Source organism: Achromobacter sp. ES-001, assembly GCF_019448355.1.
Classification (GTDB): domain Bacteria; phylum Pseudomonadota; class Gammaproteobacteria; order Burkholderiales; family Burkholderiaceae_B; genus Achromobacter; species Achromobacter spanius_B.
Window position 1 is genome coordinate 341178 of record NZ_CP079940.1, and the last position, 115343, is coordinate 456520.

Sequence of the window (115343 nt, forward strand, 5' to 3'; positions counted from 1 at the left end):
CACGCCTTCGCGCTCCAGGTCGCGAAACAGCTGCCACTGCTGCGCGCCGTTGCGCAGGCGCAGCAAGCGCAAGGGGTGCGCGGCGGCAATCAGCGCGCGCAGTTTTTCGTGATTGATCTGGTATTCCACCGCAACCAGCACGGCGCCATGCTGCGTGTTGAAGCCGGCGGCGGCCATGGCGGGCTCGGCGTTGTCCACGCGGGTGAGCGACTGCGTGTCCAGCTGTTCGGGCAAGCGCGAGCGGTACAGCAGCGCCACGGTGATGCCCAGCATGATGCCCGCCGTGGTCAGCGCGCCGGACACGCCCATGGTGCCCGCGAAGTGGCCCCACATGAACGAACCCGCCGCCAGCCCGCCAAAGATCGCAGTCTGGTAAAGCGCCAGGGATCGCGCCTTGACCCAGTCGGGCACCAACATCTGCACCGTGGTGTTGTAGGTGGCCAGCACGCCGATCCAGCAGCTGCCCGAGACCAGCAGCGCCGGAAACGCTACCCACAGCGTTTGGGTCAGGCCCAGCGCCGCCAGGCACACGGCCAGCAACGCGGCGGCCACGGTGACCAAGCCGCCCGCGCCCCAGGCGGCCTGCACGCGCCGCACCACGGCGCTGCCCAGGATGGCGCCCACGCCCAGCGCGCCCAGCATGTAGCCGTAAAGCAGCGCGCTGCCGTCCTCATGTTCATGCGCCAGCAGCGGCAGCAAGGCCCACAACGCGCTGGCGGACAAGCCAAATGCAAATGAGCGCAACATCACCACGCGCGTCACCGTGGAATGCTGCGTGTAGCGCAGCGCCGCAACGACGCCTTCCAGCAAACCTTCGGGGGGCAGGCGACGTTCGGGCAGTTCGCGCCGCCAACGCCAGATCGCCCAGACCAGCGCGCCGTAGCAGACGCAGTTCAGCAAAAAGACCCAGGGGGCGCCCATGGCGCCCAGCAACAGGCCACCGATGGCCGGGCCGACCGCGCGCGCCACGTTGTAGTTCACGCTATTGAGCAGCACGGCGCTGCCGACGTGTTCGCGGGGCACCTGTTCGCCCACTGCCGCCTGCCACGCCGGGGTCACGATGGCGCTACCGATGGCGATGCAGAACACCGAGGCGATCAGCGTGATGGGGTGCAGCAGCCCGGCAAACGCCAGGATGGTGATGAAGACGCCGCCCGCCAACTCCATGAGCATGCCGGTCAGCATGACCTTGCGGCGGTCGTAGTTGTCGGCCAGCACGCCGGTCAGGATGGACAGCGCCACCAGCGGAAGCGCCGCGGCCACCTGGATCATGGCAACCATCAACGGGCTGCTTTGCTCGGTGGTGATGATCCAGGCGGCGGCGACGGATTGCGCCCAGGTGCCCAGATTGGCGAACAGGTTCGCGATCCAGATAATGCGGAACGCGGGAAAGGCGAATGGGGAAAGCGTGCTGACGGTCAGGGGCGCGGCAGGCGCGGCGGGCGCGTTCGGCGGCAGATCGGCGGAGGGCGAGACGGGTTGGAGCATAGGGGCTCGGGGGCGCGTCTTGGTCTGCCCGGAAGGCCGGGCGTTGCACGGGTGATCAATGGTACGCCTGAATCGGGGCCGCTGTGCAAGGGCCCGGGCGGTGGATAACACTGTGGGTAAGCCGGTGGATTTGCGGTGGACAGCCGGGGGATAAGCGGTGGACAACGCGGGATAACTTTGCGAGGCGGCCGGCGAATGGCGGCGTCGCAGGGCGCATTGCGGCACGGCTTGACCGCGCCGTCGAGAGCGCGGTGGTGTGACCATGGCGCCGGGATAACTTTTAGTGACGCATGAAAGGCTGCTGTTTCCGGGTTTTCCCGGGGATATCGAGTACGCTGCCCGGGGTCCGGTTGCCGGCCCTCTTTTCTTGGATCTCGGGCTGCCTGCTTGCCGCCGGGGCCGGCTTCTGCCTGCTACCGGCGATCTGCTGTGCGTGTGTACTGTGTGCTGTCTGCTATGCGCTTTGTACTGCGTGCTTTGTACTGCCTACTGCTTGCTGCGTGCCCGTGCTTGTTACTAGCTTCTAACTGCTTCTTCTCCCATGACCCTGACTTTCAACGGGCGCGCGTTCGCCGCCCTGCTTGCCGTTACCGCGCTGCTGGCGCTGATCGCCTTGTATGGCGCGCCGTACCCGTTCCTGCGCGGGTTCCTGGGCGATGTGATCGCGGTGGGCTGGGCCTACCTGGTGTACCGCACGTTCATCCGCGCGCAGGTCTTGCCGCTGGCGATTGCGGCGCTGCTGACGGGGTATGCGGTGGAATTCGGTCAGTACCTGGCGCGGCTGTACGGCTGGCAGTTGCAGCAGCCGGTCTTGCGGGTCGTGCTGGGCAGTGTGCCCGACTGGTGGGACGTGCTGGCCTATACCGTGGGCTTCGTCGTGGTGTTGCTGCTGGCGGGCGCTAACCAGCGCCGCCAACACGCCGCGTCGCTACAGGACGCGCGCCTGCGTGCAAGCTTGCGCGCGCGCCGCTAGACGGACGCCGGGGCACCGGCCCGGGCGTGGCGCCCCGGCGGGATGACCGACCGCTTCAGCAGCGTCCGCCCCGGCACATCACAAGCCCGGCCTTGCCGGCCGGGCTGCCAAGACCATTACCCGGCTTGATACATCGGCTCGTCGTCGTTACGACGGGCCGCGGGTGCTGCCGGGCGCAGCGGTTGCAGGCGTGCGTTGCGGAAAGGCGCGAACAGTTCGGCCCAGGACTTGGGCAGCAGCGGCGTGGCGTGGCGCACCGCATCGCGGCGGGCGTAATGCGCCAGCAGCTGCTGGCCGATGGGAGCGTCTCCAAGAGGATGGCGGGTATTCATGGTATTTCCGTATTGCATTGAAAGTGTATTCATTGTACTGGCGGCACCCCGCATCGTCCACTTCGCTCGCCGCGCCTGTTGTGCGCCGTCAACTCGTTGATATCAAAGGGTCTGCCCCTTTTTATCCTGGTTTTCTCCGGGATTGCCCTAGCAGCCCAAAACAGTAGACGGTATACAATGTTCTTCATGCCCGGGCTAAACCAGCCTGGAATCCCTCCCACTGGACTGGAGCGCGTCATGGCAGAACTGATGAACCGAGATGAATTCCGTACCGCGTTGGAAAACGCGATCAAGGGCAAGAGCGCCAACGCGTCGCCCTTTTCCATTGCCTGGGCCGAAGGCAAGCTCAGCCGCGAGCACCTGTCGCGCTGGGCCGAGAACCACTATCACTACGTCGGTCCGTTCGCGGATTACCTGGGATACCTCTACGCCCGTACGCCCGATACCTACACCGAAGCCAAAGACTTCCTGCTGGCCAATATGTACGAAGAGGAAATCGGCGGCGACCGCCATACCGATCTGCTGATTCGTTTTGCCGAAGCCTGCGGCACCACGCGCGAACGCGTCACCAACCCGGACAACATGTCGCCCACCACGCGGGCGCTGCAAAGCTGGTGTTATGCCGTGGCCATGCGTGAAGACCCCATCGTGGCCGTCGCCGGGCTGGTCGTGGGCCTGGAATCCCAGGTGCCGTCCATCTATCGCAAGCAGACGCCGACGCTGCGCGAAAAGTACGGCTTCACCGATGAAGAAGTGGAGTTCTTCGACCTGCACATCGTGTCGGACGAGATCCACGGCGAACGCGGCTATCAGATCGTGCTGGAACACGCCAACACGGTCGAGCTTCAGCAGCGCTGCCTGAAAATCTGCGAAATCGGCGCCCAGATGCGTTTGCTGTACACCACGGCGCTGTACACCGACTACGTGCAGCACGAGATCAAGCTGCCCGAACTCGGTCTGGCCGCCTGATTCACACCCGGCATTTATCGGGGCGCGCCGCATCGGTGGCGCGCCCCACCCGCAGCTCCAGGACGACAGACTCATGCCTACCGTTGTATTTCATAAAGGCGGCCAGACCTATACCGATGTGGTCAAGGACAACACCAACCTGGTGGTGCGGGCCGGCATCAAGCAGTTTCCTTATCCGCATCTGCGCTACGAATGCGGCATGGGCAAGTGCGCCAAGTGCGCGTGCCGGGTGCTGGCCGGCGCCGAACATCTTCCCCCGGTGAACTGGAAGGAAAAGAAGCAACTGGGCGACCGCATCGACCAGGGCTACCGGCTGGCGTGCCAGCTGTGGTTGAACCATGATGTTGAACTGGTTCAGGACGCGGAGGCATAACGCGATGGACGCCTCCTACGTGATCCTGACGACCAAGCCCGGCGTGTTCCACACCGACGTGGGCGCCGACGTCGACATCATCGAAACCTACGACTACGTCTTCTACGGGCGCACGCTTGCCGTGTTTCGCATTGCCCGGCTGCACGGCGAGACGCGCCTGATCGTCACTGAAGACACGCCGCCTTACGTCGTCAACCGTGTGCCGTCCAAGTTCCTTGAAAAATTCTCGTCGGTCGAGGCCGCCCGCAAGGAACTTGCGCACCTGACGCGATTCGGCAGCATGGAATCCACCTTGACGCTGCGGCCCGCCGCCGCTGTTGCAGAGCATTGACACCCATGGTTCAGATCACATTTCTTTCGAATGGCGGCAAGGTTGCCACCGCGCCCGAGAACAGCAACCTGCTACGCGTGTCGCTCAAGGAAAAGGGCGGCATTCCGTTCAAGTGCGGGGGCGGCTTGTGCGGCACTTGCAAGTGCCGCATCGAAGAGGGGCTGGAGAACACCGACGCGGTCAAGCCGAAAGAGCGCAAGCATCTGCGCCCTGAGGACTTTGAAGCCGGCTACCGCATGGCGTGCCAGACATTTGTGAACGGCGACGTCAAAGTTTCGTGGGTGGTGCAGAACGGCAAGGGGGTGGTGGTGGGCGTGGGCGCGGACCCGGTCGACGCGCCGGTGCCCTCCGCCTGACGCTAAGGGGTGACGCGCGTCGCAGCGTCGGCTGCGAGCGCACATTGTCCAGGTTTCAGAGGCGTATCCCAGCCCGTAAAAAACCGCGGTGCCGCGTCAATCCGCCGCGTCGTGGTGCTGTTGTTGCTGCTGCGTGTCCGTGTATGCCTTGGCCGCGTTGTGCACGTGCTGGCTGGCCAGCAAGGCGGCCAGGTCACCGTTGCCGGCAATCACGGCATTCAGAATCTGCGAATGCTCATCCCAGTTGGCCTTGGCGCGGTGCATGTTGCTGGGCGCGAACAGCAGCGCCGTGCGATCGCGCAGCGACCGCATCAAATCCGTCAGCACCACATTGCCGCCTATGGTGGCCAGCATTTCGTGAAACTGCGAATTCAGCGCCAGGAACTTGTCCAGCTGTTCACTGCGCGCGGCTTCCGTGCCTTCGCGCAGAAAGGCCTGCAAGCGTTCCACCGTCTTGGCATCGCGCCGCTGTGCCGCCAGCTTGGCATTGAGCCCCTCCAGCGTGGCGCGCACTTCCACCATGTCATAGGCCACGGCGTCCGACAGCACGGATACCGAGGCGCCGCGACGCGGCTCGATGGTGACCAGCCCTTCGGCGGCCAAGGCGCGCAAGGCTTCGCGCACGGGGATGCGCGAGACGCCCATTTCTTCAGATAGGCGGCCTTCAACCAGGCGGTCTCCGGGGGTGAATTCCCCGCTAAGAATGCGTTCGCGCAGCTTGTCGCGGATCACGGCGAACAACTGAGGATGCTGCTCGCCAATCTTCAGCGGAGCGGAAGACTGCGTTTCAGCGGCTTGCGGGCTGACAGGCGAAGTGGTCATGGCGAGCATGTGTGGATTAATGGATACAGTCTCCATTGTATTACCGGGTGTAGCAAGGTGCCGTGGCAAAAAGCGCGCATCAGTTGCCCCAAAACGCCTTGACCAGCACGCCCACCGCGCCCAGCGCGCATGCGGCAAGCAGAACGATGCGCACGGCGTGGGGCGGCAGCAGCGTGCGCAACCGGTTGGAGACCGCAAAACCGGCCAGCAGAAACGGCGCCAGGCTTAGCGCCAGACCGACGTGATAGCCGGTGTACCGCTTGGCCAGCGCCAGCATGGCAAGCGAAAAGATCGACCCCAGGAACAGCACCACGCCCAGCGTGGCGCGCAGCTGAGGCGGCGCCGTGTGTTGCAGCACGATGGCGATCGGTGGGGCCCCCACCGAAGTCATCGTGCCCATGATGCCCGAGGCCACGCCGGCGCCGGACACGCGCCCCGGCGTGGCGGTAAAGCGCAGCCCCGCCGCGCTCAGGCCCACCGCGATCAGGATCATGCCGGCGAACAACACGCCCAGCGTCTGCGGCGCAAAGCGCGCCATGGCGTAGATGGCGATCAACGTGCCTACCGCACGGCCCACCAGCGCATACGACACCGACGACCAATCGATGCAAGCCCGTTCGCGTAGCGCCGTCAGCAGCGAAATGAAGCCGCCCAGCGTCAGCAGGGGGCCGGGGGCCAACTGCGGGAAGAACATCGCCGCCACCGGTGCGGCAAACATGGCGAAGCCGATGCCGCCCACGCCCTGGGCCACCGCCGCACCGAATACCACCACGGCCATCGAGGCGTACTGCCAAAGATCGGGGTAAGGCAAGGTCGCTGGCATGGGCTACAGCCTTTTATGTATACGATAGTCAGAGAGGGAATTTTGTCACGCTTGGACCGGGCGGCAAAACCACGGGTATTCCCTTGTTTTTGCGCCGTTATTCATCCATTTTTCAGAATTATCGGTTTCCCTAGGCGCCGCATATTTCGATTGGTATGGCACACAACGAAATATAGTATACCGACTGTGGCGATCCAACAGCCACGTCACAAGGGGAATCACGCATGCAAGCGGACGTTGTGCTCACAGCTGCTCACTGGATGTATTTGATCAGCGTGGCCGCCATCATCCTCACGATGATTTTGCGGGCCAATGTGGTGGTGCCATCGGTGATTGGCACCTTTCTGGTGGTGCTGGCCATCACCGGCAATCCGATCAGCGCGCTGATCGGTATCTTCTCGGCCAGCTTCGTGGCCGCCAAGGAGTTGTTCAACATCTTTCTGGTCATCACGTTCATGACCGCCCTGCTCAATTCCCTGAAGACGCTGCAGGCGGACGTGCGCATGGTGCAGCCGTTTCGGCGCATCATGCGGGGCGGGCATTCGTCGTTCATCATCATCGCCCTCTGTACGTATGTGATCTCGCTGTTCTTCTGGCCGACGCCCGCCGTGCCGCTGGTGTCCGCCATCCTGCTGCCCGCCGCCATCGCGGCCGGCCTGCCGCCGCTGGCCGGCGCCATGGCCATTGCCATCGCCGGGCAGGGCATGGCGCTGTCGTCGGACTACGTGATCGGCGTGGCGCCCAGCATCAGCGCCAAGGCGGCGGGCGCGGCCGTCAGCGCGGCGGTGGTGGCCGACCGTGCGCTGGTGTTGTCACTGATCACCGGCGCCGTGGCGCTGGTAACGGCCTACCTGCTGATCCGCAAGCACATCGTGCCCGCCAACGCCGCGTTGCTGGATGCCTGGCAGGCGCGCGCGCAAGACGGCAGCCTGGCGCGGATCGAGCAGTCCGGCTCGTTCGACAAGGCCGAACTGGCGCGCGGCACCATGGGCGCCGACCCGGCGTTGCCGCAAGGCCCCGTCGTCAACGACGAGGAACGCCGCCGCGTGCGCTGGTCCAAGACCTTCGCCGTGGTGACGCCGCTGGCCTTCCTGGCGGTGATCGCGGTGATGGTCCTGCCCCGCCTGTTTCCGACGCTGCCCGCCTTGCGCGGCGGCGATGCGGCGGCGCTGGTGGGTGGCGTCGCTTTTGTCGTGATGATGCTGGTGACGCTGGCCGCCGAAGGGCCGCGCAAGATGCTGGACGTGTGCCCGGAACATGTGACGGACGGCTTTGTCTTCGCCTTCAAGGCCATGGGATCGGTGCTGCCGATTGCCGGCTTTTTCTTCATCGGCGCCAATGAAACCGCCGCGCAGATCCTGGGTGTCCCGCAGGCCCAGGCCCCCGGCCTGCTGTTCGAAGTGATTTCGGCGGGCCAGCATCTGATTCCCGAAAACCACTTCCTGGTGGCGTTCGGCGTGTTGCTGGTGGGCATGATCACCGGCATCGACGGTTCCGGCTTTGCCGGTCTGCCATTGACGGGCACCTTGTCCGGCGCGTTGGGGCCGGTGGTGGGCGTGGACCCCGCCACGCTGGCGGCGGTCGGGCAGATGGGCGCTGTCTGGACGGGCGGCGGCACCTTGATCGCGTGGTCGTCATTGATTGCGGTGGCCGGGTTCGCCCGGGTCAACGTGCTGTCGCTGGTGCGGGCGTTGTTGCTGCCGGTATTGCTGGCGCTGTTCGTCTCGACGATCTGCGCGGTATTGATCTGGCGCTAGCCGTGCACAGCAGCTGATGCCGATAAAAAGGGGCCTGCCAGGCCCCTTTTTCATGCCCGCTCGTCGGGGTTATCACGGATCGCTGGCCGATGATTAAAGTATACAATGTTCACAGCTACCCGAATGCCCGGCTTAACCGCCGAGCCGCTCGGTCCCTCTGGGCCACTCGGGCCACCCCCGTACCGGTAAAGGAAGCGCTTCCGTGGACGATCTTTCGCAGCAGACATTCATGAACCATATCGGCGGCGCCTGGGTGCCCAGCGCCACCGGGCGTACGGCGCCGAACATCAACCCGGCCGACACGCGCGACATCGTGGGCCACTTTCCCGTGTCGGACGCCGATGATGCGCGGCGCGCGGTGCAAGCCGCCGATGACGCCTTCGCCGCATGGCGCGACACGCCGATCTCGAAACGCGCCGCCATTCTGTTTCGCGCCGCCCAGTACCTGGAAGACCACGCTGACGCCTTTGCCCGCGAATTGACCCGTGAAGAGGGCAAGGGCCTGAACCTGGCCAAGGACGAAGTGCTGCGTTCGGCGCAGACGATCCGTTTCTACGCGGTCGAGGGCCAGAGCTTTACCGGCGAAACCTTCGTCAACGACGACCCGGACATGGTCGTCTACAGCCAGCGCGAGCCGCTGGGCGTGGCCGCGGTGATTTCGCCGTGGAACTTTCCGATTTCCATTCCCGCCCGCAAGATCGCGCCCGCACTGATCGCCGGCAATACCGTGGTGTTCAAGCCGTCATCCGACGCGCCGCTGTCGGGCTACCGCCTGACCGAAGCGTTCGTGCAGGCGGGCTTGCCCGCGGGCGTGCTGAATCTGGTGATCGGGCCGGCAGGGGCCGTGGGCGCGGCCATCACCGGCGCGCCGGCCGTGCGCGCGATCTCATTTACCGGTTCGACGGCCGCGGGCGAACAGATCCACCGCAGCGCCGGGCTGACCACGCGCACGCAGATGGAATTGGGCGGCAAGAACCCCTTGATCGTGTTGGCCGACGCCGACCTGGATCGCGCCGTGGACCTGGCCGTCAAGGGCGGCTTTTCGTTAAGCGGCCAGGCCTGCACCGGCACCAGCCGCGTGTTGGTCGATGCCAAGGTGCGGCAGGCGTTCACCGATAAGCTGGCGGCGCGCATCCAGGCGCTGACCATCGGCAATGGCCTGAAGGGCAACTTCGACCTGGGCCCCTTGGCCACCCGCAAGCAGCTGGACAACGTGTTGAGCTACGTGGCGATCGGCAAGCAAGAGGCTACGCACCTGTGCGGCGGCGACGTGCTTGCCGGCCCCGATTTTGACCACGGCTATTACGTCACGCCCGCGCTGTTTACCGATGTGACGCAGCAGATGCGCATCGCCCGCGAGGAGATCTTCGGGCCGGTCATCGCACTGATTGAAGTCGACGGGTACGAGGACGCCATCGCCAAGGCCAACGACACCGAGTACGGCCTGTCCGCCGCCATCGCCACCACCGACGCGCGTTACGCGCACCGCTTCGCGCGCGACATCCAGGCGGGCACGGTCAAGATCAACCGCACCACCACCGGCAACCTGATCAATGCCCCGTTCGGCGGCTTGAAGCATTCCAGCACGTCTACGTTCCGCGAGTCGGGCCGGGTGGGCCTTGAGTTCTACACGCAGATCAAAACCATTTACCGCGCCGGCTAAACGCGCGGCAAACACTGAAAAGGGCTACGAACATGAAACAGATCTACCGCCTGGAACTGGAAGAAGCGCGCCTGATGGTGCGCGCGGCCATCGCCAAATCCGAAGCGATCGGCGTGCTGGAATCCATTTGCATCGTCGATGACGGCGGCTATCCCATTGCGCTGGAACGCATGGACGGCGCCCGCATCACCGGCCCGCAGATCGCCTGGAACAAAGCGTTTACCGCCGCCGGCCACAAGCGTTCGACGCATTTGTTCAACACGCCGCCCAATGGCCCGGCGCTGCCCGGCAACGAAGCGTTCGGCATCCAATGGAGCTTTGACGGCAAGTTCGCCGTGTTCGTGGGCGGCTTTCCGATTGTGGTCAACGACGAGGTGATCGGCGGCGTCGGTCTGAGTGGCGGCAATGGCGAACAGGACACACAGGCGGGCCTGGCGGCATTGACGGCGTTGGCTGAACTGCTGGAGCCGCGCGGCATGAAAGTGCTGGTGCAGGCCGACATCAAGAAATAAGCGAGGCTTGCAATGGCATACCGCGTGCATATTCTTCAAACCGGCGAAGCCTTCGTCGCCGGCGCCGAGGAATCCCTGTTGGAAGCCGCCGAACGGGCGGCGGTAAAGCTGCCGCACGAATGCACGTTCGGCGGTTGCGGCACCTGCCGCATCAAGCTGGAATCGGGCGCGGTGGGCTATGAAGAATTTCCGATGGCGTTAACGCCGGAAGAAGCGGCCGAAGGCTACGCGCTGGCATGCCAGGCGCGCGCACAAAGCGATCTTTGCATCAGCGTGGCCAGCAGCCGCCAGGTGTTTCCCGAGCCGCGCCGGCTGTCGGCCACCGTGCACGGCATCCATCCTTATACGGACGACATCCTGCACCTGACGCTGGCGCTGCCCGACGGCCCGCTGGACTATGTGCCCGGGCAGTACATGAACGTGCTGCTGCCCGACGGTGAAACGCGCAGTTTTTCGATGGCGTCGGCGGTGGCGTCGGTGGACGGGCACGTGGATTTCCATGTGCGCCGCATTCCGGGCGGCCGCTATACCGACCAGTGGCTGGGCCAGGCGCAAGCGGGGTCGGCGTTGACGATCGACGCTCCGTTGGGGGTTTTCAGCTATCACGAGGAGGACTGGCGCCCGCTGATCATGGTGGCCACGGGCACCGGCATCGCACCGATCAAGGCCATCCTGGAATCGTTGCTGGACAAGGAAGACTGCCCGCCCGTCACCTTGTATTGGGGCATGCGTACCGAGGCGGACCTGTACCTGCAAGACGAGATTGCGGGCTGGGCAGGGCGCCTGTATGAATTCAGTTTCGTGCCGGTCCTGTCGCGCGCGGACGCAAGCTGGCAAGGCCGGCGCGGCCATGTGCAGGACGTTGTCCTGCAAGACCACGCAGACCTCTCGGAACACGCCATCTACCTGTGCGGCGCACCCGCGATGGTGCAGGACGCCAAGCACCTGTTCGCCGGGCGCGGCGCCAGCCTGGACCATATCTACGCCGACAGCTTCACCTTCCAGCACGCGCTGGAACCGGCAGCGTGATGCGGGGTCCGGGGCCTTGACGCAGAGCCGGCCCTGGTCCTGGCCCCGCCCGACCCGCGCCCACCTACCGAAACACCAGCACCGGCAAGCGCGTCTTGGCCAGCACGCGCTGCGTTTCGCTGCCCAGCAGAAAGCCGGTCATGCCGTGCCGCCCGTGCGAACCCATGATGATCAGGTCGCAACCCTGCGTTTTGGCGGTTTCCACGATGGCCTCGTGCGGATGGTCGTTGACCATCACGACGATGTTGCACGGCACCAGCGCGTGTCGGGCTTCCATCTCAAGCCCTTCCAGGTAGCCTTCCGCGTTCTTGCGGGCCTGGTCGGTGTGATGCGCCTGTGTCGTGCCCAGCATTTCGGCCTGATAGACCAGCAAATGGTCTTCGGGAATGGCGCGAATGAGCGTGATGGTGGCGCCCATTTCCTTGGCAAAGACAAGGGCGCGCTTGAATGCCGATTCGGATAGCAGCGAACCATCCACGGCGATGAGCAAATGCCTGTACATGTTGCCTCTCCTTTAGGAAAAGGAATGTCGAGCAACGGCGAAATCAGTATAGGCCTGCCGTTGCGCGCTATCCAGTCCCGCGAAAGGAGGATGCGAAGGGGACGTTACGCGCGCCCGCCCCACCGGCATAACGTCATGCCGACTAAGTATTTTTCCGCATCCGGACAGGGTGAAAGAATGCCTCTTCGCCTTTCACCTTTCAGCCTCAGGCCGGGACCCTTCATGACCATTCAATCCATCAACGCCCGCAACCAGTTTCGCGGCAAGATCAAAGAGATCATCCTCGGGCCGGTCGTGTCCGAGGTCGACGTGGACACCCCCGCCGGCATCGTTACGTCGGTGATCACCACGCGTTCCGTGAAGGAGCTGGACCTTCAGGTGGGCACCGAGGTGCTGGCATTCGTCAAGGCGACCGAGGTGTCCGTCGCCAAGCTATGAATTCGCCGCAGCGGATCGGCCGCGCTGATCGGCCGTACTGAAAAATATTCCCTTGCCCCGGCGTTAGGCATATATTGTCATCGCGATATCCGGCAGTTCCCTCGTGGCTTTCAGCTTCATGCGTTGCCTCACGGAGAACGGTTCATGCGTCGACTGCAAGGGTGGTTCATTGGCTGGTTGTGCCTGGGGCTGGCGGTCTGTCTGCCGGCGGTGGCCCAAACCCAGCTGGACAAGGGGCAGTTGGATCAGTTGATGGCGCCGGTGGCGCTGTACCCTGATTCCTTGCTGTCGCAAATCCTCATGGGGTCCACGTACCCCGACGACATCGCCGCCGCGGCCAAATGGTCGGCGGCCCATACCTCGGAATCGGGTGACCAGGCGGTCAAGGCCGTCGAGGCCGAGCCCTGGGATCCCAGCGTGAAATCCCTGGTGGCGTTTCCCTCCGTGATGGACATGATGGGGCGCCAGCCGGACTGGGTGAAATCCGTGGGCGATGCCTTCCTGGCGCAGCCCGATGCGGTGATGGATTCCGTGCAGCGCTTGCGTACGCAGGCACAAAAGGCGGGCAACCTGAAAAGCACGCCACAGCAGACGGTCACCTCCAGCACCACGAACGAAAAGACCGTGGTGGTGATCCAGCCCACCGATCCGCAAGTTGTCTACGTGCCCAGCTACAACCCCAGCGTGGTGTACGGGGCGTGGGCCTATCCAACCTACCCGCCTTATTACTACCCGCCGCCGCCGGGGTCCGTTTTTGGGACGGCACTGGTGTCGGGCATCGGCTTCGGCCTGGGGGTGGCGGCCGTCAATTCGATGTGGGGCGGCTTTGACTGGGGACACAACGATGTCGATATCGATGTGAACCGGTACAACAACATCAACGTGAACCAGCGCATCGACAACGCCCGTAACAACAACGTGTCGTGGAAGCACAACCCTGAAAATCGCGGCAATACGCCGTATGCCGATTCGGCCAGCCGGCAGCGTTTTGACAGCCAGCGCCAGGCAGGTGTGCAGAACCGGCAATCCGGCCAGCGAACGGGTCAGGGGCAGGGCGCGCGCGCGGCCGGCGCGGCGCCCGCGGCCGGTTCCCGCGAGGCGGCACGTGACCGCGCGGCGCAATCGTTTGAAGGGCGTACCGGGCAACCCATCGCCGGCCATGGCGACGCCGGCCGTGGCCAGGGCACCGCCAACCGGGGCGGCCAGGGCGCGGCGGGCCGCAGTGGCGAGGGCGCGGCCGACCGGGGGCAGGATCGCGGGCAAAACCGCGCGCAGAATCACTCAGGCGCCGGCACCGGAGGACAGGGCGCAGGCTCGCACACGCCCCGTTCGTCCAGCGTGTCCACCAACGATCGCCAGGCCGCGGCGCAACGCCAGCGCGCGGACGAATCGGCGGCTCGCGATCGCGCCCGGACAACGAACACCAGCAACGCGCTAAGCGACGCGGGCAACGGCGACCGCATGCGCCAGCAAAGCCACCGTAGCGATATGAATCGCGGCGGGGGCGGGGGCGGTGGTCAGCGGGCAAGCGGCGGCGGCGGGCATCGAGGCGGTGGCGGTGGCGGCCATATCGGCGGCCGGAGGTAGCACCATGAACAAGGGAGCTTTCATGACGAATGCCTGGGTTCGTGCGCGCGCGCTGGGCGCCGTGTCGCTGTTGGCGCTTTGCGTTGCCGCGCCGACGGCCGCGCAAAGCGTGTATCCGACCGCGCAGGCCGCGGCCGACGCCTTCACCGACGCGCTGGCCACCAGCGATTCGTCGGCCATGGCCAAGGTGCTGGGACCCAATCACAAACAGCTGGTGCCGGGCGGCGTCTCGCAAGACGACATCTATCGCTTCCTGTCGGCGTGGGCAAAAAAACATGAAGTCATCGCCGATGGCGGCCGTTCCTGGCTGGCCGTGGGCGATTCCGGCTGGACGATGCCCGTGCCTATCGCCCAGGTCGGCAAGGGCTGGCGCTTCGACCCGGTGGCGGGCAAGGCCGAACTGACCCGCCGCGCGATCGGCCGCAACGAACTAGCCGCCATCGAGACGCTGCAACAGCTGCAAGCGGCCCAGACGCGGTATCAACAGGGCGTGGGGCAGGGCCGCTATGCCAGCCGCCTGATCAGCCGCCCCGGTGCCATGGACGGCCTGTACTGGCCCGAAGTGCCGGGCGCCCCGCCCCAGGCGTTTGGTCCCGATGCGCTGGCGATGGGCCCCGAGGTGCCGGCCGAGGACGCGTATTTTGGTTATCGCTACAAGATCCTGCCCGGCTCCGAAAGCACGGCTTACCGCATTGTTGCGTGGCCCGCGCGATACGGGCAGACCGGTATCGGTACCTTTGTGATTGGGCCGCAAGGCGGGGTGTTGGAGTCTGACCTGGGGCCGGCTTCCGCCAGCCGCGCGCAGGCGCTGCGGGAACGCGATATCGCTGCCGGCGCGTGGGTGGACGCCGACGCGCAACCCGTTGGCGCCAAATGACTTTTTGGCATTTCGGGGGCAGGGCCGGCGGGGATGTTGCCAAGTCGCAACAGGCGCAAGCGAATGCCGCCAAAGCCCCGCTTGTTGCCCTTTTGAAAGGTGGCTGTGCCTAAAATGGCGAGCACTGGGATCGGTGCCCGATCCTCTTTTGCCGGACCTTGAAATTGAACCCCTTGCATTTTGTCCGCTACGCCCTGGCCGGCGTAGGGATGGCGCTTAGCGCAGCGGCGGCATCCGCCCCGATTTTCGTCCTGAATTCCCTGGACGCCAACGTCAGCATCGTCGACCCGGTGTCCTACAAGGAACTGCGCCGGGTGCCTACCGGCAAGGAACCGCACCACCTGTATCTGACGCCCGACGAAAAGTCGCTGATGGTGGCCAACGCCACGGGCAACACGATCACGATGATGGACCCGAAGACGGGCGAAGTGCAGCGCACGCTGACCGACATCGTCGACCCCTACCAGTTGCAGTTTTCGCCGGACATGAAGTGGTTCGTCACGGCCGCCAACCGGCTGGACCACATCGACATCTACGCGTGGCAGCCGCAGCAAAAGGGCGCCGAGCTGAAGCTGGTCAAGCGGGTGCAGGCGGGCAAGACGCCCAGCCACATCATGATCGACAAGACCAGCACGACGGCCTACGTCACCTTGCAGGACAGCGACCAGCTGATCGCCATCGACCTGGCGACGCAAACGCCCAAGTGGACGGTATCGGTGGGCAAGACGCCGGCCGACGTGTTTCTGACGCCGGATCAAAAGACCCTGCTGGTGGCGCTGACGGGCGATTCCTTCGTGGAAGCCTATGACGTCAGCAAGGGCCCGGCCAAGCTGGTCAAGCGCATTCCCACCGCCGCGGGCGCGCACGCGTTTCGCGCGCAGGGCGACAAGCGCCACCTGTTCGTCAGCAACCGCACCGCCAATTCCATCAGCCGCATCGACATGCTGTCGCTGACCGTGACCGACACCTTCGCGGTGCCGGGCGGCCCGGACTGCATGGATGTGCTGGCCGATGGCAAGACGCTGCTGGTGACCTCGCGCTGGGCGCGCAAGTTGACGGTGGTGGACTTGGAGCAGAAAAAGGTCGTGAACCAGGTCCCGGTGGGCAAGTCGCCGCACGGCGTCTGGACGCTGAACCATGCGCCGACCCGATAGGGGGGGCTACCCTCCCCACGCTGCGCCCGCTGGCGTGCGCGTGCTGGCCATGACGCTGGCGCTGGCGTGTGCCGTGCCGGTGGCGAATGCCGCGGCGCCGGCCACCTGCGACAAGCCCGTCTACCTGACCCTGGACACCGGTCACATGGGGGTCGCGCCGCTGATCGCCGATGTGCTTAACCGCCATCACGTCAAGGTCACTTTCTTTTTGGCCAACGAACGCACCAAGACCGACGGCTCCAGCCTGGACGACGTCTGGGCGCCGTGGTGGAAGGCGCGCGCGGCGGAAGGGCATGCTTTCGGGTCGCATACCTACGACCACGTCTACTGGCAGGCCGACCTGCCGGGCGGAAAGTTTCGCGTGAAGCCCAGCGCGGGGCCGGACACCGGCAAGCGCGCCGAATGGACGGCCGAACAGTACTGCGCCGAAATCAAGCGTTCGGCCACCCGCTTTCACCAGATGACGGGCGCCAGGATGCTGCCGCTGTACCGCGCACCGGGCGGCAAGACGTCGCCCGCCCTGCTCCAGGCCGCCAAGGCCTGCGGCTACGAACACGTGGGCTGGTCGCCCGCCGGCTTCCTGGGCGATGAACTGCCCAGCGATAAATTCCCCAACGCCAAGCTGCTGGACCAGGCGCTGCGCACCATCAAGCCCGGCGATATCCTGCTTGCCCACCTGGGCATCTGGTCACGCCAGGACCCCTGGGCGCCCGCCGTGCTGGAGCCTTTGATTGTGGGCTTGCAGCAGAAGGGCTATTGTTTTGCCACCTTGGACACGCATCCGGCCTATCGCGACTGGGTCGCCACGCATCATTGATCATGGAAACGCTTAGCCAATTCTTCGGGGCATGCCAGCAATGGCTCTTCGAAACGCTGATCCAGCCCGTGCTGTTTCACCTCGGAATGAGCAACTTCATCGAGGACGGCTATGACGCCACCATGTGGCTGCTGGTCGGTCTGGTGCAGGTTGCCGTGCTGGTGCTGGTGTTCGGCCCGCTGCAACGCCTGCGGCCCGTCGAAGCCGTGACCGACCGACGCCAGATCGGCATCGACGTGCTGTACACGCTGATCCACCGCCTGGGCGTTTTTCGCCTGGCGCTGTTCTTCACCATCGACCCGTTCTGGGACAGCGTCTTCGGCCAGCTGCACGTGTGGGGCTTTGCGCCTTTCCAGCTGGACCAGTACTGGCCGGGCGTGACCGATAAGGCCTGGGTCAGCCTCATCATCTATCTGCTGCTGTTCGACGCGGTCGACTACGTCTACCACCGTGCGCAACACCGCTTCGGCTGGTTGTGGGCGCTGCACGCCGTGCATCACAGCCAGCGCCAGATGACCATCTGGAGCGACGACCGCAACCACCTGCTGGACGACATGCTGCGCGACGTGCTGGTTGTGTTCGTGTCGCAGTTGGTGGGCGTGCCGCCGGCGCAGTTCGTGGCGGTGGTGGCCATTACGCAGCTGGCGCAAAGCTTCTCGCACGCCAATTTGCGCATGCACTTCGGCGCGCTGGGCGAACGCCTGCTGGTCAGTCCGCGTTTCCATCGGCATCACCACTCCATCGCCTACGACGCGTCCACGCCCGGCCCGGTCGGCGGCTACAACTTTGCCGCGCTGTTCCCCATCTGGGACGTGCTGTTTCGCACCGCCCGTTTTGGCGTGGGCTATGGCCCCACGGGCATCCACGACCAGCAGGCCGAATTGGGCGGCCGCGACTACGGCCGCGGGTTCTGGTCGCAGCAATGGCTGGGTCTGAAGCGCATGGTGGGCCGAGACCGCGAACCGGCCTCGGCACCGCCGCCACCGCCCGGAGCGGCGGAGCGGGCCTGATTCGCCACGCGGGTTCTTAGCAATCTGAACCGGAAATCAGACTCGTCCAATAGCCTTTTTGTCGGATCGCCATCACTGTTGCGGGTCAAGTGATTCGCTCGCGCAGCGCCACGCAATCCGCCAAGGCCACGCGCGTGCCCCACTCAGGAGCCCGCCGTGCCCGACACCGCAGCGCCCGCGCAGCGTTTCGCCCCGATGTCCTACAACGCCCGGGGCCAGCCCGTGTTTCAGTGGACCCTGACGCCCGCCGAGCAGTGCGATCCGGTCATCCTGCGGATCCCGCCGGACGCTATCCTGCCGGTCGTATTCGTTCCGGGCATCATGGGCTCGAATCTGAAGTCCGTGCCCGATGACGGGCAAGAAGCCGAACCCGTCTGGCGGCTGGATGCAGGCTTGGCTGGCAAACCTGTTGATTTGTTCCGGCGTTGGAACGGCGTTCCCGCGGGGACCCGTCAGGCCGTGTTGCACCCCGACCGCGTGACCGTCGATGACGCCGGCGCCGTGCCCGAGCGTCGCGTGGGTTCGGTGATCGTGCCTTCCGTCGATTCGGCCACGCAAAGCAAACAGGCGCTTATCGATCGCTATCGCGAACGGGGCTGGGGCGAAGTCGGCGAAAGCAGCTATCACCCGTTCCTGATCTGGCTCGAAGACTCGCTGAACAACTCCTATCGGCCGCACGAGTGGCCGGAATTCCAACTGAAGTCCATGCACCTGGACGTGCCCGACGACCCCTCGTTGCAGCCGCGCCTGAAGCCCGGGCTGGAGGTGCCGCTGGCAGGCCTGGGCGAACACCTGCTGCGCCAGCTGCCGCATCTGAAGACGGACGACCTGTCCGCCCGCGCCGCATACCGGATGCCGGTGCACGCGTTTGGCTACAACTGGCTGGCGGACAACAACGTGGCGGCAAACAAGCTGGCCGAGCGTATCGAAGAAATCAGGCGTCAGTACGGGTCCGAGTGCCAGCAGGTCATCCTGGTGACACACTCGATGGGCGGGCTGGTGGCACGGCGTTGCGCGCAGTTACCCGGCATGAGCGAAGCCATTGCAGGCGTGGTGCACGGCGTGATGCCGACCCATGGCGCCCCGGTGGCATACCGGCGCTGCAAAGTGGGCATGCAGCAAGAAAGCACGATGGCCGCCGCCGTGATCGGCGTGACCGGCCAGGACGTCACAGCGGTATTCGCCCAGTCGCCGGGTGCACTGCAATTGCTGCCCACCAAGAACTATTCGCCGGGATGGTTACGCCTGCGAGACCCCGACTACGCGCCCGCCATGCCCGCGCGTCCTGAGGCAGACCCGTACCAGGAAATCTATTTGCGCCGTGATCGCTGGTGGGCGTTGCTGCGCGAAGATTGGTTAAAGCCGAAGGATGGGGCTCCCGCCGAGTGGAAGGACTACGCGGAAAATATCGAACTGGCGAAGCTGTTTCACGAAAGGATAGACGCCGCCTATCACCCCAACACCTACGTGTATTACGGGGCTGACGCCAAACAGCCGAGTTTCGAAACCATTACCTGGCAAATGCGAGCCGGACGGGGCGATCTGAATCGGCCTTTGGGCGTGCCCCCGGATGCCTTCGTTGTGTCCACCATGCAGATGGCGCAGGTGCGAGATCAAGGATCCAGCCCCTTGTACGTTGGCGGCAGTCGCGTCGTGGAACACGTGCCGGTCAGAGCAGGCCGGCTAGCCGTATCCATGGAAGTCAGCCATTGGGAACTGCACTGCGAAATGCAGGACGGCATCGGTGATGGCACGGTTCCGGTCAGTTCAGGCCAGGCGCCGGCCGCGCAGGCGCGCGAAGGCCAAGTGCGGGTGCAAGTCAGCGCCACGGGCTTTGACCATGAGGGCGCATTCAAAGTGATGCAGACCCGCCACTTCACGCTGTATAGCCTCATCAAGATCGCTGCTCAAGCCAAGCGTCCGTCATGCGTCGCTTGATCCCGCTGCTTTGTCTGTCGGCCGGGCTCGCCGCGGGCGTGATGGCCCTATTTCATTCAAAAGAGGAATCCGCCGTGAACGAGATTACCGGCCCCATGCGAACGTGGGCGGTAGGCAGGCAACTGATCGAACTTCCCGCCGACTGGGGGCCGCCTTCCAGGGCGTTCGCGAAGCTCTACTACGGAGGAGGGGCCGATCATACGAGCGTTGAAATCGATATTCTGGGGCAAGACATCACGTTGGCTCAGCTTGACGAGGCTCTATCAGAACGCGCCCGCCGCATCGGCGCCGTCAACAGTTCTGAAACCGGCAAATCCGTGCTTCTCGGTGCGGAGGAATTGGCGCGGGGGAAGTGGCTGTTCCAATTTCACCGGAGCCTGGGCAGCACGGGGTCGCAAACCTATGAACTGCATCTGCTGGTGAACGGCACGCACGTCAAGCTGGCAGCAAACTCGTACGAGGGCAGCAATGCACAGGTCGAGTCGCGCCTGCTTGAGCTCGCTGCGCAAGTTGTCGGCGTCAAGCAAGCCGAAGCGGCCGGCCCGGGCCTTTCGCTGGGCCCCGTCATCATCCGGGGTACGCACGACCACGAGATGGGCATCGTGAGCTTCATGGCGCGAGGCTCGAACGTCAAACTGGAAATCTACTTCAGTGACTCCGCGCGCAATGAGTCGCCTCGCCTCATCGAACGCATGGTCCGCGACTTCAAAGCCTTTCGCGTCTGGGACCCCGATGTGGTGCGCAAGGGGCATACCACGCTGGCTGGGAATCCCGCGGAGGAATACCTGATGCGGTATGAAACGAAAGACCATCGCGGGTTCTTGTTTGTGGCTGAAAACTACCGGGATAGCCGTTCGTTGGCGAGTCCATCGGTTAATTTCCGCCTGACCGCGGGCGGCGTGCCCCGACTGCACGCCAACCCGGAGATCACACCGGACAAGTTGCTTAATTGGCTTTTGCCCAACTTTGTCCCTCGGGGCGATCCTCCGTTGTGGCAAAGAAAAAGGCCCCGTCCACCTGTTGACTCCACATTGAGCAAGGATCAGACGCTGGCAATCTGGGATCACGCTATGCGTTCACTACGCCCGCGTTACGGGGCCGTTGCGCCGCCCCGCGTCGAACCGCAAAGCGCTACGCGTGGACCTACCCCCGCCCAGGCGGAAGCGGCCCGAAAAGCCCTGGACGACTTTATCGCCAGCGAACCCGGCACAGAGAAATAGCCCCCGCCGGTCCGCCAGCCGTTACGGCGCGTCGTGCGTCGTTTCCCGTTTGATTTCGTCGTGGCGGCGTTCCATTTCCTGGCGCAGTTCGCGGCGCAGACGCGCGGCTTCGAAGCGTTGCTTTTCTTCCAGGTTGCGCGGGGCCAGCGGCGGCACAGCGGTGGGTGCGCCGTTGTCGTCCACCGCCACCATCGTGAAATAACAGCTGTTGGTATGGCGCACGAGCTTCTTGCGGATGTCTTCGGTGACGACCTTGATGCCGATTTCCATCGACGTGCGTCCGGTGTAATTCACCGCCGCCAGGAAAGTGACCAATTCGCCCACGTGGATGGGTTCGCGGAACACGACCTGGTCCACCGACAACGTGACCACGTATTGGCCGGCGTAGCGGCTGGCACAGGCGTAGGCCACCTGGTCCAGGTACTTCAAGATGGTTCCGCCGTGTACGTTCCCTGAAAAATTCGCCATGTCAGGCGTCATCAGGATGGTCATCGACAGTTGGTGGCTAAAGGCGTCGTCCATGGCGGGCGCTCATCATTGAAAAATAAAACGCCTATGGTAGCGGCAGGCGCCTGTCACCGAGCCGTCATCCGGCCACGTGCTAGGGTTTCTTCTCGGAAGGCTGGGCGGCGCTGGCGGCGGGCTCCACATCCACATCCGAATCCACTTGCGCCGGCGGCTGCGGATCATCGCGCACCAAGGCGGGCGGCATCCACAGGCCGTCCAACAAAACCGGCTGCGGTTCGTACATACGCAACAACATCGTCACGGCGCCCGATGCGGGCAGCGGCAGCCAGTTGGCCTGCTCCTCGGGGGCGGGCGGCGTCTGGCTGAAATGCAGGTCCAGTGAGCCATCGGCGTTGTAGCGCAACGGCTGACGGTCGCCCAGGGTATGGCGGCCAAGCATGTTGGCAACGGGCATGCCCTGGCTGTCGTAAGCGGCCAATGACCACAGCGCGCCAGCGGGCGGCAGCTGCCCGCCTTCAAAGTGCAAGAAGTAACGATGCGCGCCGTTGATCGGAGCACCCTGGTTGTCGGCAGCCAGCAGCAGCACGGCCAGATCCTCGGGCAGGCTGGCGCCAGGCTGTGCTTGCGCGGCCAGCGCGCGGCGCAGGTACGCGTTGCCATACACGCCCACGCTGGCTGTTTCCTGTTGCCAGCCGTTCAGGTTGCGCAGCGAGGCGCCCGCGGCGGCCTGCATGCGCTCACGCGCCGCGCGCAGTCCGCGTCGCATGCCTTGTTTGGCGGGATGGTCAAGCTTGTCGAAATCAAACGGACGGCCCGCAATCAGGCCTGCCTGGCGCAGCTTGGCCAGCATCGGCTGGTCGGTTGCGTGCGGCGGATTCTTGCGCAGCAGCTCGGCGGCGTAGGTGAAGAACGCGTCGGTCGGCATGGATTCCACCTGCTCGCGCACGGCTATCTTCAGGTCCAGATTGGGGTCCGACTTCACCCGCTGCGACTGCGCCGGCAAGTTCCACTGTGACAGCGGCGTCAGCGCGTAGCCGTCCTGCAAGGCATTCACGGCGGCGAAATCGGCGGGCCGGTCTGCCTGGATCAGCAGCTTGGCCAGGACGTGCGGGGTCGGTGCGTCAATGCGGGCCATGCCGGAGGGCAGCGTGCCCGTCCAGCCGGGCGGCACGATCACGGTGTTGGACTTGCCCGTGCCGGTGGTGCGCTTGCCCAGCATGGCGAAGGCGTCTGTCCACATGTCCACCAGCGTCAACGAATACCGCCGGCCCTGGGTGTCGGGCGCCGACAGCACGACGGGGCCGGCCGTCAGGTCGATCCAGCCGGTGCTGCGCAGCATGTCGGGGTTGGCCCACGGGGCCGCCTCGCCGGCCGGGGGCAGGCCGCGACCATGCAGGAACGTGTTGGCGGCCGCACCCTGGGCGCCTCGCGACGGATGCGTGAACTGCCGCCGGTTCAAGTCCATCGTCACCAGCGGATAGAAGTACAGGTAGCCTTCCATGGCCGCTTGCTGGGCGACTTCGGTTGCGGCGGCGGCCGGTGTGAGCCGCGCGGCTGCGGGCGCGGCCAGTGCGGTGGAGGCGGGCGTCCCGGCCAGGCAGGCCAGGCACAAAGCCAAGGGAACAAAACGGCGCATCGGGCATTCCAACGGTCAAGCGTGAACGAGGAATGTAGCAGCCGCCAGACACTCCAAAATCTGCGAACAACTCCCATTTCGCCGCCAAATCGGCGTTAGCCGGGCTTTTGCCGTGGCGCGCGACTTGGTCTTGCGAATATACTTATTGAAATATCCTTGGAAGTTGTAGGGCTTTTCCCCGTTGGACAAGCCACCGGCTTTCGTCATTCACCAGGAGAGGAGTGCTTCATGGTCAACATGAATCGCCGCCAGTTCTTCAAGGTGACAGGTGCCACCCTGGCAGGCTCTAGCCTGGCATTGCTCGGGGTAGCCCCCGGCACGGCCATGGCTGAAGTGCGCCAGTACAAACTTGCGCGCATGACTGAAACGCGCAACACCTGTCCCTACTGTTCGGTCGCCTGTGGCTTGCTGATGTACGGTCTGGGCGACGGCGCCAAGAACGCGCGCGCCAGCATCATGCACATCGAAGGCGACCCTGATCACCCCGTCAACCGCGGCACGCTCTGTCCGAAGGGCGCGGCGCTGATCGACTTCATCCACAGCCCCAACCGCCTGAAGTACCCGGAATACCGGGCGCCCGGGTCGGACAAATGGGTGCGGATGTCGTGGGACGACGCGCTGACCCGCATCACCAAACTCATGAAAGCCGACCGCGACGCGAACTTCGTCGAGAAGACCGCGGACGGCAAGACAGTCAACCGGTGGCTGACCACCGGCATGCTGGCCGCCTCTGCAAGCAGCAACGAGGTGGGCTACGTTACGCACAAGACCGTGCGCAGCATGGGGATGTTGGCGTTCGATAACCAAGCACGTGTCTGACACGGCCCGACGGTGGCAGGTCTTGCCCCGACGTTTGGCCGTGGAGCGATGACGAACCATTGGGTCGACATCAAGAACGCGGACGTAGTGCTGATCATGGGTGGCAATGCCGCCGAGGCCCACCCGTGCGGGTTCAAATGGGTCACGGAAGCAAAAGCCCATAACAAGGCGAAGCTGATCGTTGTGGATCCGCGCTTTACGCGTTCGGCGTCCGTGGCGGATTTCTACGCGCCCATACGCACCGGCACCGACATCATCTTCCTGGGTGGCGTCATCAAGTACCTGTTGGATCACGACAAGATCCAGCACGAGTACGTGCGCAATTACACCGACTTTTCTTTCATCGTTCGTGAGGACTTCACGTTCGAGGAAGGCTTGTATTCCGGCTACAACGCCGACAAGCGTTCCTACGACAAGGCCAGCTGGGACTACGAGCGCGGCGACGACGGTTTCGTCAAGACGGACCCGACGCTGGCGCATCCGCGCACCGTCTACCAACTGATGAAGAAGCACTATTCGCGCTACACCGAAGACATGGTCGAGCGCGTGTGCGGCACGCCCAAAGACAAGTTCCTGAAGGTGTGCGAAATGCTGGCGTCCACCGCCAGCCCCACCCGCGCGGGCACGATCCTGTACGCGCTGGGCTGGACGCAGCATTCCATCGGTTCGCAGATCATCCGCACCGGCGCGATGGTGCAGCTGTTGCTGGGCAACATCGGCATCGCCGGTGGCGGCATGAACGCGCTGCGCGGACACTCGAACATTCAAGGCCTGACCGATCTTGGCCTGATGTCGAACCTGCTGCCGGGCTACATGACGCTGCCCAACGAACCCGAGCAGGATTACGCCAAGTACATCGAGACCCGTACGCAAAAGCCGCTGCGTCCCAACCAGCTCAGCTACTGGCAGAACTACAACAAGTTCCACGTCAGCCTGATGAAGGCCTGGTGGGGCAACGCCGCCACGGCGGAAAACAACTGGGCGTTCGACTACCTGCCCAAGCTGGACAAGCTTTACGACATGCTCCAGGTCTACGAGCTGATGGTCCAGGGCAAGATGAACGGCTACATCGCGCAGGGTTTCAACCCGCTGGCGGCGGCGCCCAACAAGGCCAAGTTGAATGACGGTTTCGCCAAGCTGAAATTCCTGGTCATCATGGACCCGCTGGTCACCGAGACCTCCGAATTCTGGCGCAACGCGGGCGAGGCCAACGATGTGGATCCGTCCAAGATCCAGACCGAAGTCTTCCGCCTGCCCACCACCTGTTTCGCCGAGGAAGACGGCGCGCTGGTGAACTCCGGGCGCTGGCTGCAATGGCACTGGAAGGGCGCCGAGCCGCCGGGCGAAGCCAAGAGTGACATCGAAATCATGTCGCTGATCTTCACGCGCCTGCGCAAGATGTACCAGGACGAAGGCGGCACGTATCCCGACCCCATCGTCAACCTGTCCTGGCCGTACTCCAACCCGCAGAACCCCACCGCCGAGGAACTGGCCAAGGAATACTCCGGGCGAGCCCTGGTGGACCTGGTCGACCCCAAGGACCCCACCAAGGTCACCCGCAAGGGCGGCGAGCAAGTGGCGGGCTTTGCGGAACTGCGCGACGACGGCTCCACCGCCAGCGGCTGCTGGATCTTCGCTGGCGCCTGGGGGCCCGGCGGCAACCTGATGGCGCGGCGCGACAACAGCGACCCCACCGGCATCGGCCAGACCCTGAACTGGGCCTGGGCGTGGCCGGCCAACCGCCGCATCCTGTACAACCGCGCATCTTGCGACGTGGCGGGCAAGCCCTTTGATCCGCGCCGCAAGCTGATCGGCTGGAACGGCAAGATCTGGGCCGGCGCCGACATCCCCGACTTCAAGGGCGACGAAAACCCCGACGGCGGCATGGGGCCGTTCATCATGAACCCGGAAGGCGTGGCGCGCTTCTTCGCGCGGGCGGGCATGGCCGAAGGGCCGTTCCCGGAACACTACGAACCCTTCGAAACGCCGCTGGGATACAACCCGCTGTACCCGAAGGCCAAGGGCGTGACCAGCAACCCGGCCGCGCGCGTCTTCAAGGACGACCTGGCCGCGATGGGCACGGTCGACAAGTTCCCGTACGTGGCCACCACCTACCGCCTGACCGAGCACTTCCACTACTGGACCAAGAACGTCCGCATCAACGCGATTCTCCAGCCGGAGCAATTCGTCGAGATCGGCGATGCCTTGGCCAAGGAACTGGGTATTGCCAACGGGTCGCGGGTCAAGGTGTCGTCCAACCGCGGCTACATCAAGGCGGTGGCGCTGGTCACCAAGCGCCTGCGTGCGTTGACCATCGAAGGCAAGACGGTGCACCACGTGGGCATTCCGATCCACTGGGGTTTCGTGGGCCTGGCCAAACCCGGCTTTTTGACCAATACCCTGACGCCATTCGTGGGCGACGGCAATTCCCAGACACCGGAATTCAAGTCGTTCCTGGTCAAGGTCGAGAAGGCCTAGGAGAACCGACATGTCCATGCAATCCCTAGACATCAAGCGGCGCTCGGCCACCACCACGCCGCCGCCCGGTATCCGTGAACCCATCACGGGCTCGGTCGCCAAGCTGATCGACGTCTCCAAGTGCATCGGGTGCAAGGCTTGCCAAAGCGCCTGTATGGAATGGAACGATCTGCGCGACGAGATCGGCACCAACGTGGGCGTCTATGACAACCCGGCCGACCTGACCGAGCATTCCTGGACCGTCATGCGCTTCTCGGAATACGAGAACCCCGCCGGCGACCTGGAATGGCTGATCCGCAAGGACGGCTGCATGCACTGCGAGGACCCGGGCTGCCTGAAGGCCTGCCCCTCGCCGGGCGCCATCATCCAATACACCAACGGCATCGTGGACTTCCACGAAGAAAACTGTATTGGCTGCGGCTACTGCATCACCGGCTGTCCGTTCAACGTGCCGCGCATCTCCAAGAAAGACCACAAGGCGTACAAGTGCACCTTGTGTTCCGACCGCGTGGCCGTCGGCCAGGAACCGGCCTGCGTCAAGGCCTGCCCCACCGGCGCCATCGTCTTCGGCACCAAGGAAGACATGAAGCAGCATGCCGAGGAACGGATCGTGGACCTGAAGTCCCGCGGTTTCGACCAGGCCGGGCTGTACGACCCGCAAGGCGTGGGCGGCACCCACGTCATGTACGTGCTGCATCACGCCGACCAGCCCGGGCTGTATCACGGCCTGCCCCAGGACCCGAAGATCAGTCCCATGGTGTCGCTGTGGAAGGGCTTGGCCAAACCGCTGGGTGTGGCCGCGATGGCCCTGACCGCCCTGGCGGGATTCTTCCACTACGCCCGCGTGGGCCGTAACGAGGTGTCGGAGGAAGACGAGCGCCGCGCCGAAGAGGAGATCCGCCATGACTGAAGACCACCGTCACCGTCGCATCAAGCGCTATTCGCCGGGTGAGCGCACCAACCACTGGATCATCGCCTTCACGTTCATTCTGTTGGCGCTGTCCGGGCTGGCGCTGTTTCACCCGTCGATGTACTGGCTGACCAACCTGTTCGGCGGCGGCCCGTGGACGCGCATTCTGCACCCCATCATCGGGGTGGTGATGTTCGTCTGCTTCGTCGTGTTCGCCGGCCACATGTGGCGGCACAACCTGATGACGCGCGCTGATCGCCAGTGGCTCAAGCAGCTGAACGACGTGGTCGAGAACCGCGAGGAAAAGCTGCCCGAAGTCGGCAAGTACAACGCCGGCCAGAAGCTGCTGTTCTACGTGCTGGTGTTGTGCATGCTGGGCCTGTTCGCCAGCGGTATCGTGATCTGGCGCGAATATTTCGCGTTCTATTTCCCGATCTGGGTGGTGCGGGTCGCGTCCGTGGTGCACGCCGTCAGTGCGCTGGTGCTGATCTGCTCGATCATCGTGCACATCTACGCCGCGATCTGGGTCAAGGGCTCGTTGACGGCCATGCTGCGCGGTTATGTCACGGCGGGCTGGGCGTGGAAGCACCATCGCGCCTGGTTCCGCGAACAGATCCGGAAGTAGCGCCGGTTTTATCCTGATCGCACGGCTGCTATCCTTCTTCGAAGGCTGGCAGCCGTGTTTGTTTTTTTGGAGACGCAATTGCAGCGAATTCTTCCGCGCGGTGAAATCGAAGCGCTAGACCACAATGTCATCCCCCGCGTCAGCTTGCCTGAACGCGGCTCGATTTTTTCAACGCGCGCGGCGCGCCTGCGGCAACTGGCGTCGGATAGCCCGGTGGCCGATTACCTGCTGCTGATGGCGCATCTGGTCGACGCCCAGCATCGCGCCCTGCAGGACTGCGCCGCGCCCGGCGTATCCGAAGACCGGCTGTCGCTGGCGCAGGCGCATGGCATGCCGCCGCTACAGGCGGTGGGCTGGCCGCGCGACCCGATGTGGCGCGGCATCCTGGCGCGCCTGGTCGATGACGTATCGCGTACCGCGGGGGTGCCTGCCGAAGCCGTCGAAGTCTGTACTGCGTTGCGCCGCGCAATCGACCAAGACCCCGAATCCCTCGAAGACCTCGCCGAAGCCGTGTTGGCCGAACAGGACCAGGGCGTGGACGGCGCGGCCGCGCCCTTCGTCATGGCAGCCTTGCAAGTCTATTGGACCGATCTGGCCAGCCGCTTCGACGCCAAGCAATTGCCCGTGGTCAGCCCGTTCGGCGTGTGCCCCGTTTGCGCCAGCTTGCCGGTGGCCAGCGTAGTGCGCGTGGGCGGCCAGTTCGAAGGCTACCGCTACTTGTGTTGCAGCCTGTGCGCCACGCAATGGCACATGGTGCGCGTCAAGTGCACGCATTGCGAAGACGTCGAATCGGTGGCGTACCAGGCCATCGACGGCCGCGCGCCCGCCATCAAGGCCGAAACCTGCGACCACTGCCACACCTATCGCAAGATCTTCTACCAGGACAAGGACCTGCACGTGGAACCCGTGGCCGATGACCTGGCCAGCCTGATGCTGGACGTGCTGGTGGGCGAGGCGGGTTATTCGCGCGCCAGCGGCAACCCGCTGCTGTGGCATGGCAACGAGGACTAGCCGCATGGCCGAGCTTCCGTCAGAAGACAGCGCCGTCGCCGCTGAGACTGCCGCTGCTGAAACCGCCGCCGCCGGGGCTGCCGGCGTCGGGACTGTCGCCGCTGAAACCGCCGCCGCCGACACTGCCGCTGCTGCGTCCGACATTCCGCCGCTGGACCGCCTGTTGAATGCGGATGCGATGCGTGTGGCGTTGGACACGCACGGCCGTACCCAGGTTGTGGCTGCATTGCGCCGCGACCTGGATGTCTTGCGTCAACGCGCGCTGGCCGGCGGCTTGATGCGCCATGATCTGGATGCGGCAATGGTTGCAGCCCGCGTGACGGCGGCGCTGGACAAGGCCGCGCAACCCCGCCTGCGCGCGGTCTATAACCTGACCGGCACCGTGCTGCACACCAACCTGGGCCGGGCGCTGCTGCCCGACGAAGCGGTGGCCTCGGTGCTGCGCGCGCTGACCACGCCGGCCAATCTGGAATTCGATCTGGATACCGGTGGCCGCGGGGATCGCGACGATCTCATCGACGACCTGCTGTGCGAACTGACGGGCGCCGAAGCCGCCACCGTCGTCAACAACAACGCCGCCGCCGTGCTGCTCATGCTGAACGCCCTGGCGGACCGGCGCGAGGTCGTGGTGTCGCGCGGTGAACTGGTTGAAATCGGCGGCGCGTTCCGCATCCCCGACATCATGAAACGCGCCGGCGCCAAGCTCGTTGAAGTGGGTACCACCAACCGCACGCATGCCGCCGACTACGACGGCGCCATCGGGCCGCGCACCGCGATGCTGATGAAGGTGCATTGCAGCAATTACGCGGTCACCGGCTTCACCAAGAGCGTCGGCGTGGCCGAGGTGGCGGCGCTGGCGCATGCCAAGGGCTTGCCGGCCACGGTAGACCTGGGCAGCGGCACGCTGGTGGACCTGACGCAGTTCGGCCTGCCGCGCGAAGACACGGTGCGCGACACCATCGCGGCAGGCGCCGACCTGGTCACCTTCAGCGGCGACAAGCTGCTGGGCGGCCCGCAAGCCGGCCTGTTGGTCGGCCGCGCCGACCTGATCCGCAAGATCAAGAAAAACCCGCTCAAGCGCGCGCTACGCGTCGGCAAGCTGACGCTGGCGGCGCTGGAACCCGTGCTGCACCTGTATCGCGCGCCCGAATTCCTGGCGCAGCGGCTCACCACGCTACGCCTGTTGACCCGGCCGCAACGCGATATCCAGCCGCTGGCCGACCGGCTGCGCGGCGTTTTGGCGCATGCGGTCGGTGCGAACTACGCCGTGCAGGCCGTTCCCATGTTCAGCCAGATCGGCAGCGGCGCGTTGCCGGTGGACCAGTTGCCCAGCTTCGGCCTTGCGCTGCGCTACAACGGCAGCGGGCGCCCCGGCCGCCATCTGGACACGCTGGAAACCCGGCTGCGCGGCCTGCCCACGCCCGTCATCGGCCGTATTGCCGACGACGCGCTGTGGCTGGACCTGCGCTGCCTTGAAGCCCGTGACGAAGCCGCCTTCACCGCGCAACTGGCGGAGCCGCTGGCATGATCATCGGCACCGCCGGACACATCGACCATGGCAAGACCACGTTGGTGCGCGCGCTGACGGGCGTAGATACCGACCGGCTCAAGGAAGAAAAGGCGCGCGGCATTTCCATTGAATTGGGCTACGCCTACACGCCGCTGGACAACGGCGACGTGCTGGGTTTCATCGACGTGCCCGGTCACGAAAAGCTGGTGCACACCATGGCCGCCGGCGCCAGCGGCATCGACTTCGGCCTGTTGGTGGTGGCCGCCGACGACGGCGTCATGCCCCAGACCCGCGAGCACCTGGCCATCCTGACGCTGCTGGGCGTCGCGCGCGGCGCGGTGGCACTGACCAAGGCCGACCGCGCCGACGCCCAACGCCTGGCCGAAGTGCGCGCCGATATCGCCGCGCTGGCCGCGGGCACGTTTCTGGACGGCGCCACGGTCCATGCCGTAAGCGCCACGCAGACCGACGACGTTGGCACGGCGCAGCTGAAAGACTATCTGCACCGTCAGGCGCAAGACCTGCAACGGCGTGACGCGGCCGGCTTGTTCCGGCTGGCCGTGGACCGCGTGTTTACGTTGGCTGGCCACGGCACCGTGGTCACCGGTACGGCGCATTCGGGCGTGGTGCGCGCCGGCGACGAGGCGGCCGACCTGCGCCTGATGCCCGCCGGCACACGCGTGAGGGTACGCGGCATTCATGCGCAGAACCGGCCCAGTGAAACCGGCGCGGCGGGCCAGCGTTGCGCGCTGAATCTGGCGGGCATCGACAAGCATGCCATCGCGCGCGGCGACTGGATCGCGGACGCCCGCTGTTTTTTGCCGTCGCGCCATCTGGATGTGGCCCTGACCTTGTTGCCGTCCGCCGACGCGCCCTTGCGTGCATGGGCGCCGTTGCACGTGCACATCGGCGCGGCGCGGCACGTGGCGCACGTGGTGCCGATCAGCGCCGAGACCTTGGCGCCCGGGCAGTCCGGCTGGGTGCAACTGGTGTTCGATGAGCCCGTGTGCGCCATGCCGGGCGACCGCTACATCGTGCGCAACGCGCAGGCCACGCGCACGGTCGGTGGCGGACGCGTGCTGGACCCCAACGCACCCGACCGCAAGCGCCGCGCCGCCGCTCGCATGCAGGCGTTGCAGGCTTTGTCCGACATGCTGGATGGCGGCGGTTTGCCACCGGTGCTGGCGCACGCGCCGCTGGGCCTGGACGAAGCCGCGTTGCAACGCCTGACGGGCATGCCGGTGCGCGACATCGCCGCCCCTCATGGCGCGCTGTGGGTCGAAACGCGCAACGCGCAGGCGCCCCGCACGTTGATCCTGGCCGCGCACTGGCAGGCGATGCTTGCCCGCGTCGAACAGGCGCTGGCATCCTTTCACCACGGCGCGCCGGACGAGCCCGGCCCGGACAGTGCACGCCTGCGTCGCATGGCGATGCCGGTGGGCCCCGATGCGTTGTGGACCGCCGTACTCGACGCGCTGCAACGCGATGGGCGCCTTTCGCGCAACGGCCCCTGGCTGCACCTGCCGTCGCACACGTCCACGCTCGCCGACGACGAAAATGCGCTGGCGGCGCGCGTGCTGCCGCTATTGAATGCCGGCGCGTTTGACCCGCCATGGGTGCGCGACGTGGCGCGCGCGCTGGCCGAACCCGAAGAGCGCGTGCGGCTGCTGCTGCGCAAGCTGCTGCGTCGCGGCGAAGTCGCGCAAGTGGTCAAGGACTTGTTCTATCACCGCGATCAGGTGCGTGTGCTGGCCAGCATGGCGGCGGACCTGGCAAGCCAGGCGCGCGGCCTGAACGCGGCGGTGTTCCGCGACGCCACGGGGCTGGGACGCAAGCGCGCCATCCAGATCCTGGAATTCTTTGATCGCGTGGGCTACACGCGGCGTGTGCGAGACACCCATGTGCTGCGCGGCGACAGCGCTTTTGCTTCGACGCAAGACGCGCCGCAGCCGGTATCATAGGCACCTTCGCTGCGGAAGGCATCCGTGCCCGGCGGCACGGCTGGGCTTCAAACCCAGTTGGGGGCGTCAGACGTTCCCAGGTAGGTTCGACTCCTGCTGCCTTCCGCCACACCTCCCGCCACCCCCCCCGCCACGGCTTCATCCACGCACACCCCTGCGCGCCTACCGCCGCAACATGCGCGTCACCACGGCCGTCACCTGTTCCGACTTCCAGTCCAGCTCGCCCAGATGCCAATATCGGATCGACCCGCCTCGGTCCACCAGGTAATTGGCCGGCAAGGCGATGGCATCCCATTTCTTTGACGCCGCGCTGTTGCGGTCGTGCATTACCGTGCCGGCCACCGGCGACTTGGCCAGAAAGGTCGAAACCTTGCCCAGCGCTTCGCCCACATTGACGGCCACCAGCCGCAGGCCTTCTTCACGATGCCGCTTGGCCATGGTGGACATCAACGGGATGGCGTCGCGGCACGGCTCGCACCAGGTGGCCCAGAAGCTGACGATGACCACGTTGCCGCGCCAGGCCGACAGCTTTTGCTCGCGCCCGGAAAGGTCGGGCAGTACCAGGGCGGGGGTGGGCAAGGTCCATGGCGCCCAATCGGGGCCGGTGGCGGCCTTGAGCGCGGCGTCATCGGCGGCGCGCGCCAGCTTGGGCAGATACGGCAGGGCGGCCAGGGACAGGCCGGTTTGAAGCAGGCGGCGGCGGCTGATCAAGACGGCGTCCTTCGCAAAGGTCAAAGGGAAACGGGCTTGGATGGCGGGCGTCGCGCGGGTCCTGCCCGGCATACCGCCACCGCGCGCGTCGCCGAAACATCATAGGGCGAAGGGCGGGCGCGATGCTATCCTTTTTCGATTGAGATCCGGAGACTGAAATGACCCACGATGTAGCGTCCGCGGCAGTGCCGCGTTTGACTTCGCTTTCGCACGGAGGCGGCTGCGGCTGCAAGATCGCGCCGGGCGTTCTGTCCGAACTGCTCAAGCGTTTCGGCCCCGCCGCCAGCTACCCCAACCTGATGGTGGGCACCGAGACCGCCGATGACGCGGCAGTGTATCGGCTTAATGACGAGCAGGCGCTCATCGCCACCACCGATTTCTTCATGCCCATCGTTGACGACCCGCACGACTTCGGCCGCATCGCCGCGACCAACGCGCTGTCGGACGTCTATGCGATGGGCGGCACGCCCATCATGGCGCTGGCCATCGTGGGCATGCCGATCAATGTGCTGCCGCACAGCGTCATCGCGGACATTCTGCGCGGGGGCGAATCGGTCTGCGCCGAAGCGGGCATTCCGGTGGCGGGCGGGCACAGCATTGATTCGGTCGAACCCATCTATGGCCTGGCGGTGATGGGCCTGGTGCATCCCAGCCGCGTCAAGCGCAACGCCGATGCGCGTGCGGGCGACGTGCTGATCCTGGGCAAGGCGTTGGGCGTGGGCATCTTGTCGGCCGCGCTGAAAAAGAACCAGCTGGACGAAGCCGGCTACCGCGTCATGATCGACACGACAACCCGCTTGAACCGGCCCGGCGCCGCGTTGGCCGCGCTGGACGGCGTGCACGCGGTGACCGACGTCACGGGCTTTGGCTTGCTGGGCCACGCGCTGGAAATGGCGCGCGGCGCAAAACTGACCGCGCGCCTTGACCTGGATGCGTTGCCCTGGCTGCCCGGCGTGGAAGCGTTTGCTTCCCAGGGCGTCATCACGGGCGCATCGGGCCGCAATTGGGCCTCGTACGGCAACGCCGTGCAGCTGTCCGCGGGCGTCACCGACGCGCAGCGCGCCTTGCTGACCGATCCGCAAACCTCGGGCGGCCTGCTGGTGTCCTGCGCGCCGGAAGTGGCCGACGCGGTGCTGGCGCTATTCCGTGAGCAGGGCTTTGACCAGGCAACCGTCGTGGGCGAGATGATCGCGGGCGACGGGCAAGTGCAGGTTGGCTGACCGTGCATCGGTCAGGGGCGGTTCCGAGCCGCCGCTGGGCTGATCGTGGCAGCCTGGCGCTGCGGCATGCCGCGCCGCCCCGGCTTTCGGGCGCGGCAGTGCAACCTTACGGCCGGGCTTGCGATTGCACCTGGTAATTGATCTGCCAGAGCATCAGCTTGGGATAGGCGGCCAACCGCTCTTGCTGGGCGCGCTGCGTCGGCGTGGTTGGTTGTTCGGCGCCTAGCGCCAGGCCCTGCGCGTTGGCCCAGGGCAGGATCTTGCCTGGGCGGTCGCGCCGGTACGCACCATCTTGCGTGATCGTCAGATGCGGGTCGTTGATACCGAAGCACCAGACCGGGTCCGGCTGCGCCGCCAGCAGATCGCAGCCCGTGCGGTAGTAAGGCGTGGCGGGCAGACTCAGCTGATACAACGTGGGCAATATGTCTTTGTGGCCGCCCACGCGGGCCGGGTCGAACACCGATTGGCCCCGGTACGCTTGCGGCACGTACAGGTAGAAGGGCACGGCGCGGGCCAGCGCGGCTTCGCGCGCGTCCTGGTAATTCAGGCCCTGCATATTGTGGTCACCCGTGACCGCGATGATGGTGCGGGCGCCGCTGGCCGAGGCCTTCACGCGCGTCAGGAACTGGCCCAGCTGATCGTTGGCGTAGCGCAGCGTGTAGAACGCGTCTTGCACCGAGCTCCAGCTTTTGAAGTACGGCTGGCGCGTCACATCGGCCAAGTCCAGGCCGCTGCGCTGCGCGCCGTCGGGCGCGATGAACGGGGGATGGTGCGTGGTGGACAACGCAACGATGAACAGCGGCTGGCCATCCCGATCGGCATCGGCCAGGCGGCTTTCGATGTAGCGGAACATGTATTCGTCCGGTACGCCCCACGTGCCTGCCTGGGCTTCGGGATACTTGGCGCGCAAGGTCTGCTGGTCGATGAATTCGTGGGCGCCCAGGTGCGTGGCGAAGGTGCCCAGGTTGCGCCAGGTGGCCGCGCCGGACGTCACGAACAACACACGGTAGCCGCGTGCCAGATACGGTGCGAAGGCATTGCTGGCGAAGGTGTCGTCGGCGGCCGACGATTGGCCGATGGCCGGCACCGGGCTGCGTACCAGCAGGCGGGCCAGGGAATCGATCGTGCCGTTGCCTTCCGACAGGAAGCGGTCAAAGCGCCAGTCCTGTTCCCAATGCGGGCGCAGCGCACCGAGCAGATCGCGGCCCGGTTGGTCATAGGCATTAAGGTGGTGACCCATGCTTTCCATGACTTGCAGCACAACATGCGGCGGCCGCGCCAGCGCTGCCGGGTTGGCGCCGGTCACCGCGTTAAAGGGCGTCAGGTCGGGTTTTACCGGGTGCCCGAGAAACCGTGCGTACAGCGCTTCGCCTTCGGCGGCGGTGGCGGGCAGGAAACGCTTGTCGTTGCCATGCTCGCGCAGCGCCCACGAGAAAGCAGAGATGCCGTTGGGCGCAATGGCGTTCAACAAGCGCATGGTCGAGATACTGGTGTCGTCCTTGTTCAGCGGAAACCGGCCCAGCGACCCCCGGCAGGCCAACACGGTAACGGCAACGATGAACAACAGTTGCAGCGCGGTGGGAAGCAGCGCCCGCCGCCGCAACGGCAGGCTGAGCACGCGGCGGCGCCAGCGTGTCCCCAGCCACCACGTGCAGACCAGCACCGCCGACAGCAGCACGCCCGCTTGCACCACCGGGTATCCGTGCCACAGCGTCATCAGGATGGCGCGGGTATCGTCGTCGATCATGCCGAACACGAAGATATCGATCGATCGGGAAAACGTGGCGAAGTAACAGACGCTGACCACGGTGGAACCGGCAATCAACGCGGCCATGGCCGCCCCGACGCCCGGCGTCAGGCGCAGCCAGCGGGCATACAGGGGGCGGCTGCCGGCCACCAGCATCGCCATCAACAGCAACGCCGAAAAGGCGATGCTGGTGACCTTGATGTCGAACAGCAGGCCGATCCCCAGCGTGCGGCCCACGTCTTGTGGCAGCGCGGAATAGGTGGCCGACGGCGCGTACTTCACCAGTAGATAGCTGCGTCCGATGAACTGCGCCAGGACGCTGACCAGCCAGGGCGCCAGGATCACGAGGAATGCGCGCTGCACGTTGTGAAACCAGTCTTGCCAGGTGTCGGTGTCGGTCAGGCGTAAACGCTTTATCTGCATCAGTGGGGGGGCCAGGCGAAAAACGGGGGTTGCGGCAACAAAGCGTCCCTGGCCCGGGCTTGATGGGCCATCAGGGGATGAATGCATGATGGAACTCCGGCCCCGATTTCCGGGTTGCGGGGATCGCGGGGATCCCACAAGGCGCACCGGAGTGGCTGGGATAGAACAGGCGGCTTTCGTGGTTCGGGTTATGGCCGCTGTTCGCCATGCAGCGCGAACTGTACTCGAGCAGGACCCGAAATGTACAAAGGTTTGTATAGCTTTGTGAGTGGCGTGTACGAACCGTGGCGGGGTCGGATGGCCGCTGGTCAGCGGGCAGAGCCGGGGGCGGATTCGCCGGACAGGTCGCGGGCCGTGGTCGTCGCCTGTTGCATCAGCCACGCGGCGACCACATCGGCGTCGGCGGTGCTGCGCCGCGCGTTGCGGACCAGCCAATAAGCGTGCTCGGTGGCCAGGGCGGCCTGCCCGCCCACCGGTTGCAAGCGCCCGTCGGCCAGCATCGGCGCAATCAGCGCCAGCCGGCCCAGCGCGATGCCATGGCCGGCCAGCGCCGCCAGCACGATCTGGTCGTATTGATTAAAGCGCAGCATGCCCTTGGCGCGCGCCCGGTTCAGGCCGCGCGCATTCAGCCATTCCGACCATTGCAGCCAGGGCCGGGTCGGGTCGTCGAATTCAAGCAGCACATGGCGTTGCAGCTCGCGCGCATCCAGCTCGCGGGCATTCAGCGACGGGTGCGCCACGGGCACCACCGACTCTCCGAACATCCAGGCAGCGGTATCCGGGACGCTGTCGCGCAGGCTGTAGCGGATGGCGATGTCGACGCTTTCGCGGTCGATATCGATCAGGCGGTTGTCCGCAGCCACGCGCACGTCGATATGCGGGTGCGCCGCCTGGAAGGCGCCCAGGCGCGGAAGCAACCACAGGGAAGCCACGCCGATGGTCGTGGTAACGGTGACCGGTGTGCGGCGCTCGGGCGCGCGCAGCTGTTCGGTCAGGTCGCCCAACTGGCTCAGCCACACGTCGGCCATGCGAAATAGCTGCGCGCCTTCAGAGGTAAACGACACGCTGCGAAAGCCGCGCACCAACAGCGGTACGCCCAAATGCGCTTCCAGGGCGCGGATCTGGCGGCTGACGGCGGACTGCGTCACATGCAGATCCTGCGCGGCAAGGGTGATGCTCATGCGGCGGCCCACAGCGACGAAGCCCCGTACCAGATCAAGCGGTGGGAGTTTTGCCAGCGGATATGACATTCGTGAAACTCATGCGTATCGGGCGGAAATGTTGCTTGAGCAATAGTACGCCCGCAGCGTTCAATAGAAGCCTGCGACAAGCGCCAGCCGGGCCTTGGTCGCAGCCCAGCCCTGCCGGAGTTGCCTGATGAACGCGTCTTTGCCCGACTCGCCCCGCATGCAGATGTGGTTCGATTTCGCCAGCCCTTACAGCTATCTGGCCATCTTGCGCGTGCAGGCGCTGGCGGAAAGCGCGGGCGTGGTGGTGGACTTGCGCCCCTTTTTGCTGGGGCCGATTTTCCAGGCCCAGGGCTGGAACGATTCTCCGTTTCGCCTGTTCCCGGGCAAGGGCGCCTACATGATGCGGGACATTGCCCGCCTGGCCGACAAATACGGCATTACCTACAACCGCCCGCGACTGTTCCCGCGCATGAGCGTGCTGCCGGCGCGCATCGCCCTGCTGGGCCAGGATGAACCGTGGTGCCGCGATTTCTGCGTGGCGGTATTTCGCGCGAATTTCCAGGACGACCTGGACATCCAGTCCGAAGACGTGGTGCATGGCCTGCTGCAAGACCTGGGGCTGGACGCCGATGCGCTGATCGCGCGCGGCAAGTCCGAAGCCGCCAAGGAAGCGCTGCGCCGTCAGGTGGACCGCGCGCGGGACCTGGGCCTGTTCGGCGCGCCCACGTTTTTTGCGGGCAGCGAAATGTTCTGGGGCAATGATCGCCTGGAAGACGCGCTGCAATGGGCGCGCGATCGGGTAGGCGCCGGCGACGTTGCCTTGGCTGACCAGGACAATTCCGTCAGCCCTTCGTAACGGGCGCCACGCGCGCCCATTCCTCGTCCGAGTACAGGCGCGATCGCAGCAGGAAGCGCTTGCCTTCCGCGCTATCCAGCGAGAATGCCCCGCCGCGCCCGGGCACCGCGTCGATGATGAGCTGGGTGTGCTCCCAGTACGCAAACTGGTCCTCGCCCATGTAGAACGGGCAGCCTTCCAGCTGGCCCAGCAGCACGTCCGAGCCCCCGACCATGAATTCGCCCTGGGCATAGCACATGGGTGAGCTGCCATCGCAGCAGCCGCCCGATTGGTGGAACATCAGCGGGCCGTGCTTGGCGCGCAAGGTGTCGATCAGTTGGCGCGCTTGGTCGGTGGCGACGACGCGCGGGGTGGGTGCTTCCATTTCGGTGTCCTGTGTAGGGGCCGTGGTCCGGCGGCCCGGCGGCCCGGCGATCTTGCGCTCCGAAGTTCCCGCGCGCCAGGCCCGAAGGCCCGGCGCGCGTTGCTCACGCTTTTCGCGTCAGAAGAAACCCAGCTTCTTGGGCGAATAGCTCACCAGCAGGTTCTTCGTCTGCTGATAGTGGTTGAGCATCATCTTGTGATTTTCACGCCCGATGCCCGACTGCTTGTATCCGCCAAACGCCGCATGCGCGGGATAGGCGTGATAGCAGTTCGTCCACACGCGGCCCGCCTTGATCGCGCGCCCCATCCGGTAGCACGTGTTGGCATCGCGTGACCACACGCCCGCGCCCAGGCCGTACAGCGTGTCGTTGGCCAGCGCCAGCGCGTCGTCGGCATCCTTGAACGTGGTTACCGCCACGACCGGCCCGAAGATTTCTTCCTGGAACACGCGCATCTTATTGTGGCCCTTGAACACCGTGGGCTGCACGTAGTAGCCGCCTTCCAACGCGCCTTGCATCTGCGCCCGCGAGCCGCCCGCCAGCACGTCGGCGCCTTCCTGCTTGCCGATATCCAGGTAAGACAGGATTTTTTCCAGTTGCTCGGTGGACGCCTGCGCGCCCAGCATGGTGTCGCCGTCAAGCGGGTTGCCCTGCTTGATCTCGGCCACGCGCTTAAGCGCACGTTCCATGAACTTGTCGTACAGCGATTCCTGGATCAACGCGCGGCTGGGGCACGTGCACACCTCGCCCTGGTTCAGCGCAAACATCACGAAGCCCTCGACCGCCTTGTCCAGAAAGTCGTCATCTTGCGCCGCCACATCGGCAAAGAAAATGTTGGGCGACTTGCCGCCCAGCTCCAGCGTGACGGGGATGATGTTCTGCGACGCGTACTGCATGATCAGCCGGCCGGTGGTGGTCTCGCCGGTGAAGGCGATCTTGGCGATGCGCTTGCTGGAGGCCAGCGGCTTGCCGGCTTCCAGGCCAAAGCCCGTCACCACGTTCAGCACGCCCGGGGGCAGGATGTCGCCAATCAGTTCCATCAGCAGCAGGATGCCCAGCGGGGTCTGCTCGGCGGGCTTGAGCACCACGCAATTGCCCGCGGCCAGCGCGGGCGCCAGCTTCCACGCCGCCATCAGGATGGGAAAGTTCCACGGAATGATCTGTCCGACCACGCCCAGCGGCTCGTTGAAGTGGTAGGCCACGGTGTCGCTATCGATTTCCGACAGGCCGCCTTCCTGGCTGCGGATGCACGAGGCGAAGTAGCGGAAGTGGTCGATGGCCAGCGGGATGTCGGCGGCGCGCGCTTCGCGGATGGGCTTGCCGTTGTCCCAGGTTTCGGCGGTGGCCAGGCGTTCCAGGTTGGCTTGCATCACGTCGGCGATCTGCATCAGCATGCGGGCACGTTCAGCGGCCGGGGTCGCTCCCCATTTCGGCGCGGCGCGGTGGGCGGCGTCCAGCGCCAGGTCCACGTCGCGCTCCTTCGAACGCGCGTTGCGCGTCAGCACCTGGCCGGTGACGGGCGTGACGTTGTCGAAGTACTCGCCATCCGCCGGCTTTTGCCACTTGCCGTCGATGAAGTTGTCGTACTGCGTTTTCAGGTCCAGACGGGTGCCATACGTGTCCGGGGTGATGCGGGTCGCGATGTCCATGCTTGTCTCCGATTTTGTGGGATAGCGGCAGTCAGCTGCCTGCCTGGTATCAAGCAAGGAACATGCCAACGTGCGGGCTTCCCCGCTGGACAGCGCGCGCCCTCGCGTGCGAAAGTTGACTTCGCCGCGCCCTGTCGGGCGTGCAACAGTTTTGCCCCTTCGAGATGTCGTTATTTGCGACGTTGTCGCGGAACAGGTGTCGCAGAAGCGCCTGTCCAAGGAGACAAGCATGGCCAGTCAATCTCGTCAGCACGCGCTGACGCAAGCGCGCCTGCTGTTCAACCAGCAGGGCGCCGTGCCCGGCGGCATCGTTGCCGAGCCCATCCTGCGGTCCTGGCGCCGATGCGCCGACCTGGGCTTTGACATGCGCGGTGTGCGGCGTGCCGAGCTCATGACGCAAGGCGAACTGCGCGAGGCCCAGCAGCGCAACGAAGCGCTGCGCCGCTTGTCTGAACCCGCCATGTCCTACCTGCGCCGCCAGGCCGGCGGCAGCGGCAATCTTGTGATTCTGTCGGACGCCCAGGGCCTGGTGCTGGATAGCGACGGCGATAGCGGTTTTGCCAGCCGCGCATCGCGCGTGGCGCTGATGCCGGGCGCGCCGTGGGATGAAGCGGCGGCGGGCACCAACGCCATCGGAACGGCTTTGGTCGAAGGCCGACCCATCGCCGTGCATGGCGCGGAACATTATTTCGAACCCAATCGCATCCTGACCTGCGCGGCGGTGCCCATCACCGACAGCGAAGGGCGCACGCTGGGCGTGCTGGATTTGTCCAGCCAGGCGCGCGATGTCCGCCCCGACGTGCTGGCGCTGGTGCGCGCGGCCGTGGACGTCATCGAACACCGCCTGTTTGAACAGGCTTATGAACACTACGCGGTGCTGCGTCTGCACGACGACCCGACCGGGCTGGGCGCGCCCGGCGAAGGCTTGCTGGCATTTCAGGGCGATCTGCTGATCGGCGCGAACCGCCGTGCGTTGCAGGCATTGGGTCTGGCTCCGACCGCACTGGGCGTGTATCGCTACGCCGACGTGTTCGACGGCGAACTGGAACGCTGCCCCGACGCGTCCGGCCGGGTGCTGGCGCGATCGGGCGCCGGCTACCACGCGCGCTTGCGTCAGCCGCGTTCGCGGCCGCCGCAGCCCACGGCGCCGGCTCTGCCCGCCGCCGCCGTCCGGCCGGCGGCGCCCAGCTTTGATGCCGCCACGCTGGGTGCGCTGGCGCGTGCGGTGCATTTGTCGGACGCGGGCGTTTCCCTATTGCTGCAAGGCGAAACCGGCGTCGGCAAGGAAGTGTTCGCCCGCGAAGTACACGCGCGAGGCAAGCGCGCATCGGGGCCTTTCGTGGCGGTCAATTGCGCGGCGCTGCCCGAAAGCCTGATTGAATCCGAACTGTTCGGCTACGAAGACGGCGCCTTCACCGGGGCGCGCCGGCAAGGCAGCAAGGGCTTGCTGCGCCAGGCGCATGGCGGGGTGTTGTTCCTGGATGAAATTGGCGACATGCCGCTGCTGCTGCAATCACGCTTGCTGCGGGTGCTGCAAACGCGCGAAGTGTCGCCGCTGGGCGCGGCGCGGCCGGTGCCGGTGGACTTTGCGCTGGTGTGCGCCACCCATCGCCCGCTGGCGCACGAAGGGTCCGATGCGCCGGTGCGCCCGGACCTGTATTTCCGCATTGCCGAATATACGGTCACGCTGGAACCGCTGCGCGCCCGCGCCGACCGCCTGGAATTGCTGCGCGCGTTGTGGGCGGCGCAAGGCCCGGGGCCGGTGCTGCCACCGTCAATCGAGGCCCGGCTGGCCGGGTATTCGTGGCCGGGCAATTACCGGCAGTTGGTAGCGGTGCTGCGCACCTTGCATGTGTTGGCCGGTCCGTCGGGCGTGGTCGATGTCGACATGCTGCCCGCCGAACTGTTGCAGTCATCCGCCACATCCTGCCCCACGCAGGACGCGCCCACGGCGGACAGCGGCGCGGCGGATCTGCAATCGATGACCGATACCGCCATTCGGGATGCGCTGGCCGCGCATGGCGGCAACGTCAGCCGAGCGGCGCGCGCGCTGGGTGTGCACCGCAGCACCGTGTATCGGCGCGCGGGCAATCTGGTTGGGCCGCGTCCGCGATAGCGGCCCTAGCCGACCAGACGCGCGAGTTCCGCGCCGGGGTCCTTGGCGCGCATGAAGGCCTCGCCCACCAGAAAGGCATTGACCTTGTTGTCGCGCATCAGCTTGACGTCTTCGGGCTTGAGAATGCCGCTTTCCGTGACGACGCGCTTGCCCGCCGGAATGTTGGGCAGCAGGTCCAGCGTGTTCTTCAGGCTGGTTTCGAAGGTGCGCAGGTTGCGGTTGTTGATGCCCAGAAGCGGCGTCTTCATCGTCAACGCCACGTCCAGTTCGCGGGCGTCGTGCACTTCCACCAGCACGTCCATGCCCAGTTCCATCGCCAGCGTTTCGTAGTCGCGCAATTGCGTCGGCGTCAGCGCGGCCACGATCAGCAGCACGCAGTCGGCGCCCATCGCGCGCGCGGCGATGATCTGGTAGGAATCGATCACGAAGTCTTTGCGCAGCACGGGCAGCGAGCACGCCGCGCGCGCCTGGCGCAGGTGGTCGTGCGAACCCTGGAAGAACTGCACATCGGTCAGCACCGACAGGCAGGCCGCGCCATGCACCGCATAGGATGAGGCGATGTCGGCGGGGGCGAAGGTGTCGCGCAGCACGCCCTTGGAGGGCGAGGCTTTCTTGATTTCAGCGATGACGCCGGCCTTGCCTTGCGAGATCTTGTCTTCGATGGCTTGGGCAAAGCCGCGCACGTCCTGGCGCGCCTGCGCTTCGCGCAGGACTTCGGCTTCGCTGCGCATCTGGCGGGCGGCGGCGACTTCCTCGACCTTGACGGCGAGGATCTTCGCAAGAATATCGTTCATTTCTGGAATTTCCGGGTATATGCGCAGAATTCTTCCAGCTTGGCTCGCGCCGCGCCGGTGGCGATCATTTCAAATGCTAGCGCTAAGGCTTCGGGAATGGAATCGGCTTTATTGCCGGCGTAGATGGCAAGTCCTGCGTTCAGGGCGACGATGTCGCGGGCCGTGCCCTCGACATTTTCCAGCGCCTCGATGACAAGTTCGCGTGACTGCTCGCGATTGGACACCTTGATGGACCGGTTGGACATCATGGATAGCCCGTAGTCTTCGGGATGGATTTCATATTCCCGTATTTGACCATCTTTCAGCTCGCCCACCAGCGTGGCCCCGCCCAACGACGCTTCGTCCATCCCGTCCTTGCCGTGCACCACCAGCACGTGGCGCGAACCCAGGCGTTCCAGCACGCGCACCTGAATGCCCACCAAGTCCGGGTGGAACACCCCCATCAACTGGTTGGCGGCGCCGGCCGGGTTGGTCAGGGGGCCAAGAATATTGAAGATGGTGCGCACGGCCAATTCCTTGCGCACGGCGGCCACGTTCTTCATGGCGCCGTGATGCGCGGGCGCGAACATGAAGCCGATGCCGGTGGCCTGGATGCATTCGGCCACTTCCTCGGGCGACAGGACCAGGTTGGCGCCCAGCGCTTCCAGCACGTCGGCGCTGCCGCTGGACGAAGACGCGCTGCGATTGCCGTGCTTGGCGATCGGCACGCCAGCCGCCGCCGCCACGAACATGGCGGTGGTCGAGATGTTGAACGTGTGGCTGCCGTCCCCGCCCGTGCCGCACATATCCAGCAGGTCTTGCGGATTGGGCGTGACCACGGGCGTGGCGAATTCACGCATGACCTGCGCGGCGGCGGTGATTTCGCCGATGGTTTCCTTCTTGACGCGCAGGCCCATCAAGAGCGCGCTGGCGATCTGCGGCGACATCTCGCCGCGCATCAGCATGCGCATCAGATGCAGCATTTCGTCGTGGAAAATTTCGCGGTGTTCGATGCAGCGCGTCAGGGCTTCGGTGGGGGAAATGGTCACGATGCGTCCTTCTTGTCTTAGGCGAGGTTCAGAAAATTGCGCAGCAGGGCATGGCCATGTTCGCTGAGCACGGACTCGGGATGAAACTGTACTCCGTACAGCGGCAGGGTCTTGTGACGCACGCCCATGATGTCGCCGTCGGGCGCGGTGGCGGTGACCGCCAGGCAGTCGGGCAGGGTGGCGGGGTCGATGGTCAGTGAGTTGTAACGGATCACGGTGTAGGGCGTGGGCAAGTCGGTGAAGATATCGGTGCCGGTGTGCGAAATTTGCACCGTCTTGCCGTGCATGATTTGCTGTGCGCGCACGATGTTGCCGCCGTAGGCCGCGCCGATGGCCTGGTGGCCCAGGCACACGCCCAGGATCGGCTTCTTGCCGGCAAAGGCCTGGATGGCGGCCACCGAGATGCCGGCTTCCGCGGGCGAGCACGGGCCGGGGGACACGCAGATGCGGTCCGGGTTCAGCGAGGCAATCTCTTCAAGAGTGATCTGGTCGTTGCGCGCCACGCGCACGTCTTCACCCAGTTCGCCAAAGTACTGGACCAGGTTGTAGGTAAACGAATCGTAGTTATCAATCATCAACAGCATTTTTTTCTCCGTGCGGGCGGGGGGCGTGCGGCGGGGCCGGGCCGGGATCAGATGGGTTCGTCCAGGCCGTGCTGGACCTGTTCGGCGGCGCGCAGTACGGCGCGGGCCTTGGCTTCGGTTTCGGCGTATTCGGCCTCGGGGTTCGAGTCGGCCACGATGCCGGCGGCGGCCTGCACATACAGCGTGCCGTCCTTGATGACGCCGGTGCGGATGGCGATGGCCACGTCCATTTCGCCGCCATAGCTCAGGTAGCCGGCAGCCCCGCCGTAGATGCCACGGCGCACGGGTTCCAGTTCGTCGATGATCTTCATGGCCTCGACCTTGGGCGCGCCCGTCAGCGTGCCGGCGGGAAAGGACGCGCGCAGCACGTCCATGCTGCTCATGCCGGGGTTCAGGTTGCCCGTCACGTTGGACACCAGGTGCATCACGTGCGAATAGCGTTCGATGACCATGGTGTCGCTGACCTTGACCGAGCCCACCTCGGCCACGCGGCCCACGTCGTTGCGCGCCAGGTCGATCAGCATCACGTGTTCGGCCACTTCCTTGGGGTCGGCCTTTAATTCGGCGGCCAGTGCCGCGTCTTCCTCGGGCGTTGCGCCGCGCTTGCGGGTGCCGGCCAGCGGGCGGATGGTGATCTGCGACTTGGGCACGCCGTTGTCCACCACGCTTTCCTGGCGCACCAGGATCTCGGGCGAGGCGCCCACCACCTGGAAGTCACCGAAGTTCCAGAAGTACATATAGGGCGAGGGGTTCAGCGAGCGCAGCGCGCGGTACAGCGACAGCGGCGAATCGCGGAACGGCTTGGCGATGACCTGGCCGATCTGCACCTGCATCAGGTCGCCGGCGGCGATGTGTTCCTTGGCGCGGTGCACGGCGGCCAGATAGTCTTCTTTCTTGAAATCGCGCCGCTCTTCGGTCTGCATGCTGGCGTGGCTGTACGGAATTTCCACGGGGCGTCGCAGGCGCGCGCGCAGATCGTGCAGGCGCTGCTGGGCGCGGCTGTAGGATTCGGGCTGGCTGGGGTCGGCGTACACCATCAGGTAGATGCGGCCCGCCAGGTTGTCGACGATGACCAATTCGTCCACGTGCATCAGCATCAGGTCGGGCGTACCGCCCTCCATGCCGGCCGGGAACGGCTTGACGGCAGGGCCCAGGCAGGGCTCGATGTGGCGCACGGTGTCGTAGCCGAAGTAGCCGGCCAGGCCACCGCAAAAGCGCGGCATGCCGGGGCGCAGCGCCACCTTGAAACGGCTTTGGTATTGCTCGATGAAGGCAAGCGGATCGCCTTCGTGCTTTTCCACGATCTTGCCGTCGTGCAGCACTTCGGTCAGCGTGCCGCTGGCGCGGATCACGGTGCGGGCGGGCAGGCCGATGAAGGAATAGCGCCCGAAGCGCTCGCCGCCCACCACCGATTCCATCAGGCAGGTCATGCGGCCGGCCAAGGGGCCTGCGTGCGCCAGCTTCAGGTAGATGCCCAGCGGGGTGTCCAGGTCGGCGTAGGTCTCGGCCACCAGCGGGATGCGGTTGTAGCCTTGAGCGGCGAGGGCCTTGAATTCGATTTCGGTCATGTCTGGGTCTCGTAAGCGATTTTTGGTTTGCTTTCAGACCGGGCGCACAACAAAAAAGCCCGGTCCAGGTGTCTGGTTCCGGGCTTGGCTCTGTGTTTACACAGCTACGGCACTAGGCGGCATACGCGTCCAGGGCCGGGAGGGATCATCGCCACCCGGAAGACAAACGCCACCAGCGCCACGAGGCGCCGAGCATTTGGTTCTGGGGGTAAGCGTTCATTGATCCGGGTGTGTCTTGATGAGGTGCAGTGTTCGGTTGTTCAGGTGTTTGCCGACGCAATTCAGGAGGCGATTTTTGCGGCGTTCTGGTTTTGGTTCCAGAGCGCAACCCACTGAGCGGCGTTGACAAGCGTGTCAACTATACCATCGACATCCAGCTCCCGCACGTCCCGGCCTTCGTTGTAGCCATAAGGCACCACCAGCACTTGCGTACCGGCCGTGCGGCCCGCCTGGGCATCGTTGATCGAGTCGCCGATGGTGACGGCCTCGGTCACCGCCACGCCCAGCAGTTCGCAGGCGTGCAGCACCTGGTCGGGGTCGGGCTTGCGGCGCACGCAGGTGTCGCCGCAGACCACGGCGTCGAAAAAGCCCGCCAAACCCGTGCGCTGCAATAGCGGCAGGGTGAATTCGGTGGGCTTGTTGGTGACCACCGCCAGTTTCAGGCCCTGGTCGCGCATGTGCTTCAGGCCGTCGATCACGCCGGGGTAGACCTGGGCGCGTTCGCCGTTGACCAGGTGATAGTGCCGGTAGAAGGAGTCGCGGGCGCGGGCGAATTCCTCGGCCGACGGGTCGGGTGCGTCCAGGCTGCCCGCCAGACTGCGGCGGACCAGGTTGTCCACGCCCTTGCCGACAAACGTGGCAACCACGTCTTCACGCAGCACGGTCAGGCCCAGGTCGACGCGCATGGCGTTGGCGGCGAACGCCAGGTCGGGGATGGAGTCCAGCAGGGTGCCGTCCAGGTCCAGCAGCGCGGCGCGAAAAGCGGTCATGTCGAGGTTTCCTGGTGGCTTAGACGGCGGTGGTTTCGCCGATGGCGATCTGTTCGCGCATGGATTTGATGATGCCGGCGTAGTCGGGCTTGCCGAAAATGGCCGAGCCGGCCACGAAGGTGTCGGCGCCCGCGCGGCGAATTTCGGCGATGTTGTCGATTTTGACGCCGCCGTCCACCTGCAGCACGATTTCCTGCCCGCCGGCCTGCGTCCAGGCGTCGATCCGGGCGCGTGCTTCGCGCAACTTTGCCAGCGTGCCGGGAATGAAGCTCTGGCCGCCAAAGCCCGGGTTCACCGACATGATCAGGATCAGGTCAATCTTGTCCATGACGTAGTCCAGGTAGGACAGCGGCGTGGCGGGGTTGAATACCAGCCCGGCCTTACAGCCGTTTTCGCGGATCAGCGACAGCGTGCGGTCCACGTGGCGGCTGGCGTCCGGGTGAAAGCTGATGTAGTCGGCGCCTGCCTTGGCGAACATCGGGACCAGGTCATCCACCGGCTCGACCATCAGATGCACGTCGATCGGCACTTGCACATGGGGCCGGATGGCCGCGCACACCATCGGGCCGATGGTCAGGTTGGGGACATAGTGGTTGTCCATCACGTCCACGTGTATCCAGTCGGCACCGGCGGCGACGACGTTGCGGACTTCCTCGCCCAGGCGGGCGAAGTCAGCCGACAGGATACTGGGGGTGATGCGGGTGGAGGCCGTGGAGGTAGACATGATGTTCGGGATCGGGGAGGGCATAATGTGCCATTATTGCAGTTTGAGGCGCGGGTTCGGGAAAGGCCCGGTTCCACGGCTCCCAATTCTGCGTTGTCCAAACGTCTCCCGAACGCCCGGCGCCGATCTCCGGCCCCCGCGTCCAGCCACACAGGGAAGGACTGTGAAACCTTACGACCTGAGCGTCTCTGTCTCTCCGCGCTTCGTGCCTGAACAGTCCGATCCGGGCGAACAGCAATTCGTGTTTGCCTATACCGTTCGCATCACCAACACCGGCGAACATCCCGCCCAGGTGATCAGCCGCCATTGGGTCATCACCGACGGCAACCAGCGCGTGCAGGAAGTGCGCGGGCTGGGCATCGTGGGCCAGCAACCGTTGCTGGCGCCCGGCGAAACCTTCGAATACACCAGCGGCTGTCCGCTGCCCACCCCCGTGGGCACCATGCGCGGCACCTATCACTGCGTTGGCGAGAACGGCATCCCGTTCGAAGTGCCGATCTCCGAATTCGTCCTGGCCATGCCTCGCACCCTGCATTGAATGGCCCCGCCCGTCGCTCGTTTTTTTCCTAGCTCATGAAGCGCATTCTCAGCCTGTCCCTGCTGCCGATCTTGCTGGCGGCATGCTCCACGCCGTCGGAAATTCCTTCCGGCCCCGGCGAAACCAGCACCATCCCCGGCTCGCGTGCTCCGGCGGCTGACGGCCCCCTGGTGGTGCCGTCGCTGTCGGCGTTGCCCGACACCCCGCCGCGCGCGCTGGCCGGCAAGTTCAAGGCCGGCACCTGGTCCGAAATGCCCGGCTGGTCCGCCGACGACCTGACCCAGTTCTGGCCCCTGTTCCTGCGCAATTGCCGTGGCCTGATGCGCCCGACCAGCGGCAATCTGGCCGCCCCGGCGCGCGCCACGCCGCGTGCGTGGCAGCCCGTCTGCGCCGCCGCCATCGACCCGGCCCGCGCGCCGGCGGCGGGCGACGGCGAAGCCGTGCGCCGCTTCCTGCAAACCTATTTGCAGCCGTGGCGTCTGAACGCCGCCGACGGCAAGCCGGCCACCAACACGGTCACCGGCTACTACGAGCCGCTGGTGCGCGGATCGCGCCGCCAGGGCGGCAACTACCAATGGCCGCTGTACGCCGTGCCGGCCGACCTGCTCACCATCGACCTGGGTTCGGTCTACCCGGACCTGGCCGGCAAGCGCGTGCGCGGCAAGCTGGACGGCAAGCGCGTGGTGCCCTACGACACCCGCGCCGCCATCGAATCCCCCTCGGGCCGCAAGCCGCCTGTCGTCGTCTGGGTGGATGACCCGGTGGATAACTTCTTCCTGCAAGTGCAGGGCTCGGGCCGCGTCCAGCTGACCGACGGTCCCGACGCCGGCAAGACCATCCGCGTGGCCTACGCCGACCATAACGGCCAGCCCTATGTGTCCATCGGCCGCTGGCTGATCGACCGGGGCGAACTCAGCGCCGATCAGGCGTCCATGCAGAACATCCGCGCCTGGGCACAGCGCAATCCGAAGCGCGTGCCTGAAATGCTGAACGCGAATCCGGCGGTGGTGTTCTTCCGCGAAGAGCCGGTCATCGACCCCGAACAGGGGCCCAAGGGCGCCTACGCCATCCCGCTGGCGCCCAAGCGATCCATCGCCGTGGACGCCACCTTCGTGCCGCTGGGCACCCCGGTGTACCTGGCCACGACCTTCCCGGCCTCCGACCGCCCGTTGCAACGGCTGGTTTTCGCGCAAGACACGGGCACGGCCATCCGGGGCGCCGCGCGCGCCGACTTCTACTGGGGTTACGGTGAAGAAGCCGGCCAGCAGGCGGGCCGCATGAAACAACGGGGCCAGATGTGGGTGCTGTGGCCCAAGCAAGCTGGGGAGCCCTCGGCAAGATGAGCCATCAAATCGTCGTATGCGGGGCCGGTATCGTCGGCCTGTCCACCGCCCTGGCGCTGGCCCGGCGAGGCCAGCGCGTTGCCGTGCTGGCGCCGCGTTCATCCGTGCCCGCCGCCGATCCCAACCATTACCACCCCCGCGTCTACGCCATTTCGCCCGCCAGCCAGCGTTTCCTGGCCGAGCTGGGCGTGTGGGACGCCATGCCGGCCGGCCGGCTGATGCCGGTGCAAGCCATGGAAATCCACGGCGACGCCGATGGGCAGGTCAACCTGAACGCCTGGCAGGCGGCGTTGCCGCAACTGGCCTGGATCGTCGAATCTGGCGAGATCGAGCGCGTGTTGATCCAGGCGGTGCGGATGTTCGGCATCCCCTGGCTGGAAGACCGCTGTACCGGCTATCAGGATGGCGCGGTCGATACCGAAAGCGGGGCGCGCATTCAGGCGGAATTGTTCGTGGGCGCCGACGGCGCGGCCTCGCCGCTGCGCACGGCGGCCGGCTTGAAGCACGACACCGTGTCCTACAACGACACGGGCCTGGTGGTGCATCTGGATGCCGAACACGCCCACCATGGCACTGCCATCCAGTGGTTCCGTGACGACGGCGTGCTGGCGCTGTTGCCGCTGCCCGACACCGCCGACGGTCCGCAAGTGTCGATGGTCTGGTCCATGCGCAGCGAACCGGCGCAGGCGCTGCTGGCCTTGCCGGCCGAACAGCAAACTGCCCGGCTGGAAACCTTGCTGGCCGACGCCGCCGAGGGCCGGCTGGGCCGCTTGAAGGTGCGCAGCAAATTGCACGGCTTTCCGCTGACGCTGGAACGCGCGCAGATGGTGGCGCCCGGCATCGCGCTGGCCGGCGACGCCGCGCACCGGCTGCATCCCCTGGCGGGCCAGGGCCTGAACCTGGGCCTGGGCGACGTCGAGGCGCTGGCCCGCACCGTGGCTGGCCGCGAGTCCTACCGGTCGGCGGGCGACATCCGCGTGCTGCATCGGTACCAGCGCGCCCGCGCCGAACCGGTGCTGGCGATGCGCCTGGCTACCGACGGCCTGCACAAGCTGTTCGCCTCGCGCGCGACGCCGCTGGTGTGGCTGCGAAACGCGGGGATGCATGTGGTGGAACGCGCGCCCTTGGTCAAACGCCGCCTGATCGCGGGTGCATCGGCCAATTGATGCGGCGTTGAGGTGTACCCCCAGGCGCGGGCGATCAGCCCCGCGCTTTGAGGTTTTCTTTTGGAACCTTGAAGCGCGCCGGGCGTCTGAACGACACTCCGCCTTTCCGCGTCCAACCGGCATGTCGTCCGGCCCGGCTCCTTGCCGGATGAGTTACGCTTTCCCCCAAAGAACACGATAAGTACAGGAGCACCCATGACTTTCCGCATCTCCGCCACGCTGGCGGCTTGTTTCCTGGCCGGCGGGCTGGGCTTGTCCGCCCCGGCTCTGGCGCAGGCGCCGGCCCAAGGCAAGGCCGTCTCCACCGAGTCGGTCGGCAAACCCGCCAAGGGCGAAAAAAGCGTGTCGACGCCGCAGCTCGACGCCGTCAAGGAACGCTTCGAACAACGCTTTTCCGGCATGGACGTCACCGCCGTGCGCCTGACGCCTTACGGCATTTTTGAAGTGCAGTTGGGCATGGACCTGCTCTACACGGACGAAAAAGTCACCTGGGTCATGGAAGGTCCGTTGATAGACGCCATGACGCGCCGCGATGTCACCCGCGAGGCGCAGGAAAAGCTCAGCGCCGTCACGTTTGATCAGCTGCCGCTGGAACTGGCCATCAAGCAGGTCAAGGGCACCGGCGCAAAGAAGGTCGCCATTTTTGAAGATCCCAACTGCGGCTATTGCAAGCAGTTGCGCAAGACGATGGAAGACCTGAACGACGTCACCGTCTACACCTTCATGTACCCGATTCTGTCGCCCGATTCCAAGGACAAGGTGCGCGACGTCTGGTGTGCCAAGGACCAGGGCAAGACCTGGGACGATTGGATGGTGCGCAACAAGAAGCCGGCCGCCGCCAATTGCGATGTGCCCGAAGACAAGCTGCTTGCACTGGGCCACCGCCTGATGGTGCGCGGCACGCCCACGCTGTTCTTTGCCGATGGCTCGCGCGTCAGCGGCGCCATTCCGCTGGACCAACTGAAAGAACGCTTGAACTGACCGGCGCTGATCGCGCCGGCCGGGTGGCTGGCGCGATAGCCGCCTTGCCACCCGGAGAAGACACTTGAAAATCGCAATACTGGACGATTACCACGACGTAGCACGGCGCTATGCGGATTGGACCTCGCTGGGCGGTGACGCCCAGGTGCAGATCTTCAACAACTTCATTCCGGTCGAACAGGTCGAGGCCACGCTGGAACCCTTCGACGTGATCGTGGCGATGCGCGAACGCACGCCGTTTCCGGCCGAGCGCATTCGCGCGTTGCCGAAGCTGCGCCTGTTGATCACCACCGGCATGCGCAACAACGCCATCGATATGCAGGCCTGCACGCAACAGGGCATCGTCGTGTGCGGCGCGCCCGGCAGTGCCGACGCCAACACCGCCACGGCCGAACTGGCCTGGGCGCACATCCTGGGGCTTTTCAAGCACCTGCCCGCGGAAGACGCGGCCATGCGCCGCGGCATGTGGCAAACCGCCATGCCGGAGCCATTGGCCGGCAAGCGGCTGGGGGTGTTGGGGCTGGGCAAGTTGGGCGCGGCCGTGGCCAAGGTGGGCCTGGCTTTCGGCATGGACGTGGTGGCCTGGAGCCCCAACCTGACGGATGAACGCGCCGAGGCGGCGGGCGTCAAGCGTGTCGACAAGCACACGCTTTTTGCCACGTCCGACGTGGTCAGCCTGCACTTGATCTTGTCCGAGCGCAGCCGTCACGTGGTCGACGCCGCGGCGCTTGCCGCGATGAAGCCGACCGCCTATCTGGTGAACACGTCGCGCGCCGGCCTGGTCGACAACGAGGCCCTGATGGACGCTCTGGTCAAATTCCGCTTGGCCGGCGCGGGCCTGGACGTCTACCCCGAAGAGCCGCTATCGCCCACCGACTCGGTGCGCGACCTGGACAACGTGATTCTGACCCCGCACCTGGGCTACGTCAGCCGCGAGAATTTCGAAGCGTTCTACCAGAACGCGCTGGACGCCGTGAAGGCGTTTCAGGCGGGCAAGCCGATTCGGGTGTTGAACCCGTCATCGGCGGCGTGATCGCGGGCGCAGGCGTTTGCGCCTGCCCCTGCTACCGACCACGCAACTATCCGCGCGTAAACATCACTTTTTTCTCGACGATGCCGCTGGCGTCGGCGGACGCTTCGGGCGTGTCGCCGCAGGCGTCGTCCGCGTTGTCGTCCGGGTCCACCGCGTCAAACGCCGTGTCGCCGTTGGCGTCCGGCACGCCGGTGGGTTTCAGGCCGACGAAGTCGAACAGGTCGCGGTCCATCAAGTGCGACGGCACCACGCGCGACAGCGCGTTGAACACGTTCCACGAGCGGCCAGGATGCTGCTTGTCCCAGTCTTTAATCATCCGGCCCACTTCCTTGCGCTTCAGGTTTTCCTGCGAGCCGCAAAGGTTGCACGGGATGATGGGGAATTGCTTGAGTTCGGCGTAGGCGATCAGGTCCGTTTCGGCCACGTAGGCCAACGGGCGGATCACGGTGTGGCGGCCGTCGTCCGACACCAGCTTGGGCGGCATGCCCTTGGCCTTGCCGCCATAGAACAGGTTCAGGAAGAACGTGGCCAGAATGTCGTCGCGGTGGTGGCCCAGCGCGATCTTGGTGGCGCCCAGTTCAGACGCGACGCGGTACAGGATGCCGCGACGCAAGCGCGAACAGAGCGAGCACATCGTCTTGCCTTCTTCCAGCACGCGCGTGACGATGGAATACGTGTCCTGCGTCTCGATGTGGAAGGGCACGCCCAGGTCTTTCAGGTACTGGGGCAGGATGTGGTCGGGAAAGCCCGGCTGCTTCTGATCCAGGTTGACGGCGATCAGCTCGAACTTGAACGGCGCGCGCTTTTGCAGCTGCAACAGGATGTCCAGCATGGCATAGGAATCCTTGCCGCCCGACAGGCAGACCATCACGCGGTCGCCTTCCTCGATCATGTTGTAGTCGGACAGCGCGCGCGTCGTCTCGCGGGCCAGGCGCTTGGTCAGCTTGTTGCCTTCGTGGCGGGCCTTTTCCTCGGCCTCGGTGCGAAAGCGGACCTCGGGGGAGCGGACGGCGGGGGGCGGTGCAATATCGTTCATGATCAACGCGAAATCTGGATTTCCACGCCTACCGCCGCGCAGTCGGAAAAGGCCATGGGCTTGCTGATGCGCAAGCGTAACGAGCGGATTTCCTGGAAGTCGGCCAACAGGCGCGCGGCGACTTGTTCGGACAGGGTTTCGATCAGGTTCACATGCGCCTGCGTGCATTCCTCGACGATGGCCTCGCGCAGACGGCGGTAGTCCAGCACGCTGTGGATATCGTGGTCGTCGACCGAGCGCTGGATGTCCACATCGAATTCGGCGTCGACATGCAGGGGCTGGGTGGCGCGGCGCTCGTGTTCGAGGATGCCGATGCGGGCGTCGAGCGCAAGCCCGGAAAGGATGATGCGACGTGTGGGCATGATGAAAACCTGGGTGGGACAGCCGGAATTGTAAGGGGACGGCGGATCGGGGGCGGCGCGCTGGCTACAATTGCGCCACGTCCTGGCACCCGTGAGGCGCCGGCGCGGTCAATAAGGGTGGAAATGCAACACATGCACGATGCGGTCATTGTAGGCGGCGGCCCGGCCGGCGCGTCCTGCGCCCTGTGGCTGGCCAGGCTTGGTTTGTCCCCGATATTAGTCGAGGCCGGCGCCCGCCTGGGCGGCCTGGCGCAGGACAACCCCTTCGCCGACGACTGGATCGCCGTGCTGCCGGGCGTGACCGGTCAGCAGGTGGCGGCCAATATCGACACCAGCGTGCGCGCCGCCAACGTGCCGCTGCGCATGAACTCACGCGTCGTCGATGTGCTGCCCTGCAAAGGCGGCGTCCAGGCTACCTTGGCGGGCCCCGACGGCGGCCAGGAACAGGTGCGTGGCCGTACGCTGGTCATCGCATCGGGCGTGCGCGCCAAGGGCTTGCCCGATCATCCGCCGGGCGCCTCGTGGCCCGGCGTGCTGGTCGGCCCGGGTTCGCCCATCGTCGCGCAGGACTACTCCGGCTTGTCGGTGGCGGTGCTGGGCGGCGGCGACAACGCCTTCGAGAATTACGTTTACGTGCGCAATCGCGGCGCGCGCATGGTGCACCTGTATGCGCGCAGCGTGCGCGCCCAGCAGCAATGGGTCACCCGCGCCGGCCGCGAGGGCGTGCGCATCGGCCCCTACACCGTCGACCCCGCCCACCGCAGCGTGGACGGCCGACAGTACGACCTGATCCTGGTCTTCTACGGCTGGGAACCGCAGGCCGCCTTTGCCGACGGCCTGCAACTGGCCCGCGACGAACGCGGCTACATCCGCACCGACTTCGCCACCGCCGAGACCAGCGTGCCGGACATCTATGCCATTGGCGAAGTCGCCCACCGCATGCACCCCTGCGTGGTGACGTCGATGGCGGACGGCGTGGTCGCGGCCAAGGCCATCCAGCGCCGCTGGGAACGCGCGGGCGACTAAGCCCTCGTGAGTAACGCGGCAGGCTGAGGCCAAGCCCCCAGCCCCAGCCCCAGCCCAAATTCCCGGAGCCGCCACCCGGCCGGACCACGCTTGCCCGATCCGCGCGCCCACCTCGGCGTTAAGCTCAGGCGAAGCCCGTCCTCCAGATTGCAGAATTGGCATTTGCCGGCGCGCCGCACACACTTGCCCGACAAGTTGGTCATCCATGACCGCGTTCGGAGACAAGCATGTTGCAAGCGCATCGCTGGCTGGCCGCGGGCGTGATGGCGGCCGCCATCGCCGGTCCGGCTCACGCCGCCTGGCCGGAACGGCCGATCACCCTGATCATCCCGGCCGCGCCCGGCGGCACCACCGATATCTCGGCGCGGCTCATCGCCGACAAGCTGGCGGCCAAGCTGGGCCAGCAAGTCATCGTCGAGAACCGTGCGGGCGCGGCCGGCATCATCGGCGCCCAGGCGCTGGCGCGCGCCAAGCCCGACGGCTACACGTTGCTGATGGGCAATATCGGCCCCAACGCCATCAACTACGCGCTGTACAAGACGCTGCCGTACAAGCCCGCCGATTTCGCGCCGGTGACGTTGGTGATATCGGTGCCCAATGTACTGGTCGTGAACGAAGCGTCGCCCGTGCGCAGCGTGGCCGACTTGCAGGCGCAAGCGCGGCGCGACCCGTCCAAGGTGTCCTTCGGCAGCTCCGGCGCGGGCCAATCGCCGCATCTGTCCGCCGAACTGTTCAAGCAACGCGCGGGCGTGGCCGGCACGCATATCCCGTACAAAGGCGCCGGCCCCGCCGTGGCGGCGCTGCTGGGCCAGCAGTTCACCTTCATGATCGACAACCTGCCCAGCTCCATGCCGTACATCCAGTCGGGCAAGCTGCGTGCGCTGGCGGTCACCAGCGACAAGCGGCTGGCCGAACTGCCGGACGTGCCCACCATGGCCGAAGCCGGCGTCAAGGACATGGTCGTCACCGCGTGGTTTGGGTTGATCGCGCCGGCGGGCACGCCGGCCAACGTCGTCGACAAACTCTACGCCGCCACGCGCGACGTGGTGCAAAGCCCCGACATCAGCGGACGTTTCAAGGCCATGGGCGGCCAGGCGGGCGGCAACACACCCGCCGAATTCACCGCCTTCATCGACCAGGAACGCGCGCGCTGGAAACAGATCGTGGACACGGCCGGACTGGCCCAGGAGCAATAGATGATCGACAAGATCCAGGCGTCCATGGCCCAGGCCGTGGCCGTTATCCCCGACGGCGCATCGGTGCTGGTGGGCGGCTTCGGCGAGGCCGGTGTGCCGTACGAATTGCTGCAATGCCTGGCGCAATCCGGGCGGCGCGACTTGACCATCATCTCGAACAACGCCGGCACGTTCGAACGCGGCATTGCCGCGCTGCTGATCCGCAAGCAGGTCAGGAAGATCATCTGCTCGCACCCGCGCCCGCCCAATTCCGACGCCTTCGCACGCGCCTATCGGGCCGGCGAGGTCGAATTGGAATGCGTGCCGCAAGGCACCCTGGCCGAACGGTTGCGCGCGGCCGGCGCCGGACTGGGGCCGTTCTATACCCCCACCGGCTACGGCACGGAATTGGCCGAAGGGCGCCGTCAGGAAGTCATCGACGGCGTGGGCTATGTGCTGGAACAACCGCTGCGCGCCGACTACGCGCTGATCCGCGCCCACTTGGGCGACCGCTGGGGCAACCTGATGTACCGCCACGCGGCGCGCAACTTCAATCCGGTGATGTGCATGGCGGCGGGCCACGCCATCGCGCAGGTGGACGAGATCGTGCCGCTGGGCACCTTCGTGCCGGAGCAAGTCATGACGCAAGGCATCTTCGTCAAATCCGTGGTGCGGGTGGAGGGCTGACATGCAGGGCAATCAAACCAGGCAGGGCAATTACAACAACCAGGACAATCAAGGCAGCCAAGGCCATCAAGGCAAGCAGGGCAACGACGGCGACCCACATGCCCGGTCCATCACCGGGCTGACCCGGCAGCAGATCGCGCAGTTGCTGGCCAGCGATATACCCGATGGGTCCATCGTGAACCTGGGGATCGGCATGCCGACGCTGGTGGGCGATTACCTGCCGCCCGACAAGGACATCCTCTTGCACAGCGAAAACGGCATCCTGGGCATGGGCCCGGCTGCCAGCGGCAAGGACGTGGACCCGGACCTCATCAACGCCAGCCGCCAGCCCATCACCTTGCTGGACGGCGCGTCCATCACCGAGCACACCGTGTCGTTTGCAATGATGCGCGGCGGCCACCTGGACTATGCCGTGCTGGGCGCGTTCCAGGTATCGGAGACGGGTGACCTGGCCAACTGGAAGACGGATGCGGCCGATGCCATTGCCGCCGTGGGCGGCGCCATGGACCTGGCCGTGGGCGCCAAGCAGGTGCTGGTGACCATGGAACACCGTGGCCGCGACGGCACGCCCAAGGTGCTGCGCCAATGCAGCTATCCGCTGACAGGCAAGGGCGTGGTCACGCGCATCTACACCGACCTGGCGGTGATCGATGTGACGCCCGCCGGGTTGAGCGTTTACGCGATGACCGATGGCGTCGACCCCGAGTACCTGCGATCGGTGACCGATGCGCCATTGCGCTTTCCAGAGACGCGGCGTGTGATCGTGCTGGATGCCGCCGGCGCGCCGCGCTACGCGTGATGGCGTCAACCGTGATCGCCTCGCACGCGCAGTCCGGCAGCTCAAGCGCGGCCTATTCAGCCCGACCAGTTAAGCCCGACCGCTCAAGCCCGACCCATCCAGCCCGATCCGGGCCAAGGAGACCGCTGATGATCCGTTCCCTGTTGGCCGCCGCCGCGCTATGCGCGTTACCGCTGGCCGCCGCGCACGCCGCGCCCGTCTATCCGGACAAGCCCATCACCTTGCTGATCCCGTACCCGCCCGGCGGCAGCGCCGACATGCTGGCCCGGCCCCTGGGCGCGCAATTGCAAAAGATGTGGGGCCAGCCGGTGGTGCTGGAATACAAGCCGGGCGCGGGTGGCGCCATCGCCTCGGCCCAACTGGCGCGCGCCAAACCCGACGGCTATACGCTGCTGATGGTGCTGGCCGCGCACGCCATCAACCCCAGCCTGTATCCGTCATTGCCTTACGACACGCGCAAGGACTTCGCGCCGGTGTCGCTCGTTGCCACCTTGCCGATGCTGGTGGCCGCGCCGTTGAACACGCCCGCCAACACGATTCCCGAGCTGATCACCTACGCCAAGAGTCACCCCGGCAAGCTCAGCTTTGCATCGGCGGGCAATGGCAACACCAGCCACCTGGCCGCCGAGATGTTCAAGAATCAGACCGGAACGGACATGATGCACGTGCCCTACAAGGGCAGCGGCCCGGCGGTTGTGGCACTGCTGGGTGGCGAGGTGTCGCTGATGTTCGACAGCATCTCAACGTCGTTGCCGCAGGTGCAGGCCGGCAAGTTGAAGGCAATCGCGGTAACGGGCGAGCGCCGGTCGCCGCTGTTGCCCAACGTGCCGACGGTAGCCGAAAGCGTGCCGGGCTTTGTCGTGAACGGCTGGTATGGCGTGCTGGCGCCCGCCGGCACGCCGCCGGGCATCGTGGAAGCGTTGAGTCGCGGTATTGCCGACGCGGTAGCGGTGCCTGCCTTGAAGCAGCAACTGGCGGGCTACGGCTATGAAACCGTGGGATCCACGCCCGCCGAATTTGCCAGCCATATCGACCGTGAACTGGAAACGTGGAAGCAGGCCGTGACCGTGTCGGGCGCCAAACTGAATTAACGGCGATGACAGAAGCCGGCCGATGTGTTGCGCGTCGACCTCATCAGACCCGCCGCGATTTTGCTTTGAGAACTTTCTCATATTTCTGGCCTGACGGATTCGAAACAATGGCACTCGTCCCTGCGTTGATGCATTGAAGGCTTCAGCCTGACTCTACGCGGCGGACCCAGGGCGCGCGGGTTGCGCGCCCTGGGGACAAGTCAGTCGGAGAGTTCGGTGAATAAGAAGATTGTTGCGGCAGGCCTCGCATTTTCGTCCTTGCTGCTGTGCGGCGGCGCATTGGCGGCCGATGTGAAGTTGGTGTTCGAGGGCTACGTGTCATCGTCCACCTGCGAAATCAAGGATGTGGGCCAGGGCGGCGTCAAACAGGTGAATCTGAAGCCGGTCAGCGTCAGCGCGCTGGCCAAGCAGAACGATGTGGCCGCACGCGAGCTCATCACGTTGAATCTGACCGGCTGCTCCGGCAGCAAGGTCACCACGCGCTTTAACCGCGATGGAAACGTCGATCCCACCACGGGCGCGCTGATCAACCGGGCGGTTGCCTCCGGGAACGACACCCCCTCCAACGCACAGGTGCAGCTGCTGAACAGCAAGTACCAGCCCATCAATCTGTTCACCAACGACGGCGCTGAATCGGTCAACATCGCGGGCAATGCCGCAACGATCGAGTTCTACGCGCAGTACCTGGCGGCCACCGCCAGCACCACGCCCGGCCCGGTCCAGACCGAAGTCCTGCTGGACCTGATCTACGAATGAAGCCGGTTCCCCTTGAGCGCAAGCTCAGGGGGCTTCCGGACTACGCAAGCCGGGCCACGCTTCGCCATTTCTGCGCGTTGCTGTGCCTGGCTTGTGCAACCCTGCTGCCCCCTTCCGCCCAATCCAACGTGGTGATCGGTGGCACGCGCGTCGTCTATCCCGCCCAAGAACGCGAAGTCACGTTGCGGCTAACCAATGACGGCGGCCAGCCGGCGCTGGTGCAAGCCTGGATCGACGATGGCGACCTGGACGCCACGCCTGATGAAGTGAACGCGCCGTTCGTGATCATGCCGCCGCTTGCCCGCATCAATCCCGGCAAGGGGCAGACGCTGCGCATCGCCTATGCGCCGTCATCCGCCTTGCCCGCCGACCGCGAGTCCGTCTTCTGGCTTAACGTGCTGGACGTTCCACCGCTGCCGTCCGCGCAGGTGGCAAACCACATGCAGCTGGCTTTTCGGAGCCGCATCAAATTGTTCTTTCGACCCGTCGGCCTGCCCGGTACCGCCGCCGACGCGGCCGCGCAATTGCGCTGGCAAATCGTGCAGGCAGGTAATGGCCCGGCGCTGCGGGTGCGCAACGACAGCGCGTTTCACGTGTCGTTGACGTCCGTGTCATTGACGCTACAGGACGGCAGGGCAATATCCGTGCCCAGCCGCATGCTGGCCCCCCGGTCCGTCACGGAACTGGGCAGTGGAAAGCTGCCGAATGCGGCGGGCGCCAAAGGCGCCGTGGTATTCGAATCGGTCAACGACTACGGCGCAACGGTGCGGCGCGAAAGTCGTCTTGATCCTTAAGCGGCGTCATGGCCCGCCGTACCCCCATCAACCGTTGGCTTCTGCTTTGGTCCAGCTTGGCATGCGCCACGGCTCAAGCGACCGAACCGGTTGAATTCAACCCCGCCTTCTTTGCCAGCCGTCGAGGGCAAACGGTGGATCTATCCCGATTTCAGCAGGGCAACGCCCTGGAAGCGGGTGTCTATCAGCTGGACTTGTATTTGAACGGCAACCGCATTGGTCGCGAGCGCATCCAGATCAAAACGACGTCGCGATTCTTGCCCGACTCCTCGCCCTTGCCGTCTTCTTCGGCCACCGTCCATGCCGGCATGCAGCCGTGCCTGCCGGCCACGGTGCTTGAGCGCATCGGCGTCGACCTGTCCGGCGCGAACACCGCTGCCGATCCGCGTGCCCCGGACACCGACTGCCTGGGTGTCGATGACCTGCCTGCGGCCAGCCAGTTCGAGGTGGATATAGCCGAGCTGCGCGCCGACCTTTCCATTCCTCAGATCTACCTGAAGTCGGTGGCGCGTGGCTACGTTCCGCCTGAAGAATGGGACGCGGGCATAAACGCCGGCTTCCTGGGGTACGGCATCAACCTGTCGTCCAATCGCTTTGGCAACCGCACCGATCGCACCTTCTACAGCAGCGCGAACGCGGGCCTGAACCTGGGCGACTGGCGCTTCCGGCACAACGGGTCGTTCAGCTACACCGATCGCTCCAGCCCGGGCCAGCGCAGCCGTTATCAGGCGTTAAGCACCTACGCGCAGCGTGATGTGACCGCCGCCAGTGCCCAACTGACGCTTGGGCAGTTCTATACGCCCGGCAATCTTTTTGACAGTGTTCCGTACACGGGCCTCCAGCTCAGCAGCGACGAACGCATGCTGCCGGACTCCATGCGCGGTTTTGCGCCGGTGGTGCGCGGCGTGGCCGACACCACGGCCAAGGTCAGCGTGCGCCAGGGCAACAACCTGCTGTACGAAACCACCGTATCGCCAGGGCCTTTCGCCATCGACGACCTTTACAACACAGGCTACGCCGGTGATCTTGACGTGACGGTGACCGAAGCCGACGGGCGCACCAAGCGGTTCGTGGTGCCCTACGCGTCGGTGGCCCAGTTGCTGCGTCCCGGCAGTTCGCGCTTCAGCGTAACGGGTGGGCGGTATCGTGACGACACCCTGAACGCTCCGCCCTCGTTCATGCAGGGCACCTATCAACGCGGCTTGTCCGACACGGTGACGGGCTATGGCGGCGCCATCGTGGCGCAGCAGTACCGGGCAATTCTTGGTGGCGTGGCGGTCAGCACCCCGCTGGGCGCATTGGCGGCGGACCTGACGCAGTCTCACGCCGCGATGGGCTCTACCCGCGACACGGCCAGCGGGCGCAGCGTGCGGCTCAGTTACAGCAAGCTGCTGGAGCCTACTTCCACCAACTTCAGCGTGGTGGCGTATCGCTTTTCCAGTGAAAATTACTTGAGCCTTGGCGAATTTGCACGCATCCGCGAAGCGCGTCGGCCGTCGGTGTATGGCGGCAAAGAGCGCAGCCGCCTTCAATTCAATATCAGCCAGCCCCTGGGCAATGACTTGGGCAGCGTGACGCTGTCCGGCGTTTCGCAAAACTACTGGAACCGACACCGGCGCCGCGACACAAGCTATTACGCCAGCTACGCCAATGGCTATTCCTGGGGCAGCGTGAATATCAGCCTGGTGCGGGCCCGCGACGAACGTGGCCGCGCTGGCAACCAGTATCTGCTCAGCCTCAGCCTGCCCTTGGGACGCGGATCGAATGCGCCGTATCTCAGTACGTCCATGAACCTTGAAGGCAATGGCAAGCGCAGCGCCAATGCGTCTGTCAGCGGATCTGCCGGCGAGTCAGGGCAGTTTGGCTACAACGTCTACGGTTCGTATAACCACACCAACGGTCAAGGCAGCCGCAACCAGGGCGGCAGCGTGCGCTACGACACGGCGCACGCCAACTACAGCTTGTCGGGTAGCGGCGGCGACGGCTATCGCCAATACGGCGCGGGCATGCGCGGCACCTTGATCGCCCACGCCGGCGGCATCAACGCGACCCAGGCGCAGGGCGAAACGATGGCGGTGCTTGAGGCGCCCGACGCCTACGGCGCGGCCATCGTCTCGGGCTCGCGCGGGTACATCGGCGCGAACGGCTATGGTGCCTTGGCGGGGTTGATGCCCTACCGCCGCAACGAGGTTGCGCTGGACCCTAAAGGCACGTCGCGTGACGTCGAATTGGAAATTACCTCGCAGCAGGTGGCGCCGCGCGCGGGGGCAGTCGTGTTGCTGCGCTACCCCACCGTGGCGGGCCGGCCGATCTTGCTGAAGCTGGTGCGTGAGCACGGCGCAACGATCCCGATGGGTGCGGAAGTCATCATCCCGGGCATCGATGCCGTCACGCTGGTGGGCCAGGGCGGCCGGGCCTTTGTGCGCGGCTTGCAGGGCCAAGGGGAGTTGGCGGTCAAGTGGGGAGCCGCCGCCGATCAGCAATGTCAGGCCATCTATCAGGTGGACGAGCAGGCGGCGTCCGAAGACGTGCATTACTACCCGCAGCTGGAGCTGTCGTGCACGTCCGCCCACCCCGCTGCGCTACAGGATTCGGTGTCATGAATACATGGTTGCGACGCGCAGTTTTTGGAATCTCCCTGTTGATGTGCGCGGTAGGCCCGGCTTGGGCAGCATGTACTGGCGAATCTCTGTCGACGTACATTACCGCGCAGGACTTGAAAGAAATGAAGCCGCCACGTGACGCGGCCGTGGGCAGCATCATTTACAGCAAGAATATCGACCAAGGCGACGGCTATCTGCGCTGCACCACCAACGGCGAGTGGTTTTCGTATGGATTGCAGGCGGGCGCCAAGCCCGTGCCTGGCTATAAAGACGTCTATGAAAGCGGCATTCCAGGCATCGGCGTGCGGATATTCTGGACGCACGAGGGCGGGGTGTACATGAACTACCCCAGAATTCGGTTTCAGCTCAGGAACTGGCAGTATTACCCGCCGCAGAAATTCACCTTCACACTCATCAAGACCGGCCCGATCAAGTCCGGTGTGTCCTTCGCGCATCGCGCGGATGTTTATTACGGTGCGTTGCGCAGCAATATGGTGGACTTCAGCAATGTGGCGTACGAGGTCAACAGCATGGGTTGCACGGTCCGTGACGGGCAAACGGTAAAGGTGGATCTGCTGACGATCAACAACCGTCACCTGGGTCATCGCGGCGCCACGGCCGGGGAGAAGGCGTTTGGCATTAATCTTGAATGCGATCAAGGCGTCAAGGTGGCCTATCGGATCGATGCGGATGGCACGCCGGAACACGTCATCAAGAACGCTCAAGGGGACGGTATGGCGCGCGGCGTCGGCGTGCAACTGCTGCAGGGCGATCTGGGCAGCAACGTCGTCCAACCGCTGGGCACGCGCACGGCGTTGACAACCGCCGTGACGACGGTTGACAAGGAAAGGCTGTCTATCCCGCTGGTGGCGCGCTACTACCAGACGGACGACACGCTGGTGGCGGGACACATCAATGCCACCGCCACCGTGACGCTGTTTTACGAATAGGGATCGGTGGCCAGGGAAATGACGGGGCGGGCCGATAGCACGCCCGCCCGTGTTTCCTACACCGTCAACACGCAGTCCAGCGCTTCGGGCGCATTGAGCTTGACGCGGAAGGCGCGCAGTTCGTCCCGCCGGAACACGTGCACCGTCACGCGGTCGCCCGGCAGGTATTGCGACAGCAGCATGTCCAGGCCCGCCGGTGCTTCCACCCGCAGTCCGTCCAGCGCCACCAGTACGTCACCCGCCGACAGCCCGCCCTTGTGGGCCGCGCCGCCCTCCAGCACCGTGGCAAGCGTCAGCGCGTCGCCTTGCTTGCGCGTGCGCACGTCCAGCGTAGGTATATTGACCGACGTTTTCCAGTGCAGCGTGATGCCTTGATCGGCCAGCAGTTCGGCCAGCGGCACGTCGGCCGTGCCGTAGGCGTGGCGTGCGATGAAGCGCCGGGTGTCCACGCCGGTGGCTTCCAGGATCAGCCCCGGCAGCGCGTCTTCCGGCAGGCCTTGCGGCTTGCCCTGATAGAAGTCGCGGCCGTAGCGGTCCCATAGCAAACGCATCACGTCGTCCAGCGAACGCGCGCCGCCGCTTTCACGGCGGATCAGCAAGTCCAGCCCCAGCGCCACCAGCGCGCCCTTGGTGTAGTAGCTGACCAGCGCATTGGGCGAGTTCTCGTCCTGCTTGTAATACCGCGTCCACGCGTCGAACGAACTTTCCGCCACCGACTGTTTGGCGCGGCCCGGGGTGCGGGCGACGCTGGTGATGGTCTTGGCCAGCAGGCGCAGATATTCCGTTTGCGTGATTGCGCCGGAACGCAGCAGCAGCAGGTCGTCGTAGTAAGACGTGAAGCCCTCAAACACCCACAACAAACGCGTCAGGTCGGGCTGCTCTAGATGGTAGGGGGCAAAGGCCTGCGGCTTGATGCGCTTGACGTTCCAGGTGTGGAAATACTCATGGCTGACCAGACCGAGAAAGCCGCGATAGCCTTCCCCCTGGCCTTGCTGGCCCAGCACCGGCAGGTCTTTGCGGGCCGTCATCAGCGCGGTGCTGGCGCGGTGCTCCAGGCCGCCGTAGCCGTCGCCCGTGATCATGGTCATGAACACGTAGCGGTTGGAGCTGTCCAGGAAGGGCGCGCGTTTGGTGCGCGGCTCGAAGAATTCAATCTGCGTGTCGCAGATCTTTTTCACGTCGGACGCGATGCGCGCCAAATCCAGGTTGGGCGCCACGCCCGTGAACACCAGTTCGTGCTCGGCGCCATGCGAGGTAAAGCTGACCACCTGCGGCCGACCCATTTCCACCGGGTGGTCGATCAGCGCATCGTAGTCGGGCGCCAGGTACAGCCCAAAGCCGTGGCGCCGCGCGGCACCCCGCTGGCCGGTGGCTTCCGGCAGGCTGGTGTAGACCTTCCAGCCGTCAATGCCGCGCGGGGGCGCCAGGTCAAGCAGGCAAGGCAGGTGGTCTTGCCCGTGTACGCGCAGGAAGACGCTGGTGCCATTGAAAAAGCCATGCGTTTCATCCAAGTGCGCGCCGCGTACCGACAAGTCCCAGGCATAGACCACGTATTCCACGCGCAGGGGGCCGTCGACGGAGGCGGCCTGCCAGGTGTGGTTATCGATTTTGTCGACAATCACCCGGCGCGAACCCGAGTACGCCGCCACGGATTCAATCTGGCGGGAAAAGTCGCGGATCAGATAGCTGCCCGGAATCCAGGCCGGCAACGACAAGCGCTGGCCGTCGGGCGAAGGGGCGTCGATCGTTAGGGTTATCCGGTAGCGGTGTCCGGCCGGGTCATAGGGCGTCAGGCGGTAAAGTACGGGGCAAGCGTTGTCTTTTTTCATGCTCGTATCTTATTTCATACTTCCTACTGGAGACATTCAATGAGCGAGTCGTTTGTGCTGGTCGAAACCCGGGGCCGCGTCGGTCTGTTGACGCTGAACCGCCCCAAGGCGCTGAACGCGCTGAACGATCAACTGATGGATGAGCTCGGCGCGGCGCTGCTGGCGTTCGAGGCCAACGCCGACATCGGCTGCGTGGTCATCACCGGCAGCGAAAAAGCGTTTGCCGCGGGCGCGGACATCGGCGCCATGAAAGACTGGTCGTACATGGACGTGTATGGCAGCGAATACATCACCCGCAACTGGGAAACCCTGAAGCGCATTCGCAAACCCGTGATCGCCGCCGTCGCCGGCTACGCCTTGGGCGGCGGTTGCGAGCTGGCCATGATGTGCGACATCATCATCGCCGCCGACACCGCCAAGTTCGGCCAGCCCGAAATCAAGCTGGGCGTGATCCCCGGCGCGGGCGGCACGCAGCGTCTGCCGCGCGCGGTGGGCAAGGCCAAGGCCATGGACCTGGCATTGACCGCACGCATGATGGGCGCTGAAGAAGCCGAGCGCGCCGGCCTGGTGTCCCGCGTGGTGGCCGCCGACAAGCTGATGGAAGAAGCGCTGGACGCGGCCACCGTGATCGCCTCGATGTCGCTGCCATCCGTGATGATGGCCAAGGAATGCGTGAACCGCGCGTTCGAAGGCTCGTTGAACGAAGGCTTGTTGTTCGAGCGCCGCGTGTTCCATTCGTTGTTCGCCACCGAAGACCAGAAGGAAGGCATGGCGGCTTTCACCGAAAAGCGCAAACCGGACTTTAAACACCGTTAAGGCTTGTTACGACAGTAAAACGCCCGCGCCAATGTCGCGGGATGCCCAGCGCGCCCGCACCGGCGCGCTTTTTCATGGGCGCGAAGGGCGTGCAGGCACGTTGCGCCTTGAAACGTCTGGGCAGCACCTTGTTGCAGGGTTCTTCCCTATGCTGGTTAAGCGTCATCAAGAGGTGCCGCGCCAGAGCGGCTTGCCCCACTGGCAAGTCCCGCGCGGCGGCTCGCTAGCAAACAAAATCAAGAAGGAGCCTTGCATGCGTACATTTATCGCTAACCGCCGGTGGTCGACCGCGGTACTCGCCGGCGCGTTGAGCGTCTGCTTCATGACCGCCACCCAGGCTCAATCGCCGCAGCCCTCGCTGCGCCTGGTTTCTGAAACGCCTTATCCGGCCTCGTCCGCGCCCGCGCCGCAGATGAGCGAAGCGGAATTGCGTGACACCGCGATCGACGCCTATGTCTACGCCTACCCGATGGTGCTGATGGAGTTGGCGCGTCGCAAGGCTACCGCCGTACAGACGCCGCTGGACGGCCGCGCGCCCGTCAACCAGTTCGGCCACAAGACCGCGTTCCCGGACCCGCGCGCCTCCGATACGCCGTGGCCCAGCGCCGATGCGCTGTACTCCAGCCTGTGGTTCGACGTGTCGCAAGCGCCGCTGATCGTGAACCTGCCCGATACCGGCGGCCGTTACTCGGTGCTGTCGGCGCTGGACATGTGGAGCGACGTGTTCGCCTCGCGCGGCACGCGCACCAACGGTCGCGGCGCGCAGTCGTTTGCGATTGTCGGCCCGAACTGGCAAGGGACCCTGCCCACGGGCATGGACGTCATCCACAGCCCGACCTCGACGGGTTGGCTGATCGGCTGGACTCAAACCGGTGGCCCGCAAGACTATGCTGCCGTGAATCAGATCCAGGCCGGCATGACCGCGTCGCCGCTGCTCGCCCCGGCAGCGTCCGCCACCACCCCGTCCCGCAACCGCAACGCCGGCAACGCGTATCCGCAAACCGGTTCGCGCGTGGGCTCGGCGCCAATTGGCAGCGGCTTGCCCATGCCGACGCCGGTGAATGTTCCGGACGGCACGCCCGCCGAACAAGCCGCCAGCATGGACGCCGCGTCGTTCTTCACGGTGTTCTTCGACGTGCTGCGCAACAACCCGCCGCACGCCAACGACACGCCCATCCTGGATCGCATGCGCCGCATCGGCCTGGATAGCCGTCAACCGTTCTCGTATGGTCGCCTGAGCCCGACGGTGCAACAGGCGCTGGCTGATGCGCAACCGCTGGCGGGTCGCCGTATCGCCGATGGCGTGGCGCGCCTGGGTACGCCGATCAACGGCTGGAATACCGTGCTGTCCGGCATCGGCACCTATGGAACCGACTATTCGCGCCGCGCCGCCATCGCCTACGCAGGCTTGGGCGCGCCGACGCCGGAAGACGTGCTGTATCCGGTGACCGTGTCCGACTCGAAGGGCCGCCAGCTCAAGTCCGATGAAGACTACGTGCTGCACTTCGACAAGGGTCAGCTGCCGCCGGCCAATGCGTTTTGGTCGCTGCACGTCTATAACGACAAGCACGGCTTTGGCGAGAACCCGGCCAACCGCTACGCGCTGCGCAGCACCGACGGCCTGAAGTACAACGCGGACGGTTCGCTGGACATCTACATCCAGCGCCGCGACCCGGGCGAGAAGAAGCGTTCCAACTGGATCAGCTCGCCGGCCGCCGACGGCCCGTTCCTGTTAAGCATGCGTTTGTACTGGCCGCAGGACACCGCGCTGGACGGCCTGTGGGCGCCGCCTCCGGTCAAGGAAGATTGATCTGCGCGGTGTCGGTGTATTAGCACCGCTTGTCGAAACTAAAATCGGCCCTTTGAACAAGGGCCGATTTTTTATCGCGGGCCGCGTGGGGCAAGGCTTGCTGGGCCGTTGAGCAAGCATTGCTCGCGTCCCTAATTTCAGCGTTGCGCGGCCGTTGCATCCACCTTACAAACGGCCGAAAGTTCATTTGCTTGGGCAAAAAGATTCACGCTATACTCTGCGGGTTTGACGCTTGCGGGATAAGAACACGTGGCGGCCGGGTATGCAAAAGCGGGGCTGAAAAGCACTGACATGCATGGGCAAGCCGGTTCTGACAGGGTAGTAGTGCAGCGGGGATGCTTGATGCAAAAGATGCGCGGGTCGGAAGTAGAGGCAGCGCAAAGCTCAGCACAAGGCTCGATGCAAGGCGCGTTGTATGGTGAAAAAACCGGCGAAAAAACCGGTGAAAAGCCAGGTGAAAAACCGCAACTGCGCCAGCAGCGAGATTTGTTGGACCAGGATGACGAAGTAAAAGTTCTGGTGCTTAGCGACGCGGATCGCGCCGCGCTGAATGCTCAAGCAAGCCGAGGTCTCCTGTTGGCATTGGCGGCGCAGGGCGCCATGGGGCTCGCAGCGGCAGTAATTGCGGGAGTTGTCGGAGGGGCGGCGGCGGGTTGGTCGGCGCTGGCGGGGGCGGGAGCGTATTTCATACCCAATGCATTGTTTGCATTGCGCCTGGTTGTCAGCGTTCGGGCTGGTCGCGCCAACCCTTTTACCTTTCTCTCTGGTGAGTTGATCAAGTTATTCGCAACGGCATTGTTGTTGTGGATGCTTTCGCGTGTGGCACAGGACAGTCTGGTTTGGCCTGCCGCATTGCTGGGTTTGATACTCACATTGAAGGGCTACCTCCTGCTCTTGATGTTCCGCAAGTTGTCTTAGCGCCGAGCAGTAAGTAGCGGCAAACGTGATCGTGGAATCGTCCGGCTCGCAAGGGTTCGGGCATACAGCAAATAGGGTAGGATTCAAATGGCTGCTGCCAGCGACGTGTCGCCTCAGTCCGCGTATATTCAGCATCACCTGGTGCATCTGAACAATACCGGTGAAAAACAGAGCGCAATTGCTCAGTTCGACGTCATCAATTACGACTCGTTGTTCTGGTCCGGCCTGATGGGTCTGATCGTCATTTTCTTTCTGTGGCGCGCTGCTCGCCGCGCCACCAGTGGCGTGCCGACCCGCTTCCAGGCTTTCGTGGAAATGATCGTCGACATGGTCGACGACCAGGCCAAGGGCATCGTCCACAACGCCAAAAGCCGTCTTTTCATCGCCCCGCTGGCGCTCACCGTGTTCCTCTGGATCATCCTGATGAACGCGCTGGACTTGCTGCCGGTTGATCTGTTGCCCTCCATCTGGCGCCTGACCGGCCTGGGTGCGCATCACGGCGACCCCCTCTACTACCACCGCATTCTGCCGACGGCCGACTTGAACGTGCCGATGGGCATGTCGCTGGGCGTGCTGCTGCTGATGTTCTATTACGGCATCAAGATCAAGCACCCGGGCGGCTTCGTCAAAGAACTGTTCACCGCGCCGTTCCATGCGCATGGTCTGGGCGCCGTTGTGCTGGCCCCGTTCAACCTGCTGCTGAACCTGATCGAATACGCCGCCAAGTCCGTGTCGCTGGGCATGCGGTTGTTCGGCAACATGTTCGCCGGCGAACTGATTTTCATGCTGATCGCCCTGCTGGGTGGGGCCTGGACCGGCTTTAACGGCGCCAGCATCGGCTTGGGAATCGGCCACATCCTGGCCGGCTCCATCTGGGCGATCTTCCACATCCTGATCGTTCTTCTGCAGGCCTTCATCTTCATGATGCTGACGCTGGTGTATCTCGGCCAGGCACACGAAGGCCACTGATCCCCCGAATTTCCTGCGCTGGCCACCCGGCTAGCGTGGGATAGCAAGATTATCTTGCATTGAGCTGTACCCCTTATTTTTCAATTTTTGACTTCAGATTTCTAACCAAGGAGTTGTCATGACCAACGTCGCTTTCGTTGCCCTCGCTTGCGGTCTCATCATCGGTTTGGGTGCTATCGGCGCTTGCATCGGCATCGCATTGATGGGCGGCAAGTATCTGGAAGCTTCGGCTCGTCAGCCTGAGCTGATGAACGCTCTGCAAACGAAGATGTTCCTGCTGGCCGGCCTGATCGACGCGGCATTCCTGATCGGCGTGGGTATTGCCATGCTGTTCGCCTTCGCCAACCCGTTCGTCGGTTAAGGCAGCGCCCGCCGGCGAATAGGCGGGTCATGACGTTGGCGGCGATGTGGGCAACAGCCCCGTCGCCGGCCAGCAAAGTATCGAGTGCTCCGTGACGCCCCTTTCCGGGTGCGGTCGGAGCCGCAAGGTGTTAAAGGAACGACCGTGAATCTGAACGCGACGATCATTTTCCAGATGCTCGTGTTCTTCGTTCTGGGCTGGTTCACGATGAAATTCGTGTGGCCTCCTCTGACGAAGGCGATGGACGAGCGCCGCCAAAAAATCGCCGACGGCCTTGCCGCCGCCGAGAAGGGCAAAGCCGACTTGGCTCAAGCCCAGGCGCGCGTCAGTCTGATCGAGGCTTCTGCCAAGTCCGAAAACCACGCCCGCATCATCGAGGCCGAGAAGCAAGCCGCCTCCCTGATCGAGCAAGCCCGCCGTGAAGCGGAAGCTGAACGCGCCCGTATCGTGGCTCAGGCTGCTCAGGATGCCGCGCAGGAAGTCCAGCGCGCTCGTGACTCGCTGCGCGACGATGTTGCCGCGTTGGCTGTCAAGGGTGCTGAACAGATCCTCAAGCGCGAGGTTGACGCCCGCGCCCACGCCGAGCTGCTCAACCAGCTTCGCGCGCAGCTTTAATCCGGGACCGTCATGGCTGAACTTTCCACTGTTGCCCGGCCCTACGCTGAAGCGCTCTTCAGCGCAGCGCGCGACGACAAGGCCGGCTTGCCGGCCTGGGCCGACCTGGTCAGCGAAATGTCGCAGGTCGCCTCCAACCCCGACGTGCGCGAGGCCATGGCCGACCCGCGTCTGGGCGATAAGCAGCGCGTCGAGCTGTTCTCCGGCCTGATCAAGGCCGAATTGCCGCAGGCCGCCCGTAATTTCATCGAGTTGCTGGTTGAAAACGACCGGCTGCTGCTGCTGCCCGACATCGCCTCGCAATTCGTGGTGCTGCGCAATCGTCACGAGGGCACGGCGCAGGCGGAAATCACCAGCGCGTTCGAGCTGAGCGACGCCCAGGTCAAAGACCTGGTTGCCGCCCTTGAACAAAAATTCGGCCTCAAGCTCAAGCCCAACGTCACCGTCGACCAGTCGTTGATCGGCGGCGTGCGCGTGGCTGTCGGCGACCAAGTGCTCGATACTTCCGTACAAGCTCAATTGGTCCGCATGCGCGATCAGCTCGCCGCTTAAGGCAACTAACAGGATTCCAGGAGTCAATATGCAACTCAATCCCTCCGAGATCAGCGAACTGCTCAAGAGCCGCATCGAGGGCCTGGGCGCTTCGGCTGATGTCCGTACTCAGGGCACCGTCGTGTCCGTGACCGACGGTATTACCCGCATCCACGGCTTGTCCGACGTGATGCAGGGCGAAATGCTCGAATTTCCCAACAATGTTTTCGGTCTGGCGCTCAACCTCGAGCGCGATTCCGTCGGCGCCGTTATTCTGGGCGACTACACCGGCATCTCCGAAGGCGACCAGGTCAAGACGACCGGCCGCATTCTGGAAGTCCCGGTCGGTCCGGAACTGAAAGGCCGCGTGGTCAACACGCTGGGCGAGCCGATTGACGGCAAGGGCCCGGTCAACGCCAAAGAAACCGACATCATTGAAAAAGTGGCGCCTGGCGTTATCGCCCGCCGCTCGGTGTCGCAGCCGCTGCAAACCGGCGTCAAGGCTATCGACTCGATGGTGCCGATCGGCCGTGGCCAGCGCGAGCTGATCATTGGCGACCGCCAAACCGGCAAGACCGCTGTCGCCGTCGACACGATCATCAGCCAGAAGGGCAAGGGCGTCACCTGCGTGTACGTCGCTATCGGCCAGAAGGCTTCCACGATCAACAACGTGGTGCGCAAGCTGGAAGAGCACGGCGCGATGGAATACACCATCGTCGTGGCCGCTTCGGCTTCGGACTCGGCCGCCATGCAATACCTGGCCGCCTACGCCGGTTGCACCATGGGCGAATACTTCCGCGATCGTGGCGAAGACGCCCTGATCGTTTATGACGACCTGACCAAGCAAGCCTGGGCCTACCGCCAGGTGTCGCTGCTGCTGCGCCGTCCGCCGGGCCGCGAAGCTTACCCGGGCGACGTGTTCTACCTGCACTCGCGTCTGCTGGAACGTGCTGCCCGCGTGAACGAAGACTACGTCGAAAAGTTCACCAACGGCGCCGTCAAGGGCAAGACCGGTTCGCTGACCGCACTGCCGATCATCGAAACGCAGGCTGGCGACGTGTCCGCCTTCGTTCCGACCAACGTGATCTCGATCACCGACGGCCAGATCTTCCTGGAAACCGACCTGTTCAACGCCGGTGTCCGCCCCGCAATCAACGCCGGTATCTCGGTGTCGCGTGTGGGTGGCGCTGCTCAGACCAAGGTCGTCAAGAAGCTGTCTGGCGGTATCCGTACCGACTTGGCGCAGTACCGTGAACTGGCCGCCTTCGCGCAATTCGCCTCCGACCTGGACGACGCCACCCGTCGCCAGCTGGAACGCGGCAAGCGCGTGGTCGAACTGCTCAAGCAGCCGCAATACCAGCCGCTGCAAGTGTGGGAACTGGCCGTCACGCTGTACGCGGTCAACAACGGCTACCTGGATGACGTGGACGTGGCCCAAGTGCTGTCGTTTGAGAAGTCGCTGAAGGATCAGTTGAAGGCCAAGCATGCGGCCATGATCCAGCGCATCGAAGACACCAAGGAACTGTCCAAGGACGACGAGGCCGAACTGGCCACCGCCGTTCAGGAATTCAAGAAGCACGGTGCTTTTTAAGAAAGTGATGGGTTAGGCGTCTGCAACGCCTCACCCGTCCTTACCGGATGGTTGAGGCGCGAGCGGAACCCATCGGCCAGTCTTCACAGGAAAGCGCAATGCCCGGAATTAAGGAAATCCGAACCAAGATCAAGAGCGTGCAAAACACGCGCAAGATCACCAAGGCGATGGAAATGGTCGCCGCATCCAAAATGCGCAAGGCGCAGGAACGGATGCGTGCTGGTCGTCCGTACGCCACCAAGGTGCGCGAGATTGCTGCGCACCTGATGCAAGCCAACCCCGAGTACAGCCACCCGTACCTGGTCGAACGCGAAATCAAAGCGGTCGGCGTGGTCATGGTGACGACTGACAAGGGTTTGTGCGGCGGCTTGAACACCAACATCACTCGCGTGACGTTGGGCAAGCTGAAAGAGTTCGAGAAAAACGGCATCGCCGTGCAAGCGACCGCTTTCGGCAACAAGGGCGTGGGTGTGCTGACCCGTATTGGCGCCAAACTGGTTTCCCAGGAAGTGCAACTGGGCGACAAGCCGCAACTGGACCGCCTGCTGGGCGCGATCAAGGTGCAGCTGGACGCCTACCTGGACGGCCGCATCGACGCGCTGTACGTGGCTTCGACCCGCTTCGTCAACACGATGAAGCAGGAGCCCCTGTTCCTGCGCCTGCTGCCGTTGGCCAGTGGTTTGGATGATCCGTACCAATCGGGTGCCGAAAGCCTGGCCAAGACGTCGGAAGTGAAGTCGGACTACAGCTGGGATTACATCTACGAACCCGACGCCCGTAGCGTGATCGACGACCTGCTGCAGCGTTACGTTGAAGGCCTGCTGTATCAAGCCGTGGCCGAGAACATGGCTTCGGAGCAGTCGGCCCGGATGGTCGCCATGAAGGCGGCGTCGGACAACGCCAAGAAGGTCATCGGAGAGCTGCAACTGGTCTACAACAAGACCCGCCAGGCCGCGATCACCAAAGAAATTTCGGAAATCGTAGGGGGCGCTGCCGCCGTTTAAGGCAGGCAGCTCCCGTCTAAAGCTATCAAGCAAGGAATCGACATGAGCAACGGAACCATCGTTCAGTGCATCGGCGCCGTGGTGGATATTCAGTTCCCCCGCGATCACATGCCCAAGATCTATGAAGCGCTTACCCTGGCTGACGACGAGTCTTCGTCGTTCGCTGAAAAGGGCCTGACGCTGGAAGTGCAGCAACAGCTGGGCGACGGCGTGGTGCGTACCATTGCGCTGGGCTCCAGCGACGGTCTGCGTCGCGGCATGAAGGTCACGGGCACGGGCGCTCCGATCTCGGTGCCGGTCGGCACCGGCACGCTGGGCCGCATCATGGACGTGCTGGGTCGTCCCATCGACGAAGCCGGTCCGATCCAACACGAAGAAAAGCGTGGCATTCACCAAGCGGCTCCCCGTTTCGACGAACTGTCGCCGTCGGTGGAACTGCTGGAAACCGGCATCAAGGTTATTGACTTGGTCTGCCCGTTCGCAAAGGGCGGCAAGGTCGGCCTGTTCGGCGGCGCCGGCGTGGGCAAGACCGTGAACATGATGGAACTCATCAACAACATCGCCAAGCAGCACAGCGGTTTGTCGGTGTTTGCCGGCGTGGGTGAGCGTACCCGCGAAGGCAACGACTTCTACCACGAAATGGAAGAGTCGAACGTTCTGGACAAGGTCGCCATGGTGTTCGGTCAGATGAACGAACCCCCGGGCAACCGTCTGCGCGTGGCGCTGACCGGCCTGACGATGGCCGAGAAGTTCCGTGACGAAGGCCGCGACATCCTGTTCTTCGTGGACAACATCTACCGCTACACGTTGGCCGGTACCGAAGTGTCCGCACTGCTGGGCCGTATGCCCTCGGCCGTGGGCTACCAGCCCACGCTGGCTGAAGAAATGGGCAAGCTGCAAGAGCGCATCACGTCGACCAAGACGGGCTCGATCACGTCCATCCAGGCCGTGTACGTCCCTGCGGATGACTTGACCGATCCGTCGCCTGCCACGACCTTCCAGCATTTGGACTCCACCGTCGTGCTGTCGCGTGACATCGCTTCGCTGGGTATCTACCCGGCCGTGGACCCGCTGGATTCGTCCAGCCGCCAGCTCGACCCGCAAGTCGTCGGCGAAGAGCACTACGCCGTTGCGCGTGGCGTGCAGCAAACGCTGCAACGCTACAAGGAACTGCGCGACATCATCGCGATTCTGGGCATGGACGAACTGTCGCCGGAAGACAAGCAGGCCGTGGCCCGCGCGCGTAAGATCCAGCGCTTCCTGTCGCAGCCGTTCCACGTGGCTGAAGTGTTTACCGGCTCGCCCGGCAAGTACGTCCCGCTGGCCGAAACCATCCGTGGTTTCAAGATGATCGTGAACGGCGAGTGCGATGCCCTGCCGGAACAGGCCTTCTACATGGTCGGTTCGATCGACGAGGCCTTCGAGAAGGCCAAGAAACTGCAATAAGGAACCGATATGGCTACCCTGCATGTGGATGTCGTCAGCGCAGAGGAAGCGATCTTCTCCGGTGAGGCGAAGTTCGTGGTGCTGCCTGGCGAGGCGGGTGAACTGGGCATCTTGCCCGGCCACACCCCGCTGATTTCGCGCATACGCCCCGGTACGGTCAAGATCGTTCGTGCCGACCAAGGCGAGGAAAACATCTTCGTCGCCGGGGGCATTCTGGAAGTGCAGCCGGGCAGCGTGACGGTTTTGGCCGACACCGCTATCCGTGCTTCCGACCTGGACGAAGCCCGCGCCGTGGAAGCTCGCAAGAAGGCCGAAGAGGCCCTGGCGAACGCCAAGGACAAGGCTGACATCGCAGTTGTCGAAGCTGAACTCGCCATGCTGGCTGCGCAAGCCATCGCGGCGCGCAAGCTGCGCCAAGGCGGTCGTTCGCACTAAGCGGCAAAGCAGTACACGCCGGGTTCGCCCGGATCGAAAAAAGCGGCCCTTGGCCGCTTTTTTCATGCCCGCCGCGGCTGGCACCGGCTGGCAGCGGCTGGCCGCAATGCCGCCGACGGGGCGACCGCAATGCGTTCGATACGAATAGCTGGGCCGCATCCGCAACAGTAGCCTTCAACTTTGCCTGACAAGCCAAGGGGAAAGCGGTGCGACAAGTGCTGGATTGCGGGGTGCTGCTGGCGCCCGGCCACGAGGCCGCCATGCGGGACTGGGTGGCGCGTCATCAAAGCGGCTTGCCCCGCATACGCCTGCATCTGGTGCCGATGGATGCCACGCCTGCCGCCGCGCGCACAAACGCCACGCAAACCGCTGCGGGATGTATCACGGCGCTGCCGTGCGACGGAGCGCCGGACGTCCAGGTGCTGGCGCGCATGGCGGTGTCTTTGCGCCGCTACGACAGCTGCGTCCTGCCGGTGGCCCCCTCGTCGGTAGCGTGGGCCCGCACGGCGCTGTCGATGGCAGGCGCGAACCTGACGACGCCATTGCTGCTGCTGATGGACGATATGAAGGCGCCCGCCATCGAAGACTTGCTGGGCCTGGGCGCCACCGACTTCATGGCGCAGCCTGCCTGCCTGGAAAGCATGCGGGTGCGGCTGGGACGCCTGCGCCGACCGGTGGCCGGCCGGCCGCCGCCTTGGTCGCAGCGAGGCGCGTCCGAGGTGCAGGAACCGGCCGCCCACTATCAGGCGCGCGGCGACGGCGCGGGCGTGCCGCCGCATGCGCCGCGGCCGCGCGTGGCGCCCGACGTGCTGGAACAGGGCCTGGCCAACCTGCGCGACCCCCGGCGGCTACCCGCGCACGAAGCGTTTCGCCTGGCGAAGTCGCGGGTGGTGGCCGGGTTCGAGCGCGATTACATCCACCATGCGCTGTCGCGCCACGGCGGTAATGTGGCGCAGGCGGCGCGGGCATCCGCCAAGCATCGGCGGGCCTTCTGGGCGCTGATGCGCAAGCACGGCATCGACGCCGCCCCGTTTCGTCAGGCGGCGCGGTTGCGCAGCCTGCGTGGCTGAGCGGCGCGCCGATGCCTCCTTTTGCGTCTTGGCAAGCACCGTGTGCGGGCTTGCCGCTACTTGCCGCCCAAGGGAAGTAAAATCACGGCTTCCGATCAACGAGGATAGTCGTGTCTGCTTCCAGCTTGAAGAACGATGTGTTCTTGCGCTCGCTTTTGCGCGAGCCCGTGCCCTATACCCCGATCTGGCTGATGCGCCAGGCGGGTCGCTACCTGCCCGAGTACCGCGCCACGCGGGCTCGCGCAGGCTCTTTCATGGGCCTGGCTCAGAACCCGGACTACGCCATGGAAGTCACGTTGCAGCCGCTTGCGCGCTTTGACCTGGACGCGGCCATCCTGTTCTCCGACATCCTCACCGTCCCGCACGCCATGGGCCTGGGCCTGGATTTCGCGGAAGGCGAAGGCCCGCGCTTTGCGCACCCGGTGCGCGACGAGCAGGACGTGGCCCGCCTGGCGGTGCCCGACATGGACAAGCTGCGCTACGTGTTTGACGCGGTCAGCGTGATCCGCCGCGAGCTGGACGGCAAGGTGCCGTTGATCGGCTTTGCGGGCAGCCCGTTCACCATTGCCTGTTATATGGTCGAGGGCAAGGGCAGCGACGACTACCGCCTGATCAAGACGATGCTGTATTCGCGGCCCGATCTGCTGCACCGCATCCTGGAGATCAACGCCGAGGCCACGCTGCAATACCTGAACGCGCAGATCGCCGCGGGCGCGCAAGCCGTCATGTTGTTCGACAGCTGGGGCGGTGTACTGGCGGACGGCCTGTTCCAGCAGTTTTCGCTGGCCTATACCAAGCGCGTCGTCGACGGCCTGACCCGCGAACACGAAGGTCGGCGCGTGCCGGTCATTGTGTTCACCAAGGGCGGTGGCCAATGGCTTGAGCAGATCGCAGCGTGTGGCTGCGACGCGGTGGGGCTGGACTGGACCGTCGACCTGGCCGCGGCGCGCCGCCGCACCGGGGATTCCGTGGCCTTCCAGGGCAACCTGGACCCGATGGCATTGTTTGGCGGCGGCCCCGCCATTCGCGCAGAAGCGCGCCGGGTGCTGGACGCCTTCGGCCCGGTGGGCGAGGGCGGCCACGTGTTCAACCTGGGACACGGGATTTCGCGCTTTACTCCGCCCGAAGCCGTAGCCGAACTGGTTGAAGAAGTCCACCAACATAGCCGCTCGCTGCGCGGGTAAGTGAGTGGACGCTTCGGTCCCAAGGGCCGAAGTTCGAGGGCCCCAGCAAGGACTTGTGCACAGCAGGAATTTGCTTGGGGAAAACCCTTTAGAAGCTAGTTTACAATCTTGGAACATTGCATAGATTGTTGATTTTAAAAGGAAAAAGCGAGTTTTCCACTGGATTGCTCCCGACCGGGCAATCCAGGCTTATTCCGAAAGTTGATGTTGCCCCAGCCTTTTCCCCAAAGTTATCCACAGGCGCCCATGGAGTCGCTTGGCGCATCCGGGCCACCATTGCCCGCACGCCGCCTCCACCGTTGGCCCTCATCCCTTTGGATTAATCCTTCTCCGTGACGCCCACCCGCCTCCATGTCTGATTTGCTGCCAAGCCCGCCCGCCGAAGCCGTTTGCTGGGTGCGCGTGGCGCTGGATGTGCCGTTGCCCGGCCCGTTCGACTACCGCAGTGATGCGCCCGTCGCCGTGGGCTTGCGGGTGATCGTGCCGTTTGGCCGGCGCAAGATGATCGGGGTGGTGGTGGACAACCCGGCCGAGCCGTCCTACGACCCCAAGCAGATCCGCCCGATTGAACAGGTGCTGGACGACCTGCCCCCCTTTGACGAGGACTGGCTGCGGCTGGCGCGCTTTGCGGCGGACTACTACCAGCGGCCGCTGGGCGAGGTCATGTTGCCGACCTTGCCGCCGCCGCTGCGCAAGCCCACGGCGTATCAAGGCAAGCGCTCGGCCGGTGGCCCCGTGACCCGTCTGGACAACCGCAAGCGCAAACCGGTGCGCACGCCGGCCAAGGCCGACCAGCCCCCCGAATTGAATGACGCGCAGCTTGCCGCCGTGGACGCCATCGGCGCACTGACGTCTTTCAAACCCGTGCTGCTGCATGGCGTGACGGGCAGCGGCAAGACCGAGGTCTACCTGCGCGCGGCCGAACAGGTGCTGGCCCAGGGCCGCCAGGTGCTGCTGATGGTGCCCGAAATCAACCTCACGCCCCAGTTGGAAGGGGCGCTGCGTGCGCGGCTGGAAGCGGTGGTCGGGACGGACGGGCTGGCGGTGATGCACAGCGGGCTGTCCGACGGCGAACGCTTGCAGGCCTGGGCGCGCGCCCAGCGAGGCGAAGCGCGCATGCTGCTGGGCACGCGCATGTCGATTTTCGCGCCGCTTGGCAAGCTTGGTCTGATCGTGGTGGACGAGGAACACGACGCGTCCTACAAGCAGCAGGACGGCCTGCGCTATTCGGCGCGTGACCTCGCCGTATGGCGCGCGCACGATCTGGACATCCCGGTGGTGCTGGGCTCTGCCACCCCGTCCCTGGAAACGTGGCAGCACGCCGAGCGCGGCCGCTACCTGCGCCTGACGCTGCCCGGGCGCGCGCGTTCCAGCACGCTGCCGTCCATGCGGTTGGTGGACACGCGCCGGTTGCAAATGAAGCACGGCATGTCGCCGCAACTGCTCGATGCCATCGGACAGCGGCTGGAACGCAAGGAACAGTCGCTGATCTTCCTGAACCGGCGCGGCTATTCCCCCGTGCTGCATTGCCAGTCGTGCGCGTGGGTCAGCAATTGCCCGCGCTGCACCGCGTTTACCGTGCTGCATCGCACGGACGGACGCGGCCATCGCTTGCAGTGCCACCATTGCGGCTACCAGGCACCGGTGCCGCGCGCGTGCCCGGAATGCGGCGACCAGGATCTGGCGCCCATGGGCCGGGGTACCCAGCGCGTTGAAGAGCATCTGGCTGAACTGTTTCCCGAGGCGCGCATCCTGCGTATCGACGCCGACAGCACGCGCAAGAAGGGCAGTGCCGAGGCCCTGTTCGCGTCCGTGCACGCGGGCGAGGTCGACATCCTGGTCGGCACGCAGATGGTGGCCAAGGGCCACGATTTCGCGCGGCTGGGGCTGGTGGGGGTGCTTAATTCCGACTCGATGCTGTTCGCGCACGATTTCCGCGCGCCCGAACGCCTGTTCGCCCAGCTGATGCAGGTGGCCGGCCGCGCGGGCCGCCATCAGGGCAACGGCGAAGTGCTGATCCAGACCGGTTACCCCGAGCAGCCCGTGTACCAGGCGCTGTTGCGCCACGACTACGCGGGCTTTGCGCGCCACGCCTTGCACGAACGCGAAAGCACCGGCTTGCCGCCCTTTGTCTATCAAGCCCTGCTGACCGCCGAGGCACGCGAACTCAAAGTCGCCCAAGCGTTTCTGGAGCGCGCCCGCGTGTTGCCCGAAGGCGAGTGGGCGGCCGACTTCCCCGGCCTGGACGCCATCATGCTGTATGACCCGGTGCCGCTGCGCGTGGTGCGCGTGGCGAACATCGAACGCGCGCAGTTGCTGGTCGAAAGCAGCAGCCGGCCGGCCTTGCAAGCATTCCTGGCGTCGTGGTCGCACCACCTGCCGTACATCGCCAACGAGGCGCGCGTGCGCTGGCAGCTGGAAGTCGATCCGCTTGAGATCTGAAGGCGGCCGGCACCGATGCGCCATGCAGGCGATTGTTCTATGATCTTCTTCCTCTATCGCGCTGGCGCGGCAGGCGCCTGGCGCCTGCGCCCGTTTTAAAGCTCAACATGTCCGCTAGCGAATCCATTGCCCAAGGTATGAACCCCGCTCAACGCGAGGCGGTGCTGTACCTGGACGGCCCGTGTCTGGTGCTGGCCGGCGCCGGCAGCGGCAAGACGCGGGTGATTACTCAGAAAATCGCGTATCTGCTGCGTGAATGCGGCTACATGGGCCGCAACGTGGTGGCGCTGACCTTCACCAACAAGGCGGCGCGCGAAATGGACGAGCGTGTCAAGACGCTGGTGGACCGCAAGCTCTCCAAGGGTTTGATCATCAGCACGTTCCACTCGCTGGGCGTGAAGATGCTGCGCGAGGAAGCGCGCAACGCCGGGCTCAAGCCCACGTTTTCCATCCTGGACGCCGACGACGCCATGTCGATCATCCAGGAGCTGCTGGCCACCACCGACAAGGCCCGGCTGCGGCACGTGCAGGGCATCATTTCGCTGTGGAAGAACGCTTTGCTGGAGCCGGACGACGCGGCGCGCGAAGCCGTCACGCCGGGCGACGTGGAAGCCGCCAACATCTACCGCAGCTACGCCGCCACGCTGGCCGCGTATCAGGCGGTGGACTTCGACGACCTGATCCGTATCCCCGCGCTGCTGCTGTCCAGCAACGAAGAGGTGCGTACGCGTTGGCAGAATCGCGTGCGCTACCTGCTGGTGGACGAATACCAGGACACCAACGTGTGCCAGTACCGCCTGGTGCAGTTGCTGACGGGCTCGCGCGCCATGTTCACGGCAGTGGGCGACGACGATCAGGCCATCTACGCCTGGCGCGGCGCCACCATCGAAAACCTGGCCAAGCTGACCACCGACTACCCGAACATCAAGCTCATCAAGCTGGAACAGAACTACCGCTCGGTGCAGCGCATTCTGGCGGCCGCCAACGCGGTTATTGAAAAGAACCCCAAGCTGTTCGAAAAGAAGCTGTGGTCCGACCTGGGCGTGGGTGAACCCATCCTGGTGTCCGCCATGGACGGCGAAGAACAGGAAGCGGAATCCATCGCCATGAAGGTGTCGGCCTCGCGCTTCGAGCGCCAGGCGCAGTGGAAGGATTTCGCCATCCTGTATCGCAGCAACCATCAGTCGCGCATCCTGGAGCAGGCGCTGCGCAACCTGAAGATTCCGTACACGATCTCGGGCGGGCAGAGCTTTTTCGACAAGGCCGAAGTGCGGGATGTGTTGGCGTACCTGCGGCTGCTGGCCAATGACGATGACGACCCCGCATTCATCCGCGCGGCCACCACGCCCAAGCGCGGCATCGGGCAGGCCACGTTGCAGGTGCTGGGCCAGTACGCCGCCACGCGGGAACTGTCGCTGCTGGCCGCCGTGGCGGAGACCGGGCTGGAAAGCCTGTTGGCGCCACGCCAGCTGGACCCGTTGCGCACCTTTGCCGAGTTCATTCGGCGCATGCAATGGCGCGCCGGTCGCGGCGCCGCCTCGGGCAAGGACGCGGCGCCCGCCGAGCCGGCCGGTGTCATCCTGGATGATCTGATCGAAGCCATCCAGTACGAACGTCACCTGTTCGAGCTGTTCGAAGAACGCCCCGCGCAAACGCGCTGGCAGAACGTGTTGGAGCTGACCGGCTGGCTCAAGCGCAAGGCCGAAGAAGACAACATGTCGCTCTTTGATCTGGTGCAGCACGTGGCGCTGGTCACGATGCTGGAACGCGGCGAAGAAGACGAGCCCGACGCGGTCAAGATGTCGACCCTGCACGCGTCCAAAGGGCTGGAGTATCCGCACGTGTACCTGGCGGGCGTCGAGGAAGGCCTGCTGCCGCACCTGGGCAAGGACGACGAGGTCGGCGACCCGGCCCGCGCCGCCGAGAACCTGGCCACACGCATCCAGGAAGAGCGGCGCTTGATGTACGTGGGCATCACGCGTGCGCAGCGCAGCCTGAACCTTAGCTGGTGCAAGCGCCGCCGCCGCGCGCGTGAAGACCTGGTGCGCGAGCCTTCGCGGTTCATCGAAGAAATGGGGCTGGGCGACGTGCGCTTGCAGGAAGACGAAGCCACCGCCGCGATGAACCCCAAGGAGCGCATGGCGATGTTGAAAGCGCTGTTGAAGAAGTAGCGGGGAAAGCCGCATGCCTGCCACGCTTAAAGACGACGTCCGCTATTTGCCGGTGCGCGGCACGCCGGGGCTGGTGTTGGGGCAGGCGCGGCTGTGCCAGTTTGAGTTTGACCGCCACTATCACGAGGACTATCACATTGGTCTGGTGACGCAGGGCGTGCAGCGGCAGCGCTTTCGCGGGCAGAGTATTTTGCTGGGGCCGGGCGGCATTGCGCTGATGCCTCCCGGTGAAATCCATGATGGCTCTGGCGCGGGCGACCACGGCGCGGCTTATGTGTTGAAGACGTTCCGTATTTCGGCGGCGCTGATGCGCACCTGCATTGAAGACGTTTCGGCCGCCGCCGCCCAGGAACGGTTCTTTGGCACGCTGGTGCAAGACGCGGACCTTGCGCGGCGCTTCATGGCTTTGCACAACGCGTGGATGGCCGGTGCGGCGGACGAACCGCTTGCACGCCAAGCGCAGTCATTGACCGTGATGGCCGACCTGTTCGTGCGCACGCGCACCGTCAAGCCGCAGGCGGTCAAGGGCGGCTTGTCGGCCGCCCATCAACGGGCCGTGCGCGATTACTGCGTGGCGCATCTTGCCGACAAGATTTCATTGGATGACCTGGCCCGGCTTTGCGGGCTGAGCCGCTTCCAATTCCTGCGGCGCTTTACGCACAGTACGGGTTTGACGCCGCACGCATGGTTGATCCGACTGCGCCTGGAACGCGCTTGCGCGGCGCTGGCCGGCGCGCGCGTGTCGGTGGCAGAGGTGGCCGCCGACGTGGGCTTCTACGACCAAAGCCATTTCAATCGCGCGTTCCGAGCCGCCTACGGCGCACCGCCGTCGGCGTATCAGCCAACGGCATAGGCTAGCCGCGAAGACGACCACGGCGACCGCCAAGGCGACCACGGCGACCGCGAAGACGACACCGGCCGACGACGTAATCGCTTCTGGTTTCAGCGCACCCGCGCGCGCAGCGCGGACAGGAAGTGATCCACATCCTGCTCCGTGGTGGCAAAGGACGTCACCAGGCGCACGACACCCGGGCCCCAGCGGTCGTGATAGAAGCGAAAGCCATCGGCCAAGAGGCCTTCGATGGCAGCGTTGGGCAGCTGGCAGAACAGGATGTTTGCATCCGCCTCGCCTTGCATCGCTACGCCGGGCAAGCCCTGCATGCCGGCCGCCAGCCGTGCGGCCATGGCGTTGGCCTGACGCGCATTGCGCAGCCACAGATCATCATCCAGATACGCTTGCATCTGCGCCGACAGCAGCCGCATCTTCGAAAACAGATGGCCGCCGCGCTTGCGCCGGAACGCGAGTTCCTGTGCGCGCTTGGGGTTGAACAGCACGATGGCCTCGGCACCCAGCACGCCGTTCTTGGTGGCGCCGAACGACAGGATTTCCACGCCTGCCTTCCACGTCATTTCCGCTGGCGTGCAACCCAGGCTGACCAGCGCGTTGGCAAAGCGCGCGCCATCCATGTGCAGCGGCAAGCCGGCATCGCGGCAGACGCCGCCGATGGCCTGGATTTCGTCCAGGGTATAGACGCTGCCGGTCTCCGTGGCCTGGGTGATGCTGACGCAGGACGGCTGGACGGTGTGCACGTCGCCTACCTTGCGGCGCGCGTGGTCCGCCAGCTGGACGGGGTCGATCTTGGCGTCGTCGCCGCCCAGCAGGGTCAGGCGGGCGCCGTTCGTGTAGAACTCGGGCGCGCCGCACTCATCATTGGCGATATGGCTTTGCGTATGGCACAGCACCGCGCCCCAGGGCGGTGTCAGCGTGGCAAGGCTGAGCGAATTGGCCGCCGTGCCCGTGGGCACCAGCAGCACGTCCACCTCGTGTTCAAAGATGTCGGCAAGGCGGCGCTGCACCACCAGTGAGCAATCATCGGCGCCGTAGGCGGGCGCCTGGCCGCTGTTCGCGCGCAGCAGCGCGTCCATGACCTCGGGGCTGGCGCCTGCGATGTTGTCGCTGGAAAAGCCCATTTGCAGGGTGGGGACGGATGAGGGCGTGTTCACGTTTGGCTTCCGGCTGATTTTGCAAAAGCGTCACTGTGCCGGGGCGCGCGCCGCCAGGCTTGTAGAAAATTGCGCCTGGCTCCTACACTGGGCAAATCCGTCTTGAAGGAGCGCATCATGTGTCGTTGGCTGGCTTACACCGGTAGTCCCTTGCAGATGGAAAGCGTGCTGTTCAAGGCCAAGCACTCGCTAATCGACCAAAGCCTGCATGCGCGGCTGGGCGCCACCACGACCAACGGCGACGGTTTCGGGCTGGGCTGGTACAGCCGACCTTACGATGGCCACATCGAGCCGCCGTTTCGTTACCGCAGCGTGCACCCCGCCTGGAACGACCGCAATCTGCGCGAAGCGGCGCGCGCCATCCACGCGCCTTTGTTCGTGGCGCACATCCGCGCCGCCACCGACACGCCCGCACAGGAAACCAACTGCCACCCGTTTCGCCACGGGCAGTGGCTGTTCGTGCATAACGGGGTCATTCGCGACTATCCCCTGCTGCGCCGCGACCTGATGCTGATGATCGCGCCCGCTTATTTCGGGTCGTTGGAAGGCTCCACCGATTCCGAGGTGATGTTTCTGCTGGCGCTGACGTTCGGCCTGGACGAAGATCCCATCCGCGCGCTGGCCCGCATGGTGGGGGCAGTGGAAGAGACGGGCCGCCGCCATGGCGTGACGCACCCCATCAACATGACGGTGTGCGCGCTGGACGGGCACCGGCTGATTGCGGTGCGTTATTCCAGCGAGGCGGAATCGCGCACGCTGTTCCACAACACCTGCGTGCGCCATTTGCGCGAGCTATATCCGGAAGACCCGCAGATTGCCGCGCTGGACGAGAACGCGTTCCTGTTGCTGTCCGAGCCCTTGAGCGAGATGCCGGGCGTCTGGGAAGAGGTGCCCGAGGCCACCGCGATCATCGCCGGGGGCGGCGACGTGCGGCATTACCCGTTTGCGCCGATTGCGCCGGGGCCGTGACGCGGCCGCTGATCACGCGCGAAACCGCCGGATTGCACCAGAAATCAGCGAAATTGGCCGATAAATAGGGGTCATCAAGCACGCTTCGCTCATATAAGGGAGAATGCGTGTCGCATGACGGTGCGACGTCCTGGGCCGCGAAAGCACCCCAACTCAATAAGGAAGTTGCATGACAGATAGCAAAACCCCGCAGGTCTCAGACGCATTGGCGGTGTTTACGCACACGGGGAGCGCCCCGGTTCGCTTTGAATTGCATGACAAAGGCGTGGTCTGCCAACAAGGCGACACGCGCAGCTACACCGCATTCGCGGATGTCCTGGATCTTTGCCTGTTCCCCGCCGAAGCGGGCGCAACGGCAGGTCCGATCAACCAATTTGCCTACCGTGCCCGCGTGGCGCAAGACTGGACCATCGTGTCCGGCGACGTCAGCAACTTCGCTCAGTTCATGGATGCCTTCCGCTCGCGTTATGTCGCGCAGCGCCTGCCCGTGCTGGAAGCGTTGATGGCCAACGGTGAGCGCGTTGCGTTCCGGTATATCAAGTCCGGTGATTTTCCCGGTGTTCAAACGCAGGAACTGGCCCTGTCGGCCGAAGGCCTGCATATCGATGGCGCCACCTGGCCTTACGAGTCGTTGCAGCGTATCGACCTGAACGACTGGACCGAAACCATCACGCTGCATGACGACAGCGGCAAGACGGTGTTTTCGTGCGTGGCCACGCGTATTCTCAGCTCGGATCTGCTGGTGAACCTGGTGTACGACCAGTTGGGCCAGACGGCGGAATACGCCTGATAGGGCATTGCCCTCAAGCGACGTAACGGGCGCTTGATGCGCAATGAAGAAGGGCCGCCATCGTGCTACGAGCGGCCCTTTTTTTATGCTGCACGGCGATCAATGCCCGGCGTGCAGCGCTGGATTCAAGGTGCCCCAAGCTGCTGTGCGCACCAAGGTTTCCACCACACCGGTTTGTGAATTGCGGCGGAACAGCAGGCCGTGCTGGCCCGCCAGCGACGCGGCTTTCACCACCGCGCCTTCGGGCGTCAACACGCGCGTGCCCGCCGTGATGTAGCAGCCGGCTTCCACCACGCAATCGTCACCCAGCGAAATGCCGATGCCCGAATTGGCGCCCAGCAGGCAGCGCTTGCCGATGGACACCACCTGCTTGCCGCCACCCGACATCGTGCCCATGATGGACGCGCCGCCGCCGATATCGCTGCCGTCATCGACGATGACGCCCGCGCTGATGCGGCCTTCCACCATCGACGCGCCTAGCGTGCCGGCGTTGAAATTGCAGAAGCCTTCATGCAGCACGGTGGTGCCCGGCGACAGGTACGCACCCAGCCGCACGCGCGCCGTGTCGGCGATGCGCACGCCGTTGGGGACCACGTAGTCGGTCATGCGCGGAATCTTGTCCACGCCCCGTATTTCCAGCACCTGCCCGGTGGCGCGCAGTTGCCAACGCAGGGCATCGACCTGATCCACCGCGCACGGCCCGGCAGAGGTCCACGCCACGTTGGACAACACGCCGAACAGGCCATCCAGGTTGGCCTCGTGCGGGCGGATCAGGCGGTGGCTGAGCAGGTGCAGGCGCAGGTAGGCGTCGTGCGCGTCGGCGGGCGGCTCGGCCAGTGACGCGATGGCCGTGCGCACCGCCACGATGTCGACCTTGCGGCGCGTGTCGCGCACCAGCGCGGTGGGCACGTGTTCCCCCAGCGCCGCGCGCGCTTCCTCGGGCGTCAGGTGGCGCGTGCCCCCAGCCGGCGTGTGATCGGCCAGTGAGGGGCGCGGATACCAGGTGTCAAGGACGGTGCCGTCGGCCGCCAGCGTGGCGAGACCGTAGGCAATGGCGCTGTCGAGGGTGGCGGACATGGCGGATGGGCGTAGCGTTGACGTGGGTTGAGTGATCGGGCGTGAGTGGGGCCGGTGAATCGGGAAGTTGCCGGCCCGTTCTCTAAGCCTGTTTTATAGCCCCGTTTTTCAGGCGAGCTCGCGCAGCAGCAATTCCCAGAACTTCAACCGCTGTTCCAGCGTGGACACCAGCACGTACTCGTTCAAGGTGTGCGCCCCGTCGCCGTCCGCGCCCAGGCCGTCCAGCGTGGGGATGCCCATCGCCGAGGTGAAGTTGGCATCGCTGCCGCCGCCCGTCATCGGCGCGTCTTCCAGCAGGAAGCCGGCGCGGTCCGCGTAGCCTTGCACCAGGGCCAGCAAGGCTGCCGCCGCCTCCGTCTTGACCATGGGCGGGCGGTTCAATTCAACGTTGATGTCCAGTTCAACGTCAGGCCCCACCGCGCACAGCTCGCGCATGCGGCGCAGCACGTCTTCGGCGGCGCCCATGTCGGGCACGCGGAAGTCCACCACGCAGCGGCACAGCGCCGGCACGGTGTTGGTGACCGTGCCGCCGGCGATGGTGCCCACGCTGACCGTGATGCCACGGTCGTAGTCGGTCATGGCTTCCAGCGCCAGCACCTGATGCGCCATTTCACGAATCGCGCTGCGGCCTTTTTCATGCTGCATGCCGGCGTGCGCCGGGCGGCCCTTCACGTTCAGGTTCAACATGCCCGTGCCCTTGCGCGCCGTGACGCACTTGCCGCCGTTCGGGCGGGCCGGTTCGCAGACCAGCGCGTACTTGGCGTTGGCGGCAAAGCGTTCGATGTGCACGCGCGAGGCATGGCTGCCCGTTTCTTCGTCGGGCACCACCAGGAAGTCCACCGGCAGCTGCGTCGCGCCGGGGCGCGCCACGCCGGCCAGCGCCGTCAGCGCCAGGTAGATGCCCGCCTTCATGTCGTAGCTGCCGGGTCCGTAGAGACGGTCGCCGTCGATACGGACCGGGTTCTCCAGCAGCGTGCCCACCGGATGCACGGTGTCCATGTGCGCCAGGATCAGGATGCCGGGGCGCGTGTCGCCGGGGGCGCGGTTGGTGGCGTACAGCAGCGGGCCCGTGGTGGGGCCCAGCGACGACAGTTCCACCGTCAAGCCCGCGGCGGCCGCGTAGTCGGCGATGATGCGCGCCATGGCGGCGATGCCGTCGGGGTAGTTCGACGGCGATTCGCATTGCAACCAGCTCTGGATGCCGGCGACGATCTGTTCAGTGCTTTGGGTGTTGGACATGGCGGTATCGGGTTCCAGCAATGAAAAAGGGAAGGGCGATCAGAATCAGGCGACCTGCTGACCGGCCAGGCGGGCCAGTTCGGCGTCATGGGGCATCTTGCCGTCGAACCACAGGCTGGCGCACACGGCCGACATGGCGCGGCCGTCGTGGCCGATGCCGGGCACCACTTGCAGCGTCCAGCCGAACGGCACGCCACGGCGCTCGGCTTCGCGTTTGCCGAAGTCGTAGTAGTTCTGGGCGCGCGCAAAGCGGTGCGGGCCCTGGCGCATGGCGGCGGGCTCGGAGGGCAGGTTGGGATCGTCGGTGGCGATGTCCTGGTCACCGGCCAGAATCGTCATGGGGTAGGCCAGCAGCTTGACCAGGTGGTCTTCGGTCAGGCCCACGCCGTCCATGCCTTCCGGGAAGGGGTAGTCGAATGTGGGCAAGGTGTACCAGCCCGGGTTGCCCGCCGCCACGGCCTTGAACGGCGCGTGCGACTGGCTGCTCATCAGGCGATGCACGAATTGGCCGCCGGCCGAATGGCCGAACAGGTAGACGTTCTGGCCGTCGGTGATTTCACCGGCAATCATGTCCTTGATGACGTTGCCCACCAGCGCATACGTCCAGCCGTCAATGTGGCGCGGGTTGCCGCCGGCCGAGAACACGCGGCCGTTGTTGTAGCTTTCAACGCCCGGCCAGATTTCGTTCGAGAACGTCAACGCCACGATCAGCAGCTTGTGCTTGTCGGCGGCCTCGACCCAGAAGTCGCGGTATTCATCGCCATTGCGCAGCACGCCGTGCTGCACGATGACGACCGGGCGGTCGGGCGTGTAGCCGTACGGGCGGTACGTTTGCAGCTTGAACGGACGATCCGAATTGCGGTCTTCGTCGATGTACTGGATGGTGTTGCGGCCCGCATGGCCCATTTCGATGGCGATGCGGTCCACGTTGGACATATCGGAGGGTTTCATCAGGCGCTCGCTTCGTTCAGGTGGCAGGCCGACCAGTGGCCCGCCGAGATTTCTTTCAGGACCGGCGCCTGCTCGCGGCAGCGCGGCATGGCGTGGGGGCAACGGGGGTTGAAGGTACAGCCGGGCGGCGGATTCAGCGGCGACGGAATTTCGCCCTTGATCGGCGTGAACTTGCGGCCTCGGCGGGCGACGTCCGGGACTTCGGCCATCAGGGCCTGGGTGTAGGGATGATTGGCGCGCGCAAAGATCTCGGCAGACGTGGAGATTTCCACGATCTTGCCCAGGTACATGATCGCGACACGGTCCGAGATGTGCTTGACCACGCCCAGGTCGTGGCTGATGAACAGGTAGGTGAAACCGTGCTGCTCGCGCAGGTCCATGAACAGGTTGATGACCTGCGCCTGGATCGACACGTCCAGCGCCGCCACGGGTTCGTCGCAGACCAGAAACTTGGGGGCCACCATCAGTGCGCGGGCGATGCCGATACGCTGGCGCTGGCCACCGGAAATCTGATGGGGAAAGCGGTCGCGGTATTCGGCGTCCAGGCCCACTTCCTTCAAGGCCTGGTCGATGCGCGCGGGGATCTCGGCCGGTGGCGCCAGCTTGTGGACCTTGAGCGATTCGCCCAGGATCTGGCGCAGGCGCTGACGCGGGTTCAAGGACGCTTGCGGGTCCTGGAAAATCATCTGCACGCCCAGCGTATAGGCCAGCTTGTCGGCGCCACGCAGGCGCACGGCATCGCGGCCCTGATACAGCAGTTCGCCTTCGGTCTGGCGGTGCAGGCCGGCCACGACGCGTCCCAGCGTGGACTTGCCGCAACCTGATTCGCCCACCAGCCCGACGACTTCGCCGCGCTTGATGGACAGGTCCACGCCGTTCACGGCATACACCGTGCGGCGGTCCAGCGGGCGGCCGGCAAGGGCCAGGATGCGCTGGGCCAGATCGGGGCGCTGTTCGAATCGCTTGTGGACGTTCTTGAGCTCGATGACGGGAGTATCGGCTTGGCTCATGCTTGCTGTGCCTCGCGGGCTATCGGCACGTAACAGCGGTAGCTGCGCGGACCTTCGGTGGTAACGGAGGGGGCTTGTTCGGTGCAGCGCGTGATCGCCTTGGGGCAACGCGGCCGAAACGCACAGCCCGAGGGGCGGCCCGCCAGGCTGGGCGCCATGCCGTTGATCTGGTGCAGGCGCGCGCCGGGTTGCGTGGCGCCGGGCATCGAATCCAACAGGCCCCGGGTGTAGGGGTGGCGCGGTGATTCCAGCACCTGTTCAACCGGGCCGCTTTCCACGATGCGGCCCGCATACATGACGGCGACGCGATCGGCCAGCTCGGCTACCACGCCCAGATCGTGCGTGATCCAGATAAGCGCGGTGTTGTGCTCGCGGCAGATCTCTTGCATGCGGTAAAGAATCTGGCCCTGGATCGTGACGTCCAGCGCGGTCGTGGGCTCGTCGCAGATGATGAGGTCAGGCTTGTTCAGCATGGCGATGGCAATGGCCACGCGCTGGCGCATACCGCCGGAGAATTCGTGCGGATAGCTCTTCAAGCGCGATTCCGGCGACGGAATGCCCACCATCTCAAGCGCCTCGCGGCAGCGTTCCTCGGCTTGCGCGCGCGACACGTTTTCGTGCGTGAGGATGGCTTCCATCATCTGCTCGCCGATGCGCAGCACCGGGTTCAGCGTCATCAAGGGGTCCTGGAAGATCATGGCGATGCGGTTGCCGCGCAACTGGCGCATCTGCTCTTCCGTGAGCTTGCGCAGGTCGGTGCCCTTGAACTTCACTTCGCCGTCCACCACTTCCCCGGGCGGGTCGATCAGGCCCAGCAGTGAGAAACCGGTCACGGATTTGCCCGAGCCCGATTCACCGACCAGGCCCACGATTTCGCCGCGGCGCACGGTAAGGTCGACGCCGTCGACGGCCAGGTACGCGCCGGCCTCGGTATGGAATGCGGTGCGCAGCCCGCGCACATCAAGAAGAATGTCGCTCATGCTCGTCGGGGGTCCAGGCTTTCGCGCAGGCGGTCGCCCACGATGTTGATGGAAAGAATCAGCACCAGCAGCGCAATGCCGGGGAACAGGCTGATCCAGTAATCGCCCGACAGCAGGTATTGGAAGCCGTTGGAAATCAGCAGGCCCAGCGACGGCTCGGTGATCGGCACGCCGACGCCCAGGAAGGACAGCGTGGCTTCCAGCGCGATCGCGGTGGCGATCTGGATGGTGGCGAACACCATGACCGGGCCCAGGCAGTTGGGCAGCAGGTGGAAGACCATGATGCGCCACGCGGGAAAGCCCAGGTTGGCGGCGGCTTCGACGTATTCCTTGCGGCGCTCTTGCAGCGCGCGGCTGCGCATGATGCGGGCGTAGTGCCCCCACTGCACCAGCACCAGCGCCAGGATCACCTTGTCCACCCCGCGCCCCAGCACCACCAGCAGCACCAGCGCCACGAGGATGGTGGGAAAGCCCAGGATGAAGTCGACGATGCGCATCAGGATGGTGTCGACCAGGCCGCCGACGTAGGCGGCGATCAGGCCGATGGCCCCGCCGATGGCGGTGGCCAGCACCACGGCCGACAAGCCCACCATCAGGCTGATGCGCAGGCCATACAGGATGGCGCTGAGCATGTCGCGGCCCTGGTCGTCGGTGCCCAGCCACGCGATGCTGCCGTCCATCAGCGCCTGGCGCGGCGCCAGGCGGCCGTCCATCAGCGACAGGTTGGCCAGGTCATAGGGGTTTTGCGGCGCGAAGTAAGGCGCGAACACCACCAGGATGATCAGGATGGCCAGCGCGATGACCGAGCCGCGCACGGTGGGGCGCGCATGCAGTTTTTTCAGGATGGAGGCGCGCTGCGGGGTCTCGGCCAGAGGCTGGACGGTGCGGGTGCGGCCGGGATTGGGAGAGTTAGCCATGGCGGATTATTGAGCGGGGGCCACCAGCTGCACGCGCGGGTCGAGCGCGGCATACAGGATGTCCACAACCAGGTTGATGACCACGAAGATCAGGGTGACCAGCATCACGTAGGCAACCACCACCGGGCGGTCCAGCTGGTAGACGCTGTCGATCAGCAGCTTGCCCATGCCGGGCCACGCGAAGACGGTTTCGGTGATGGTGGAATAGGCGATCAGGCTGCCGAATTCCATGCCGATCACGGTCACGACCGGGATCAGGATGTTGCGCAGGATGTGGCGGCGCACGATGCGGCCGGGCTTGACGCCCTTGGCGCGCGCGAATTTCACGTAGTCCTGGCTGCGCGCTTCGACCACGCCCGAGGCCGTCAGGCGCAGCACCAGCGCGATATTGGCCAGCGCCAGGTTGATGGCCGGCATGATCAGGTGCGACCAGCCATCAGCCGTCAGGATGGACAGGCGCACGCCCAGCACGGTCACGGTGTCGCCGCGCCCCGTGGCCGGCAGCCAGCCCAGCCACACGGCGAACAGCAGGATCAGCATCATGCCCTGCCAGAAGTTCGGCAGCGAAAAGCCCAGCACCGACGACGCCATGATGCCGCGGCCGAGGTAGTCGTCGCGGTACAGGCCGGCGACCAGCCCCAGCGGAATCCCGATCACACAGGTCAGCATGATGGCCACGATAACGAGTTCGAACGTGGCGGGAATGCGCTGCACGATCAGCTCGATGGCGGGGATGCCGTGCACGAACGACGTGCCCAGGTCGCCATGCAGCGCGCGCCACAGGAACCCGGTGTATTGCTGCCACACGGGCAGGTCCAGGCCCAGGCGGGCGATCATCGCCTCGCGGGCGGCCTGGCTGGCTTCGGGGCTGACCAGCAGTTCGATCGGGTCGCCCACGGCATACACCGCGAAAAAGACCACGACCGATACGGCCAGCAGTACGAACAGACTCTGGATCAGTCTGCGCAGGATGAACAAGGCCACGTGATGATTTCCTTGGTGGGCTCAGGGTTTCTTGGCGCGCCGCGTGTTGGCTTGGCGTGTTGAGTGGGTGGGGTTATCTGGCTGCTTGCTTGGGCGATTACCTGGACAATTACTTGGGCGACTACTTGGCCGGTCGGGCCGACATGGCCAGCGTGTACTGATCCGCACGGCCCTCGTAGACCAGCCCCTTCTTGAACGCCCAGATGCTGCTTTCAAAGTGCAGGGGAATGCTGGGCAGGTCGGCCAGCGCAATCGCCAGGGACTGTTGCAGCAGCTTTTCCCGCTCGGCCGGGTCCACGGTCACCAGGGCGCGCTTGAATACGCCGTCGAACTCGGGGTTGTCGTAACCCCCATAGTTGCTGGTGCCCAGGCCGTGCTCTTTGTCGAACCGGCTGACCCAGTATTGTAGGAAAGACGACGCCTCGCCGGTTTCAGACGACCAGCCGCCCATGGCAAAGCTGAATTCGCGCTTGGCACGCTTGGGGAAATACACCGAGCGCGTCATCGCGTCGACCGTCGTCTTGATGCCCACGCGCGACAGGTACTGCGCCACGGCTTGCGAGATCTGGGCGTCGTTGATGTAGCGGTCGTTGGTGGATGAAATGGTCAGCTCGAAGCCGTTGGGGTAACCGGCTTCGGCCAGCAGCTTCTTGGCGCCTTCGGGGTCGTACTTCAGTTCGGGCGGATGGCGCAGCGTGCCGAACATGCCGTCGGGCAGGAACTGGTTGGCGGGCGTGGCGGCGCCATCCATGATGCGCGCGGCGATGGTCTTGCGGTCGATGGCCATGGAAATGGCGCGGCGCACGCGCACGTCCTGCAAGGGGTTCTTGCCGTCGGCGGCCTTGACGGTGGGGCTGGGGCTGCGGCCCACATCAAACTGGAAATACACCACGCGCACCGACGGCGTGATCACATGGCCGAAGCCCGGCGTTTCCGAAATGCGCTTCACATCGCGCGCGGCGGGGTTTTCGATCAGGTCGAAGTCGCCGGCCAACAGGCCGGTCAGGCGCGGGCCGGCGGCGGGCACGGGGATCAGCTTGACCTGTTGCCAGGCGGGCTTCTCGCCCCAATAGCTGTCGTTGCGCGTCAGCTCGATGGCCGTGCCCTTCACGTAGGACTTCAGCGTGTACGGGCCGGTGCCGATCACATCGCGGCCGCCATTGAAGTCGGCCACGGTGGGCCAGGGGCCGGTCACGCCGCACTTGTTTTTCAAGTCGAAGGTGATGGGGCCGTGCTCGACGATGCCGCTCCAGAGCATGGCCGTGCGGGTCAGGTCGTTGGGCAGCAGCGGATAGGGCTTGTGCGTCTTGATGACCAGCTTGTTGCTGCCTTGCGCCTGGACGTCGGCAAACTTCTGCACGATCGCCGGGTATGAACCGCCGATCGCTTGTTCGTTGTTCATCACGCGGCAAAACGTGAAGATGACGTCCTGCGCGGTGAAAGGCTGGCCGTTGGAAAACCGGGCGTTCTCGCGCAGCGTGAATTCCCAGGTGGTGTCGTCCAGCGCCTTCCAGCCCGTGGCCAGACGCGGAATCAAGTCCATCTTGGCGTCCTGCCCCACCAGCGTCTCGAACATGTGCGAGGTCATCGCGTCGTTGGGCGTGGCTTGGTGATAGTGCGGGTCCATCGACGTGGGCTCGGACGACAGGCCGATCTTCAACGTGGTGGGCGTCGTCTGCGCCATGGCGGCGGGGGCGCCGGCCAACGTACAGGCCAAGGCCAGTAATGCGCTGCGGGTGGATACCTGGATGGACATGCTTTCCCTTGTTTTGAATGGTCGGCGGCGCCTCGTGGATGGGCGCCGCTCGGTGGTGCCGATGGGTGTCGATCAGCCGATAGGCTGCGCCAGCCGCACGACGGTCACGCCTGGCCGCAGGTTGGCGGTGGACGGCATGATCAGCACGCAGTTGTCATACGGGGTGACGATGGGTTCGCCTTCGGACCAGCCGATGACGGTGCCGGCGGTGGCCAGCGTTTCCAACCCCTTCCAGGGCTCGGCAAAACGGAAGTCGGCGCTTTTGGCCGCAACGGCGTGGGTAACACGCAGTGCGCGCTGGGTGGCGGCGGCGGGTTCAATCCAGCCGGCGGGAATGTCGTCGCGGTCCAGTGTGCCGGCTTCGAGCAGGAAGCGGGCCATCTGGTCCACCGCCACGCCGCGCGCTTCGGGTGCGCCATGGAAGCCGCATTCAATCAGCAAGGACCGCGTGCCGTTGTCGCCGGCTTCGCCAAAGCGGCCATAGTCGCGCATGCGCACGCCGGCCGCATGGCCCGCGTCGGCAATGATGGTGGCCGGGTTGCCCAGCGCCAGGGCCAGGTCGATATTGCGCTGCTGCATGCCGGTCAGTTGCAGCGGCACGTCGGAATTGCTCATGGAATGAAAGTCCAGCAACCAGTCGGACTGTTCGATCCATGGACGGATCTGCGCGGCGCGGCGGCGTTCCTGGCTGATCGGCACGGTCAGCTTGTCGTCGCTCCAGACGCGGTTCATGTCTTCGTCGACAAAACGGGCGGGGGCGTAATTGGCGGAATCGAAGCGGTCGAACGCGGCCAGGTTACAGAAGGCCAGCGTCAGCGAACCCCGGCGAGGCCGCAGCCCGGCCGTCAACGCTTCTTTCAGGGCCCAGGCGCCGCACAGCTCGTTGCCGTGGATCAGCGCGCTCAACATGACACGCTTGCCGGGTACGCCGGAATCGAAATGCCAGACGCCGGGCGTCTCCGTATTGCCCAAGCGTTCGGCCGACAAATCCGGACAGGCTAAAAGAAAAGGGCGCGGACGGGCCGCGGGGGTAGGCGTGGGCATGGCAACTCCGATGAAGCGGGGGAATTGTATAGGGTATCCGACCAAAAAAATCGGCTGCACAGGGCAGCCGTTTTCTGGTTCAGACGCGGTGGATCACTTCTTGTCGGGCGTGACGGACGTGGCCAGGGTGTACTGGTCGCGGCGGCCTTCGTAGGTGATGCCCTTGCGGAAGGCCCAGATGCTGCTTTCGAAGTGCAGCGGGATCAGCGGCACGTTGTCCAGGGCGATCTGGGTGGATTCCTGCAACAGCTTTTCGCGCTTGGGCGCGTCCACCGTCACGATGGCCTGCTTGTAGACCTTGTCGAAATCGGCATTGGAAAAGCCGCCGTAGTTGCTGGTGCCCAGGCTGTTGGGCGAATCCAGGGACGCAACCCACAGCTGGAACAACGCCGAGGCTTCACCCGTTTCCGCCGGCCAGCCGCCCATCGAGAAGCTGAACTCGCGCTTGGCGCGCTTGGGGAAATAGATGGATGCCGTCATGGCGTCCACGTGGGTCTTGATGCCGACGCGGGCCAGGTATTGCGCCACGGCCTGTGCGACCTGGCCGTCGTTGACGTAGCGGTCGTTGGTGGACGACAGCGTCAATTCAAAGCCGTTCGGGTAGCCGGCTTCGGCCAGCAGCTTCTTGGCGCCTTCGGGGTCGTACTTGATTTCCGGGGCCTTGGGCAGCGCGCCGAACATGCCGTCGGGCATGAACTGGTAGGCCGGGGTGGCCATGCCGTCCATGATGCGGGCGGTGATGGTCTTGCGGTCGATGGCCATCGAAATCGCCTTGCGCACGCGCAGGTCTTGCAGCGGGTTCTTGCCGTCGGCGCTCTTGACGAACGGGCTCGGGTTGCGGGCCACGTCCGGCTGGAAGAACACCAGGCGGGTGGACGGCGTGGCCACAAAGCCGAACTTCGGGTTGTCCTTCAGGCGCGGCAGGTCACGGGCGGCCGGGTTTTCGATCATGTCGAAGTCACCCGACAGCAGGCCGGTCAGGCGCGGGCCGGCGGACGGCACCGGCACGAACTTCACTTCCTTCCAGTACGGCTTCTCGCCCCAGTAGTTCTCGTTGCGGACCAGCTCGATGCCGGTGCCTTTCACGTAGGACTTCAGGGTGTACGGGCCGGTTCCGATGGAATCCTTGCCGTTGTTGAAGTCGGCAACCGTGGGCCACGGGCCCGTCACGCCGCAACCCTTCTTGGGGTCGAACGTCAGCTTGCCGTGCTCGACAATGCCGTTCCACACGATGGGCAGCGAGCGGGCCAGCTCGGCGGGCATCAGCGGGAACGGCTCGCCGGTCTTGATGATGACGGTGTGCGCGTCGGGCGTTTGCACGTCCGTGATGCGCTTGGTCATGTCCATGTAGGACTGCGACACGTTGGTTTCGTTGTTCAGCGTGCGGCAGATGGTGAACAGCACGTCTTCGGACGTGAACGGCTTGCCGTTCGAGAACTTGACGTCGTCGCGCAGCTTGAATTCCCAGGTCAGATCGTCCAGGTTCTTCCAGGACTTGGCCAATTGAGGCGTCAACTTCATGTCGGCGCTGCGACCCACCAGCGAACTGTAGACGTGCGCGGAGAACGCGTCGTTCTGCGTCATCTTGTGATAGTGGGGGTCCGCCGAAGTGGGTTCGGCCGACAGGCCGATCTTCAGCGTCTGGGCTTGGGCGGCTGCCAAGGGAATGGCGGCGGCCACAAGGGCCAGGGTGGTGCGCAACTTCATGGTGACAACTCCGGAGGAATAACGAACCGGATCGTGCCTGCGCGAAAACCACCAAGGCCAGGGTGGACACAGCGTGTCGACCGCAAGAGAAGCTTGGGAGGGGGAAGGCGCCAGGCACGACGGCAAGGGGCCGATTATCGGTAGGGGCTTCGCGCGCTGTCAATGAAGAACGGCGAACCAGGCGCTAGGGAAAACGCCGAGAAGAGGGGGGTGGCGCTGGGCCAAAGAGGGCGCCGCGGGGGTCCCCGTTGCAGATCACGGGAACCGGCGCGGCGCGAAGGCGCCTGTGAGGGACGGCGCCAGATACTCGTTGCCGGGGCGCTTGGCTGGCAAGCGGGCCGTGCAACGACAGCGCGCCGGGCGAAATCGCGGGAGATCGTCGCGATTTCAGCCCAGCGCGGCTGTTTTTACCACTGCGAGCCGGAGAAGCGCGAGCTGGCGGCGCGGGCCTGATTCATCGATTCGTTGACTTCGTCGATGAAGGCGAACACGCCAGCGACAGCGGCGATCACGGCTTGGCCGGCCTTCTTCAGGCTGGTCAGCGGGTGGGAATTGGGTTGGTTTTCCAGGGCGCCGCGCAGCAGGTCGCGCTCCAGCGCGTCGGTCAGGCGGGCAGTGCTATTCAGGGTCAGTTCAGTCATGGTCTTTCTCCAGTCCGTTTCGTCTTGGTGAAAACCATTATAGGGATAACCCTAGGGATGGCGCAATGATTGTTTTAGGGAAAACCCTAGTATGTTGTAAAAATGTTTATTTGACGGGGACTTAGCGGCCATTGCGCAGGGCGCGGGCCGCGTTTGGCAGCTCTGAGGCGGTCAGGCCGATCGGGCCAACACCCGCTGCCACCAGCGCATCCGCGGCCGCGCCGTGCAGCCAGACGGCGCCGGGCACGGCTTGGTCTTCGGGCAGCTTCTGCGCCAATAAAGATCCCAGCATTCCCGCCAGAACGTCGCCGGTGCCGGCCGTGGCCAAACCGGGATTGCCGCTGGTATTGACCCGGATGCCGTGAGCCGGGTGGCAGACCACCGTGCCCGCGCCTTTCAGCACCACCCAGCATTGATAGCGCTGCGCCAATTTCCAGGCGGCGCCGGGGCGGTCGGCCTGAACCTGGGCCGCGGGGATGCCCAGCAGGCGGCCGGCTTCGGCAGGATGCGGCGTCAGCACAACCGGACCGGCGCCCCAATTGGGCTGGATGCCGCCGCAGGCCAGGAGGTTAAGCCCGTCGGCGTCCAGCACCAGCGGGGTTTGATGCCGCAGCACGAACAGTTCCGACAGGGCGTTGGCCGCCAACGCGTCCGTGCCGATCCCGCAGCCCGCCACCCAGGCGGTCACGCCCCAGTCGGTGTCCAGCAGCGAACGGGCGTCGCGCAGCATCAGTTCCGGCTGGTGCGGGTCGCAGGCCATCGGCGACGTTTCCTGTGCAAAGCCCACCAGCACCTTGCCGGCGCCGGTCAACAAGGCAGCGCGGGCGGCAAGCAGCGCAGCGCCTGTCATGCCGTGGCCGCCGCCCACCACGCCGACCGTGCCGAAGCTGCCCTTGTGCGTGTCGGCTTCGCGGGGGGCGAACAGGGCGGGCAGGCTGGCGCGGTCGATGGGGGCGCCGGCGGTCGGGGCGGGGGTGTTCATTGGCTGAGGCTCCTGTGGACAAGCGGCGGGGCGGCGTTCGTGTATCCACTATAGTGCGCAAAAACATGCCGGCTTGTACGCCCGGCAGCCCCTGACAACCCCGGAGTAGACAATGACCGATATCACGCTGCAACACTATTCAGCCTATGAATCCCTGAAGCTGCGCCGGCACCCCGGTGGCGTGCTGGAGCTGATCATGGGCGCCAAGGGCGGGCAGCCCGGCAAGCTGTCCACGGCGGATGACCGCATGCACCGCGAACTGGCGGACATCTGGCGCGACATCGACACCGACCCCGACACCCGTGTCGTGGTGATCCGTGGCGAAGGCAAAGGCTTTTCGGGGGGCGGCGACCTGGAGCTGGTGCAGCAGATGGCCGACGACTTCGACGTGCGCACCCGCGTCTGGCGTGAAGCGCGCGACCTGGTCTACAACATCATCAACTGCAACAAGCCCATCGTGTCCGCCATGCACGGCGCGGCGGTGGGGGCGGGGCTGGTGGCCGGCCTGCTGGCCGACATCTCGATTGCGGCGCGCGACGCCCGCATCATCGATGGCCACACCCGCCTGGGCGTGACGGCGGGCGACCACGCCGCTATCGTCTGGCCGCTGCTGTGCGGCATGGCCAAGGCCAAGTACTACCTGATGCTGTGCGAAACCGTGACCGGCGAAGAAGCCGAGCGCATCGGCCTGGTGTCGCTGTGCGTCGATGAAGCCGATTTGATACCCCGCGCCTTCGAAGTCGCCAACAAACTGGCCGCCGGATCGCAGACCGCCATCCGCTGGACCAAATATTCGCTGAACAATTGGCTGCGCATGGCCGGCCCCAGCTTCGATACGTCGCTGGCGCTGGAGTTCATGGGGTTTGGCGGGCCGGACGTGAAGGAAGGCATCCAGTCGCTGCGCGAACGCCGGGCACCCAATTTCCGGCCTGATTCGCCGTTTTGATGCGGCGCGGGAAGATCGCGACCTCAATCGGCCCGCAATCCCCCGCCTGGCCCGCTATTTCTTGAAGAACTTCGCAAATGCCGCCTGCGCCTCTTCGGTTTGCAGGCGGGCGCGGAATTGCTGGGCTTCGTAGTCCAGCGTTTCCTGGATGGCCAGGCGATCCGCGCGTTTCATCATGGCCTTGGTCAGACGCAAGGCAGCCGGCGGTTGGCGGGCCAGGTCGGCGGCCGTGGCCTGTGCGGCGACCAGCGCCGCGCCTGCCGGTGTGACGCTGGTGGCCAGACCCGCGTCGCGCGCGTCCTCAGCCGAAAACGCCTTGCCTTGCAATAGCCATTCGGCGGCGCGCCGGCCCGCCAGGCGCGGCATCAGCAGGCTGGACGCGCCCTCGGGGCACAGGCCCAGCGCCACGAACGGCATGCGCAGCGTGGCGCCCTGGCCAATATGGACAAAGTCGCAATGCTGCAACAGGGTCACGCCAATGCCGATCGCATAGCCCTCGACCGCCGCGATCACCGGTACCTCGGCCGTGGACAGCGCCCGCAAGAACGTCAGCCCCGCGCTATCGCCCGCGCCGCGTTCCGCCTGGAAGTCTCGCAGGTCATTGCCCGCCGTGAAATGCTGGCCCGCGCCCGTCAGTATCACCGCTGACACGGCCTGATCGGCGCTGGCCAGCGACAGCTGCTCGGTCAGCGCGGCGTAGGTGGCCGTGTCCAGCGCGTTGCGGCGGTCCTGGCGGTCGATGGTCAGCGTCAGTACCGCGCCGTCGCGGGCGACTTTCAGCCCCGCGCTCATGCGAACGACCTGCCTTCCAGCTGCGCCTTGGCCTGGGCATATTCGCGGCGCAGCGTGGCGACGATTTCGCGCGTGGGCAACACGCTGGCGATGCCGCCCACGCCCTGGCCCGCGCCCCAGATGTCTTTCCACGGCTTAACCCGCGACGATCCAAAGTTGGAGGCGCCGCTGTCCGGCTGCGGCAGGTTGGCGGGGTCCAGGCCCGAGGCGGTGATGCTGGCCTTCAGGTAATTGCCCGGGATGCCGGTGAAGAATGGCGTGTACAGAATGTCGGACGCGCTGGCTTCGACGATGGCGGATTTGTAGCCTTCGCTGGCGTTGGCTTCCTGGCTGGCGATAAAGCGCGTACCCATATAGGCAAAGTCGGCGCCCATGGCCAGCGCCGCCAGCACGTGCGCGCCGGACGTGATGGCGCCGGACAGGATCAGCGGGCCGTCATAGAAGCGGCGGACTTCGGACAGCAGCGCAAAGGGGCTGAGCGTGCCGGCGTGGCCGCCCGCGCCCGTGCACACCAGGATCAGCCCATCGACGCCCGCTTCCAGCGCCTTTTCGGCATGGCGCAGCGTGGTGACGTCGTGAAAAACCTTGCCGCCCCAGTCGTGCACGCCTTTGACCAGGTCGCCGGGGGCGCGCAGGCTGGTGATGATGAGCGGCACGCGGTGGCTGGCGCAAACGGCCAGATCCTGCTCCAGGCGGTCGTTGGACTGGTGAATGATCTGGTTGACCGCATACGGCGCCACGACGGCGCCGGGGTTGGCTTCCCGGTGCGAGGCCAAGCCGGCCTCGACCTCATCCAGCCAATCGGTCAACAGGCTTTGCGGACGCGCGTTCAGCGCGGGGAACGAACCCACGATGCCGCTCGTGCACTGCGCGATCACCAGTTGCGGGTTTGAGACGATGAACATGGGGGCGCTGATGACCGGCAGGGACATCTGGCCATACAAATCTGTCACGAGAGAGTGGGGCATAGCGTCGTCGCGTTGTGTCCAGGTCAGTCCAGAAAGGGCTTGCCCGCAAGCACTCGGGCACTAAAAAACCATCTTGAGCCCAAAAGGCGGATGTGCCTATAATTACCTACCGACCGTCCGGTAATTAATTAATCTTTATTTAACGGCATGCGCCGAACCGCTGTCAATGCAGGGTCATCCGACCCGCGCGCGGTTCTCGGCGCAAGCCTCCAAAGGCTGTCATGGCGACCTCCGCCCCTCCTGTTCAGAAACGCGCCCGCGCCGGCCGTCCGCCCACGCTGGTGGCGCCCCGCGAACGCATCCTGGAAGAAGCCGCCAAGCTCTTCGCCCAAAGCGGCTACGACGGCAGTTCGGTGTCGGACCTGGCCGCCGCCATCGGCGTGTCCAAGGCCGCCATCTATCACTACTACACCACCAAGCAGGACATTTACGACGCCATCATCCTGGGCGTGTTGAATGGCCTGACCCAAAGCGTCGGCCAGGATGTGACGGCCGCGCAGGGCGCCGCCGCCCGGCTGCGCGCCTTCATGGTGGGTCACGCCCGCTACTTCGAACAGCACCACGCCGAATTCGTCACGATGCTGATCGGCTATTCCGGCATGGCGCTGCCCGAGCGCGAAGACGCCGCGCGCCTGCGCGATGGGTACGAAAAGCGACTGCGCGAAGTCATCGCGCAAGGCGTGGAGCAGGGCGTGTTCCGCCCGCTGGATGTGGCCGCGACCGGCCGCGCCGTGCTGTCCATGCTGAATTGGATGGTGCGCTGGTACAAGCCCGGCCAGGGCGACAGCGCCGAGACCATCGCCGACGGTTATTTCGATTTACTGGTGGGCGGCATGCGCGCCTGACGCACGGCCACCGACCCTCTGCCTGCTTATCCATCTTCTGAGACTTGCACCATGGCCCTCGACACTGAAACCCTGAACCTGTTGCTGGACGCCGTGCACCGCTTCGTGCACGAACGCCTGATTCCCGCCGAAGACGAACTGGCCACCAGCGGGCAGGTGCCGCCGGACATCGTCAACGAAATGCGTGAACTGGGCCTGTTCGGCCTGTCCATTTCGCCCGACTTCGGCGGCCTGGGCCTGACGATGGAAGAAGAAGTGCGCGTGGTGTTCGAGCTGGGCCAGACCTCGCCCGCCTTCCGTTCGCTGGCGGGCACCAACATCGGCATCGGCTCGCAAGCCATCGTGTTGGCGGGCACGGACGAACAGCGCGCGCGCTACCTGCCCAAGCTGGCCAGCGGTGAATTGATCGGATCGTTCGCGTTGACTGAGCCGGACGCCGGTTCCGACGCGATGGCGCTGCGCCTGTCGGCCGAGCGCGACGGCGACAGCTACGTGCTCAACGGCACCAAGCGCTACATCACCAACGCGCCCATCGCTGGCCTGTTCTCGGTCATGGCGCGCACCGCGCCTGAACGCCGCGCCAATTCCATTTCGTGCTTTTTGGTCGAAGCCGGCACGCCCGGCCTCATCATCGGCAAGCCCGACAAGAAGATGGGCCAGGCGGGCGCCTTGACCAGCGATGTCGTGTTCGACAACTGCCGCGTCCCCGCCAGCGCCTTGCTGGGCGGCGAAGAGGGCAACGGTTTTCGCACGTCGATGCGCGTGCTGGACAAGGGCCGGCTGCATATCTCGGCGCTGTGCGTGGGCATTGCCGACCGCTTGCTGGCCGACGCGGTCAAGTACGCCATGGAGCGCAAGCAGTTCGGCCAGCCCATCGCGGAATTCCAGCTGATCCAGGCCATGATTGCCGACAGCCAGGCCGAGCTTTACGCCGCCCGCTGCATGGTGCTGGACGCGGCCCGCATGCGCGATCGTGGCGAGAACACGACCATGCAGGCCGCCTGCTGCAAGCTGTTCTCGACCGAGATGGTGGGCCGCGTGGCGGACCGCGCCGTGCAGATCCATGGCGGCGCGGGCTACATGTCCGAATACGCCGTTGAACGCTTCTACCGCGACGTGCGCCTGTTCCGCATCTTTGAAGGCACCTCGCAGATCCAGCAGCTGGTGATCGCCCGCGAAACGATCAAGGCGCATTCCTGAGCGTTTTCCGCCTGGAAATCCGGTCATAGTGTCCAAACAGCTAATATCCGGATTGACGAATGGTGCCGCGGGCGCGACCCTAACGGTCCGCGTCCGGGTATGACGCGCCGGCGGCCTGATCCGCCGGCATGACGGAATTCCAGTCTGGCTTCGCGCGTGGCCGCAAGCCGGACGTTTTCATTTCTCATCTAGCGAAAAGACTACAGATGTCGCAACGTCCCGCTCCCCTTACCGGCATACGCGTGCTGGATTTGACCCGCGTGCTGGCGGGCCCCTGGTGCACCCAGAACCTGGCCGACCTGGGCGCCGAGGTCATCAAGATCGAACGGCCCGGCTCGGGCGACGACACGCGCGCGTGGGGGCCTCCGTATCTGAAGGACGAAGCGGGCAACGACACCACCGAAGCCGCCTACTACCTGTCCGCCAACCGCAACAAGATGTCGGTGGCGCTGGACATCGCCTCGCCGCGCGGCGCCGAGCTGGTGCGGGAACTCGCCCTGCAAAGCGACATCCTGGTGGAAAACTTCAAAGTAGGCGGCCTGAAGAAATACGGTCTGGACTACGAAAGCCTGAAGGCCATCAACCCGCGTTTGATCTATTGCTCGATCACCGGCTTTGGCCAGACCGGCCCGTACGCCAGCCGCCCCGGCTATGACTTCATGATCCAGGGCATGGGCGGCCTGATGAGCATCACGGGCGAACGCGACGACCTGCCCGGCGGCGGCCCGCAAAAGGCCGGCGTGGCCGTGGCGGACCTTATGACCGGCATGTATTCCACCGTGGGCATCCTGGCCGCGCTGCTGGAACGCGCCAATAGCGGGCTGGGCCAGCACATCGACATGGCGCTGCTGGATTGCCAGGTCAGCATGATGGCCAATCAAAACCTGAACTTCATGACCTCTGGCGTGGCGCCCCAGCGCGCGGGCAACGCGCACCAGAACCTGGTGCCTTACCAGGTGTTCGCGGCATCCGACGGCCACTTGATCGTGGCGGTGGGCAACGACAGCCAGTTCCGCAACTACTGCGGCGCCATCGGTCTGCCGGAGCTGTCCGCCGACCCGCGTTTTTCCACCAACCCGCAGCGCGTGAAGAACCGCGCCGAACTGGTGCCGCTGCTGGCCGAGCGCATGGCCACCGGCGCGCGCGACCACTGGCTGGCCGCGCTGGAAGGCGTGGGCGTGCCGGCCGGCCCCATCAATACGCTGGACCAGGTCTACGAAGACCCGCACGTGCTGGCGCGCGAAATGAAGCGCGAACTTCCGCATCCGGCTGCCGGCAAGGTGCCGATGGCGTCCAGCCCCCTGAAGTTCTCCGACAGCCCGGTTCAATACCGCCGTCCGCCGCCCATGCTGGGCGAGCACACCGCGCAGGTGCTGGCGGAGAAGCTGGGGTTGTCGGCTGAAGAAATCCAGGCGCTGGCTCAAAGCCAGCCCTGATCGCGGCGGGCGGCCAGGCGCCGCCCGCTTGCCGTGCGCCATGCCGCGGCGCGCACCACCATTCCAATACCCAATACAGGCAGGAGAGAGTTGATGACGGAGATTCAAACCATCGGCGTCGTGGGCGCCGGGGCCATGGGGCGCGGCATCGCGCAGATCGCGGCGCAAGCCGGGCTACGTGTGCGTCTGTACGACACCAGCGCCGACGCCGTGACGGCCGCGCGCGAATCGTTGCGCCAGACGTGGGACAAGCTGGCTCAAAAGGGCAAGCTGACCGCCGCCGACGCACAAGCCGCGCTGGAACGCGTGGAAGCCGCCACCGCGCTGACCGATATGTCGGCCTGCCAGTTGGTGGTGGAAGCCATCGTTGAACGCCTGGACGTCAAGCGCGACCTGTTCGCCGCCCTGGAAGGCGTGGTCTCGGAAGACTGCATCCTGGCGTCGAACACGTCGTCGCTGTCCATTACCGCCATCGCGGCCGCCTGCAAGCACCCACGCCGCGTGGCCGGCTATCACTTCTTCAACCCGGTGGCGTTGATGAAGGTGGTGGAAGTCATCGACGGCCTGCGCAGCGCGCCCGAAGTGGGCGACGCGCTGGCCGACTTGGCCCGCCGCATGGGCCATACGCCCGTGCGCGCCAAGGACATGCCGGGTTTCATCGTCAACCACGCGGGCCGTGGCATGAACACCGAAGGGCTGCGCGTGGCCCAAGAGGCTGTAGCCACGTTTGCCCAGGTTGACGCCGTGATGCGCGAGCAGGCCGGCTTTCGCATGGGCCCGTTCGAACTGCTGGACCTGACCGCGCTGGATGTGTCGCACCCGGTGATGGAATCCATCTACCGCCAGTTCTTCGACGAAGCGCGCTTTCGTCCGTCGCCCATCACCACGGTGCGTTTGGCCGGTGGGCTGATCGGGCGCAAGGCCGGCGAAGGCTTCTATGTGTATGCCGATGGCCAAAAGCAAGTGCCCGCTGAACCGCCGGTGCCGGCGCTGCCCGACGGCCTGAAGGTGTGGGTCAGCCCCAAGCACGCGGAAGGCTACGCACGTGCATCGGCGCTGGTTGAAAAGCTGGGCGCCACGTTGGTGACGGGCGCATCGCCCGATGCGGACGCGTTGATCATCGTCACGCCGTTTGGCGATGACGTGTCGACGACGGTGTCGGCACAAGGCCTGAACGCCGGCCGTACGGTCGGCCTGGACGCGCTTTACGCTTTCGATGGCGCCAAGCGCCGCACCCTCATGGTGTCGCCCGCCACCGAAGCCAAGTGGCGCGACGCGGCGCATGCCCTGCTGGCCGCCGATGGCGTGCCGGTCACGGTAATCGAGGACTCGCCGGGCTTCATCGCCCAGCGCATCGTGGCGATGATCGTCAACATCGCCAGCGATATCGCGCAGCAGCAGATCGCCACGCCGGAAGACATCGACAAGGCCGTGACGCTGGGCTTGGGCTACCCCGTGGGCCCGCTGGCGCTGGGCGACAAGCTGGGCGCGGACCGCATTCTGGAAATCCTGAAAAGCATGCAGCGCGTGACGGGCGATCCGCGCTATCGCCCCAGCCTGTGGCTGCAACGCCGGGTGCAGCTGGGCATGTCGCTGTTGAAATCGTCGGCGGAATAAGCCGCGGCGACGGTCCGGCGGTCCGGCGGTCCGGTGGTCTGGCGTTCCGGCGTCTCGGCGTCCCGGCGTCGCCCTTACCCGTAACGCAGCCATAAAAAAGCCCCTTGAATGTTCAAGGGGCTTTTTACTGTCCGGGTCATCCGCATCGCGGCTCCGGCGACATACGCCGGGATTACTTGGCGTGATCCACCATGTACTGGACGGCGGCGCGGATGTCTTCTTCCGAGGCATTGGCGGCGCCGCCCTTGGGCGGCATCGGCGGCTTGCCTTGCATGGCGACCTTCACCATGGCGTCCATGCCGGTCTTGATGTAGGGGTCCCAGGCAGCCTTGTCGCCGAACTTGGGCGCGTTGGCCACGCCGGTGGCGTGACAGGCGAAGCAGACACTCTTGTAGAGCTTTTCGCCAGCCGGGTTGACGGCGGCGGCCTGTTGCGGGGCAGCGGCAGGAGCCGGCGCCGCGGGCGCCGCCGCGGTCGGGGCAGGAGCGGCGGCGGGAGCCGGGGCTGCGGGGGCTGCGGGAGCTGCGGCAGCCGGCGCTGCGGCAGCCGGCGCTGCGGCAGCCGAGGCTGTGCCCGTCGCCGGGGCGGCGTCCGCTTCCTTCTTGGCGCCTTCTTCCGCCGGAGCGGCGGGTTCAGGCAGCGAGGCGCCCGACTTGTTGGCCATATAGACCACCGCGCGCGCCACTTCGTAGTCGGACAGCGTCGGGTTGCCACCCTTGGCCGGCATGCCGCCCTTGCCGTGCAAGGCCACGTTCAACATGGTGTCGTAGCCCGACTTGATGAACGGCGCCCAGGCGGCGTTGTCGCCCACCTTCGGTGCACCGGCCACGCCGGCGGTATGACAGGCCGTACAGACCGCCGCAAAGACCTGCTCGCCCGTCTTGAACACCTTGGGCGCGTTGGCGTCCACAAGCTCGAACCCCGCAACCGGGGCGATGCGCTTGGTGACCGCTTCAGGGGACAGGGAATCCGAGCCGGCTCCGGTCTTGGTACCGGAGACCACCATGTTCACCAGCAGAATGATGATGGCGATGGGGATCACGAAAGACAGGACGATCGTGACGACCAGTTGCTTGGGGGTCTTGATGGGGGAGGAGTGCTCTTCTATGTGTTCCTGCTCGTTGCTCATGACCAAATCCTGCTAACGGGTGGGGCGCCTGGCGGCGGCAACAGAAAATCAGTAACTGCACAAATCGGCGGACAAGTCGGGCATCCGCCTGCAAGCAAACGCTGGATTATATAACGGTGTCAGGGACGAGCGTCCAATGCATCTGACCGGGTTTTCGATGAGATTGGCGGAAGATTTGACCCACTTCATGCAGCCTATCGAAAACTAGGTACAATGTCGCCTCCTTGCGCTGCGCCCGTAGTTCAATGGATAGAATGAGAGTTTCCGAAGCTCTTGATACAGGTTCGATTCCTGTCGGGCGCACCATCAAAGTGCACAGTGCTTGTGTACTTCCGCAGTAGCCCCTTCGCCTTTCCCGCCGCTTTACCCCCCCTCGCAATTTTCCATCCCGGCTTTCGTACGCTTGCATCCTGCCTGCCGCTGCCGCAATGCCGCACATGCCACGCATCCGGCCCGTTGCCATGTTGTGAAAAGTGGACATCACGCCCCATTACATTTTTGAGAATGCGAATCGATTTCATCGATAGTAAGATCGCGCCACTTAAAAATTCTCGGATCTTGGAATGCGGCGCGTCATCTTTTCAGCATGTCTTTTGAACACGGCGGTTCCGCTGGCGGTGGCCGACGAAGCCAGCACAACACCACCCGTTCAGCTTGAGGCGGTCAGTGTCTACGGCGATGCCGAGCGTGCCGACGGCCCGGTGATCGGCTATCGGGCCACGCGTTCGCTCAGCGCAACGCGTACCGACACCGCGCTGCACGACGTGCCGCAATCGATCACCGTGGTGCCCCGCGACGTCGTCGAAGACACCAATGCAACGCGCCTGGAACAAGTGCTGGATTACGCCGGCGGTGTCGGCCGCGCCAACAACTTCGGCGGGCAGGGGCTGACCACCGTCACCGTGCGCGGATTCACCACCGGTGAGTACTATCGCAACGGCTTTCCCATCAATCGCGGCTATCCCAACGCGCCTGACTCCTACACGCTTGAACGGCTGGAAGTCATCCGGGGGCCCAACACCAGCCTGTACGGCCGGGGAGACCCCGGCGGTACCTTCAACGTGGTGACCAAGCAGCCCGAGGCGGAATCGCGCGTAACCGTGGGCACGCAAGTCGACACGCACGGCATGCGCCGCGCCACTATCGACACTACCGGTGCGCTGAATGACGACGGCAGTTTGACCTATCGCATCAATGCGCTGGCCGAAGGCGGCGACAGTTTTCGTGATGACGTCAGCACCGAACGCTATGGCATTGCGCCCGTGATCAGCTGGCAACCCAGCGCCGCCACCCGCATCACGCTCGAAGCCGAGGTGATGCGCAACAACCATCCGCTGGACCGTGGCCTGACGCGTTATCCCAACCAGACTCAACGCGCCTCGCGCGACACCAACGTCTGGGAGACAGGCACCGACAACAAGCTGCATAACGACAACAACGTGGTGCAGTTGCGCTTCGAACACGCGCTGAACGACAACTGGAAGCTGGGCGGCGGCGCGCAATGGCTGGACGGCACGCTGAAAGGCAACGCTGTGGAAGCGAACGCCTTGCAGGCCGACGGCCGCACGCTGGGCCGCAACTTCAATTACCGCAAGCTGGACTGGACGGACCGCGACGTCCAACTGAACCTGACCGGCAACTTCAATACGGGCGGCCTGCGCCACACGCTGCTGACCGGCATCGAAGTCGAAGACTACGATTACCAGTCCATCATCCGGCGTTCGGCCGCGGGCGCCGCCGCTTATCCCATCGATCTGTACGACCCCGTGCTGGGCCAGCCACGCCCCGCGTTGACGCGCATCACCACGCACGACAAGGAAAATCTCAAGACCTGGGCCGCCTTCGTGCAGGACCAGGTCGCGCTGACCGACCGCTTCAAGGTGCTGGGCGGGCTGCGCTTTGAACGCTTTGAGCACACCTACCGCGACCGCCTGCCCGCAGGCGCCAGTTGGCGCACCACGGATACCGCCGTCACGCCGCGCTTGGGTGTCATCTACGACCTGACCGACACGCTGGCCGTCTACGCCAACACGGCGCGTTCGTACAAGCCGAACACGGGCGCCGACCGGCAAGGCAATGGGTTCGATCCCGAACAGGGCAAGTCGTTTGAAGTAGGCGCTAAATGGGAATTGCTGGACCGCCGCCTGAGCGTCGACGTGGCCGCCTACCAGATCGACAAGAAAAACGTACTGACGGTAGACCCCGCCGACCCGACCTACCGCGTGGCGGCCGGCAAGGTGCGCAGCCGTGGCATCGATGTGAACGTGGCGGGCAATATCACGCGTGAATGGCGGGTAATTGGCGGCTATTCGTATGTGGATGCCAAGGTCACGGAAGACAACACGCTGCCGCGTGGCACGCGCCTGGCCAACATTCCGCGCAACACGCTAAGCCTGTTGAACATGTACGAATTCCACGAGGGCCCGGCGCGTGGCCTGGGCTTGGGCGCGGGCGTGCGCTATGTGGATGACCGCGCCGGCCAGACCGTGGCGTCTTCCTACAACATGGGCGCCTATGTGGCGGTGGACCTGTACAGCTTCTACCAGGTCAACAAGAACCTGCGGGTGAACCTGGACGTGACGAACGTGTTCAACCGCAATTACGACGAAGGCGCGTTCAATACTTACGTATATCCCGGCGCGCCGCGCACCGCGCAACTGGGTGTCAGCTACACGTATTGAGGCGGGGCGCGCGCGTGTCATGGGGCGGACCGGAGGCTGCTCGCCCCAAGACGTGCGCCCCAAGACGTGCGCCCCAAGACGTGCGCCCCATGACGCACGCCTTATGCAGCGCGCCTGATCCAGCGCGCTGGCCCAGCGCTTTCCCGGGCAAGGACGCCGCACGCCATGACGCCGGAGTCGGGCAACGCGTCAAAGAAATCGACGCGTTGCCGACTCGTGGCCAGACGTTCCCACGGCGGGCGTGGCGATACGGCCCGCCTTAATCATCCAACGACGGCACCGTGCCGATTTGCGTCAGGATGCGCGGCGATTCCATATCGCCGGTTTCTTTGTCGATCCACACTTCGTAGGCCGCGACCCCCGCGAATTTGGACGCCATCGAATTAGCGATTCGGATGGCGCCGAATTCGCTGCTGGCCGGACGGATTTCCCCAGGCGCCACGCCGTTGGCGGCGGCGCGATAGGGGACGACGATGTACTGAACAAGATGAGCGGCTTCTGACACAGGATTCTCCCTGGACGACAGTTTTTTGGGCGAGCGAAATGTATCACGTCGCACTGTGTTTTTGTACAGTATTTCGCAGCGTCACACCAACTAATTCTGTCGCGGCGGGAAAACCCCTAGCGCGCAATCGTTGCCCGGATTTCTTGCCACCTCTATTATTTTCGAAAATCTTCACGGTTTTATAAAAGAGGCAGCGATGGAAGCGAACCGGTACGACGCCTATCGAGAAGACACCGCGGGCCGAGCCAATGTGGCCGATTCGCCCGAACGCATCGCCTATTACCAGGAGCTTGCCCGCCTGGAAACCGGCGCCTTGTGGACCGTGGCGAACAAGATTGAGCCCTGGGCGCCGCGCTCGGCGTCGGTGCCGGTGGTGTGGCGCTACCGGGACTTGCGCGGACATGTACTGCGGTCGGCCGAATTGGTGTCGCCTGAAGAAGCGGGCCGCCGCGTCATCTACCTGAACAACCCCGGCCGACGCGATGTGGCGGCCGCCGTGGGCTGGCTGTATTCCGGTCTGCAAGTGATGCAGCCCGGCGAGCTGGCCTCGGCCCACAAGCATTCCCATTCCGCGCTGCGTTTCATCATGGAAGGGCAGGGCGCGTACACCGTCGTGGACGGCCACAAGATGACACTGGGCGCGAACGACTTCGTGCTGACGCCCAACGGCACTTGGCACGAACATGGCGTGGCCGAAGACGGCACCACCTGCATCTGGCAGGACGGCCTGGATATCCCGCTGGTCAACGCGCTGGAAGCCGGCTTCTACGCCGTGCACCCCGACCTGAACCAGACCGTGACCTATCCCGTGGACGATACCAGCGCCGCCTGGGGCAACGCCGCCTTGCGCCCGCAGGTATCCGGCTGGACGAAACCTTATTCGCCCCTGTTCAAGTACGAATGGGAACCCACCTACGACGCCTTGCGCCGCTACGCCCGCACCACCGCCGGCAGCCCCTTCGACGGCATCCTGCTTGACTACGTCAACCCCGCCACCGGCGGGCCGGTGATGCCGACCATCGGCGCCAGCATGCAGTTGCTGCGGCCGGGCGAACACACCAAAGCGCATCGGCATACCGGCAGCTTCATCTACCAAGTGGCCAAGGGCAGCGGCTATTGCCTCATCGACGGCAAGCGCTATGACTGGACCGAACGCGACATCTTCTGCGTACCGTCCTGGGCCATCCACGAACACGTCAACCTGTCTTCCAACGATGACGCCTGCCTGTTCTGTTTCAACGACCTGCCCGTCATGCGCGCGCTGGGGCTGTACCGCGAAGAAGCGGTCAAGGAAAACGACGGCCATCAAATCCTGAGCTAGCGCCGCGCCACCTTCACATCAAATTTTCATCCGCCGCGCGGGCCTGGCCCGCGCGTCTGGCTCAACACGTCTTGAATCTATGGAGTTCCTATGCGCTTGGTGACTTTTCGTGCTCATCCCACCGCCGCCGCCCGGCTTGGCGCGCTGGCCGACGGCTATGTAATCGACCTGGCGTTGCTGGGCGAGGCGGGTGGGGTGGACCTGCCCGACGACATGCTGGCGTTTATCGACCTGGGGCCGGTGGCCGTGTCGCAGGCCAGCCGCCTGATGGATGCCTATCGCGGCGAATGGCCCGTGGGCACGGCGCTGCCGCAGGAAAACGTGAAGCTGCTGGCGCCCATTCCGCGCCCGCGCAAGAACATCTTCGGCATCGGCTTGAACTATGTGGAACACGTGGCCGAATCCAGCCGCACGCTGGACACGTCGGCCGACCTGCCCAAGCAGCCGGTGATCTTCTCCAAGCCGCCCACCACCGTCATCGGCCCGGGCGAGGCCATCGAGCACAACGCCAAGATCACGCAGCAGCTGGACTGGGAAGTGGAACTGGCCGTGATCATGGGCCGTCGCGCCTCGCGCGTGGCCGAGGCCGATGCGCTGTCGTACGTATTCGGCTACAGCGTCATGCTGGACATGAGCGCGCGCGATTGCCGCCGCGCCGGGCAATGGATCTATTCCAAAGGCCAGGACACCTACGCGCCCTTCGGGCCGTGCATTGTTACCGCCGACGAAATTCCCGACCCGCAGGTGCTGGACTTGTGGCTGACAGTCAACGGCGAAAAGAAGCAGGGATCGAACACGCGCCACATGCTGTTCAAGGTGCCGTTCCTGATCGCGGACATCAGCGCCGGCATCACGCTGGAGCCGGGCGACATCATTGCCACCGGCACGCCGGAAGGCGTGGGCGCGGGCCGCAAGCCGCAGGAATGGCTGTGGCCGGGTGATGTGGTGGTGGCGTGCGTGGAAGGCATCG

104 protein-coding genes and 2 tRNA genes (2 of these 106 cut by a window edge) are annotated in these 115343 nt (G+C 65.1%); 68 read left to right on the forward strand and 38 right to left on the reverse strand.

Annotation, left to right across the window (positions count from 1 at the left end; genetic code table 11):
• Positions 1-1488: the 5' portion of an MFS transporter gene (locus KYT87_RS01445; RefSeq protein ID WP_219991582.1), read on the reverse strand. 204 nt of this gene lie to the left of the window's left edge; the window shows 1488 of its 1692 coding nt (coding positions 1-1488); its start codon is at positions 1486-1488; the stop codon falls past the left edge of the window.
• A 541-nt stretch (positions 1489-2029) separates the two neighbouring features.
• Between KYT87_RS01445 and KYT87_RS01450 the strand changes: the two genes are divergently transcribed.
• Positions 2030-2461, forward strand: coding sequence for a DUF2809 domain-containing protein (locus KYT87_RS01450; RefSeq protein WP_104144852.1), 432 nt, complete (start codon positions 2030-2032; stop codon positions 2459-2461).
• Between the two features lie 116 nt (positions 2462-2577).
• On the opposite strand, the gene KYT87_RS01455 is transcribed toward KYT87_RS01450, so the two are convergent.
• Positions 2578-2793, reverse strand: coding sequence for a hypothetical protein (locus KYT87_RS01455; protein ID WP_052946040.1), 216 nt, complete (start codon positions 2791-2793; stop codon positions 2578-2580).
• 237 nt (positions 2794-3030) lie between these two features.
• Between KYT87_RS01455 and KYT87_RS01460 the strand changes: the two genes are divergently transcribed.
• The 4 genes from KYT87_RS01460 (at position 3031) to KYT87_RS01475 (ending at position 4822) form a co-directional block, all read left to right on the forward strand.
• Positions 3031-3762 (forward strand): TenA family transcriptional regulator, encoded by a 732-nt coding sequence (locus tag KYT87_RS01460; RefSeq protein ID WP_006226804.1) that lies wholly within the window; start codon positions 3031-3033, stop codon positions 3760-3762.
• 73 nt (positions 3763-3835) lie between these two features.
• On the forward strand, positions 3836-4135 hold the full coding sequence (locus tag KYT87_RS01465; protein WP_006216988.1) for a 2Fe-2S iron-sulfur cluster-binding protein: 300 nt from the start codon (positions 3836-3838) through the stop codon (positions 4133-4135).
• Between the two features lie 4 nt (positions 4136-4139).
• Positions 4140-4466: a ferredoxin gene (locus KYT87_RS01470; protein ID WP_104144851.1), complete on the forward strand. Its 327-nt coding sequence runs from the start codon at positions 4140-4142 to the stop codon at positions 4464-4466.
• Positions 4463-4822, forward strand: coding sequence for a 2Fe-2S iron-sulfur cluster-binding protein (locus tag KYT87_RS01475; RefSeq protein WP_104144850.1), 360 nt, complete (start codon positions 4463-4465; stop codon positions 4820-4822). Before KYT87_RS01470 ends, KYT87_RS01475 begins: the two co-directional genes overlap by 4 nt.
• A gap of 96 nt (positions 4823-4918) precedes the next feature.
• Here the strand turns inward: KYT87_RS01475 and KYT87_RS01480 are convergent, their stop codons facing one another.
• Together KYT87_RS01480 and KYT87_RS01485 are read right to left on the reverse strand one after the other, a co-directional pair.
• The gene (locus KYT87_RS01480) at positions 4919-5644 is read right to left on the reverse strand and encodes a GntR family transcriptional regulator (protein WP_046805637.1); all 726 of its coding nucleotides are present in this window, start codon (positions 5642-5644) and stop codon (positions 4919-4921) included.
• A gap of 79 nt (positions 5645-5723) precedes the next feature.
• Positions 5724-6467, reverse strand: a complete 744-nt coding sequence (locus KYT87_RS01485) for a sulfite exporter TauE/SafE family protein (protein WP_219991583.1) — start codon at positions 6465-6467, stop codon at positions 5724-5726.
• 224 nt (positions 6468-6691) lie between these two features.
• Here KYT87_RS01485 and KYT87_RS01490 point away from each other — a divergent pair, with 224 nt between their 5' ends.
• The 4 genes from KYT87_RS01490 to KYT87_RS01505 all read left to right on the forward strand — a co-directional run bounded on the left by KYT87_RS01490 (position 6692) and on the right by KYT87_RS01505 (position 11428).
• Positions 6692-8224: a hypothetical protein gene (locus KYT87_RS01490; protein ID WP_046805588.1), complete on the forward strand. Its 1533-nt coding sequence runs from the start codon at positions 6692-6694 to the stop codon at positions 8222-8224.
• A gap of 229 nt (positions 8225-8453) precedes the next feature.
• Positions 8454-9887, forward strand: a complete 1434-nt coding sequence (locus KYT87_RS01495; RefSeq protein WP_370638766.1) for an aldehyde dehydrogenase family protein — start codon at positions 8454-8456, stop codon at positions 9885-9887.
• Positions 9888-9919: 32 nt separating this feature from the next.
• A complete protein-coding gene (locus KYT87_RS01500) occupies positions 9920-10399 on the forward strand; it encodes a heme-binding protein (protein ID WP_104144846.1) in 480 nt (159 codons plus the stop codon).
• A gap of 12 nt (positions 10400-10411) precedes the next feature.
• Complete coding sequence (locus KYT87_RS01505) at positions 10412-11428, forward strand: 2Fe-2S iron-sulfur cluster-binding protein (RefSeq protein WP_219991585.1); 1017 nt, start codon at positions 10412-10414, stop codon at positions 11426-11428.
• A gap of 64 nt (positions 11429-11492) precedes the next feature.
• On the opposite strand, the gene KYT87_RS01510 is transcribed toward KYT87_RS01505, so the two are convergent.
• On the reverse strand, positions 11493-11930 hold the full coding sequence (locus KYT87_RS01510) for a universal stress protein (RefSeq protein WP_104144844.1): 438 nt from the start codon (positions 11928-11930) through the stop codon (positions 11493-11495).
• Positions 11931-12152: 222 nt separating this feature from the next.
• Between KYT87_RS01510 and KYT87_RS01515 the strand changes: the two genes are divergently transcribed.
• The 8 genes from KYT87_RS01515 to KYT87_RS01550 all read left to right on the forward strand — a co-directional run bounded on the left by KYT87_RS01515 (position 12153) and on the right by KYT87_RS01550 (position 20971).
• Entirely contained in the window at positions 12153-12368 is a 216-nt protein-coding gene (locus tag KYT87_RS01515) for a molybdopterin-binding protein (RefSeq protein WP_046805592.1), read from the forward strand.
• Positions 12369-12512: 144 nt separating this feature from the next.
• Positions 12513-13955: a DUF3300 domain-containing protein gene (locus KYT87_RS01520; protein ID WP_219991586.1), complete on the forward strand. Its 1443-nt coding sequence runs from the start codon at positions 12513-12515 to the stop codon at positions 13953-13955.
• A gap of 4 nt (positions 13956-13959) precedes the next feature.
• Complete coding sequence (locus KYT87_RS01525) at positions 13960-14832, forward strand: DUF2950 family protein (RefSeq protein ID WP_082134531.1); 873 nt, start codon at positions 13960-13962, stop codon at positions 14830-14832.
• 209 nt (positions 14833-15041) lie between these two features.
• On the forward strand, positions 15042-15986 hold the full coding sequence (locus tag KYT87_RS01530; protein ID WP_046805640.1) for a YncE family protein: 945 nt from the start codon (positions 15042-15044) through the stop codon (positions 15984-15986).
• A gap of 49 nt (positions 15987-16035) precedes the next feature.
• Positions 16036-16803 carry a polysaccharide deacetylase family protein gene (locus tag KYT87_RS01535; protein ID WP_219992578.1) on the forward strand — a complete coding sequence of 256 codons (768 nt, stop codon included), beginning with the start codon at positions 16036-16038 and terminating at the stop codon, positions 16801-16803.
• 2 nt (positions 16804-16805) lie between these two features.
• Complete coding sequence (locus KYT87_RS01540) at positions 16806-17813, forward strand: sterol desaturase family protein (protein WP_219991587.1); 1008 nt, start codon at positions 16806-16808, stop codon at positions 17811-17813.
• Between the two features lie 156 nt (positions 17814-17969).
• Positions 17970-19751, forward strand: coding sequence for a triacylglycerol lipase (locus KYT87_RS01545; RefSeq protein WP_219991588.1), 1782 nt, complete (start codon positions 17970-17972; stop codon positions 19749-19751).
• A complete protein-coding gene (locus KYT87_RS01550) occupies positions 19739-20971 on the forward strand; it encodes a T6SS immunity protein Tli4 family protein (RefSeq protein ID WP_219991589.1) in 1233 nt (410 codons plus the stop codon). Before KYT87_RS01545 ends, KYT87_RS01550 begins: the two co-directional genes overlap by 13 nt.
• A 21-nt stretch (positions 20972-20992) precedes the next feature.
• On the opposite strand, the gene KYT87_RS01555 is transcribed toward KYT87_RS01550, so the two are convergent.
• On the reverse strand, positions 20993-21493 hold the full coding sequence (locus tag KYT87_RS01555) for an acyl-CoA thioesterase (RefSeq protein WP_046805595.1): 501 nt from the start codon (positions 21491-21493) through the stop codon (positions 20993-20995).
• 79 nt (positions 21494-21572) lie between these two features.
• Entirely contained in the window at positions 21573-23075 is a 1503-nt protein-coding gene (locus KYT87_RS01560) for a DUF1254 domain-containing protein (protein ID WP_219991590.1), read from the reverse strand.
• Between the two features lie 228 nt (positions 23076-23303).
• Between KYT87_RS01560 and fdnG the strand changes: the two genes are divergently transcribed.
• The 7 genes from fdnG (at position 23304) to KYT87_RS01595 (ending at position 32498) form a co-directional block, all read left to right on the forward strand.
• Entirely contained in the window at positions 23304-26372 is a 3069-nt protein-coding gene (gene fdnG / locus KYT87_RS01565) for a formate dehydrogenase-N subunit alpha (protein WP_162941140.1), read from the forward strand.
• 10 nt (positions 26373-26382) lie between these two features.
• Positions 26383-27282, forward strand: a complete 900-nt coding sequence (gene fdxH, locus KYT87_RS01570) for a formate dehydrogenase subunit beta (protein ID WP_046805599.1) — start codon at positions 26383-26385, stop codon at positions 27280-27282.
• On the forward strand, positions 27275-27907 hold the full coding sequence (locus tag KYT87_RS01575) for a formate dehydrogenase subunit gamma (RefSeq protein ID WP_046805600.1): 633 nt from the start codon (positions 27275-27277) through the stop codon (positions 27905-27907). Before fdxH ends, KYT87_RS01575 begins: the two co-directional genes overlap by 8 nt.
• A gap of 78 nt (positions 27908-27985) precedes the next feature.
• Positions 27986-28918 (forward strand): formate dehydrogenase accessory protein FdhE, encoded by a 933-nt coding sequence (gene fdhE, locus KYT87_RS01580; RefSeq protein ID WP_104144836.1) that lies wholly within the window; start codon positions 27986-27988, stop codon positions 28916-28918.
• A gap of 178 nt (positions 28919-29096) precedes the next feature.
• Positions 29097-30446, forward strand: a complete 1350-nt coding sequence (selA, locus tag KYT87_RS01585; RefSeq protein WP_255594140.1) for an L-seryl-tRNA(Sec) selenium transferase — start codon at positions 29097-29099, stop codon at positions 30444-30446.
• Positions 30443-32389 (forward strand): selenocysteine-specific translation elongation factor, encoded by a 1947-nt coding sequence (gene selB, locus KYT87_RS01590; protein WP_219991591.1) that lies wholly within the window; start codon positions 30443-30445, stop codon positions 32387-32389. The genes selA and selB overlap by 4 nt, the downstream gene beginning before the upstream one ends.
• Positions 32390-32402: 13 nt before the next feature.
• Positions 32403-32498 (forward strand) — tRNA-Sec (locus KYT87_RS01595).
• Between the two features lie 53 nt (positions 32499-32551).
• Here the strand turns inward: KYT87_RS01595 and KYT87_RS01600 are convergent.
• On the reverse strand, positions 32552-33100 hold the full coding sequence (locus tag KYT87_RS01600) for a TlpA disulfide reductase family protein (protein ID WP_104144879.1): 549 nt from the start codon (positions 33098-33100) through the stop codon (positions 32552-32554).
• Between the two features lie 158 nt (positions 33101-33258).
• Here KYT87_RS01600 and selD point away from each other — a divergent pair, with 158 nt between their 5' ends.
• On the forward strand, positions 33259-34320 hold the full coding sequence (gene selD / locus KYT87_RS01605) for a selenide, water dikinase SelD (RefSeq protein WP_046805603.1): 1062 nt from the start codon (positions 33259-33261) through the stop codon (positions 34318-34320).
• Between the two features lie 106 nt (positions 34321-34426).
• Here selD and KYT87_RS01610 read toward each other — a convergent pair whose 3' ends face one another.
• The gene (locus tag KYT87_RS01610) at positions 34427-36577 is read right to left on the reverse strand and encodes an LTA synthase family protein (RefSeq protein WP_255593802.1); all 2151 of its coding nucleotides are present in this window, start codon (positions 36575-36577) and stop codon (positions 34427-34429) included.
• Between the two features lie 221 nt (positions 36578-36798).
• Positions 36799-37740, reverse strand: coding sequence for a LysR substrate-binding domain-containing protein (locus tag KYT87_RS01615; RefSeq protein ID WP_219991592.1), 942 nt, complete (start codon positions 37738-37740; stop codon positions 36799-36801).
• A gap of 127 nt (positions 37741-37867) precedes the next feature.
• On the opposite strand from KYT87_RS01615, the gene KYT87_RS01620 reads away from it, so the two are divergent.
• Positions 37868-38536: a 2-hydroxychromene-2-carboxylate isomerase gene (locus KYT87_RS01620; RefSeq protein WP_219991593.1), complete on the forward strand. Its 669-nt coding sequence runs from the start codon at positions 37868-37870 to the stop codon at positions 38534-38536.
• Here KYT87_RS01620 and KYT87_RS01625 read toward each other — a convergent pair.
• Together KYT87_RS01625 and adh are read right to left on the reverse strand one after the other, a co-directional pair.
• On the reverse strand, positions 38523-38900 hold the full coding sequence (locus KYT87_RS01625; protein WP_046805607.1) for a DUF779 domain-containing protein: 378 nt from the start codon (positions 38898-38900) through the stop codon (positions 38523-38525). The two genes, KYT87_RS01620 and KYT87_RS01625, sit on opposite strands and share 14 nt — an antisense overlap.
• 117 nt (positions 38901-39017) lie before the next feature.
• Positions 39018-40547, reverse strand: a complete 1530-nt coding sequence (gene adh, locus KYT87_RS01630) for an aldehyde dehydrogenase (RefSeq protein ID WP_046805608.1) — start codon at positions 40545-40547, stop codon at positions 39018-39020.
• A gap of 229 nt (positions 40548-40776) precedes the next feature.
• On the opposite strand from adh, the gene KYT87_RS01635 reads away from it, so the two are divergent.
• Positions 40777-42663, forward strand: coding sequence for a sigma-54-dependent Fis family transcriptional regulator (locus tag KYT87_RS01635; protein ID WP_219991594.1), 1887 nt, complete (start codon positions 40777-40779; stop codon positions 42661-42663).
• 5 nt (positions 42664-42668) lie between these two features.
• Here the strand turns inward: KYT87_RS01635 and trpC are convergent, their stop codons facing one another.
• The 6 genes from trpC to rpe form a co-directional block, all read right to left on the reverse strand.
• Positions 42669-43457, reverse strand: coding sequence for an indole-3-glycerol phosphate synthase TrpC (trpC, locus tag KYT87_RS01640; RefSeq protein WP_046805610.1), 789 nt, complete (start codon positions 43455-43457; stop codon positions 42669-42671).
• Positions 43454-44485, reverse strand: coding sequence for an anthranilate phosphoribosyltransferase (gene trpD, locus KYT87_RS01645; RefSeq protein WP_046805611.1), 1032 nt, complete (start codon positions 44483-44485; stop codon positions 43454-43456). The genes trpC and trpD overlap by 4 nt, the downstream gene beginning before the upstream one ends.
• Before the next feature lie 17 nt (positions 44486-44502).
• Complete coding sequence (locus tag KYT87_RS01650) at positions 44503-45069, reverse strand: aminodeoxychorismate/anthranilate synthase component II (protein WP_046805612.1); 567 nt, start codon at positions 45067-45069, stop codon at positions 44503-44505.
• Between the two features lie 47 nt (positions 45070-45116).
• A complete protein-coding gene (gene trpE, locus KYT87_RS01655; protein ID WP_219991595.1) occupies positions 45117-46637 on the reverse strand; it encodes an anthranilate synthase component I in 1521 nt (506 codons plus the stop codon).
• 281 nt (positions 46638-46918) lie between these two features.
• The gene (locus KYT87_RS01660) at positions 46919-47626 is read right to left on the reverse strand and encodes a phosphoglycolate phosphatase (protein WP_046805614.1); all 708 of its coding nucleotides are present in this window, start codon (positions 47624-47626) and stop codon (positions 46919-46921) included.
• Positions 47627-47645: 19 nt separating this feature from the next.
• Positions 47646-48374, reverse strand: coding sequence for a ribulose-phosphate 3-epimerase (rpe, locus tag KYT87_RS01665; protein WP_046805615.1), 729 nt, complete (start codon positions 48372-48374; stop codon positions 47646-47648).
• A gap of 139 nt (positions 48375-48513) precedes the next feature.
• Here rpe and apaG point away from each other — a divergent pair, with 139 nt between their 5' ends.
• From apaG to KYT87_RS01690, 5 genes are all read left to right on the forward strand, one after another.
• The gene (apaG, locus tag KYT87_RS01670; protein WP_046805616.1) at positions 48514-48888 is read left to right on the forward strand and encodes a Co2+/Mg2+ efflux protein ApaG; all 375 of its coding nucleotides are present in this window, start codon (positions 48514-48516) and stop codon (positions 48886-48888) included.
• 35 nt (positions 48889-48923) lie between these two features.
• Positions 48924-50231, forward strand: a complete 1308-nt coding sequence (locus tag KYT87_RS01675; RefSeq protein ID WP_046805617.1) for a murein transglycosylase A — start codon at positions 48924-48926, stop codon at positions 50229-50231.
• Positions 50228-51397: a UbiH/UbiF family hydroxylase gene (locus KYT87_RS01680; protein WP_219991596.1), complete on the forward strand. Its 1170-nt coding sequence runs from the start codon at positions 50228-50230 to the stop codon at positions 51395-51397. The genes KYT87_RS01675 and KYT87_RS01680 overlap by 4 nt, the downstream gene beginning before the upstream one ends.
• 195 nt (positions 51398-51592) lie before the next feature.
• Positions 51593-52378, forward strand: a complete 786-nt coding sequence (locus tag KYT87_RS01685) for a DsbC family protein (protein ID WP_104144828.1) — start codon at positions 51593-51595, stop codon at positions 52376-52378.
• Between the two features lie 64 nt (positions 52379-52442).
• Positions 52443-53411, forward strand: coding sequence for a D-2-hydroxyacid dehydrogenase family protein (locus tag KYT87_RS01690; RefSeq protein WP_046805620.1), 969 nt, complete (start codon positions 52443-52445; stop codon positions 53409-53411).
• 46 nt (positions 53412-53457) lie between these two features.
• On the opposite strand, the gene ttcA is transcribed toward KYT87_RS01690, so the two are convergent.
• Together ttcA and folB are read right to left on the reverse strand one after the other, a co-directional pair.
• Positions 53458-54447 carry a tRNA 2-thiocytidine(32) synthetase TtcA gene (gene ttcA / locus KYT87_RS01695; RefSeq protein ID WP_120153575.1) on the reverse strand — a complete coding sequence of 330 codons (990 nt, stop codon included), beginning with the start codon at positions 54445-54447 and terminating at the stop codon, positions 53458-53460.
• A gap of 2 nt (positions 54448-54449) precedes the next feature.
• Entirely contained in the window at positions 54450-54809 is a 360-nt protein-coding gene (gene folB / locus KYT87_RS01700; RefSeq protein WP_046805622.1) for a dihydroneopterin aldolase, read from the reverse strand.
• 123 nt (positions 54810-54932) lie between these two features.
• Between folB and KYT87_RS01705 the strand changes: the two genes are divergently transcribed.
• The 9 genes from KYT87_RS01705 (at position 54933) to KYT87_RS01745 (ending at position 64690) form a co-directional block, all read left to right on the forward strand.
• A complete protein-coding gene (locus tag KYT87_RS01705) occupies positions 54933-55835 on the forward strand; it encodes an NAD(P)/FAD-dependent oxidoreductase (RefSeq protein WP_046805623.1) in 903 nt (300 codons plus the stop codon).
• A gap of 227 nt (positions 55836-56062) precedes the next feature.
• Positions 56063-57031, forward strand: a complete 969-nt coding sequence (locus KYT87_RS01710; protein ID WP_219991597.1) for a tripartite tricarboxylate transporter substrate binding protein — start codon at positions 56063-56065, stop codon at positions 57029-57031.
• Entirely contained in the window at positions 57032-57697 is a 666-nt protein-coding gene (locus tag KYT87_RS01715; RefSeq protein ID WP_104144824.1) for a 3-oxoacid CoA-transferase subunit A, read from the forward strand. It begins immediately after the preceding gene.
• Position 57698: 1 nt separating this feature from the next.
• Positions 57699-58496, forward strand: coding sequence for a 3-oxoacid CoA-transferase subunit B (locus tag KYT87_RS01720; RefSeq protein WP_255593804.1), 798 nt, complete (start codon positions 57699-57701; stop codon positions 58494-58496).
• A 128-nt stretch (positions 58497-58624) separates the two neighbouring features.
• Positions 58625-59587, forward strand: coding sequence for a tripartite tricarboxylate transporter substrate binding protein (locus tag KYT87_RS01725; protein ID WP_219991598.1), 963 nt, complete (start codon positions 58625-58627; stop codon positions 59585-59587).
• 216 nt (positions 59588-59803) lie between these two features.
• Positions 59804-60343, forward strand: coding sequence for a fimbrial protein (locus KYT87_RS01730; protein WP_046805627.1), 540 nt, complete (start codon positions 59804-59806; stop codon positions 60341-60343).
• Positions 60340-61137, forward strand: coding sequence for a fimbria/pilus periplasmic chaperone (locus tag KYT87_RS01735; protein ID WP_082134527.1), 798 nt, complete (start codon positions 60340-60342; stop codon positions 61135-61137). Before KYT87_RS01730 ends, KYT87_RS01735 begins: the two co-directional genes overlap by 4 nt.
• A gap of 8 nt (positions 61138-61145) precedes the next feature.
• Entirely contained in the window at positions 61146-63740 is a 2595-nt protein-coding gene (locus KYT87_RS01740; protein WP_219991599.1) for a fimbria/pilus outer membrane usher protein, read from the forward strand.
• 122 nt (positions 63741-63862) lie between these two features.
• Complete coding sequence (locus KYT87_RS01745) at positions 63863-64690, forward strand: fimbrial protein (RefSeq protein ID WP_162941142.1); 828 nt, start codon at positions 63863-63865, stop codon at positions 64688-64690.
• 56 nt (positions 64691-64746) lie between these two features.
• Here the strand turns inward: KYT87_RS01745 and KYT87_RS01750 are convergent, their stop codons facing one another.
• Positions 64747-66519, reverse strand: a complete 1773-nt coding sequence (locus tag KYT87_RS01750; protein ID WP_104144819.1) for a M61 family metallopeptidase — start codon at positions 66517-66519, stop codon at positions 64747-64749.
• A gap of 39 nt (positions 66520-66558) precedes the next feature.
• Between KYT87_RS01750 and KYT87_RS01755 the strand changes: the two genes are divergently transcribed.
• The 16 genes from KYT87_RS01755 (at position 66559) to KYT87_RS01830 (ending at position 84735) form a co-directional block, all read left to right on the forward strand.
• The gene (locus KYT87_RS01755; RefSeq protein WP_008167478.1) at positions 66559-67335 is read left to right on the forward strand and encodes an enoyl-CoA hydratase; all 777 of its coding nucleotides are present in this window, start codon (positions 66559-66561) and stop codon (positions 67333-67335) included.
• Between the two features lie 253 nt (positions 67336-67588).
• On the forward strand, positions 67589-69145 hold the full coding sequence (locus KYT87_RS01760; protein ID WP_219991600.1) for a DUF1254 domain-containing protein: 1557 nt from the start codon (positions 67589-67591) through the stop codon (positions 69143-69145).
• Between the two features lie 486 nt (positions 69146-69631).
• Entirely contained in the window at positions 69632-70063 is a 432-nt protein-coding gene (locus KYT87_RS01765; protein WP_104144818.1) for an ATP synthase subunit I, read from the forward strand.
• Positions 70064-70150: 87 nt separating this feature from the next.
• Positions 70151-71032, forward strand: coding sequence for a F0F1 ATP synthase subunit A (gene atpB, locus KYT87_RS01770; RefSeq protein ID WP_046806633.1), 882 nt, complete (start codon positions 70151-70153; stop codon positions 71030-71032).
• Between the two features lie 118 nt (positions 71033-71150).
• On the forward strand, positions 71151-71393 hold the full coding sequence (atpE, locus tag KYT87_RS01775; RefSeq protein ID WP_003815363.1) for a F0F1 ATP synthase subunit C: 243 nt from the start codon (positions 71151-71153) through the stop codon (positions 71391-71393).
• Positions 71394-71537: 144 nt separating this feature from the next.
• On the forward strand, positions 71538-72008 hold the full coding sequence (locus KYT87_RS01780; protein WP_006227275.1) for a F0F1 ATP synthase subunit B: 471 nt from the start codon (positions 71538-71540) through the stop codon (positions 72006-72008).
• A gap of 12 nt (positions 72009-72020) precedes the next feature.
• Positions 72021-72560 (forward strand): F0F1 ATP synthase subunit delta, encoded by a 540-nt coding sequence (locus tag KYT87_RS01785; protein ID WP_046806632.1) that lies wholly within the window; start codon positions 72021-72023, stop codon positions 72558-72560.
• Between the two features lie 28 nt (positions 72561-72588).
• Positions 72589-74130, forward strand: a complete 1542-nt coding sequence (gene atpA, locus KYT87_RS01790; RefSeq protein ID WP_046806631.1) for a F0F1 ATP synthase subunit alpha — start codon at positions 72589-72591, stop codon at positions 74128-74130.
• Positions 74131-74228: 98 nt separating this feature from the next.
• Positions 74229-75134 carry a F0F1 ATP synthase subunit gamma gene (atpG, locus tag KYT87_RS01795; RefSeq protein WP_046806630.1) on the forward strand — a complete coding sequence of 302 codons (906 nt, stop codon included), beginning with the start codon at positions 74229-74231 and terminating at the stop codon, positions 75132-75134.
• A 42-nt stretch (positions 75135-75176) separates the two neighbouring features.
• On the forward strand, positions 75177-76580 hold the full coding sequence (gene atpD / locus KYT87_RS01800; protein WP_046806629.1) for a F0F1 ATP synthase subunit beta: 1404 nt from the start codon (positions 75177-75179) through the stop codon (positions 76578-76580).
• Positions 76581-76589: 9 nt separating this feature from the next.
• The gene (locus tag KYT87_RS01805) at positions 76590-77015 is read left to right on the forward strand and encodes a F0F1 ATP synthase subunit epsilon (protein WP_006217064.1); all 426 of its coding nucleotides are present in this window, start codon (positions 76590-76592) and stop codon (positions 77013-77015) included.
• 206 nt (positions 77016-77221) lie between these two features.
• Positions 77222-78085: a helix-turn-helix domain-containing protein gene (locus tag KYT87_RS01810; protein WP_255593809.1), complete on the forward strand. Its 864-nt coding sequence runs from the start codon at positions 77222-77224 to the stop codon at positions 78083-78085.
• Between the two features lie 110 nt (positions 78086-78195).
• Complete coding sequence (gene hemE / locus KYT87_RS01815; protein ID WP_219991601.1) at positions 78196-79269, forward strand: uroporphyrinogen decarboxylase; 1074 nt, start codon at positions 78196-78198, stop codon at positions 79267-79269.
• A gap of 351 nt (positions 79270-79620) precedes the next feature.
• On the forward strand, positions 79621-81711 hold the full coding sequence (locus KYT87_RS01820) for a primosomal protein N' (protein WP_046806626.1): 2091 nt from the start codon (positions 79621-79623) through the stop codon (positions 81709-81711).
• A 107-nt stretch (positions 81712-81818) separates the two neighbouring features.
• Positions 81819-83882: a UvrD-helicase domain-containing protein gene (locus KYT87_RS01825; RefSeq protein ID WP_219991602.1), complete on the forward strand. Its 2064-nt coding sequence runs from the start codon at positions 81819-81821 to the stop codon at positions 83880-83882.
• A gap of 13 nt (positions 83883-83895) precedes the next feature.
• Entirely contained in the window at positions 83896-84735 is an 840-nt protein-coding gene (locus KYT87_RS01830; protein WP_219991603.1) for an AraC family transcriptional regulator, read from the forward strand.
• An 89-nt stretch (positions 84736-84824) separates the two neighbouring features.
• On the opposite strand, the gene KYT87_RS01835 is transcribed toward KYT87_RS01830, so the two are convergent.
• Entirely contained in the window at positions 84825-85886 is a 1062-nt protein-coding gene (locus KYT87_RS01835) for a low specificity L-threonine aldolase (protein ID WP_255593810.1), read from the reverse strand.
• Positions 85887-86003: 117 nt separating this feature from the next.
• On the opposite strand from KYT87_RS01835, the gene KYT87_RS01840 reads away from it, so the two are divergent.
• The gene (locus KYT87_RS01840; RefSeq protein WP_046806622.1) at positions 86004-86855 is read left to right on the forward strand and encodes a class II glutamine amidotransferase; all 852 of its coding nucleotides are present in this window, start codon (positions 86004-86006) and stop codon (positions 86853-86855) included.
• 169 nt (positions 86856-87024) lie between these two features.
• Entirely contained in the window at positions 87025-87645 is a 621-nt protein-coding gene (locus KYT87_RS01845) for a hypothetical protein (protein ID WP_046806621.1), read from the forward strand.
• A 99-nt stretch (positions 87646-87744) separates the two neighbouring features.
• Here the strand turns inward: KYT87_RS01845 and dapD are convergent, their stop codons facing one another.
• The 12 genes from dapD to KYT87_RS01905 form a co-directional block, all read right to left on the reverse strand.
• Positions 87745-88722, reverse strand: a complete 978-nt coding sequence (gene dapD, locus KYT87_RS01850) for a 2,3,4,5-tetrahydropyridine-2,6-dicarboxylate N-succinyltransferase (protein ID WP_104144814.1) — start codon at positions 88720-88722, stop codon at positions 87745-87747.
• Between the two features lie 108 nt (positions 88723-88830).
• Complete coding sequence (locus tag KYT87_RS01855) at positions 88831-89961, reverse strand: M20 family metallopeptidase (RefSeq protein WP_104144877.1); 1131 nt, start codon at positions 89959-89961, stop codon at positions 88831-88833.
• A gap of 45 nt (positions 89962-90006) precedes the next feature.
• Positions 90007-90912 carry an alpha/beta hydrolase gene (locus KYT87_RS01860; protein ID WP_219991604.1) on the reverse strand — a complete coding sequence of 302 codons (906 nt, stop codon included), beginning with the start codon at positions 90910-90912 and terminating at the stop codon, positions 90007-90009.
• Positions 90912-91922: an ABC transporter ATP-binding protein gene (locus tag KYT87_RS01865; protein WP_046806617.1), complete on the reverse strand. Its 1011-nt coding sequence runs from the start codon at positions 91920-91922 to the stop codon at positions 90912-90914. Before KYT87_RS01865 ends, KYT87_RS01860 begins: the two co-directional genes overlap by 1 nt.
• A complete protein-coding gene (locus tag KYT87_RS01870) occupies positions 91919-92902 on the reverse strand; it encodes an ABC transporter ATP-binding protein (RefSeq protein ID WP_219991605.1) in 984 nt (327 codons plus the stop codon). The genes KYT87_RS01865 and KYT87_RS01870 overlap by 4 nt, the downstream gene beginning before the upstream one ends.
• Positions 92899-93819, reverse strand: coding sequence for an ABC transporter permease (locus KYT87_RS01875; protein WP_046806615.1), 921 nt, complete (start codon positions 93817-93819; stop codon positions 92899-92901). The genes KYT87_RS01870 and KYT87_RS01875 overlap by 4 nt, the downstream gene beginning before the upstream one ends.
• A gap of 6 nt (positions 93820-93825) precedes the next feature.
• Positions 93826-94803, reverse strand: coding sequence for an ABC transporter permease (locus KYT87_RS01880; protein ID WP_046806614.1), 978 nt, complete (start codon positions 94801-94803; stop codon positions 93826-93828).
• 121 nt (positions 94804-94924) lie between these two features.
• The gene (locus tag KYT87_RS01885; RefSeq protein WP_104144811.1) at positions 94925-96559 is read right to left on the reverse strand and encodes an ABC transporter substrate-binding protein; all 1635 of its coding nucleotides are present in this window, start codon (positions 96557-96559) and stop codon (positions 94925-94927) included.
• Between the two features lie 72 nt (positions 96560-96631).
• Positions 96632-97603 (reverse strand): succinylglutamate desuccinylase/aspartoacylase family protein, encoded by a 972-nt coding sequence (locus KYT87_RS01890; RefSeq protein ID WP_219991606.1) that lies wholly within the window; start codon positions 97601-97603, stop codon positions 96632-96634.
• A 93-nt stretch (positions 97604-97696) separates the two neighbouring features.
• The gene (locus tag KYT87_RS01895) at positions 97697-99310 is read right to left on the reverse strand and encodes an ABC transporter substrate-binding protein (RefSeq protein ID WP_046806612.1); all 1614 of its coding nucleotides are present in this window, start codon (positions 99308-99310) and stop codon (positions 97697-97699) included.
• Between the two features lie 407 nt (positions 99311-99717).
• Entirely contained in the window at positions 99718-99951 is a 234-nt protein-coding gene (locus tag KYT87_RS01900) for a hypothetical protein (RefSeq protein ID WP_046806611.1), read from the reverse strand.
• 121 nt (positions 99952-100072) lie between these two features.
• A complete protein-coding gene (locus tag KYT87_RS01905) occupies positions 100073-100933 on the reverse strand; it encodes an NAD(P)H-hydrate dehydratase (RefSeq protein WP_104144808.1) in 861 nt (286 codons plus the stop codon).
• A 112-nt stretch (positions 100934-101045) separates the two neighbouring features.
• On the opposite strand from KYT87_RS01905, the gene KYT87_RS01910 reads away from it, so the two are divergent.
• Entirely contained in the window at positions 101046-101879 is an 834-nt protein-coding gene (locus tag KYT87_RS01910) for an enoyl-CoA hydratase/isomerase family protein (RefSeq protein WP_046806609.1), read from the forward strand.
• Between the two features lie 54 nt (positions 101880-101933).
• Here the strand turns inward: KYT87_RS01910 and KYT87_RS01915 are convergent, their stop codons facing one another.
• The gene (locus tag KYT87_RS01915; RefSeq protein WP_046806608.1) at positions 101934-102671 is read right to left on the reverse strand and encodes an enoyl-CoA hydratase-related protein; all 738 of its coding nucleotides are present in this window, start codon (positions 102669-102671) and stop codon (positions 101934-101936) included.
• Entirely contained in the window at positions 102668-103639 is a 972-nt protein-coding gene (locus tag KYT87_RS01920; protein ID WP_219991607.1) for a nitronate monooxygenase family protein, read from the reverse strand. The genes KYT87_RS01915 and KYT87_RS01920 overlap by 4 nt, the downstream gene beginning before the upstream one ends.
• Before the next feature lie 221 nt (positions 103640-103860).
• On the opposite strand from KYT87_RS01920, the gene KYT87_RS01925 reads away from it, so the two are divergent.
• From KYT87_RS01925 to KYT87_RS01940, 4 genes are all read left to right on the forward strand, one after another.
• Positions 103861-104484, forward strand: coding sequence for a TetR/AcrR family transcriptional regulator (locus tag KYT87_RS01925; RefSeq protein WP_219991608.1), 624 nt, complete (start codon positions 103861-103863; stop codon positions 104482-104484).
• Positions 104485-104535: 51 nt separating this feature from the next.
• A complete protein-coding gene (locus tag KYT87_RS01930) occupies positions 104536-105684 on the forward strand; it encodes an acyl-CoA dehydrogenase family protein (protein WP_046806605.1) in 1149 nt (382 codons plus the stop codon).
• 206 nt (positions 105685-105890) lie between these two features.
• Positions 105891-107120, forward strand: coding sequence for a CaiB/BaiF CoA-transferase family protein (locus KYT87_RS01935; RefSeq protein ID WP_046806604.1), 1230 nt, complete (start codon positions 105891-105893; stop codon positions 107118-107120).
• Between the two features lie 93 nt (positions 107121-107213).
• Positions 107214-108737, forward strand: a complete 1524-nt coding sequence (locus KYT87_RS01940) for a 3-hydroxyacyl-CoA dehydrogenase (RefSeq protein WP_046806603.1) — start codon at positions 107214-107216, stop codon at positions 108735-108737.
• A 172-nt stretch (positions 108738-108909) separates the two neighbouring features.
• Here KYT87_RS01940 and KYT87_RS01945 read toward each other — a convergent pair whose 3' ends face one another.
• Positions 108910-109866: a cytochrome c5 family protein gene (locus KYT87_RS01945; RefSeq protein ID WP_219991609.1), complete on the reverse strand. Its 957-nt coding sequence runs from the start codon at positions 109864-109866 to the stop codon at positions 108910-108912.
• Between the two features lie 231 nt (positions 109867-110097).
• Here KYT87_RS01945 and KYT87_RS01950 point away from each other — a divergent pair.
• A tRNA-Arg gene (locus tag KYT87_RS01950) sits at positions 110098-110172 on the forward strand.
• A 287-nt stretch (positions 110173-110459) separates the two neighbouring features.
• On the forward strand, positions 110460-112547 hold the full coding sequence (locus KYT87_RS01955) for a TonB-dependent siderophore receptor (protein ID WP_219991610.1): 2088 nt from the start codon (positions 110460-110462) through the stop codon (positions 112545-112547).
• Between the two features lie 259 nt (positions 112548-112806).
• On the opposite strand, the gene KYT87_RS01960 is transcribed toward KYT87_RS01955, so the two are convergent.
• On the reverse strand, positions 112807-113052 hold the full coding sequence (locus tag KYT87_RS01960; RefSeq protein ID WP_006217094.1) for a hypothetical protein: 246 nt from the start codon (positions 113050-113052) through the stop codon (positions 112807-112809).
• Positions 113053-113248: 196 nt separating this feature from the next.
• On the opposite strand from KYT87_RS01960, the gene KYT87_RS01965 reads away from it, so the two are divergent.
• Together KYT87_RS01965 and KYT87_RS01970 are read left to right on the forward strand one after the other, a co-directional pair.
• A complete protein-coding gene (locus KYT87_RS01965; protein WP_046806600.1) occupies positions 113249-114373 on the forward strand; it encodes a cupin domain-containing protein in 1125 nt (374 codons plus the stop codon).
• Between the two features lie 90 nt (positions 114374-114463).
• A protein-coding gene (locus KYT87_RS01970; RefSeq protein WP_120153622.1) for a fumarylacetoacetate hydrolase family protein crosses the window boundary here: on the forward strand, positions 114464-115343 show its 5' portion. It continues 32 nt past the right edge of the window; the window shows 880 of its 912 coding nt (coding positions 1-880); it begins with the start codon at positions 114464-114466; its stop codon lies beyond the right edge, outside the window.

Coding starts and splice junctions, on each gene's coding strand:
- KYT87_RS01450 (WP_104144852.1), top strand. CDS start 2,030: ATGACCCTGACTTTCAACGGGCGCGCGTTCGCCGCCCTGCTTGCCGTT.
- KYT87_RS01455 (WP_052946040.1), bottom strand. CDS start 2,793: ATGAATACCCGCCATCCTCTTGGAGACGCTCCCATCGGCCAGCAGCTG.
- KYT87_RS01460 (WP_006226804.1), top strand. CDS start 3,031: ATGGCAGAACTGATGAACCGAGATGAATTCCGTACCGCGTTGGAAAAC.
- KYT87_RS01465 (WP_006216988.1), top strand. CDS start 3,836: ATGCCTACCGTTGTATTTCATAAAGGCGGCCAGACCTATACCGATGTG.
- KYT87_RS01470 (WP_104144851.1), top strand. CDS start 4,140: ATGGACGCCTCCTACGTGATCCTGACGACCAAGCCCGGCGTGTTCCAC.
- KYT87_RS01480 (WP_046805637.1), bottom strand. CDS start 5,644: ATGACCACTTCGCCTGTCAGCCCGCAAGCCGCTGAAACGCAGTCTTCC.
- KYT87_RS01485 (WP_219991583.1), bottom strand. CDS start 6,467: ATGCCAGCGACCTTGCCTTACCCCGATCTTTGGCAGTACGCCTCGATG.
- KYT87_RS01490 (WP_046805588.1), top strand. CDS start 6,692: ATGCAAGCGGACGTTGTGCTCACAGCTGCTCACTGGATGTATTTGATC.
- KYT87_RS01495 (WP_370638766.1), top strand. CDS start 8,454: ATGAACCATATCGGCGGCGCCTGGGTGCCCAGCGCCACCGGGCGTACG.
- KYT87_RS01500 (WP_104144846.1), top strand. CDS start 9,920: ATGAAACAGATCTACCGCCTGGAACTGGAAGAAGCGCGCCTGATGGTG.
- KYT87_RS01505 (WP_219991585.1), top strand. CDS start 10,412: ATGGCATACCGCGTGCATATTCTTCAAACCGGCGAAGCCTTCGTCGCC.
- KYT87_RS01510 (WP_104144844.1), bottom strand. CDS start 11,930: ATGTACAGGCATTTGCTCATCGCCGTGGATGGTTCGCTGCTATCCGAA.
- KYT87_RS01515 (WP_046805592.1), top strand. CDS start 12,153: ATGACCATTCAATCCATCAACGCCCGCAACCAGTTTCGCGGCAAGATC.
- KYT87_RS01520 (WP_219991586.1), top strand. CDS start 12,513: ATGCGTCGACTGCAAGGGTGGTTCATTGGCTGGTTGTGCCTGGGGCTG.
- KYT87_RS01525 (WP_082134531.1), top strand. CDS start 13,960: ATGAACAAGGGAGCTTTCATGACGAATGCCTGGGTTCGTGCGCGCGCG.
- KYT87_RS01530 (WP_046805640.1), top strand. CDS start 15,042: ATGGCGCTTAGCGCAGCGGCGGCATCCGCCCCGATTTTCGTCCTGAAT.
- KYT87_RS01535 (WP_219992578.1), top strand. CDS start 16,036: ATGACGCTGGCGCTGGCGTGTGCCGTGCCGGTGGCGAATGCCGCGGCG.
- KYT87_RS01540 (WP_219991587.1), top strand. CDS start 16,806: ATGGAAACGCTTAGCCAATTCTTCGGGGCATGCCAGCAATGGCTCTTC.
- KYT87_RS01550 (WP_219991589.1), top strand. CDS start 19,739: ATGCGTCGCTTGATCCCGCTGCTTTGTCTGTCGGCCGGGCTCGCCGCG.
- KYT87_RS01555 (WP_046805595.1), bottom strand. CDS start 21,493: ATGGACGACGCCTTTAGCCACCAACTGTCGATGACCATCCTGATGACG.
- KYT87_RS01560 (WP_219991590.1), bottom strand. CDS start 23,075: ATGCGCCGTTTTGTTCCCTTGGCTTTGTGCCTGGCCTGCCTGGCCGGG.
- fdxH (WP_046805599.1), top strand. CDS start 26,383: ATGTCCATGCAATCCCTAGACATCAAGCGGCGCTCGGCCACCACCACG.
- KYT87_RS01575 (WP_046805600.1), top strand. CDS start 27,275: ATGACTGAAGACCACCGTCACCGTCGCATCAAGCGCTATTCGCCGGGT.
- selA (WP_255594140.1), top strand. CDS start 29,097: ATGCGTGTGGCGTTGGACACGCACGGCCGTACCCAGGTTGTGGCTGCA.
- selB (WP_219991591.1), top strand. CDS start 30,443: ATGATCATCGGCACCGCCGGACACATCGACCATGGCAAGACCACGTTG.
- selD (WP_046805603.1), top strand. CDS start 33,259: ATGACCCACGATGTAGCGTCCGCGGCAGTGCCGCGTTTGACTTCGCTT.
- KYT87_RS01610 (WP_255593802.1), bottom strand. CDS start 36,577: ATGCATTCATCCCCTGATGGCCCATCAAGCCCGGGCCAGGGACGCTTT.
- KYT87_RS01615 (WP_219991592.1), bottom strand. CDS start 37,740: ATGTCATATCCGCTGGCAAAACTCCCACCGCTTGATCTGGTACGGGGC.
- KYT87_RS01620 (WP_219991593.1), top strand. CDS start 37,868: ATGAACGCGTCTTTGCCCGACTCGCCCCGCATGCAGATGTGGTTCGAT.
- KYT87_RS01625 (WP_046805607.1), bottom strand. CDS start 38,900: ATGGAAGCACCCACCCCGCGCGTCGTCGCCACCGACCAAGCGCGCCAA.
- adh (WP_046805608.1), bottom strand. CDS start 40,547: ATGGACATCGCGACCCGCATCACCCCGGACACGTATGGCACCCGTCTG.
- KYT87_RS01635 (WP_219991594.1), top strand. CDS start 40,777: ATGGCCAGTCAATCTCGTCAGCACGCGCTGACGCAAGCGCGCCTGCTG.
- trpC (WP_046805610.1), bottom strand. CDS start 43,457: ATGAACGATATTCTTGCGAAGATCCTCGCCGTCAAGGTCGAGGAAGTC.
- KYT87_RS01650 (WP_046805612.1), bottom strand. CDS start 45,069: ATGCTGTTGATGATTGATAACTACGATTCGTTTACCTACAACCTGGTC.
- trpE (WP_219991595.1), bottom strand. CDS start 46,637: ATGACCGAAATCGAATTCAAGGCCCTCGCCGCTCAAGGCTACAACCGC.
- KYT87_RS01660 (WP_046805614.1), bottom strand. CDS start 47,626: ATGACCGCTTTTCGCGCCGCGCTGCTGGACCTGGACGGCACCCTGCTG.
- rpe (WP_046805615.1), bottom strand. CDS start 48,374: ATGCCCTCCCCGATCCCGAACATCATGTCTACCTCCACGGCCTCCACC.
- KYT87_RS01675 (WP_046805617.1), top strand. CDS start 48,924: ATGAAGCGCATTCTCAGCCTGTCCCTGCTGCCGATCTTGCTGGCGGCA.
- KYT87_RS01680 (WP_219991596.1), top strand. CDS start 50,228: ATGAGCCATCAAATCGTCGTATGCGGGGCCGGTATCGTCGGCCTGTCC.
- KYT87_RS01685 (WP_104144828.1), top strand. CDS start 51,593: ATGACTTTCCGCATCTCCGCCACGCTGGCGGCTTGTTTCCTGGCCGGC.
- ttcA (WP_120153575.1), bottom strand. CDS start 54,447: ATGAACGATATTGCACCGCCCCCCGCCGTCCGCTCCCCCGAGGTCCGC.
- folB (WP_046805622.1), bottom strand. CDS start 54,809: ATGCCCACACGTCGCATCATCCTTTCCGGGCTTGCGCTCGACGCCCGC.
- KYT87_RS01705 (WP_046805623.1), top strand. CDS start 54,933: ATGCAACACATGCACGATGCGGTCATTGTAGGCGGCGGCCCGGCCGGC.
- KYT87_RS01710 (WP_219991597.1), top strand. CDS start 56,063: ATGTTGCAAGCGCATCGCTGGCTGGCCGCGGGCGTGATGGCGGCCGCC.
- KYT87_RS01715 (WP_104144824.1), top strand. CDS start 57,032: ATGATCGACAAGATCCAGGCGTCCATGGCCCAGGCCGTGGCCGTTATC.
- KYT87_RS01720 (WP_255593804.1), top strand. CDS start 57,699: ATGCAGGGCAATCAAACCAGGCAGGGCAATTACAACAACCAGGACAAT.
- KYT87_RS01725 (WP_219991598.1), top strand. CDS start 58,625: ATGATCCGTTCCCTGTTGGCCGCCGCCGCGCTATGCGCGTTACCGCTG.
- KYT87_RS01735 (WP_082134527.1), top strand. CDS start 60,340: ATGAAGCCGGTTCCCCTTGAGCGCAAGCTCAGGGGGCTTCCGGACTAC.
- KYT87_RS01740 (WP_219991599.1), top strand. CDS start 61,146: ATGGCCCGCCGTACCCCCATCAACCGTTGGCTTCTGCTTTGGTCCAGC.
- KYT87_RS01745 (WP_162941142.1), top strand. CDS start 63,863: ATGAAGCCGCCACGTGACGCGGCCGTGGGCAGCATCATTTACAGCAAG.
- KYT87_RS01750 (WP_104144819.1), bottom strand. CDS start 66,519: ATGAAAAAAGACAACGCTTGCCCCGTACTTTACCGCCTGACGCCCTAT.
- KYT87_RS01755 (WP_008167478.1), top strand. CDS start 66,559: ATGAGCGAGTCGTTTGTGCTGGTCGAAACCCGGGGCCGCGTCGGTCTG.
- KYT87_RS01760 (WP_219991600.1), top strand. CDS start 67,589: ATGCGTACATTTATCGCTAACCGCCGGTGGTCGACCGCGGTACTCGCC.
- atpB (WP_046806633.1), top strand. CDS start 70,151: ATGGCTGCTGCCAGCGACGTGTCGCCTCAGTCCGCGTATATTCAGCAT.
- atpE (WP_003815363.1), top strand. CDS start 71,151: ATGACCAACGTCGCTTTCGTTGCCCTCGCTTGCGGTCTCATCATCGGT.
- KYT87_RS01785 (WP_046806632.1), top strand. CDS start 72,021: ATGGCTGAACTTTCCACTGTTGCCCGGCCCTACGCTGAAGCGCTCTTC.
- atpA (WP_046806631.1), top strand. CDS start 72,589: ATGCAACTCAATCCCTCCGAGATCAGCGAACTGCTCAAGAGCCGCATC.
- atpG (WP_046806630.1), top strand. CDS start 74,229: ATGCCCGGAATTAAGGAAATCCGAACCAAGATCAAGAGCGTGCAAAAC.
- atpD (WP_046806629.1), top strand. CDS start 75,177: ATGAGCAACGGAACCATCGTTCAGTGCATCGGCGCCGTGGTGGATATT.
- KYT87_RS01805 (WP_006217064.1), top strand. CDS start 76,590: ATGGCTACCCTGCATGTGGATGTCGTCAGCGCAGAGGAAGCGATCTTC.
- KYT87_RS01820 (WP_046806626.1), top strand. CDS start 79,621: ATGTCTGATTTGCTGCCAAGCCCGCCCGCCGAAGCCGTTTGCTGGGTG.
- KYT87_RS01825 (WP_219991602.1), top strand. CDS start 81,819: ATGTCCGCTAGCGAATCCATTGCCCAAGGTATGAACCCCGCTCAACGC.
- KYT87_RS01830 (WP_219991603.1), top strand. CDS start 83,896: ATGCCTGCCACGCTTAAAGACGACGTCCGCTATTTGCCGGTGCGCGGC.
- KYT87_RS01840 (WP_046806622.1), top strand. CDS start 86,004: ATGTGTCGTTGGCTGGCTTACACCGGTAGTCCCTTGCAGATGGAAAGC.
- KYT87_RS01845 (WP_046806621.1), top strand. CDS start 87,025: ATGACAGATAGCAAAACCCCGCAGGTCTCAGACGCATTGGCGGTGTTT.
- dapD (WP_104144814.1), bottom strand. CDS start 88,722: ATGTCCGCCACCCTCGACAGCGCCATTGCCTACGGTCTCGCCACGCTG.
- KYT87_RS01855 (WP_104144877.1), bottom strand. CDS start 89,961: ATGTCCAACACCCAAAGCACTGAACAGATCGTCGCCGGCATCCAGAGC.
- KYT87_RS01860 (WP_219991604.1), bottom strand. CDS start 90,912: ATGAAACCCTCCGATATGTCCAACGTGGACCGCATCGCCATCGAAATG.
- KYT87_RS01865 (WP_046806617.1), bottom strand. CDS start 91,922: ATGAGCCAAGCCGATACTCCCGTCATCGAGCTCAAGAACGTCCACAAG.
- KYT87_RS01870 (WP_219991605.1), bottom strand. CDS start 92,902: ATGAGCGACATTCTTCTTGATGTGCGCGGGCTGCGCACCGCATTCCAT.
- KYT87_RS01875 (WP_046806615.1), bottom strand. CDS start 93,819: ATGGCTAACTCTCCCAATCCCGGCCGCACCCGCACCGTCCAGCCTCTG.
- KYT87_RS01885 (WP_104144811.1), bottom strand. CDS start 96,559: ATGTCCATCCAGGTATCCACCCGCAGCGCATTACTGGCCTTGGCCTGT.
- KYT87_RS01890 (WP_219991606.1), bottom strand. CDS start 97,603: ATGCCCACGCCTACCCCCGCGGCCCGTCCGCGCCCTTTTCTTTTAGCC.
- KYT87_RS01895 (WP_046806612.1), bottom strand. CDS start 99,310: ATGAAGTTGCGCACCACCCTGGCCCTTGTGGCCGCCGCCATTCCCTTG.
- KYT87_RS01900 (WP_046806611.1), bottom strand. CDS start 99,951: ATGACTGAACTGACCCTGAATAGCACTGCCCGCCTGACCGACGCGCTG.
- KYT87_RS01905 (WP_104144808.1), bottom strand. CDS start 100,933: ATGAACACCCCCGCCCCGACCGCCGGCGCCCCCATCGACCGCGCCAGC.
- KYT87_RS01910 (WP_046806609.1), top strand. CDS start 101,046: ATGACCGATATCACGCTGCAACACTATTCAGCCTATGAATCCCTGAAG.
- KYT87_RS01915 (WP_046806608.1), bottom strand. CDS start 102,671: ATGAGCGCGGGGCTGAAAGTCGCCCGCGACGGCGCGGTACTGACGCTG.
- KYT87_RS01920 (WP_219991607.1), bottom strand. CDS start 103,639: ATGCCCCACTCTCTCGTGACAGATTTGTATGGCCAGATGTCCCTGCCG.
- KYT87_RS01925 (WP_219991608.1), top strand. CDS start 103,861: ATGGCGACCTCCGCCCCTCCTGTTCAGAAACGCGCCCGCGCCGGCCGT.
- KYT87_RS01930 (WP_046806605.1), top strand. CDS start 104,536: ATGGCCCTCGACACTGAAACCCTGAACCTGTTGCTGGACGCCGTGCAC.
- KYT87_RS01935 (WP_046806604.1), top strand. CDS start 105,891: ATGTCGCAACGTCCCGCTCCCCTTACCGGCATACGCGTGCTGGATTTG.
- KYT87_RS01940 (WP_046806603.1), top strand. CDS start 107,214: ATGACGGAGATTCAAACCATCGGCGTCGTGGGCGCCGGGGCCATGGGG.
- KYT87_RS01945 (WP_219991609.1), bottom strand. CDS start 109,866: ATGAGCAACGAGCAGGAACACATAGAAGAGCACTCCTCCCCCATCAAG.
- KYT87_RS01965 (WP_046806600.1), top strand. CDS start 113,249: ATGGAAGCGAACCGGTACGACGCCTATCGAGAAGACACCGCGGGCCGA.